Source organism: Rhodanobacter sp. B04, from assembly GCF_002001125.1.
GTDB lineage: Bacteria > Pseudomonadota > Gammaproteobacteria > Xanthomonadales > Rhodanobacteraceae > Rhodanobacter.
The window spans coordinates 171,220-285,858 of record NZ_MUNV01000005.1 but is presented as its reverse complement, the minus strand read 5'-3'; the positions used below and the strand labels follow the sequence as shown (position 1 = coordinate 285,858).

103 protein-coding genes and 2 pseudogenes (2 of these 105 cut by a window edge) are annotated in these 114,639 nt (G+C 65.3%); 71 read left to right on the top strand and 34 right to left on the bottom strand.

Annotated features, from left to right (window positions below):
• Nucleotides 1-455: the 3' portion of a hypothetical protein gene (locus B0E46_RS01270; protein ID WP_139350374.1), read on the top strand. 331 nt of this gene lie to the left of the window's left edge; the window shows 455 of its 786 coding nt (coding positions 332-786); the start codon falls outside the window, past its left edge; it ends in the stop codon at nt 453-455.
• Between the two features lie 113 nt (nt 456-568).
• On the opposite strand, the gene B0E46_RS01265 is transcribed toward B0E46_RS01270, so the two are convergent.
• A complete protein-coding gene (locus B0E46_RS01265; protein ID WP_077553886.1) occupies nt 569-1,576 on the bottom strand; it encodes an NAD(P)-dependent alcohol dehydrogenase in 1,008 nt (335 codons plus the stop codon).
• Nucleotides 1,577-1,712: 136 nt separating this feature from the next.
• On the opposite strand from B0E46_RS01265, the gene B0E46_RS01260 reads away from it, so the two are divergent.
• The 3 genes from B0E46_RS01260 to B0E46_RS01250 all read left to right on the top strand — a co-directional run bounded on the left by B0E46_RS01260 (nt 1,713) and on the right by B0E46_RS01250 (nt 3,690).
• Nucleotides 1,713-2,690, top strand: coding sequence for an aldo/keto reductase (locus B0E46_RS01260; RefSeq protein WP_077553885.1), 978 nt, complete (start codon nt 1,713-1,715; stop codon nt 2,688-2,690).
• Between the two features lie 90 nt (nt 2,691-2,780).
• Nucleotides 2,781-2,990, top strand: a complete 210-nt coding sequence (locus B0E46_RS01255; protein WP_077553884.1) for a hemin uptake protein HemP — start codon at nt 2,781-2,783, stop codon at nt 2,988-2,990.
• A 205-nt stretch (nt 2,991-3,195) separates the two neighbouring features.
• On the top strand, nt 3,196-3,690 hold the full coding sequence (locus tag B0E46_RS01250; RefSeq protein ID WP_139350373.1) for a hypothetical protein: 495 nt from the start codon (nt 3,196-3,198) through the stop codon (nt 3,688-3,690).
• Nucleotides 3,691-3,758: 68 nt separating this feature from the next.
• On the opposite strand, the gene B0E46_RS01245 is transcribed toward B0E46_RS01250, so the two are convergent.
• Entirely contained in the window at nt 3,759-5,681 is a 1,923-nt protein-coding gene (locus tag B0E46_RS01245) for a hypothetical protein (RefSeq protein WP_139350372.1), read from the bottom strand.
• Between the two features lie 254 nt (nt 5,682-5,935).
• Between B0E46_RS01245 and B0E46_RS01240 the strand changes: the two genes are divergently transcribed.
• The 25 genes and pseudogenes from B0E46_RS01240 (at nt 5,936) to B0E46_RS01120 (ending at nt 38,279) form a co-directional block, all read left to right on the top strand.
• Nucleotides 5,936-7,207 carry an efflux RND transporter periplasmic adaptor subunit gene (locus B0E46_RS01240; RefSeq protein ID WP_077554153.1) on the top strand — a complete coding sequence of 424 codons (1,272 nt, stop codon included), beginning with the start codon at nt 5,936-5,938 and terminating at the stop codon, nt 7,205-7,207.
• A 64-nt stretch (nt 7,208-7,271) separates the two neighbouring features.
• A complete protein-coding gene (locus B0E46_RS01235) occupies nt 7,272-7,994 on the top strand; it encodes an ABC transporter ATP-binding protein (protein WP_077553881.1) in 723 nt (240 codons plus the stop codon).
• Nucleotides 7,995-8,041: 47 nt separating this feature from the next.
• On the top strand, nt 8,042-9,385 hold the full coding sequence (locus B0E46_RS01230) for a TolC family outer membrane protein (protein ID WP_077553880.1): 1,344 nt from the start codon (nt 8,042-8,044) through the stop codon (nt 9,383-9,385).
• 63 nt (nt 9,386-9,448) lie between these two features.
• On the top strand, nt 9,449-10,756 hold the full coding sequence (locus tag B0E46_RS01225; protein WP_077553879.1) for an ABC transporter permease: 1,308 nt from the start codon (nt 9,449-9,451) through the stop codon (nt 10,754-10,756).
• Between the two features lie 10 nt (nt 10,757-10,766).
• Entirely contained in the window at nt 10,767-11,999 is a 1,233-nt protein-coding gene (locus tag B0E46_RS01220) for an FtsX-like permease family protein (RefSeq protein ID WP_077553878.1), read from the top strand.
• 51 nt (nt 12,000-12,050) lie between these two features.
• A pseudogene (locus tag B0E46_RS01215) lies at nt 12,051-13,367 on the top strand (ABC transporter permease).
• 87 nt (nt 13,368-13,454) lie between these two features.
• Nucleotides 13,455-14,714, top strand: a complete 1,260-nt coding sequence (locus B0E46_RS01210; protein WP_077553877.1) for an ABC transporter permease — start codon at nt 13,455-13,457, stop codon at nt 14,712-14,714.
• A gap of 60 nt (nt 14,715-14,774) precedes the next feature.
• Nucleotides 14,775-16,088: an ABC transporter permease gene (locus tag B0E46_RS01205; RefSeq protein ID WP_077554152.1), complete on the top strand. Its 1,314-nt coding sequence runs from the start codon at nt 14,775-14,777 to the stop codon at nt 16,086-16,088.
• 44 nt (nt 16,089-16,132) lie between these two features.
• Nucleotides 16,133-17,338 (top strand): FtsX-like permease family protein, encoded by a 1,206-nt coding sequence (locus B0E46_RS01200; protein WP_343124465.1) that lies wholly within the window; start codon nt 16,133-16,135, stop codon nt 17,336-17,338.
• Between the two features lie 55 nt (nt 17,339-17,393).
• On the top strand, nt 17,394-18,701 hold the full coding sequence (locus B0E46_RS01195; RefSeq protein WP_077554151.1) for an ABC transporter permease: 1,308 nt from the start codon (nt 17,394-17,396) through the stop codon (nt 18,699-18,701).
• Between the two features lie 7 nt (nt 18,702-18,708).
• A complete protein-coding gene (locus B0E46_RS01190) occupies nt 18,709-19,941 on the top strand; it encodes an FtsX-like permease family protein (RefSeq protein WP_077553875.1) in 1,233 nt (410 codons plus the stop codon).
• A gap of 96 nt (nt 19,942-20,037) precedes the next feature.
• Nucleotides 20,038-21,356, top strand: a pseudogene (locus tag B0E46_RS01185) (ABC transporter permease).
• 11 nt (nt 21,357-21,367) lie between these two features.
• A complete protein-coding gene (locus B0E46_RS01180) occupies nt 21,368-22,582 on the top strand; it encodes an FtsX-like permease family protein (protein WP_077553874.1) in 1,215 nt (404 codons plus the stop codon).
• Between the two features lie 78 nt (nt 22,583-22,660).
• Nucleotides 22,661-23,977, top strand: coding sequence for an ABC transporter permease (locus B0E46_RS01175; protein WP_077553873.1), 1,317 nt, complete (start codon nt 22,661-22,663; stop codon nt 23,975-23,977).
• Nucleotides 23,978-23,986: 9 nt separating this feature from the next.
• Nucleotides 23,987-25,225 (top strand): ABC transporter permease, encoded by a 1,239-nt coding sequence (locus B0E46_RS01170; RefSeq protein ID WP_077553872.1) that lies wholly within the window; start codon nt 23,987-23,989, stop codon nt 25,223-25,225.
• 56 nt (nt 25,226-25,281) lie between these two features.
• Nucleotides 25,282-26,589 (top strand): ABC transporter permease, encoded by a 1,308-nt coding sequence (locus B0E46_RS01165; protein WP_077553871.1) that lies wholly within the window; start codon nt 25,282-25,284, stop codon nt 26,587-26,589.
• Nucleotides 26,590-26,602: 13 nt separating this feature from the next.
• Nucleotides 26,603-27,832, top strand: coding sequence for an FtsX-like permease family protein (locus tag B0E46_RS01160; RefSeq protein WP_077553870.1), 1,230 nt, complete (start codon nt 26,603-26,605; stop codon nt 27,830-27,832).
• A gap of 55 nt (nt 27,833-27,887) precedes the next feature.
• Entirely contained in the window at nt 27,888-29,198 is a 1,311-nt protein-coding gene (locus B0E46_RS01155) for an ABC transporter permease (protein ID WP_077553869.1), read from the top strand.
• Nucleotides 29,199-29,224: 26 nt separating this feature from the next.
• Entirely contained in the window at nt 29,225-30,481 is a 1,257-nt protein-coding gene (locus B0E46_RS01150) for an FtsX-like permease family protein (RefSeq protein WP_077553868.1), read from the top strand.
• A gap of 91 nt (nt 30,482-30,572) precedes the next feature.
• On the top strand, nt 30,573-32,402 hold the full coding sequence (locus B0E46_RS01145; protein ID WP_077554150.1) for a DUF885 domain-containing protein: 1,830 nt from the start codon (nt 30,573-30,575) through the stop codon (nt 32,400-32,402).
• A gap of 214 nt (nt 32,403-32,616) precedes the next feature.
• Nucleotides 32,617-33,957 carry a sigma-54 dependent transcriptional regulator gene (locus B0E46_RS01140; protein WP_077553867.1) on the top strand — a complete coding sequence of 447 codons (1,341 nt, stop codon included), beginning with the start codon at nt 32,617-32,619 and terminating at the stop codon, nt 33,955-33,957.
• A gap of 208 nt (nt 33,958-34,165) precedes the next feature.
• Nucleotides 34,166-35,551: an ATP-binding protein gene (locus tag B0E46_RS01135; protein WP_077553866.1), complete on the top strand. Its 1,386-nt coding sequence runs from the start codon at nt 34,166-34,168 to the stop codon at nt 35,549-35,551.
• 49 nt (nt 35,552-35,600) lie between these two features.
• Nucleotides 35,601-36,545 (top strand): SPFH domain-containing protein, encoded by a 945-nt coding sequence (locus B0E46_RS01130; protein ID WP_077553865.1) that lies wholly within the window; start codon nt 35,601-35,603, stop codon nt 36,543-36,545.
• Between the two features lie 10 nt (nt 36,546-36,555).
• The gene (locus tag B0E46_RS01125) at nt 36,556-37,002 is read left to right on the top strand and encodes an NfeD family protein (RefSeq protein WP_077554149.1); all 447 of its coding nucleotides are present in this window, start codon (nt 36,556-36,558) and stop codon (nt 37,000-37,002) included.
• Nucleotides 36,999-38,279, top strand: coding sequence for a threonine/serine exporter family protein (locus B0E46_RS01120; RefSeq protein WP_077553864.1), 1,281 nt, complete (start codon nt 36,999-37,001; stop codon nt 38,277-38,279). The genes B0E46_RS01125 and B0E46_RS01120 overlap by 4 nt, the downstream gene beginning before the upstream one ends.
• Before the next feature lie 251 nt (nt 38,280-38,530).
• On the opposite strand, the gene B0E46_RS01115 is transcribed toward B0E46_RS01120, so the two are convergent.
• The 3 genes from B0E46_RS01115 to B0E46_RS01105 all read right to left on the bottom strand — a co-directional run bounded on the left by B0E46_RS01115 (nt 38,531) and on the right by B0E46_RS01105 (nt 41,585).
• Nucleotides 38,531-38,854: an H-NS histone family protein gene (locus tag B0E46_RS01115; protein ID WP_077553863.1), complete on the bottom strand. Its 324-nt coding sequence runs from the start codon at nt 38,852-38,854 to the stop codon at nt 38,531-38,533.
• Between the two features lie 502 nt (nt 38,855-39,356).
• Nucleotides 39,357-41,054, bottom strand: a complete 1,698-nt coding sequence (locus B0E46_RS01110) for a proline--tRNA ligase (protein ID WP_077553862.1) — start codon at nt 41,052-41,054, stop codon at nt 39,357-39,359.
• A 111-nt stretch (nt 41,055-41,165) separates the two neighbouring features.
• Nucleotides 41,166-41,585: a DUF4124 domain-containing protein gene (locus B0E46_RS01105; protein WP_168171107.1), complete on the bottom strand. Its 420-nt coding sequence runs from the start codon at nt 41,583-41,585 to the stop codon at nt 41,166-41,168.
• A 125-nt stretch (nt 41,586-41,710) separates the two neighbouring features.
• On the opposite strand from B0E46_RS01105, the gene B0E46_RS01100 reads away from it, so the two are divergent.
• The 3 genes from B0E46_RS01100 to rimI are packed head-to-tail and all read left to right on the top strand — an operon-like array spanning nt 41,711 to nt 43,475.
• On the top strand, nt 41,711-42,490 hold the full coding sequence (locus tag B0E46_RS01100; RefSeq protein WP_077553860.1) for a phosphatidylcholine/phosphatidylserine synthase: 780 nt from the start codon (nt 41,711-41,713) through the stop codon (nt 42,488-42,490).
• Entirely contained in the window at nt 42,487-42,987 is a 501-nt protein-coding gene (locus tag B0E46_RS01095; protein WP_077553859.1) for a hypothetical protein, read from the top strand. The genes B0E46_RS01100 and B0E46_RS01095 overlap by 4 nt, the downstream gene beginning before the upstream one ends.
• 5 nt (nt 42,988-42,992) lie before the next feature.
• The gene (gene rimI, locus B0E46_RS01090; protein WP_077553858.1) at nt 42,993-43,475 is read left to right on the top strand and encodes a ribosomal protein S18-alanine N-acetyltransferase; all 483 of its coding nucleotides are present in this window, start codon (nt 42,993-42,995) and stop codon (nt 43,473-43,475) included.
• Nucleotides 43,476-43,553: 78 nt separating this feature from the next.
• On the opposite strand, the gene B0E46_RS01085 is transcribed toward rimI, so the two are convergent.
• Nucleotides 43,554-46,382 carry a valine--tRNA ligase gene (locus B0E46_RS01085; protein WP_077553857.1) on the bottom strand — a complete coding sequence of 943 codons (2,829 nt, stop codon included), beginning with the start codon at nt 46,380-46,382 and terminating at the stop codon, nt 43,554-43,556.
• A 340-nt stretch (nt 46,383-46,722) separates the two neighbouring features.
• Between B0E46_RS01085 and B0E46_RS01080 the strand changes: the two genes are divergently transcribed.
• On the top strand, nt 46,723-47,019 hold the full coding sequence (locus tag B0E46_RS01080) for a type II toxin-antitoxin system RelE/ParE family toxin (RefSeq protein ID WP_077553856.1): 297 nt from the start codon (nt 46,723-46,725) through the stop codon (nt 47,017-47,019).
• A 4-nt stretch (nt 47,020-47,023) separates the two neighbouring features.
• A complete protein-coding gene (locus B0E46_RS01075; RefSeq protein ID WP_077553855.1) occupies nt 47,024-47,341 on the top strand; it encodes an addiction module antidote protein in 318 nt (105 codons plus the stop codon).
• A gap of 148 nt (nt 47,342-47,489) precedes the next feature.
• On the opposite strand, the gene B0E46_RS17600 is transcribed toward B0E46_RS01075, so the two are convergent.
• The 5 genes from B0E46_RS17600 to B0E46_RS01055 form a co-directional block, all read right to left on the bottom strand.
• A complete protein-coding gene (locus tag B0E46_RS17600; protein WP_168171106.1) occupies nt 47,490-47,636 on the bottom strand; it encodes a hypothetical protein in 147 nt (48 codons plus the stop codon).
• Between the two features lie 165 nt (nt 47,637-47,801).
• Nucleotides 47,802-48,872, bottom strand: a complete 1,071-nt coding sequence (gene hemE, locus B0E46_RS01070) for a uroporphyrinogen decarboxylase (protein WP_077553854.1) — start codon at nt 48,870-48,872, stop codon at nt 47,802-47,804.
• A 5-nt stretch (nt 48,873-48,877) separates the two neighbouring features.
• The gene (locus B0E46_RS01065; RefSeq protein WP_077553853.1) at nt 48,878-49,138 is read right to left on the bottom strand and encodes a WGR domain-containing protein; all 261 of its coding nucleotides are present in this window, start codon (nt 49,136-49,138) and stop codon (nt 48,878-48,880) included.
• Nucleotides 49,139-49,232: 94 nt separating this feature from the next.
• Complete coding sequence (gene aroB / locus B0E46_RS01060; RefSeq protein WP_077553852.1) at nt 49,233-50,330, bottom strand: 3-dehydroquinate synthase; 1,098 nt, start codon at nt 50,328-50,330, stop codon at nt 49,233-49,235.
• Nucleotides 50,327-50,884, bottom strand: a complete 558-nt coding sequence (locus tag B0E46_RS01055; RefSeq protein ID WP_077553851.1) for a shikimate kinase — start codon at nt 50,882-50,884, stop codon at nt 50,327-50,329. Before B0E46_RS01055 ends, aroB begins: the two co-directional genes overlap by 4 nt.
• 35 nt (nt 50,885-50,919) lie before the next feature.
• Between B0E46_RS01055 and B0E46_RS01050 the strand changes: the two genes are divergently transcribed.
• Nucleotides 50,920-51,768, top strand: coding sequence for an SDR family oxidoreductase (locus B0E46_RS01050; RefSeq protein WP_254424996.1), 849 nt, complete (start codon nt 50,920-50,922; stop codon nt 51,766-51,768).
• A gap of 27 nt (nt 51,769-51,795) precedes the next feature.
• Nucleotides 51,796-52,140, top strand: a complete 345-nt coding sequence (locus tag B0E46_RS01045) for a YbjQ family protein (protein ID WP_077553850.1) — start codon at nt 51,796-51,798, stop codon at nt 52,138-52,140.
• Between the two features lie 53 nt (nt 52,141-52,193).
• Here the strand turns inward: B0E46_RS01045 and B0E46_RS01040 are convergent, their stop codons facing one another.
• The gene (locus B0E46_RS01040; protein ID WP_077554147.1) at nt 52,194-53,024 is read right to left on the bottom strand and encodes a kinase; all 831 of its coding nucleotides are present in this window, start codon (nt 53,022-53,024) and stop codon (nt 52,194-52,196) included.
• Nucleotides 53,025-53,263: 239 nt separating this feature from the next.
• Here B0E46_RS01040 and pdxH point away from each other — a divergent pair, with 239 nt between their 5' ends.
• The 3 genes from pdxH to B0E46_RS01025 are packed head-to-tail and all read left to right on the top strand — an operon-like array spanning nt 53,264 to nt 55,105.
• The gene (gene pdxH / locus B0E46_RS01035) at nt 53,264-53,851 is read left to right on the top strand and encodes a pyridoxamine 5'-phosphate oxidase (protein WP_254424995.1); all 588 of its coding nucleotides are present in this window, start codon (nt 53,264-53,266) and stop codon (nt 53,849-53,851) included.
• Entirely contained in the window at nt 53,848-54,288 is a 441-nt protein-coding gene (locus tag B0E46_RS01030; RefSeq protein ID WP_077553848.1) for a secondary thiamine-phosphate synthase enzyme YjbQ, read from the top strand. Before pdxH ends, B0E46_RS01030 begins: the two co-directional genes overlap by 4 nt.
• A gap of 19 nt (nt 54,289-54,307) precedes the next feature.
• Nucleotides 54,308-55,105, top strand: a complete 798-nt coding sequence (locus B0E46_RS01025; protein WP_168171105.1) for a cobalamin-binding protein — start codon at nt 54,308-54,310, stop codon at nt 55,103-55,105.
• A gap of 138 nt (nt 55,106-55,243) precedes the next feature.
• Here the strand turns inward: B0E46_RS01025 and B0E46_RS01020 are convergent, their stop codons facing one another.
• Together B0E46_RS01020 and proC are read right to left on the bottom strand one after the other, a co-directional pair.
• A complete protein-coding gene (locus B0E46_RS01020; RefSeq protein ID WP_077553846.1) occupies nt 55,244-55,819 on the bottom strand; it encodes a YggT family protein in 576 nt (191 codons plus the stop codon).
• The gene (proC, locus tag B0E46_RS01015; protein WP_077553845.1) at nt 55,816-56,640 is read right to left on the bottom strand and encodes a pyrroline-5-carboxylate reductase; all 825 of its coding nucleotides are present in this window, start codon (nt 56,638-56,640) and stop codon (nt 55,816-55,818) included. Before proC ends, B0E46_RS01020 begins: the two co-directional genes overlap by 4 nt.
• 366 nt (nt 56,641-57,006) lie before the next feature.
• Between proC and B0E46_RS01010 the strand changes: the two genes are divergently transcribed.
• Nucleotides 57,007-58,044: a type IV pilus twitching motility protein PilT gene (locus B0E46_RS01010; protein WP_077553844.1), complete on the top strand. Its 1,038-nt coding sequence runs from the start codon at nt 57,007-57,009 to the stop codon at nt 58,042-58,044.
• Nucleotides 58,045-58,140: 96 nt separating this feature from the next.
• The gene (locus tag B0E46_RS01005; RefSeq protein ID WP_077553843.1) at nt 58,141-59,310 is read left to right on the top strand and encodes a PilT/PilU family type 4a pilus ATPase; all 1,170 of its coding nucleotides are present in this window, start codon (nt 58,141-58,143) and stop codon (nt 59,308-59,310) included.
• A gap of 103 nt (nt 59,311-59,413) precedes the next feature.
• On the opposite strand, the gene B0E46_RS01000 is transcribed toward B0E46_RS01005, so the two are convergent.
• From B0E46_RS01000 to gshB, 6 genes are all read right to left on the bottom strand, one after another.
• Complete coding sequence (locus tag B0E46_RS01000) at nt 59,414-61,201, bottom strand: hypothetical protein (RefSeq protein WP_077554146.1); 1,788 nt, start codon at nt 61,199-61,201, stop codon at nt 59,414-59,416.
• Nucleotides 61,202-61,348: 147 nt separating this feature from the next.
• A complete protein-coding gene (locus B0E46_RS00995; protein WP_077553842.1) occupies nt 61,349-62,275 on the bottom strand; it encodes an aspartate carbamoyltransferase catalytic subunit in 927 nt (308 codons plus the stop codon).
• 30 nt (nt 62,276-62,305) lie between these two features.
• The gene (gene ruvX, locus B0E46_RS00990; protein ID WP_077553841.1) at nt 62,306-62,752 is read right to left on the bottom strand and encodes a Holliday junction resolvase RuvX; all 447 of its coding nucleotides are present in this window, start codon (nt 62,750-62,752) and stop codon (nt 62,306-62,308) included.
• Nucleotides 62,749-63,318, bottom strand: coding sequence for a YqgE/AlgH family protein (locus B0E46_RS00985; protein WP_077553840.1), 570 nt, complete (start codon nt 63,316-63,318; stop codon nt 62,749-62,751). The genes ruvX and B0E46_RS00985 overlap by 4 nt, the downstream gene beginning before the upstream one ends.
• Before the next feature lie 58 nt (nt 63,319-63,376).
• Nucleotides 63,377-64,246, bottom strand: a complete 870-nt coding sequence (locus tag B0E46_RS00980; protein ID WP_077553839.1) for an energy transducer TonB — start codon at nt 64,244-64,246, stop codon at nt 63,377-63,379.
• The gene (gene gshB, locus B0E46_RS00975; RefSeq protein WP_077553838.1) at nt 64,243-65,220 is read right to left on the bottom strand and encodes a glutathione synthase; all 978 of its coding nucleotides are present in this window, start codon (nt 65,218-65,220) and stop codon (nt 64,243-64,245) included. Before gshB ends, B0E46_RS00980 begins: the two co-directional genes overlap by 4 nt.
• A gap of 400 nt (nt 65,221-65,620) precedes the next feature.
• Between gshB and pilG the strand changes: the two genes are divergently transcribed.
• The 5 genes from pilG to B0E46_RS00950 all read left to right on the top strand — a co-directional run bounded on the left by pilG (nt 65,621) and on the right by B0E46_RS00950 (nt 75,443).
• Nucleotides 65,621-65,986, top strand: coding sequence for a twitching motility response regulator PilG (gene pilG, locus B0E46_RS00970; protein ID WP_077446430.1), 366 nt, complete (start codon nt 65,621-65,623; stop codon nt 65,984-65,986).
• Between the two features lie 22 nt (nt 65,987-66,008).
• The gene (locus B0E46_RS00965) at nt 66,009-66,380 is read left to right on the top strand and encodes a response regulator (RefSeq protein ID WP_077553837.1); all 372 of its coding nucleotides are present in this window, start codon (nt 66,009-66,011) and stop codon (nt 66,378-66,380) included.
• A complete protein-coding gene (locus tag B0E46_RS00960) occupies nt 66,377-66,916 on the top strand; it encodes a chemotaxis protein CheW (protein WP_077553836.1) in 540 nt (179 codons plus the stop codon). The genes B0E46_RS00965 and B0E46_RS00960 overlap by 4 nt, the downstream gene beginning before the upstream one ends.
• Before the next feature lie 128 nt (nt 66,917-67,044).
• Nucleotides 67,045-69,075 (top strand): methyl-accepting chemotaxis protein, encoded by a 2,031-nt coding sequence (locus B0E46_RS00955; RefSeq protein ID WP_077553835.1) that lies wholly within the window; start codon nt 67,045-67,047, stop codon nt 69,073-69,075.
• Between the two features lie 98 nt (nt 69,076-69,173).
• A complete protein-coding gene (locus tag B0E46_RS00950; RefSeq protein ID WP_077553834.1) occupies nt 69,174-75,443 on the top strand; it encodes an Hpt domain-containing protein in 6,270 nt (2,089 codons plus the stop codon).
• Here the strand turns inward: B0E46_RS00950 and B0E46_RS17935 are convergent.
• Nucleotides 75,397-75,930 carry a hypothetical protein gene (locus B0E46_RS17935; protein ID WP_254424994.1) on the bottom strand — a complete coding sequence of 178 codons (534 nt, stop codon included), beginning with the start codon at nt 75,928-75,930 and terminating at the stop codon, nt 75,397-75,399. The two genes, B0E46_RS00950 and B0E46_RS17935, sit on opposite strands and share 47 nt — an antisense overlap.
• Here B0E46_RS17935 and B0E46_RS00945 point away from each other — a divergent pair.
• Entirely contained in the window at nt 75,886-77,175 is a 1,290-nt protein-coding gene (locus B0E46_RS00945; protein ID WP_254424993.1) for a chemotaxis protein CheB, read from the top strand. The two genes, B0E46_RS17935 and B0E46_RS00945, sit on opposite strands and share 45 nt — an antisense overlap.
• The gene (locus tag B0E46_RS00940) at nt 77,172-77,717 is read left to right on the top strand and encodes a chemotaxis protein CheW (protein WP_077553832.1); all 546 of its coding nucleotides are present in this window, start codon (nt 77,172-77,174) and stop codon (nt 77,715-77,717) included. Before B0E46_RS00945 ends, B0E46_RS00940 begins: the two co-directional genes overlap by 4 nt.
• A 37-nt stretch (nt 77,718-77,754) precedes the next feature.
• Here B0E46_RS00940 and B0E46_RS00935 read toward each other — a convergent pair whose 3' ends face one another.
• Nucleotides 77,755-78,489 (bottom strand): 16S rRNA (uracil(1498)-N(3))-methyltransferase, encoded by a 735-nt coding sequence (locus B0E46_RS00935; protein WP_077553831.1) that lies wholly within the window; start codon nt 78,487-78,489, stop codon nt 77,755-77,757.
• A 186-nt stretch (nt 78,490-78,675) separates the two neighbouring features.
• On the opposite strand from B0E46_RS00935, the gene B0E46_RS00930 reads away from it, so the two are divergent.
• Nucleotides 78,676-79,002 carry a hypothetical protein gene (locus tag B0E46_RS00930; protein WP_077553830.1) on the top strand — a complete coding sequence of 109 codons (327 nt, stop codon included), beginning with the start codon at nt 78,676-78,678 and terminating at the stop codon, nt 79,000-79,002.
• A gap of 38 nt (nt 79,003-79,040) precedes the next feature.
• Here B0E46_RS00930 and B0E46_RS00925 read toward each other — a convergent pair whose 3' ends face one another.
• The gene (locus B0E46_RS00925; RefSeq protein WP_077553829.1) at nt 79,041-80,420 is read right to left on the bottom strand and encodes an adenosylmethionine--8-amino-7-oxononanoate transaminase; all 1,380 of its coding nucleotides are present in this window, start codon (nt 80,418-80,420) and stop codon (nt 79,041-79,043) included.
• A 67-nt stretch (nt 80,421-80,487) separates the two neighbouring features.
• On the opposite strand from B0E46_RS00925, the gene B0E46_RS00920 reads away from it, so the two are divergent.
• The 5 genes from B0E46_RS00920 to mazG are packed head-to-tail and all read left to right on the top strand — an operon-like array spanning nt 80,488 to nt 84,296.
• The gene (locus tag B0E46_RS00920) at nt 80,488-81,294 is read left to right on the top strand and encodes a type II secretion system protein N (RefSeq protein ID WP_077553828.1); all 807 of its coding nucleotides are present in this window, start codon (nt 80,488-80,490) and stop codon (nt 81,292-81,294) included.
• Nucleotides 81,291-82,070: an inositol monophosphatase family protein gene (locus B0E46_RS00915; RefSeq protein WP_077553827.1), complete on the top strand. Its 780-nt coding sequence runs from the start codon at nt 81,291-81,293 to the stop codon at nt 82,068-82,070. Before B0E46_RS00920 ends, B0E46_RS00915 begins: the two co-directional genes overlap by 4 nt.
• 39 nt (nt 82,071-82,109) lie before the next feature.
• Nucleotides 82,110-82,667, top strand: a complete 558-nt coding sequence (gene nudE / locus B0E46_RS00910; protein WP_077553826.1) for an ADP compounds hydrolase NudE — start codon at nt 82,110-82,112, stop codon at nt 82,665-82,667.
• Nucleotides 82,664-83,479, top strand: coding sequence for a 3'(2'),5'-bisphosphate nucleotidase CysQ (gene cysQ / locus B0E46_RS00905; protein WP_077553825.1), 816 nt, complete (start codon nt 82,664-82,666; stop codon nt 83,477-83,479). The genes nudE and cysQ overlap by 4 nt, the downstream gene beginning before the upstream one ends.
• A gap of 4 nt (nt 83,480-83,483) precedes the next feature.
• The gene (gene mazG / locus B0E46_RS00900; RefSeq protein ID WP_077554145.1) at nt 83,484-84,296 is read left to right on the top strand and encodes a nucleoside triphosphate pyrophosphohydrolase; all 813 of its coding nucleotides are present in this window, start codon (nt 83,484-83,486) and stop codon (nt 84,294-84,296) included.
• 49 nt (nt 84,297-84,345) lie between these two features.
• Here the strand turns inward: mazG and B0E46_RS00895 are convergent, their stop codons facing one another.
• Nucleotides 84,346-84,843: a hypothetical protein gene (locus tag B0E46_RS00895; RefSeq protein ID WP_077553824.1), complete on the bottom strand. Its 498-nt coding sequence runs from the start codon at nt 84,841-84,843 to the stop codon at nt 84,346-84,348.
• Between the two features lie 125 nt (nt 84,844-84,968).
• On the opposite strand from B0E46_RS00895, the gene B0E46_RS00890 reads away from it, so the two are divergent.
• Entirely contained in the window at nt 84,969-85,742 is a 774-nt protein-coding gene (locus tag B0E46_RS00890) for a DUF4097 family beta strand repeat-containing protein (protein WP_077553823.1), read from the top strand.
• A 21-nt stretch (nt 85,743-85,763) separates the two neighbouring features.
• On the opposite strand, the gene B0E46_RS00885 is transcribed toward B0E46_RS00890, so the two are convergent.
• From B0E46_RS00885 to B0E46_RS00870, 4 genes are all read right to left on the bottom strand, one after another.
• Complete coding sequence (locus tag B0E46_RS00885) at nt 85,764-86,864, bottom strand: SLC13 family permease (protein ID WP_139350371.1); 1,101 nt, start codon at nt 86,862-86,864, stop codon at nt 85,764-85,766.
• Between the two features lie 68 nt (nt 86,865-86,932).
• Nucleotides 86,933-87,562 (bottom strand): glutathione S-transferase family protein, encoded by a 630-nt coding sequence (locus tag B0E46_RS00880; RefSeq protein ID WP_077553821.1) that lies wholly within the window; start codon nt 87,560-87,562, stop codon nt 86,933-86,935.
• Between the two features lie 44 nt (nt 87,563-87,606).
• Nucleotides 87,607-90,090 (bottom strand): FtsX-like permease family protein, encoded by a 2,484-nt coding sequence (locus tag B0E46_RS00875; protein WP_077553820.1) that lies wholly within the window; start codon nt 90,088-90,090, stop codon nt 87,607-87,609.
• Complete coding sequence (locus tag B0E46_RS00870) at nt 90,087-90,788, bottom strand: ATP-binding cassette domain-containing protein (protein ID WP_077553819.1); 702 nt, start codon at nt 90,786-90,788, stop codon at nt 90,087-90,089. The genes B0E46_RS00875 and B0E46_RS00870 overlap by 4 nt, the downstream gene beginning before the upstream one ends.
• Here B0E46_RS00870 and B0E46_RS00865 point away from each other — a divergent pair.
• The 3 genes from B0E46_RS00865 (at nt 90,787) to B0E46_RS00855 (ending at nt 93,277) form a co-directional block, all read left to right on the top strand.
• Complete coding sequence (locus B0E46_RS00865; protein ID WP_077553818.1) at nt 90,787-91,401, top strand: arylesterase; 615 nt, start codon at nt 90,787-90,789, stop codon at nt 91,399-91,401. The genes B0E46_RS00870 and B0E46_RS00865 overlap by 2 nt on opposite strands.
• A gap of 107 nt (nt 91,402-91,508) precedes the next feature.
• Complete coding sequence (locus tag B0E46_RS00860; protein WP_077553817.1) at nt 91,509-92,240, top strand: response regulator transcription factor; 732 nt, start codon at nt 91,509-91,511, stop codon at nt 92,238-92,240.
• 23 nt (nt 92,241-92,263) lie between these two features.
• Nucleotides 92,264-93,277, top strand: a complete 1,014-nt coding sequence (locus tag B0E46_RS00855) for a HAMP domain-containing sensor histidine kinase (protein WP_077553816.1) — start codon at nt 92,264-92,266, stop codon at nt 93,275-93,277.
• Nucleotides 93,278-93,314: 37 nt separating this feature from the next.
• Here B0E46_RS00855 and B0E46_RS00850 read toward each other — a convergent pair whose 3' ends face one another.
• From B0E46_RS00850 to purM, 3 genes are read right to left on the bottom strand one after another with little or no spacing between them, the layout of a single operon-like run.
• Nucleotides 93,315-94,022 (bottom strand): DUF3108 domain-containing protein, encoded by a 708-nt coding sequence (locus B0E46_RS00850; protein WP_077553815.1) that lies wholly within the window; start codon nt 94,020-94,022, stop codon nt 93,315-93,317.
• Between the two features lie 35 nt (nt 94,023-94,057).
• The gene (gene purN, locus B0E46_RS00845) at nt 94,058-94,729 is read right to left on the bottom strand and encodes a phosphoribosylglycinamide formyltransferase (RefSeq protein WP_077553814.1); all 672 of its coding nucleotides are present in this window, start codon (nt 94,727-94,729) and stop codon (nt 94,058-94,060) included.
• Between the two features lie 8 nt (nt 94,730-94,737).
• Nucleotides 94,738-95,766, bottom strand: a complete 1,029-nt coding sequence (gene purM / locus B0E46_RS00840) for a phosphoribosylformylglycinamidine cyclo-ligase (RefSeq protein ID WP_077553813.1) — start codon at nt 95,764-95,766, stop codon at nt 94,738-94,740.
• A 140-nt stretch (nt 95,767-95,906) separates the two neighbouring features.
• On the opposite strand from purM, the gene B0E46_RS00835 reads away from it, so the two are divergent.
• From B0E46_RS00835 to hda, 3 genes are read left to right on the top strand one after another with little or no spacing between them, the layout of a single operon-like run.
• The gene (locus B0E46_RS00835) at nt 95,907-96,890 is read left to right on the top strand and encodes a DUF2066 domain-containing protein (RefSeq protein ID WP_077553812.1); all 984 of its coding nucleotides are present in this window, start codon (nt 95,907-95,909) and stop codon (nt 96,888-96,890) included.
• Between the two features lie 53 nt (nt 96,891-96,943).
• Nucleotides 96,944-98,116 (top strand): AI-2E family transporter, encoded by a 1,173-nt coding sequence (locus B0E46_RS00830; RefSeq protein ID WP_077553811.1) that lies wholly within the window; start codon nt 96,944-96,946, stop codon nt 98,114-98,116.
• Nucleotides 98,113-98,820, top strand: coding sequence for a DnaA regulatory inactivator Hda (gene hda, locus B0E46_RS00825; RefSeq protein WP_077553810.1), 708 nt, complete (start codon nt 98,113-98,115; stop codon nt 98,818-98,820). Before B0E46_RS00830 ends, hda begins: the two co-directional genes overlap by 4 nt.
• A 52-nt stretch (nt 98,821-98,872) precedes the next feature.
• Here the strand turns inward: hda and B0E46_RS00820 are convergent, their stop codons facing one another.
• The gene (locus B0E46_RS00820; protein ID WP_077553809.1) at nt 98,873-99,676 is read right to left on the bottom strand and encodes an inositol monophosphatase family protein; all 804 of its coding nucleotides are present in this window, start codon (nt 99,674-99,676) and stop codon (nt 98,873-98,875) included.
• Between the two features lie 125 nt (nt 99,677-99,801).
• Here B0E46_RS00820 and B0E46_RS00815 point away from each other — a divergent pair, with 125 nt between their 5' ends.
• Nucleotides 99,802-100,560 (top strand): RNA methyltransferase, encoded by a 759-nt coding sequence (locus B0E46_RS00815; protein WP_077553808.1) that lies wholly within the window; start codon nt 99,802-99,804, stop codon nt 100,558-100,560.
• Between the two features lie 11 nt (nt 100,561-100,571).
• Here B0E46_RS00815 and B0E46_RS00810 read toward each other — a convergent pair whose 3' ends face one another.
• Entirely contained in the window at nt 100,572-101,894 is a 1,323-nt protein-coding gene (locus B0E46_RS00810; RefSeq protein ID WP_077553807.1) for a hemolysin family protein, read from the bottom strand.
• Between the two features lie 146 nt (nt 101,895-102,040).
• Here B0E46_RS00810 and B0E46_RS00805 point away from each other — a divergent pair, with 146 nt between their 5' ends.
• Together B0E46_RS00805 and B0E46_RS00800 are read left to right on the top strand one after the other, a co-directional pair.
• Entirely contained in the window at nt 102,041-102,670 is a 630-nt protein-coding gene (locus tag B0E46_RS00805) for a pit accessory protein (protein ID WP_077554144.1), read from the top strand.
• A gap of 89 nt (nt 102,671-102,759) precedes the next feature.
• Entirely contained in the window at nt 102,760-103,878 is a 1,119-nt protein-coding gene (locus B0E46_RS00800; RefSeq protein WP_174567048.1) for an inorganic phosphate transporter, read from the top strand.
• Between the two features lie 6 nt (nt 103,879-103,884).
• Here B0E46_RS00800 and B0E46_RS00795 read toward each other — a convergent pair whose 3' ends face one another.
• Nucleotides 103,885-104,289: a hypothetical protein gene (locus B0E46_RS00795; RefSeq protein ID WP_077553806.1), complete on the bottom strand. Its 405-nt coding sequence runs from the start codon at nt 104,287-104,289 to the stop codon at nt 103,885-103,887.
• A gap of 108 nt (nt 104,290-104,397) precedes the next feature.
• Between B0E46_RS00795 and B0E46_RS00790 the strand changes: the two genes are divergently transcribed.
• From B0E46_RS00790 to B0E46_RS00760, 7 genes are all read left to right on the top strand, one after another.
• Nucleotides 104,398-104,739 (top strand): MGMT family protein, encoded by a 342-nt coding sequence (locus B0E46_RS00790; protein ID WP_077553805.1) that lies wholly within the window; start codon nt 104,398-104,400, stop codon nt 104,737-104,739.
• A 109-nt stretch (nt 104,740-104,848) separates the two neighbouring features.
• Nucleotides 104,849-106,663, top strand: coding sequence for a DNA helicase RecQ (gene recQ / locus B0E46_RS00785; RefSeq protein ID WP_077553804.1), 1,815 nt, complete (start codon nt 104,849-104,851; stop codon nt 106,661-106,663).
• A gap of 155 nt (nt 106,664-106,818) precedes the next feature.
• On the top strand, nt 106,819-108,525 hold the full coding sequence (ybaL, locus tag B0E46_RS00780) for a YbaL family putative K(+) efflux transporter (RefSeq protein ID WP_077553803.1): 1,707 nt from the start codon (nt 106,819-106,821) through the stop codon (nt 108,523-108,525).
• Nucleotides 108,526-108,638: 113 nt separating this feature from the next.
• Complete coding sequence (locus B0E46_RS00775) at nt 108,639-110,063, top strand: sugar porter family MFS transporter (protein WP_077553802.1); 1,425 nt, start codon at nt 108,639-108,641, stop codon at nt 110,061-110,063.
• Between the two features lie 159 nt (nt 110,064-110,222).
• Nucleotides 110,223-111,245 (top strand): LacI family DNA-binding transcriptional regulator, encoded by a 1,023-nt coding sequence (locus B0E46_RS00770; protein ID WP_077553801.1) that lies wholly within the window; start codon nt 110,223-110,225, stop codon nt 111,243-111,245.
• A gap of 155 nt (nt 111,246-111,400) precedes the next feature.
• Nucleotides 111,401-114,283: a GGDEF domain-containing phosphodiesterase gene (locus tag B0E46_RS00765; protein ID WP_077553800.1), complete on the top strand. Its 2,883-nt coding sequence runs from the start codon at nt 111,401-111,403 to the stop codon at nt 114,281-114,283.
• A gap of 153 nt (nt 114,284-114,436) precedes the next feature.
• Nucleotides 114,437-114,639, top strand: the start of a protein-coding gene (locus tag B0E46_RS00760; RefSeq protein WP_077553799.1) for an SDR family oxidoreductase. It continues 592 nt past the right edge of the window; the window shows 203 of its 795 coding nt (coding positions 1-203); it begins with the start codon at nt 114,437-114,439; its stop codon lies beyond the right edge, outside the window.

Genomic DNA, 114,639 nt, shown 5'->3' with positions numbered 1-114,639 from the left:
GCGTTACGACGCTCTCCAGCAATGGCATACAGACCATGGTGGAGCTGGATCTGACTTACAGAAATATTTATTACGTACGAGGGCAGAGTCTGAGCTTGACTGCGGCCAATGCAAACCGGATCAGCGAGTCTCAGGTGATTTCGCATTTCGACACGCCTGCAGCCGGCCATGAATTGCATTTTTCATACGATGCCGGGTATGTGGGGCAGACCAGAAATTTCATTCACAATGAAACGAGCTGTGTATTTGGCCGCAGTTTCGAGGCGTCGGAAATAAACCCGAAAATACTGGGTACGGCGCGTGAGCTTGACTGTCAATACAGCAATCTGAACGGTGTCGTGATCAGCAAAGACCACAAGGTCTATCTCGACAAGTATGGGTTTGCCATCGTGCTTGGGCGCGAAAACTCCGCGGCGAATATCGCTTTCACGGTAGCTGATTTCAAAGTCGAGTAAGTATTGCGGCGGATTTAAATCTTCATGCCGATGCATGTCCGCCATGTGTTGTGGCGGGGAGGTCAGGTCGTGCCGCAAGTACAGTTGTACAGCGGCACGGTTGACGGCACGAATCAGGCTTCGAGCACGATCCTGTAACGCGCCTTGCCTGCTTCCAGATGGGCCAGTGCCTCGTTGACCTTGGCCATCGGGAACATTTCCACCTGCGGGCGGATGTCGTGGCGGGCGGCGAAATCCAGCATGCGGGCGATGTCGACCGGTGAGCCGGTGGGAGAGCCGGAGATGTCGCGCTGGCCGACGATCAGCGAGAACGCGGGCACCGGGATCGGTTCCAGCACGGCGCCGACCACGTGCATGCGGCCCTTCGGCGCCAGCGTGGCGAGCAGCGCGTTCCAGTCCATCGGTACGTTCACCGTGACCAGCAACAGGTCGAGCGTGCCGGCGATCGCCTTGATCGCACCGGAGTCGCGGCTGGCCACCACGTGATGCGCACCGAAGCCGCGTGCCTCGTCGGCCTTGGCGGCGGTGGAAGTGAATGCGGTGACCTCGCAACCCCATGCCGCGGCGAACTTGATCGCCATGTGGCCGAGGCCGCCGATGCCGACCACGCCGACCCGCGCCGTGGGCTTGATGTCGTAGGCAAGGAAGGGCTTGAACACGGTGATGCCGCCGCACAGCAACGGACCGGCGCTGGCCAGGTCGATGCCGTCGGGGAGCGGAATCGTCCACGCCCAGTGCGCACGCATCTTGTCGGCGAAACCGCCATGGTGGCCGCCGATCGTGGCGACCGACGATGCGCACAGGTTCTGGTCGCCGGACAGGCACTGGCGACAGTGCATGCAGCTCTCGGCAGTCCAGCCGATGCCGACGCGCTGGCCGATGCTCAACCCTTTCGCCTGTGCGCCCAGCGCGGTGACCCGGCCGATCGCCTCATGGCCGGGGATGAACGGGTAGCGTGCATTGCCCCATTCGTTGTGGATCATCGACAGGTCGGAATGACAGATGCCGCAGTAGTCCACCGCCACTTCGACTTCCTCGGCACCGAGCGGGCCCACGTCGAACGTGGTCAGTGCGAGGGGTTGACCGGCGGCGCTGACGGCCCAGCCTTTGATCGAGGACATGACGGACTCCGCTGCGAGAGAAAGCCCAAGACTACGCCGATGTGTCGGCAGTGACAGCTGCCTTCAGCGCAAGGAATGGACGCGGCGGCGCAACTGTTGGCATGCTGGCCGTCTTCCCCGTCATCGGAGCATCCCCATGCTTTACCGTCGTCTTGGCCGTAGCGGCCTGCAACTTTCCGCGTTGTCGTTCGGCGCCTGGGTCACCTTCGGCAAGCAGGTGGGACGCAGCCAGGCACGCGACCTGCTCGCGCTGGCGCATGATCGCGGGGTGAACTTCTTCGACAATGCCGAGACCTACAACAACGGCGTGGCCGAACAGGTGATGGGCGATGTGCTGGCCGATCTGCGTTTTCCGCGCGACAGTTACTGTGTCTCCAGCAAGGTGTTCTTCGGCGCGTACGACAAACCGCTGCCGACCCAGCGCGGGCTGTCGCGCAAGCACGTGATGGAGGCTTGTACGCAGGCATTGCAACGTTTGCGTGTCGACTATCTGGATCTGTATTTCTGTCATCGTCCCGATCCGGATACGCCGATCGAGGAAACCGTGGCGGCGATGGATACGCTGATCCGTCAGGGCAAGGTGCTGTACTGGGGCACCAGCGAATGGCCGGCCGAGGCAATCCACGAGGCGCATCGGGTCGCCCGGGAGAATCACCTGTACGCGCCGGTGATGGAACAGCCGCAGTACAACCTGCTGCATCGCTCGCGGGTCGAAGTGGAATATGCACCGCTGTATGCCGCCTATGGCATGGGCACCACGATCTGGTCGCCGCTGGCGTCGGGCTTGCTCAGCGGCAAGTACAACGACGGCGTGCCGGCCGATTCGCGGTTGACCCAGCCGGGCTACGAATGGCTGCGCGAAAGTGTGCTGGGTCATGGCAGCGAACGCATCGACAAGGTGCGTGCCCTGCAGCCGATCGCCGGCGAGCTCGGCGTCAGCCTGGCGCAACTGGCGATTGCCTGGTGCCTGCTCAACGAGCATGTTTCGACGGTGATGCTCGGGGCCAGCCGGCGCGAACAACTGGAGCAGAACCTGGCGGCGCTGGATCTTCTGCCACGGCTGGACGCCGGCATCGCGCGACGCATCCTGCAGGCGGTCGGCGCTGCGGATTGAGCGGCTGGGGTAGGCATGGACAAGGGATGGTTGACAGTTAAATGAGAATCATTATTATTTGAACGTCGCCCACTTCCTGCGGAATCCGCCATGTCGACGTCTGTTCTCTCGCTGACCCCATCATCGCAAGCTCTGGCAGCACGGCGCCGGTCCGCACCCGCGCCGGGCATCGCGGCAGCCACGCGGCATGTCACCAGCCAGTCGCTGCTGGCTGGTGGCCGCGAGCTGGTGATCCAGCATCAGGGTGGCGAGTACCACCTGCGGCTGACCCGCAACGACAAGCTGATCCTGACCAAGTAAACGCACCCTGCGGGCGGCCTGAAGAGGTCGCATGCGCAGATGTCTGTCTTGCCTGCGCGTTCCCCACTGCCTTTCGCCAGCGCCGCCTGACGGGCGCCAGCCGGGCTCCGTCTCGGAGGTGCCTGTGTTTGGTTGGTCCACTTCAACGTCGTCGCTGATCTGCCATTCCTGCCGCGCTGTGCCAGCACAGCGCCGGTGGTTGCGCATGTCGCCAGAGCGGTTCGTGCGCCAGCTGCCCTTGCTTGGTTGCGTGCTTTACGTGCCCGGGCGACCGACCGCACTGGCAGCGGAGTCCTGCGTCGGCGGTGTTCTGCTGGCCCATCGTGAGCTGGCGCCCTTGCTGTTGATCCGCTCGCTTGTCGCGGCCAGCGCGATCACCGGGGATGGCCCGCGCGAATGGCTGGAATGTCTGGACGATGAAGGGCAACTGCATGCGCGCCTGCATTTGCTGCCCGACACGGACTACCTGGCTTGGGACGCCCTGCTGCAATTGGCCGACATGGAAGCGCCGACCAGGCTGCTGCATGGGTATCGCAGCTTCCAACCGGGCGAGGCACGTCTGGTTTCTTTCAGTCATCGCCAATTGGCCGGCTTGAACGTGCTGGAGGCAGCGCAACCGCAGGCAATTTCGAATCTGGGACGGCAGCTGGCGAAAAGGATTACTCAGGCCGAAGCCATCGTGTTGCAAGGGGCGGCGTAATGATGGCCCCTGCCTGATCCGGCATGGCGCCGGATCGGGCGAGCCAGCGGCCATCGGCATGCCGCGTGTTATCGGGTGGGGGCAGGCAATGGCGTGCGCTCGAGTTCGATGAGGGCGGCAAGTTGCTCCAGTGCAGGCTTGTGCTTCATTTCCAGCAAAAACTGCCAGCTTGCCAATACCCGCCGATACAGCAGCAGGCGTGCCGCCGCAATGTCGCGGTCGGGTCTCGGCGGTTTCGACGGTCGCGGCTTGCCTGCCTGCGCGGGTGCTGTTTCACCGTCATCGCGATCGGATGAGAGATCTGGCATCAAGCCCAGCATGACGATAGCGGCGGCTTTGACTTTTTCGTCGGCGGATTTTTTCGCCCAGGCCAGGATCGCCTGATAACGACGGCCGTCCCAACTGGCGATGACTCTTGCACGCGCTGGATCGAAGGTCGCCGGATCGGCATAGCCGCTTTCGTAGTAGGCGAACAAGTCCGGATCGATCGCGCTGGCCGGGTTGGTCGCGGACTCATTGCCCATGCTCTGCGCTGCTGTGGCTGCTTCGCGGAAATTCGCCAGGTCGCGCTCGTACGCCAGCACCGGCGCGGGCAGTTTCGACAACTCGCCTGTGTTGAGCGCGTGCTGCCATGCCGGCTCGATGGTCTTGCCCCAGAGACTGCCAAACAGCATCTGATCGTTCATCGCCGCGTTGGTATCGCCGTCGGGATATCTGCGCGCACGACTACTGGGTGAGCGCGTCGGCTGCGGTCGTATCGCTGATTCGAGTTCACTCTGCGGGGCATGGAGCAGATCTTTCAGGTTCGGATTGGCCTGTACCATGCGTTCCGCGTAGTGGCGAAATTCCTCGGCACGCGCCTGCAGCGCCGCATCGGCGATCTGCGGAGCCGCACCGTCCATCGCCTGTCGGAAATGCGCCAGCGCGGGTTTGACCGTGGCGGCAAGGTCGGGCGCATGTTCCATGCGTGCGATCGTCTGCGCCCAGTCCACAAGGTATTGCTCCGAAGTCGAGCGCGGTTTGTCGATCGTCTGATCCACCTGGACGGCCTGTACGTGAGCGTCGTAAAACGATGCACGCATCGGCAACTTGCCGGGCTTGAGGGTGAATACGTCCAGCCCGGTCAGGTTTTCCGGCATGTAACGCTCATAGCCTGCCCATCGATCCGCCGACACATCGGACGTACAGCCCGAGGCGAAGGATTGATCGTCGGTCGCGGTGAAGCCTGCGGCGGGTGGCAACCTGGAGGGATGGCTGACCGGACGGGCCCAGGCGGGCGGCTTGGCGAACCACGCCGGGTCGGCGGCTTCTTCGCGTGGCAGACCCAGGTAGTGGAAGCCACCCGAGAAGCACTGGCTCATGACGAATACCACCCGTCCGCGGCCGAGGCCCGCAGACAGCCAGCGGCGGAGTTCGGCGACGCCCAGGGTTTCCGAGTAGCGGTAGTCGCGCCAGCCGTAGGGAATGGTCGGATCACGGTTCCAGCCCCACAGGCTGATGATGCTTTCGCCGGGCGAGTCTGCCGAGGGGCCGCCGTGGTCGCCGACGAACAGATAAAGCGTGCCGCCCTGCTTGACCGCGGGAAGAATCTCGTCGCGGAAGGCGCGTGCGATCTCATCGTGTCGGGCAGGTCGGTTGTCCGGTAGCGCGCCGGCAATCCAGGTAGTGATGTCGTGGCCTTTCTCGTCCTTGCCGGTCTGCTCGACATCAAACAGCACAGGTGGCTGCCCGCTCTGGTTGCCCGCACCAAAGAACGTCCAGATCGACTTGTGCGGATAGTGCGCGCGCAGATAAGTCACATAGGCGCGTGCCTGCAGATACTGCGAATAGTGGTTGCTGGCCGGATTGCCTCCCCCGGAAATCACCACGAAGGCATCCGTGGCCTGTGCGCTGCACGCGCCGCCGAGCAGCAGCGACAAGGTCATCAAAAGCAGCATCGGCGAGCGGCGGCGGGTAATCCATGAGTTGCGCACGATGGAGCGTCCAGTCATTGAACTTGCGGAACGTTAAGCGCGGATCTGTGTGGCTGGCAAGGGGCTTGCCATGCGGCGCTTCCGGACCAGCTGCCGTGACCGTCTGCAGCGTCCTGTCCGTTTGTCCGTGGATTGTCCGCGGACACTCAATTTGCATCGGTGACACACGTCAAGTAATTGAAAAAGCTTATATATATGCAACATCTGATGACTGGCATACGGATTGCTACAACCCCAGTGCAACCGCGCTGTCCGCGGCCAGGAACGGCATGATGATTCGCGATACTTCCGCACAAGACCGCATGGTCGAAGTCAAACCCAACCGCAAGCGCCAGTTCGTGCTGCTTGGTGCTGGCGTGCTGGTGCTTGGGCTGCTGGCATGGCTGGCGCCAGGCATCGGTCGCCTGTTTTCGGCGTCGGCCTCGGTCAGCAGTTCGCGACTGGCATTCGCAACGGTCGAACGCGGGCCGTTCGTGCGCGACATCGCCGCCGAGGGCAAGGTGGTTGCCGCGGTCAGCCCCACCTTGTATGCCACCTACGGTGGTGCGGTGACGCTGCAGGTGCATGCGGGCGACACGGTGAAGAAGGGGCAGGTGCTGGCCGTGGTCGACAGCCCGGAGCTGCGCAACAAGCTGGCGCAGGAGCAGTCCAAGGCCGCTGCCATGCAGGTCGACTATCTGCAGGCGCAGGTCGACGCGCGCAGCAAGCGCAGCGACCTTCAGAAGGCCTTCGACAACGCGCAGATCGACGACAAGAGCGCGGAAACCACACTGGACCGCACGCAGAAGGCGTTCGCCGCCGGTGCCGCCAAAGGCGTGGAGGTCGATCAAGCCAAGGACCTGCTGGAAAAGGCGCGCATCACGCTGGCCCATGCCAAGTCCGATCTGGGCATGAACAACGACAGCCTGAATCTCAACATCCAGTCCAAGAAGCTCGCCCACGACAACCAGCTGCTGGTGGTGCAGGACCTGCAGCGCCAGGTCGACGACTTGAATGTGAAATCGCCGGTCGATGGTCAGGTCGGCCAGTTGTTCATCGCCGAACGCGCCACGGTAGCGAAAGACGCGCAACTGCTCAGCGTGATCGACTTGTCGGCATTGCAGGTCGAGATGCAGGTGCCGGAAAGCTTCGCGCGCGATCTCGGTATCGGCATGTCCGGCGAGATCAGCGGCAACGGCAATGTCTGGAAGGGCCTGGTCAGCGCGATCTCGCCCGAAGTGGTCAATGGCGAAGTGGCGGCGCGGCTGCGCTTCGACGGCCAGACCCCGAAGCAGTTGCGCCAGAACCAGCGCCTGTCCGTGCGTGTGCTGCTGGACAAGCGCGACAACGTGCTGACCGTGCAGCGCGGCTCGTTCGTCGACGAATCCGGCGGCAGCTACGCCTACGTGGTGCGCAACGGCATCGCCACCAAGACCCCGATCCGCGTCGGTGCCAGCAGCATCGACAAGGTGGAGATTCTCGATGGCCTGAAGGAAGGCGACCGCATCGTCATCTCGGGTACCGACAGCTTCAAGAGCGCCCAGACGGTTGCGATCAGCAACTGATTTGTGCAGTGACACCAGATCGACGCTTTTCCCGATTTCCGATTCCAACCACCGAGGAACAACCATGCTGAAGATGACCCACCTGTCCAAGGTCTACCGCACCGAAGTGGTGGAGACCTATGCGCTGCGCGATTTCAACATCGACGTGAAAGAGGGCGAGTTCGTCGCCGTGACCGGTCCGTCCGGCTCCGGCAAGACCACCTTCCTGACCATCGCGGGCCTGCTAGAGACCTTCAGCGGCGGCGAGTACCACCTTGACGGCATCGAGGTGAGCAACCTCAACGACAATGCCCGCTCGAAGATCCGCAACGAGAAGATCGGCTTCATCTTCCAGGCCTTCAACCTGATCCCCGACCTCAACGTGTTCGACAACATCGAGGTGCCGCTGCGCTACCGCGGCATGAAGTCGGCCGAACGCAAGCAGCGCATCATGGAATCGCTCGAGCGGGTGGGCCTGGCCTCGCGGGCCAAGCACTACCCGGCCGAACTGTCCGGCGGTCAGCAGCAGCGTGTGGCGATCGCGCGTGCACTGGCCGGCTCGCCGCGCCTGCTGCTGGCGGATGAGCCGACCGGCAACCTGGATACGCAGATGGCGCGTGGCGTGCTGGAGCTGCTGGAGGAGATCCACCGCGAGGGCGCCACCATCGTGATGGTGACGCACGATCCCGAACTGGCCGCGCGTGCGCAGCGCAACGTGCACATCATCGACGGCCAGGTGGTGGATCTGTCCGAGGATCCGCGCTTCCACGCCACCGGGCATGTGCGCAGCGAAGCCCATTCGGGCTGATGTTCCGTTCATTCATGCCGATCCAACCCCGAAGGCGAGAACCCTCCATGCGCGTCAAGCTTTTGCCCCTGCTGCTTTGTCTTGGCCTGATGCCGATACCGGGTCACGGCGAGGATCTGATGGATGCCTACCGTCAGGCCATCGCCAACGACCCGGTGCTGAGTACGGCCGATTCAGCGCGCCTGGTGGTTGCCGAGGGCGTGCCGCAGGCGCGCTCGGCACTGCTGCCGCAGTTGTCGGTGGGGTTGGGGCTGGAGCAGATCCGCGGCGGCAACGGTTCGGTCACCAGTTCCGGTGGCAACATCGTGTCCACCGGTTCGAGTGGCTACACGCGCGAACGCGATCTGAGCACGACGCTCAGCCAGCCGATCATCAATCTGTCCGCGATCGCCAACCTGAAGGCCGCGCGGGCCAGCCGCGACTCGGGTGACGAAACGTATCGTGCCGCACTGCAGAACCTTTACGTACGTGTCTGCAACGCCTACTTCAACGTGCTGGTGGCGCAGGACACCCTGGACGTCTATCGCTCGTACGAGGACGCGTACAAGCAGGAGTTCAACCAGTCCAGCGTGCGCATGAAGAACGGGCTGGCCACGGCGTCGGACGTGAGCCAGTCGGAGGCCTATTACCTCTACATCAAGTCGCAGCGGATCAGTGCGCAGGTCAACCTGAAGGACGCGCAGCGCGGGCTGGAGCAGATCACCGGCAAGCCGACCGAGACGCTGAAGAAGCTGCGCGAGGATCTGCCGATGCAGGCACCCGCGCCGGCCGATGCCAAGGCATGGGTGGACGCGGCGATGGAGAGCAACCCGGTCATCCTGGCTGCGCGCTACGCGGTGACGGCGGACGAACATCGCGTGTCAGCCGCGCGCGCCGGGCATCTGCCCACGCTCAATGCCAGCGTGCAGTACGGCAAGTTCGGCAGCTGGTCCCGCGCGGTGCCCGGTGCCGCCGCGTACGGTCCCGGCGTGACCACCGTCGGCTTGACCCTCAGCGTGCCGATCTTCAGCGGTGGGCTCACTCAGTCGCAGGTGCGTCAGGCGATCGCGCAGCGTGACGAGGACCAGGGCGTGCTGGAAACCCAACGACGCCAGGCCGCGCGGAACGCCGACAACTACTACAACCTGGTGGTGGATGGCATCGAGCAGGTCGACGCCGCACGCACCTCGGTCGATGCCGCGCGCAAGTCGCTGGCATCGATGCGCGCCGGCTACGAGATCGGCACGCAGAGCCTGACCAACGTGGTGTTCGCCATCGAGCAGCTGGCCAACGTGCAGAGTGAGTACATCGTCGTGCGCCACCAGTTCATCCTCAACAAGCTGCTGCTCAAGCAGGCTGCCGGCAGCATCGGCGTGGACGACCTGGAAGACGTCAACAGGCTGCTGCAATGAACTGCATTCATCCGCATCCTGCGCTGCGCCGGGAGCACGGGTATCGACGCGAAGGCCTGGACCATGTTCGCGTACTATTTTGACCTCGGCCTGCGCAGCCTCAGGCGCAATCCGGCACTCACCGCGCTGATGGTGATGGCGATCGGCTTTGGCGTGGCGGCGTCGATGATCACGTACTCGGTGTTTCGTGCCGTGTCGGGCAACCCGATACCGGACAAGTCCGCACGACTTTACATCCCGCAGATCGATGGCTGGGGACCGCAGCAGAACAGCAAGGGCGAGCCCGCCGACGCGTTGAATTACATCGATGCCATGGCATTGATGCGTGCGCATCGGGCTACGCGGCAGACGTTCCTGTATGGCGTGAGCATGTCGGTGCTGCCGGAAGGCAGCCAGAGCCTGCCGGTCGCCGCGAATGGCTATGCGGTATACGGCGATTTCTTTCCGATGTTCGAGGTGCCGTTCCTCTACGGCAGGAGTTGGGGCGCGGCGGAGGACGACAGCCGCGCGGCCGTGGTGGTGTTGAGTGAGGAGTTCAACCAGAAGCTGTTCGGCGGCGCCAATAGCGTAGGCCGCGAAATCACGCTGGACGGACATGACTATCGCGTCGTCGGCGTTGCCCGGCATTGGGACCCCAAACCGCGCTTTTTTGCGCTGTTCAATGGCAGCGGTTTCCAGGATCCCACGGATTTCTACCTGCCGTTCACCCGCGCGATGGATGTGCAGGTCAACCCGAGCGGCAACAGCTGCCGGGGACATATGAACTTTGCGGGCTGGAACGACTGGTTGCAAAGCAACTGCGTGTGGGTCACGCCGTGGGTGGAGCTGGACAGTGCGTCGGACGTATCGGCCTATCGCCGTTTCCTGGAGGACTACGCAGCCGACCAGCAGCGTGCCGGACGCTTCGCCTGGGCCCCCAATGTGCGCTTGCGCGATGTGGCGCAGTGGCTCGACTACCAGCAGGTGGTGCCGGCGGAGAGCCGCATCTCGCTGATCGTGGCGTTGGGCTTCTTCGCGATCTGCCTGATCAACACGATCGGCCTGCTGCTGGCCAAGTTCCTGCGCCGTGCCGGCGAGATCGGCGTGCGCCGTGCGCTGGGTGCCTCGCGCCGGGAGATCTATGCGCAATACCTGATCGAGGCAGCCACGGTGGGCCTGGCCGGCGGCGTGTTCGGCCTGCTGCTGACGGCCGTGGGCATTTGCGGAGTAAGCCTGCTGTTCAATCCGGAGATCGCACGCCTGGCGCACCTGGACCTTTCGCTGGTGGGGCTGACCCTGACGGTTGCGGTGTTCGCCACGATGGCGGCGGCGTTCTACCCGGCCTGGCGCGCGGCGCAGGTACAGCCGGCCTGGCAGCTCAAGGCCAATTGAGGCGACGCCGATGAGCATGCAGATCAAACCCATCCTCGCCGCATTGCGCCAGCACAAGGCCGGCACCGTGCTGATCGCCCTGCAGATCGCGCTGACCCTGGCGATCGTCTGCAATGCGTTGTTCATCATCCGGCAACGGGTGGCGCATCTCTCCGAGCCGACCGGCATCGATGAAGCGAACCTGTTGGTAGTGGCCAACCAGTGGGCGGGTCACTGGTCGCCGGCACAGGTCGATGCGCAGATCCTGGCCGACCTGGCTGCCTTGCGGCAGCTGCCCAGCGTGCGCGATGCCTCGCCCAGCGATGGCTATCCGCTCAGTGGCGGCAACTGGGACAACTTCGTGATGCGCACGCCCGAGCAGCTCAAGCCGACCACCGACGCATCGGTGTACATGGGCGACGAGCACATGCTCGATACGCTGGGCGTGAAGCTGATTGCCGGGCGCAACTTCAACGCCTCCGAAATCATGCAGATGGCATCGCGCCAGGTGGTGATCCCGCCCGTGGTGATCGTGACCAAGGCGCTGGCCGACCATGTGTACCCGGACGGTTCGGCGCTGGGCAAGCCCATCTACTCGATGACCACCACGCCGAGCGTCATCATCGGCATCGTCGAACGCTTGCAGCGGCAAAACGTGTCGAACTGGAGCAAACCCTACGCGTACGAATCCCTGCTGTGGCCGATACGCGAAGACACCGATGGCCTCTACTACATCGTGCGCTCCAAACCGGGCCAGCTCGCCGATGCCATGCGCGAGGTGCCCAAGGCGCTGTACGCGCAAAGCCGCATGCGCGTCTTCGATCCCAAGAATGGCGGGAGCTTCGCCCAGATACGCCAGCGTGCCTACGACAGCGACCGCGGCATGGCGATCCTGATGGGCATCATCAGCGTGGTGTTGCTGGCCATCACGGCGGCGGGCATCGTCGGTCTCACCAGTTTCTGGGTCGGCCAGCGCCGCAAGCAGATCGGCGTGCGCCGCGCGCTGGGTGCCACGCGCAGCGACATCCTCCATTACTTCCTGACCGAGAACCTGCTGATCAGCGTTGGCGGCGTGCTCGCCGGCACGGTGCTGGCGGTCGGCATCAACCTGTGGATGGTGACCCGGTTCGAGATGTCGCGGCTGTCGATGGGCTATGTCGGCGCCGGAGTGATCGTGTTGCTGCTGCTAGGCCAGGGTGCGGTGCTGGGGCCGGCCTTGCGTGCCTCGCGCGTTTCGCCGGTGGAAGCCACGCGTTCGACTTGAAAACTTTACACCCCGCCTGAGTGCAGGAAGGGGTCAACGGAGGGTGGACACATGTTTGCTTATTACCTTGAACTGGCTGTTCGCAGCCTCCGGCGCAGCCCCGGCCTCACTGCACTGATGGTGCTGGCAATCGGCTTCGGCGTGGCCGCCTCGATGACCACGTGGTCGGTGTTCCGTGCGGTGTCCGGCGATCCGATTCCGTGGAAGTCGTCGAAGCTGTTCGTGCCGCAGATCGACAACTGGGGCCCGAACGGACGCGGCAGCGACGGCGAGCCGCCGAATGCGATGGACTACAACGACGCGATCACCTTGATGCGCGATCACCGCGCCAAGCTGCAGTCGGCGATGTACCAGATCTCCCCGTCGATCGTGCCGGCGGATGCCAGCAAGCACCCGATCAACGTCAGCGGTCACGCGGTGTATAGCGAGTTCTTCCCGATGCTGGACGTGCCGTTCCTGTACGGCAGCGGCTGGAGCGCCGACGACGACACGCAACGCGCCGCGGTGGCGGTGATCAGCAGCAAGCTCAACCAGAAGCTGTTCGGCGGCGACAACAGCGTGGGCAAGACGGTGAACATCGAGGGCAAGGACTAACGCGTGGTGGGTGTGTTGAACGACTGGAACCCGCAGCCGCGCTTCTTCGATGTGGTCAACAGCGGCGGCTTCTCCACCGGTGTCGAGGACGTGTTCCTGCCGTTCCAGCGGGCCATCGCCGTGGGCTTGCCGAACGACGGCAACACCAATTGCAACGCGGTGCCGACCGAATCGGGTTTCGTCGGCCTGCAGCATTCGGCCTGCGTGTGGATCGCCTACATGGCCGAGCTGGACGACGCAACGGCAGTAACGGCCTACAAGCAATATCTCGATGGCTATGCGCACGACGCGCAGCAGTCAGGCCGCTTTGGCTGGGCGCCGAACAACCGTCTGCGCGACCTCCCGGCATGGCTGGACAACCAGCACGTGGTGCCCAGCGATACCAAGGTGTCGCTGCTGGTCGCGCTCGGCCTGCTGCTCGCCTGCCTGGTCAACACGGCAGGCCTGCTGCTGGCGAAATTCCTGCGCCGCAGCAGCGAGATCGGCGTGCGGCGTGCGCTGGGGGCGCCGCGCCTGGCGATCTATGCGCAGTTCCTTACCGAGGCCGGCATCATCGGTCTGGCCGGTGGCGTGCTGGGTCTGCTGTTGACTGGTGTTGGCGTGGTCAGCGTGAGTTGGGTGTTGCCGAAGGACATCGCCGCGCTGGCACGGATCGACTTCTCCCTGCTCGCGTTGACCCTGCTGGTGGCCGTCATCGCGACCACCCTGGCCGGACTCTATCCCACCTTCCGTGCTTCACGCGTGCAACCCGCGTGGCAGCTCAAGAGTAATTGACACGTTCTGCATGCGCACGAAAGCGGCCATCCGTGGCCGTACTCCCAATAAAAGCCGGTTTCATAGGGCAGCGAAAGGAAAACCCTCATGACAATGCATCCCATTCTTGCGGCATTGCGCAAACACAAGGCCGGCGTGGTATTGATCTCATTGCAGATCGCGCTGACCCTGGCGATCGTCTGCAATGCGGTGTTCATCATCGGCCAGCGTGTCGAGCGGGTGAACCGGCCCACCGGACTGGACGAGAACGATCTTTTCCTGGTCACCCAGCAATGGGTGGGTGCGCCCAGCGGAGACGACCCGGCCGGGGTGGAAAAACTCGACGTGATGCAGCGGGAAGATCTGGCCGCGCTGCGCAACCTGCCCGACGTGGCCTCGGTGGCGCCAAGCAATTCCGTGCCCCTGCTCAATTCCTCATGGACCGGCTCGCTGTCGCTCAAGCCCGGAGCCCAGTTGGGCAGCAAAGGTGGCACGCGCACGGCGTACTACTTTACCGACGAGCAGGCACTGACCACGCTGGGTTTGCACCTGGTGACGGGCCGCGCTTTCAATGCCGGCGATGTGCAGCATCAGGGTGCACGCGACCAGCGTGACCGTCCGGTCGTGATCGTGACCAAGGCGCTGGCCGACAAGCTGTTCCCGCAGGGCAATGCGGTCGGCAAGGTGATTTATTCGGATGGCAGCACTGCGCCGAGCACCATCATAGGCGTGGTCGAACGCCTGCAGATTCCAAGCACCGGAAGCTGGGGCAATGCCTTTACCTGGTACTCGACCCTGGTGCCGACCCGGCTGGATTCGAGCTATGCACGCTATGTGGTACGCGCCAAACCGGGCCGGCGAGATGCAGCGATGCGCGCCGTACCCGCGGCGCTGTATGCGGTCAATCCGATGCGCGTGCTGGACGACGATGAAAGCGTCAAGTCGTTCGCCGACATCCGTGCCAGTGCCTATCGCGCCGACGTCGGCATGGCGATCCTGATGGGCGTGGTCTGCCTGATCCTGCTCTGCGTCACGGCGGCGGGCATCGTCGGCCTCACCAGTTTCTGGGTCGGCCAGCGGCATCGGCAGATCGGCGTACGCCGCGCGCTCGGCGCCCGCAAGGTCGACATCCTGCATTACTTCCAGATCGAGAACCTGCTGATTGCCGGCGCGGGCGTGGTGCTGGGCGTGCTGCTGGCGGTGGGCCTCAACACCTGGCTGATGACGCACTACGAGATGACGCGCATCCCGCTGCCGTACGTGATGACGGGTGTGCTGGCGATGCTCGTGCTCGGGCAGCTCGCGGTGTTCGTGCCGGCGCGGCGTGCGTCGAATGTGCCGCCGGTGACGGCGACGCGGGCAGTGTGATGTTTCCTCCCCTTCCCTGCGTGCAGGGGAGGGGAGGGGAGGACAACCAAGGGGATGGAATTGTTCGCCTATTACCTCGAACTGGCGTTCCGCAGCCTGAAGCGAAGTCCCGGCCTGACGGCGCTGATGGTGCTGGCCGTCGGATTTGGTGTGTCGGCATGCATGACGACATGGTCGGTGTTCCGGGCCGCCTCGGGCGACCCGATTCCGTGGAAGTCGTCGCAACTGTTCGTGCCGCAGATGGACATCTGGTCCAGCTCGGCCCGCAGCGGCGACGGCGAGCCACCGGATGCGCTCACCTATACCGATGCGCTCGCGCTGATGCGCGATCATCGCGCGTTGCGCCAGTCAGCGATCTACGAGATTGCGCCGGCGGTGTTTCCGGCGCGCGCCGGGCAGCATCCACTCACCTTGGGCGGTTACGCTGTCTATGCAGAGTTTTTCCCGATGCTCGACTTGCCGTTCCTCTACGGGCAAGGCTGGAGCGCTGCAGAGGACGCGGCCGCCGCGCCGGTAGTGGTAATCAGCCGCGCGCTCAACGACAAGGCTTTTGGCGGCGCCAACAGCGTCGGGCGCAGCCTGGACATTGCCGGCCATGATTACCGTGTGGTCGGTGTCATCGACGACTGGAATCCGCAGCCGGCGTACTACGACGTGTTCGGCACAGGCGGTTACACCCGCGAAGGGCCCGCGCTGTTCGTGCCTTTCACGCGAGCGATCGCGGGCGATCTCGAGAACGGGCGTACCGCCTGCGACGCCGAACCGTCCTCGCCGGGTTTCGCCGGGTTGCAGCGTTCCGAGTGCGTGTGGATCACTTTTCTTGCCGAGCTGGATACGCCGGCCCGGGTACGCGCCTACCGGCAATACCTCGACGATTACGCGGCTATGCAACGCCGCGCGGGCCGCTTCCTGGGCGCGCCAAACAACCGGCTGCGCGATCTTCCGGCCTTTCTGGCGGCCGAGCAGGTGGTGCCTGGCGACACGCGCGTATCGTTTCTGGTGGCTGTCGGCCTGCTGGTCGTCTGCTTGTTCAACACGGTTGGGCTGCTGCTGGCCAAGTTTCTCCGACGCAGCGGTGAGATCGGCGTGCGCCGCGCGCTGGGCGCCGGGCGCGGCGCGATCTACGCCCAGTTCCTTACCGAAGCGGCCATAGTGGGCCTGGCCGGCGGCGCGCTTGGCTTGTTGCTGACAGGCCTGGGTGTGCTGGGCATCGGCGCAGTGCTGCAGCCTCGTCTTGCCGCGCTTGCCACGCTGGACGTGCGCCTGCTGGTGACCACTGTGGTGGTGGCCGTGCTTTGCACGGTGTTGGCCGGCCTGTACCCGTCGTTCCGCGCGGCAAGGGTGCAGCCTGCCTGGCAACTCAAGTCGGACTGACCGCCATGACCATGCATCCCATTTTCCGGACCTGGAAACGGCACATGGCCGGCATCGTGCTGATCGTCGTGCAGATCGCCCTGACGCTGGCCATCGTGTGCAACGCGCTATTCATCGTCGGCCAGCGCATCGAACGGATGCGGCGCCCGAGCGGCGTGCAAGAGCAAGGGCTGATCCGCATTTCGCAGACCTGGCTGGACGCACCCGATGCCGGCACGCCCGCCGGCGTGGACAAGCTCGACGCCATGCAGCGCGCCGACCTCGAAGCCCTGCGTCGCCTGCCCGGGGTGATCGACGTGGCGGCCAGCGACAGCATGCCGTTGCAGGGAGCGATCTGGAGCGGCGACCTACGGCGCGACGCCAACCAGAAGCGGGCAATGGGCCAGGCCGCGCTGTATTACGGCGACGACCATATGCTGCCGACGCTGGGCCTGCGGCTGGTGGCCGGGCGCAATTTCAACCCGGAAGAAATCGACCACCACATGCTGCGCAGTGTCCAGACACCCGCGGTCTGTATCGTCAGTCGCGCGGTGGCCGACCAGTTGTTTCCGGCAGGCGGCGCGCTGGGCAAGACGATCTACGTCAACCGGCACCCCATCACCATCATCGGCATCGTAGCGCTGCTGCAGACGCCCACCCTGGCCGAATGGGGGCGCGACTGGGCCTACGATTCGATCCTGATGCCGGTACGTCTCGATGGCGCCTCAGCCAGCTACGCGCTTCGCGTGCGGCCCGGGCGCGAGCAAGCCGTGATGCGCGCTGCGCGAGATGCGCTGTTCGCGATCGACCCGCTGCGCGACATGCCGGACACCTGGGGCCTGCAAACGATGCGCGAGATCCGCTTCAAGGCCTACCGCGGAGATCGTGGCACCGTGATCGTGCTGGGCATCGTCTGCCTGATCCTGCTGATGGTCACCGCCGCCGGGATCGTCGGGTTGACCAGCTTCTGGGTCGGCCAGCGACGGCGGCAGATCGGCATCCGTCGCGCGCTGGGAGCGCGACGGCTCGACATCCTGCGTCATTTCCAGACAGAGAACCTATTTATCGCCGGCATCGGCGCGGTGCTGGGCGTGCTGCTCGCGGTGGCTCTCAACCTGTGGCTGATGGCGCACTACGAGATGCCGCGCATTCCACCACCGTATGTGTTTGCCGGCGTGCTGGTGATGCTGGCGATCGGACAGGCATCGGTGTTCGTGCCGGCGCGGCGCGCTTCCAAAGTGCCGCCGGTGGTGGCGACGCGGGCGGTTTGACGGCTTTGCCTTGCCCCGGGAGATGGGGTGCATGAACGCAACGGAGCAACTGAAGATGTTCGCCTACTACCTTGATCTGGCCTTGCGCAGCCTGCGGCGCAACCGGGCACTCACCATGCTGATGGTGCTGGCGATCGCGCTCGGTATCGGCGCCAGCATGACCACATTGACCGTACTGCATGTGCTTTCGGGCGATCCGCTGCCGGGCAAGAGCGCGCAGCTGTATTACCCGCAGGTCGACCCGCAGGACATCAAGGGCATGTACCCGAGCAAGGAGCCGCCGGATCAGCTCACGTTGATCGATGGCCTGAACCTGCTCCATGCCGCGCGTGCGGATCACCAGGCGCTGATGACCGGCGGCTCGGTGCCGCTGCAGCCGGAGCAGTCCTCGCTCGATCCGTTCTATGTCGAAGCACGCTACACCACGGCGGATTTCTTCAGCATGTTCGACGCGCCGTTCCTGTACGGCCACGGTTGGACCGAGGCGGACGGCGAGGCCAAGGCGCGCGAGGTGGTGATCGCGAAATCGCTCAACGACAAGCTGTTTGCCGGGGCCAACAGCGTGGGCCGCACGCTGCGCATGGCCGGCACCTCGTTCCGCGTGGTGGGCGTGCTGGACAGCTGGCAGCCGAACCCGCATTTCTATGATCTCAACACGGGCTCCTACGCCTATGGCGAGCAGGTGTTCCTGCCGCTGCAGACCATGCTGGAGCTGCGGTTGGATCGCGGCGGATCGACCGATTGCTGGGGCAATGGCGGCGGTGGCGTCGGCAGCATCCTGCCTTCGGATGACTGCGTGTGGCTGCAGTTCTGGGTGCAGCTGGACAGCCCCGCGAAAGCAGCGGCGTACAAGGAGTTTCTGGCGCACTACTCGCAGGACCAGAAGGCGCTGGGCCGCTTCCAGCGTGCGCCGAACGTGCGCCTGCGCAGCGTGATGCAGTGGCTCGACTACCAGATGGTGGTGCCCGACGACGTGCGCCTGCAGAACGGTCTGGCGTTCGGCTTCCTGCTGGTCTGCCTGGTCAACACGGTGGGGCTGATGCTGGCCAAGTTCATGCGCCGCGCGGCCGAGCTCGGCGTGCGCCGCGCGCTGGGCGCGTCGCGGCGCGCGCTGTTCGCGCAGCTGCTGATCGAGTCCGGCGTGGTCGGCCTGGTCGGCGGCATCGGTGGCCTGCTGCTGGCGATGTTCGGTCTGTGGCTGGTGCGGCAGCGGCCTTCGGATTACGCCGCGCTGGCACACCTGGACCTGAGCATGCTGTTCACCACTTTCGTGCTGGCGGTGTGCGCGACCCTGCTGGCCGGCCTGCTGCCGGCCTGGCGCGCCTGCCAGATCGCGCCCGCCCTGCAATTGAAGAGCAACTGAGGTGAGCATGGACATTCTTCCGATCCTTTCCACGCTGCGCCGGCACAAGCTCACGTCGTGGCTGCTGGTCCTGGAAATCGCGCTGACCTGCGCCATCGTCTGCAACGCGGTATTCCTGATCGGCCAGCGCCTGCAACGGATGGACATGCCCAGCGGCGTGGCCGAGCACGAGCTGCTGCAGATCCAGGTCGCCGACGTGACGACGCCGTCCAATCCGTATGCCCGCCTCGCGGAGGATGTCGCGGTGCTCAGGCATGTGCCCGGCGTGCTCTCGGTGGCTTCCTCCAACCAGGTGCCATTCGGCAACTCATCGTCGAACGGCAACATCCGGCTCGATCCGGCGCAGCCCGAGCGCACGCTCAACGCCACCACCTACTTCGGCGAGAACCTGGTGCCGACGCTGGGCACGCGGCTGGTCTCGGGGCGCGACCTGCAGTCGGACGATTTCGTCGACGTGGAGACGGCGATGAAGGGGCTCGGCAACGGCGACAGCAAGAGCCTGCCGCATGTGACCCTGATCACCCGGACCCTTGCCGAGCGCCTGTGGCCGGGGCAGAACCCGCTGGGTCGCATCATCTACCTCACGCCCGTGGTGGGTCTGCGCGTGGTCGGCGTGGTGGACAGCCTGGTGCGGCCGAATGCCTACGACACGGCCAAGGCGCAGTACACCATGATCGTGCCGCTGCGCATGGGCGCGAGCAAGGACCAGAGTTACCTGATCCGCACCCGGCCGGAAGATCGCGCAAGCGTGCTGGCCGCGGCGCTGGCCGCGCTGAAGAAGGCCGACCCGCAGCGCGTGGTGACCACCCAGCGCAGTTTCGACGAAGTGCGCCGGAGGTTTTTCCAGGACGACCGTGCGATGGCCGGCATGCTGGTCGGCGTGATCGCGGCGCTGCTGATCGTCACCGCGCTGGGCATCGTCGGACTGGCCAGCTTCTGGGTGGCGCAGCGCCGCCGTACCATCGGCGTGCGCCGCGCGCTGGGCGCCACCCGCGGCAACATCCTGCACTACTTCCAGACCGAGAACTTCGTGCTGGCCACGTTCGGCATCGCACTCGGCATGGTGCTGGCCTACGGCATCAACCTGTTCCTGATGAGCCACTACGAATTGCCGCGGCTGCCGGGCGCCTATTTCCCGGTGGGGGCTGTGTTGCTGTGGCTGATCGGGCAGGTGGCCGTGCTCGGCCCCGCGTTGCGCGCGGCAGCGGTGCCGCCGGTGGTCGCGACACGGTCAGTGTGATGTCCGCGGGAGCGCACCCTTGCGCGATGGCCACGCGCAGGCCAATGCGCCGGGCCGGGTGCGCTCCCACAAAGAACGACATGATGGAGTGATGTGATGTTTGCCTATTACCTCGACTTGGCCCTGCGCAGCCTCAAGCGCAACAAGATGCTCACCGCGTTGATGATCGTCGCGATCGCAGTCGGCATCGGTGCCAGCATGACGACGCTTACGGTGATGCACCTGCTATCGGGCGATCCGCTGCCGGGTCGCAGTCAGCACATCTTCTACGCCCAGGTGGACGCCTCGCCAGCCGGCTACAGCAAAGGCGGCCCGCTGGACATGCTCGACTACCACTCGGCGGTGGATCTCTGGAGCGCGCATCGTGCCGACCGTCAGGCGCTGATTGCCGGAAGCGATGTCAAGGTTCGCGCGCCGGATACTACCTTGCCCCTTTGATGGTGCCGATGCTTGCCACGACCTCCGAGTTCTTTGCGATGTTCAAGGTGCCGTTCCAGTACGGCAGCGCCTGGACGGCTGCCGACGGCTCCAGCCGTGCGCGCGTGGCGGTGATTTCTTCCGACCTCAACGACAAGTTGTTCGGAGGTGCCAACAGCGTGGGCAAGACCCTGCGCCTGAAAGACAGCGACGTGCGGATCGTCGGCGTGATGAAAAGGTGGCGGCCGTCGCCGCTCTTCTACGACGTGCGTGGTGGGCGCTTCGCCGAAGGCCAGACCTCGTCGTTCTACGTCAAGCCCGAAGGCGTGTTCATGCCGTTTTTCAGTGGGCTGGAGGTCAACGAAGGCAATTTCTGGCAGTTCACCTGCTGGGGCAAGGTTGCCACCCCGGGGCATCTGCAGGATGCGCCGTGTGTCTGGGTCGGCTTGTGGGTGCAGTTGGACAGCGCAACCAAGGTGGCGGACTACCGCACCTTCATTGCGAACTATGCGCAGCAGCAAAAGCTGCTGGGGCGCTTTGCCAATACCGATACCCGCATGCCTAGCCTGATGCAGTGGCTGGTGTTCAACCATGTGGTGCCCAGTGACGTCAAGCTGCAGACGTGGCTGGCGTTTGCGTTCCTTGCGATCTGCCTGTTCAACATGATCGGCCTGCTGCTGGCCAAATTCCTGCGTCGCAGCAGCGAAATCGGCGTGCGTCGCGCACTGGGTGCCAGTCGTGGCGCGATATTCGCGCAATGCCTGGTCGAGGCCGGAATGGTCGGCGTGGTCGGCGGCATCGGTGGTTGGTTGCTGACCCTGCTGGGTCTGTGGCTGGTGCGACGGCAACCGGTCGAATACGCCGACCTCGCGCACCTGGACATCGGCATGTTCGGCTTGACGCTCGCGCTCGCCGTTGCGGCCAGTCTGGCGGCTGGTCTGTTGCCCGCTTTGCGGGCCAGCCGGGTGGCACCGGCGCTGCAGTTGAAAACGTTGTGAGGAACGGAACGATGCAGATCAGGCCCATTCTTTCCGCGCTGCGCAAGCATCGTCTGTCCACGATCCTGATAGCGCTGGAAATCGCGCTGGCCTGCGCGGTGCTGTGCAATGCGTGTTTCATCATTTCCCAGCGCATCACGGCCATGCAGATTGTCAGCGGAGTGGATGAAGCTGCGCTCGCATCGGTGCAACTGACCGGCTACGACTCCGCGCAAGCGGCCGACGTGGATGCACGGGCGCTCGCTGCCTTGCGCGCCGTTCCCGGCGTGGAGTCGGTGTCGTTACTCAATTCCATCCCATTTGGCAGCCGCCGCGGTACCGCCGGGATCTCGACCGATGCGGCCGGCCAGCATTTTGGTGGCGTGATCGAATTCTACGTGGGTGGTCCGGGCAGCCTGCAGACGCTCGGCACCAAGGTCATTGCCGGACGCGCACCGCAGACCGATGACTTTCATGCGTTCACCAGCTTCATGCCTGACGAGGGCAGCGTCCAGATCACGCAGGCTCTGGCCGAGCATTTGTGGCCGGGCGCCGATCCGCTCGGCAAGGAGTTCTGGATGCTGAAGTCGCACTACCGCGTTGTCGGCGTGTTGAAGAACCTGGTGCGGCCCGATCCGACCGGATGGACGCCAGAACAGCGCCAGTGGTCAGTATTCCTGCCCGCGCAGCCGGGTCCGTATCTGACTGGCAGCTACCTGTTGCGGGCCAATTCCGGGGATTTGCCGCGCGTGCTGCGCGATGCCCTCGCGGCCGTTGCCAAAGCCGTGCCGGAAGTGGTGATTGATCGGGAAAACAGTCATGCCCTGACAGATCTGCGCCGCGACGTCTTCAAGAACGACCGCGCCATGGCGGGCATGCTGGTCGGCGTGATCACCGCCATGCTGCTGGTCACTGCCCTGGGCATCGTTGGCCTGGCCAGCTTCTGGGTGGCGCAGCGGCGCCGGCAGATCGGCATTCGCCGCGCGATCGGTGCCACGCGCGGTGACATCCTGCGCTACTTCCAGACCGAGAATTTCCTCATTGTTTCGTTCGGCATCGTGCTGGGCATGCTGCTGGCGTTTGCATTGAACCTGCTGCTGATGACGCATTACGAATTGCCGCGGCTGCCGCTGTATTACCTGCCGATCGGTGCGCTAGTGCTGTGGGGACTCGGCCAGCTGGCCGTGCTCGGCCCAGCGCTGCGCGCGGCGGCCGTGCCACCGGTGGTGGCGACGAGGTCGGTGTGATGAAAAGGAATTTCACGATGGGATGTCATTCGGTCGCCGGGAGCAGGGCCGGCGCCAGTCAAAAGGGGAGAGGGCGGCATGTTCGGCTATTACCTTGAACTGGCTCTGCGCAGCCTGAGGCGCAGTCCCGGTCTCACCGCGCTGATGGTGCTGGCGATCGGCTTCGGCGTGGCGTCGTCGATGACGACGTGGTCGGTCTTTCGTGCGGTATCGGGTGATCCGATTCCGTGGAAGTCGTCGAAGTTGTTCGTGCCACAGATCGACATGTGGGGGCCGAGCGCTCGGGGCAGTGACGGTGAGCCACCGGATGCGCTGGATTTCGCTGACGCCATGGCCTTGATGAAGGCCCATCGGGCCAGCCGGCAATCGGCGATCTACGCAGTGTCGCCGTCGGTGGTGCCGGCGGCCACGGGGGCGTTTCCGCTGAATGTGTCGGGCTATGGCGTCTACAACGAATTCTTTCCCATGCTCGACGTGCCGTTCCTGTATGGCAGCGGCTGGAGTGCCGCCGACGATGCCAGCCGGGCGGCCGTGGCGGTGATCAGCCATACGTTGAGTCAGCAGGCATTCGGTGACGGCAACAGCGTCGGCAAGACGATCGACATCGAAGGCCGGGACTACCGCGTGGTCGGGGTGCTGGCGGACTGGAATCCGCAGCCGATCTTCTTCGATGTACGCGACACCGGCGGCTTCAGTGGCGACGGTCCCGATGTCTTCTTGCCGTTCGACCGGGCGATCGCGGTCGGCATGCCGAACGACGGCAGCACCAACTGCTCCGTGATGCCGGCTGCCGAAGGCTTCGTTGGCCTGCAACAGTCCAGCTGCATCTGGATCGCCCTCATGGTCGAGTTGGATGATGCGGCGGCGGTGACCGGCTACCGGCAGTTTCTGGATGGCTATGCCGCCGAGCAGCAGCATGCCGGACGCTTTGCGTGGACGCCGAACAACCGGCTGCGCGACCTGCCGGCCTTCCTGACGTTCGAGCATGTCGTACCGCGCGATACCAAGGTCTCGCTGCTGGTGGCGCTGGGCCTGCTGATCGTCTGCCTGATCAACACGGTGGGCCTGCTGCTGGCCAAGTTCCTGCGTCGCAGCGGCGAGATCGGTGTGCGTCGTGCCTTGGGTGCGCCGCGTGCGGCGATCTATCAACAATTCCTCTGCGAGGCAGGTGTGGTCGGTGCCGCCGGTGGCGTGCTGGGCTTGCTGCTGACCGGCGTGGGTGTGGCTGGCGTCGGCCTGGTGTTGCCCAAGCGCATTGCCGATCTGGCGCACATCGACCTCTCCTTGCTGGCGCTGACCATGCTGGTGGCGATCCTGGCGACCCTGCTGGCGGGGCTGTATCCCACGTTCCGGGCCTCGCGGGTACAACCCGCGTGGCAACTGAAGTCGAACTGAGGCGTTGCCATGACCGTGCACCCCATCATCGCGGCGCTGAAATGGCACAAGGCCGGCGTGTTGCTGATCGTGCTGCAGATCGCGCTGACCCTGGCGATTGTCAGCAATGCGATCTTCATCATCAGTCAGCGGATCAGTGTGATCCAGCGGCCGACCGGCGTGGTCGAGCGCGACTTGTTCCGGGTCTCGCAATCTTTCGTGGGCGCACCGAGTGGGGATGATCCTGCCTCGCTCGACAAGCTGGACGCGCTGCAGTTGGCCGATCTGGGCATCTTGCGTCAGCTACCGGATGTGCAGTCGGTAGCCGCTTCCGACGGCATGCCGCTGCAGGGAAGCATCTGGGTGGGTGGCCTCGCGCTTACCGCGGATCAGAAGACGCCGACCAGCGCCGCGGGCTTGTACTACGGCGACGAACACATGCGTTCGACCCTCGGCGCGCGCCTGGTCGCCGGTCGTGATTTCAATGCCGGCGAGATACTGCACCACACCATCAACAGCACCGTGCCCTCGCCGGTGATCATCGTCAGCCAGGCGTTGGCGGACAAGCTGTATCCGCACGGCGATGCGCTGGGCAAGACGGTGTACCTCGACAGCAAGCCGACCGTGATCATTGGCATCGTTGATCGTCTGCAGGTTGCCAATGCCTCGACCCGGCCGTGGGTCTACATGTCGGTGATGGCGCCGGTCCGGCTCGACGGCGTCAACGCCAACTATGTGGTGCGCGCCAAACCCGGTCGGCTTCTGCCAGCGATGCAGGCGGCGCGCAAGGCACTGTTTGCCGCCAACCGGATGCGCGTGATGCCGGATAGCTGGGGCATTCAGTCCCTGACGGAAATTCGCGACAAGGCTTATCGCGCCGATCGTGGCATGGCGTTGTTGATGGGCCTCATCTGCCTGATCCTTCTTGGCGTCACCGCCGCCGGCATTGTCGGCCTGACCAGCTTCTGGGTCGGCCAGCGGCATCGCCAGATCGGCATTCGTCGCGCACTGGGGGCCCGCCGCATCGACATCCTGCATTACTTCCACGCCGAGAACCTGTTGATCGCCGGTGTCGGCGTAGTCGTGGGCGCGATGCTGGCACGAGGTCTGAACGTGTGGCTGATGACTCAGTACGAGATGGCGCGCCTGCCCGTGACATACATGGTGACCGGCGTACTCGCGATGCTGGCGATCGGACAGGTCGCGGTGTTCGTACCGGCGCGCCGTGCGTCCCTGGTGCCGCCGGTGGTGGCGACGAGGGCGGCTTGATGATCGGGAATGGATAAAAGCACCACGTGATTTCAACGATTGACGGGGTACATGGAATGTTTGGCTATTACTTCGATCTGGCATGGCGCAGTCTGAAGCGCAACAAGGTGCTCACGGCGCTGATGGTGCTGGCGATCGGGCTGGGCATTGGCGCCAGCATGACGATGATCACGGTACTGCACGTGATGACTGCCGATCCGTTGCCGGACAAGAGTGCGCGGTTGTTCTATCCGCAGATCGATCCACAAGACATGGAAGGCTACACACCGGGCAAGGAGCCGATGGATCAGTTTTCATGGATCGATGCAATGAACCTGCTGCATGCGCGCAAGGGTAGTCATCAGGTGGCGATGACCGGTGGGCGCGTCACGGTGCGCCCACCACAGGGCGAAAGCCGTGCCTTCTTCGCCGATGCGCGTTACACCTCATCCGATTTCTTCAGCATGTTCGACGTTCCGTTTCTGTACGGCGGCGGCTGGACGGCCGATGACGACGACAGGCAGGCGCGCGTGGCGGTAATCTCGCGCACACTGGCTGACAAGCTCTTCGGCGCCGATCATGCGGTGGGCCAGTCGCTGCGGCTGGGCAAGGATGTGTTTCGCGTCATAGGTGTGGTCGATCACTGGGATCCAGTGCCGCATTTCTACGATTTGACACAAGGTAGCTACCACAAGACCGAGGATGTGTTTCTGCCGCTGGAAACGGCGATGGCACTCGGCCAGGGTACTTCCGGCAACATGAGTTGCTGGGGCCACGGTGGCTTTCCCGATCCGCGCAACATGAAAAATGCTAACTGCGTATGGATGCAGTTCTGGGTGCAACTGGATACGCCGGCACAGGTGCAGGCGTATCGCGAGTTTCTGGTGCACTACTCTGAGCAGCAGAAGATGCTGGGGCGTTTCCAGCGGCCGCCGAATACGCGGCTGCATGACCTGATGGGCTGGCTGGACTACAACCATGTCGTGCCGGGCAGCGTGCAACTGCAAGCCTTGCTGGCGCTGGGCTTTATGCTGGTTTGTCTGGTCAACACGGTGGCGTTGCTGCTGGTGAAGTTCCTGCGGCGCAGCAGCGAACTGGGCGTGCGGCGTGCCATGGGTGCGTCGAAGCAGTCGATCTTCGCGCAGTTGCTGACGGAGGCGTCCTTGATCGGCATCGCAGGCGGTATTGCAGGATTATTGCTGGCGTTTGGCGGCTTGTGGATCGTTCGTCATCAGCCGGTGGAGTACGCGCCGTATGCGCACCTGGATATGGCGATGCTGGGCGCGACGCTGGTGCTCGCGCTGTGCGCCACCGTACTCGCGGCGATGTTCCCCGCCTGGCGCGCGTGTCGCGTGCAGCCTGCTCGTGTCCTGAAGATCCAGTGAGGAGACGCACGTCATGCATCCTATTATTTCCGCACTGAAGCACCACAAGACCGTGGTGATTCTGGTGGTGCTTGAGATCGCGCTTACCTGCGCGATCGTCAGTAATGGCATCTTCATCATCGGCAACCACCTGGCGACCATGCGCATGCAAACCGGGGTGGCGGACAACGAGCTGGTATGGGCCGAGAGCAGCGGCATTGGTGACGCCAGCACGTCAGCCAGCCAGGCCAGTCGGGCCGCCGCCGATCTGGCCGCACTGCGCGGCATGCCCGGGGTGAAGTCAGCGGTCATCACCAATTCGCTGCCGCTCAGCTCCACCGGCTCGTGGGGCACCTGCATAGCGCGCAAGGCAGGCGGGGCAGATGCCGAATCGGTTTGCACGGTCGTCATTTATGCCGGGACCGCGGGTGTGGTGAATACGCTCGGGATCAGGCTGTCGCAGGGGCGTGATTTTCTGCCGCAGGAATATCAGGACTACGACCCGTTCCAGGGCGAAAGGGCGCCCCCGCCATCGGTGATCATCACCCGATCGCTGGCGCAAAAAATGTGGCCCGGAGAGGATCCGCTGGGCAAGCCCATTTTTCTGGGTGACAAGAATTCAGGTGTCACCCATGTCGTGGGTGTGACGGATCATTTGCTTAACCCGAGCATCAACAAGCAGAGTGGCGCCGATCTCAACATGTTGCTTCCGGTAACGTTGGCAACGGGCAACATGTACGTGCTTCGCACACAGCCGGGTGTGCGTGACGCCACGTTGCGCAATCTGCCCAAGGTACTCGATGGCGTGGACGAACAGCGCATCATCACCGAAAACCACAGCTACTCGGATACCGTCTCGGACTACTTCCACGACGACCGCGCGTTGATCTGGCTGTTGCTGGTGGTGATCGGCAGCCTGCTGGCGCTTACTGCGCTAGGTGTGATCGGGCTGTCCAGTTTCTGGGTACAGCAGCGCACGCATCAGATCGGCATCCGCCGCGCGATCGGTGCCACCCGGGGCGACATCCTCCGTTACTTCCAGACCGAGAATTTTCTGATCGTCAGTGCTGGCATCGTGCTTGGATTGGGGCTCGCCGTGGTGCTGAATCTGCTGTTGATGAAGCAATACGAGCTGCCACGCCTGCCGCTGACCTATCTGCCCATCGCCGCGATCGTTCTATGGCTGCTTGGTCAGCTGGCTGTGCTCGGCCCGGCACTGCGTGCGGCGGCGGTGCCGCCGGTGGTGGCGACGCGGTCGGTGTAGTGGGAAAAAACAGATAAGGCACCTCGTGATTTCAATCGTTGCAGGGGTACATGGAATGTTTGGCTATTACTTCGATCTGGCGTTGCGCAGCCTGAAGCGCAATCCGGTACTGACCGCGCTGATGGTGCTGGCGATCGGGCTGGGCATCGGCGCCAGCATGACGATGGTCACCGTGTTGCATGTGATGTCGGGCGACCCGTTGCCGGGGCGCAGCGGCCAGTTGTATTACCCGCAGCTCGACCCGTTGCCGCTGAAGTATCAGCAAAGTGCATACGGTCCGGATCCGCGCCTGAATTTCACCTGGCCCGATGCGATGGCACTCGTGGCGGCGCATCGCGCCGAGCGGCAAGCAGCAATGGCCGGTGGGGCACTGCTGGTACGACCGGCACGAACGGGACTGCGGCCGTTCTACGTCGATGGACGCTATGCCACCGCCGATTTTTTTGCGATGTTCGGCGTGCCGTTCCTGCGTGGTCAGGGCTGGTCGGCGGCTGAGGATGACGGGCGGGCGCGTGTGGTGGTGCTGGGCGATACGCTGAGCCGGAAGTTGTTCGGTACGAGCGACAGTGTCGGTCGCATGGTGCGGTTCGGCGACGCCGATCTGCGTGTCATCGGCGTCACTGCCGACTGGCATCCGCAACCGATGTTCTATGCAGATGCCTCCTCCAAGGCGTTTGGTGAGGCAGACCAGTTCTTCCTGCCGCTTGCCACGGCAATGGACCTCAAATTCGACGCCAATAGCAACCAGTCGAGCTGGGCGTCGATCGAGGGTGACATCATGAAGAGTCCGAACCTGACCTGGCTGCAGGTATGGGTGCAGTTGAAGGACCCGGCGCAGATTGCCGCATACCGGCAGTTCCTGAGCGACTACTCGGCACAGCAGAAGGCGCTGGGTCGCTTCGAGCGACCACCGAGCCACGCTCGCCTGTATGGGTTGATGGACTGGCTGGGCCGGCAGAACCTGGTGTCTGCGGACGTGCGTCTGCAATTGTGGCTGGCGCTCGGGTTTTTGCTGGTGTGCATGACCAACATCGTGGCATTGCTGCTGGCCAAATTCCTGCGCCGCAGCGGCGAGGTCAGCGTGCGCCGTGCGCTGGGCGCGCGGCGGCGTGACATCTTCCTGCAGTTCGGCATCGAGTCGGCCGTGATCGGGTTGGCCGGCGGCGTACTGGGGCTGGGCATCGCGCAGCTGGGCCTGTGGAGTGTGCGACATCGTCCCGACGACTATGCCCATCTGGCGCAGATGGATTTCTCCATGCTGGTCGGCACGTTCGTGCTGGCCGTGGTTGCCAGCGTCTTGGCCGGTCTGTTGCCGGCTTGGCGTGCCTGTCGTGTGGCTCCAGCGCTGCAGCTGAAGACGTTGTGAGGACTGACGTTGTGAGGAGTTTCGACATGCAATGGCGACCGATTCTTTCCAGCCTGCGCCATCACAAGCTCACCGCACTGCTGTTGATGCTGCAGGTGGCGCTGACCTGCGCGATCGTCTGCAATGTGGTGTTCATGATCGTCAATCGGGTGGAGCAGGTCAGCTTGCCCAGCGGCGTCGATGAAGCCGGGCTGTCGATGCTGGTCAGCGAAACCATCGACAAGCATGAAAACAAGCGGGCGCGCCATGCTGCCGACCTGGCAGGACTGAGCAAGATACCCGGTGTCACGGCTGCGGTGGCGGTCGATACGCTGCCGCTGGGGCGGGATGAGTCGTCCTACGGCACCTGCGCCAGTGCCGAAGACATGGCCACGGCCATCGCTGCCCATTCGATGATGCGTGGCGGCTTGTGCGTTCAGCCGGCGGTCTATGGTGGGACGCCCGGTGAACTTGGAGTTCTTGGGCTGCATCTGGCTGCCGGGCGCGACTTCCGTACGGATGAATACGTGGCCGGCGCGGATGAACACGTGGCCGGCGCGGACGTGCCTGTCGCCATCCTCAGTCGCGCTCTTGCTGAAAGACTCTATCCCGGCAAGAACGCGTTGGGTCAGAGCATTTATACCGGCGGAAGCAAGCCGATCCGCGTCATCGGCATCGTGGATACGCTGTTGCGCCCGCAGTTGCGCGAAGCGGGGGTCAACCAGTACGCCATGCTGTTTCCCATGCTGCCGAACGATGGCGAGGTGACATACCTGCTGCGCAGTGCGCCGCAGGATCGCGAACGCGTATTGCGGATGGCCGCGGCGAAGCTCGAACAGCTCAGTCCCGAACGGATCATTCCAGCAGGCGGTATGCGTACCTACACCCAGATGCGCGAGGCGTACTTCCAGCGCGACACCACCATGATCGGCCTGCTGCTGGCCTCCGGTCTCGGCCTGCTGTTTGTCACTGCCCTGGGCATCACCGGACTGGCCAATTTCTGGGTGCAGCAGCGCCGCCGCAGCATCGGCATCCGCCGCGCGATCGGTGCCTCCCGCGGCGACATTCTGCGTTACTTCCAGACCGAGAACTTCCTGATTGTCAGTGGCGGTATCGCGCTTGGCCTGCTGCTGGCGATCATGTTGAATCTGGTGCTGATGAAACACTATGAGCTGCCGCGGCTGCCGCTGTACTACCTGCCGATCGGCGCACTTGCGTTGTGGCTGCTTGGCCAGCTGGCCGTGCTCGGCCCGGCACTGCGCGCGGCGGCGGTGCCGCCGGTGGTGGCGACGCGATCGGTATAAGTACCATGCAATCTGGCACGGGAAGATGCATCCCGCGGCAGTCACAATGAACCTTCATAGCCCCATTAAGACGATCCCGGAGATGAGCCTGATGAAGACCTTGCCGTTGCTGATCTGTGCGAGCCTGCTGGGCTCGGTGTCCATGGTTTCATCGGTGCAGGCCGTGCCGGCTGCGCAGGCCGCATCGACGGATGTGGCGACCCGGACGGCGGCGCTCAATGCGCTGCTGGCCGAGCAATGGCAGCACACCCTGCAGAGTTCGCCGGAGTTCGCCACCATTCTCGGCGACCTGCGTTACAACGACCACTGGAGCGACGCGTCGCTGGCCCATGCGGCGGCCGAGCGCCAGGTGACCGCGGATTTCCTGAAGCGCTTCGAGGCGATCGATACCACCGGTTTTGCCGACTCGGACAAGCTCAACCAGCAATTGATGGTGCGCCAGCTCAAGGACGGCCTGAAAAGTTACGACTTGAAGCTGTACGAGATGCCGCTGGACCAGATGAGCGGCGCGCACATCGCGCTGGCCGGTTTCGTCAGTTCGATTCCGTTCGACAACACCAGGGAGTACGAGGATTACCTCGCGCGCCTCAAGGCGGTGCCGAAGCTGTTTGAGCAGGTGACCGCAGTGGCGCAGCAGGGCATGCGCGACAAGATGATGCCGCCGAAGTACCTGCTGGAGAAAGTGGTCAAGCAGATCGGCAGCATCGACAAGCCGGCCGGCATGGACAGCCTGTTCGCCGAGCCGCTGAAGCATTTCCCGAAGTCGGTGTCGGCGGCCGACCAGAAACGCCTGCATGACGAGATCCTTGCCGCGATCGACGATGACGTGCGCCCGGCCTATCGCAAGCTGGGCGAATTCGTGGCGAAGGATTACGCGCCGAACGGACGCACCCAGCCTGGCGTATGGGCACTGCCGAACGGTGACGCGATCTATCGCTTCGACGTGGAGCAGATGACCACCACCGACAAGACCCCCGAGCAGATCCATGAGCTGGGTCTGGCCGAGGTCAAGCGCATCGAGGGGGAGATGACGAAGATCGCCAAGGCGCAGGGTCATCCCGACCTAGCCAGCTTCCGCGCGGCGCTGAAGAAGGACCCGAAGACCTTCGCCACCTCGCGCGACGACATCCTCAATCGCTACCGCGGCTACCTGGCGCAGATGCAGCCGGAGCTGCCCAAGCTGTTTGGCCTGCTGCCGAAGACGAAGGTGGTGGTGATGCCGGTCGAGGCGTTCCGCGAGAAGGAAGCGCCGGCGGCCGAATACCACCAGGGCACGCCGGATGGTTCGCGGCCGGGCCAGATCTTCGTCAATACCGGCGACTACGCGCAACGCAGTGTGCTGACCATCGAGACGACGGCCTACCACGAGGGAATCCCGGGCCATCACCTGCAGATCTCGATCGCACAGACGCTGCCGGCGCTGCCGCCGTTCCGCCAGCAGGCCGGTTACACCGCCTACATCGAGGGTTGGGCGCTGTACGCCGAACAGTTGGGCAAGGAGGTCGGCTTCTACAAGGATCCGCTGTCCTACTACGGTCACCTCAGCGACGAGCTGCTGCGCGCGGATCGCCTGGTGCTCGACACCGGCGTGCACTACAAGCACTGGACGCGCCAGCAGATGGTCGATTTCTTCCACACGCATTCCGGCGAGGACGAGCCGGACGTGCAGGCCGAGACCGATCGCTACATCTCCTGGCCCGGTCAGGCGCTGGCCTACAAGACCGGTGAATTGAAGATACTGGAGCTGCGCGAGCGCGCGAAGAAGGAACTGGGCGATCAGTTCGACATCCGTGCCTTCCACGACGAGATCCTCGGCGGTGGCGCGCTGCCGCTGGACGTGCTGGACAGCCGTGTCAACGACTGGATTGCCGCGGTGAAGGCCGGCAAGGCGCCGGCACATCCGGTGGCAGCGGCAGGGTAAGGTGGCGGAGCCGGTCGGCTAGTCTGTGCCATGGCTGGACATGCCTGGACGGGAGCGGTTTCAGTCGCGATTGAAACCGCTCCCTTGACGGCCGGAGGCGGTCAGTTGGCATGGGCGCAGTGACTCGCCGAGGCAGGTTGCCCTTGAATAGTCCAATAGTCATGGCAACCTTTGCGGCTGGAGCGGCATCCATGTCCGCATGTGCAGAAGAAAAATGCGAACTGTCCTGATCATCGACGACAACCCTGCGGTGGGCGAGGCGCTCTCGCTGGCGCTGTCGTTGCACGAAATCCGCCCACTCACTGCGCTGACGCCCGACGAAGGGCTGGCACTGCTGCAGCGCGAAGCCGTCGACGTGGTGATCCAGGACATGAACTTCACCGCCGACACCACCTCGGGCGCGGAGGGTGTGGCGTTGTTCCGCGCGATTCGCGATCGCCATCCGGATTTGCCGGTGATCCTGCTCACCGCGTGGACGCATCTGGAAACCGCGGTGGAACTGGTCAAGGCCGGTGCCGCCGATTACCTGGGCAAGCCGTGGGACGACCACAAGCTGCTGGCCACGGTGGAGAACCTGCTGGAGCTGTCCGAGTCCACCCGCGAGATGACCCGCAGCCGGCGCGAGCGCCGCCAGCGGCGGGAGCAGCTGCAGAAGAAATATGAGCTGGACGGCCTGGTGTTCGCCTCCGAGGCGATGGCGCGCACGCTGGAGCTGGCCTGCCAGATCGCCCGCTCGGACGTGCCGGTGCTGATCACCGGGCCGAACGGCACCGGCAAGGAGCGCATCGCGTCGATCGTGCATGCGAATTCGGCGGTGAAGCGCGGCGCGTTCATCGCGGTGAACTGCGGCGCGTTGCCGGGCGAACTGATCGAGGCCGAACTGTTCGGCGCCGACGCCGGTGCCTACACCGGCGCGAACAAGGCGCGCGAGGGCCGCTTCGAACTGGCCGACGGCGGCACGCTGTTCCTCGACGAGATCGGCAACCTGCCGTTGCCGGGCCAGATGAAGCTGCTGCGGGTGCTGGAGACCGGCCAGTTCGAGCGGCTCGGCTCCGGCCGTACGCGGCAGGTCAAGGTGCGCGTGCTGAGCGCGACCAATGCCGACCTCAAGGCGATGATCCGCGCCGGCACCTTCCGCGAGGATCTGTACTACCGACTCAACGTGATCGAGGTGAACCTGCCGCCGCTGGCCGAGCGCAGCGACGACATCCTGCCATTGGCCGAATTCTTTCTGGACGGCCGGGCCGAACTCGGCGATGCCGCGCGCGAGGCCTTGCTGAGCTATCCGTGGCCGGGCAACGTGCGCGAACTGAAGAACGCGATCGAGCGTGCCGCGCTGCTGACCGGCACCAATCCGATCACGCCCGAGCTGCTCAACCTGCCGCTGCATGTGCCAGCCACAGCGCGCAATCTCGACGAGCCCAGCCGCGAGGCGGTGGAAACCGCGCTGCACAAGGCGGACGGCGTGGTCAGCCGGGCGGCGCAGAACCTGGGCCTGTCGCGGCAGGCGCTGTACCGTCGGATGGAGCGCTACGGCCTGGCGGCTCCGGCCTGAATCGTGCGGACAGCTCATCCGTGCTTGCCGTGGACGGCGCGGCGTACAAAGATGCCGGCATCCAGCAGGAGCGGCGCCGTGCATTTCCGCATTCCCGTGTTTGTTCCGGCATGAGTGAGCATGCCGACGCGCGGCAGGCATCGACAACCGATGTCCGATGGTGCGGGATGCGCTTGATGCGTGGCCCGTCCATCCTGGAGAGCGCTTGATGTGGCGTCATCTGAACTCCCTGCGCGTGCGGCTTACCGTGTTGTTGCTGGCGGCCAGCGTGGCCGGCGCGCTGGTCTATGCCGGCGTCACGCAATGGCCGTTGCCGCAGTTGCTGCTGTGGTTGCGCAAGGATCTCGCGGTGACGATACGTGCACCGATGCAGCTGGGTATCTACGGCGGCCTGTTGGTCAGCGTGGTCGTGCTGCTGCCGCTGGCGTCCTGGCTGGCGGGCCTGGTGATGGCGCCGGTGAGTCGGATGCTGCGTGCACTGGAAGGCGCGGTGGCCAGTTATCGCGATGGCGATTTCAGCTTTTCGATCGCGGTGAACCGGCGTGACGAACTGGGCGAACTGATCCGCATGCACAACGCGCTGGGACAGACCCTGCGCGAGCAGCGCCAACACCTGGTGCAGCGTGAGTTGCTGCTGGACACGGTGGTGCAGAACACGCCGGTGGCGCTGGTGCTGACCGATGCGTCTGGCCGTGTCGCTTATTCGAACATCGCCTCGCGGCATCTGTTCAACGAAGGGCGCAGCCTGAACGGGCTGGATTTTGCCGAGCTGCTCGTCGATGCGCCGGAGGCGCTGCGCAAGGCCGTCGAAAGCGGCGAGGATGCCCTGCTCAGCGTGGAGATGGACGGCAGCGAGGAAACCTTCCACCTGTCGCAACGGGCCTTCCGCCTGCAGGGGCGACCGCATCGGTTGCAGCTGTTCCGGCGCATGACGCGCGAGCTGTCGCGACAGGAAGTGGCCACCTGGAAGCGGGTGATCCGGGTGATCAGCCACGAGCTCAACAATTCGCTGGCGCCGATTTCCTCGCTGGCGCATTCCGGTGCGGAGCTGGCCCGGCGTGGCCATGTCGATCGCCTGCCGAGCGTGTTCGCCACCATCAGCGAACGCGCGCTGCACCTGCACGGTTTCATCGCCGGTTACGCCAGCTTCGCCAAGCTGCCGACACCGCAGCCGGTGGCGGTGGCGTGGACGCCGTTCCTCGACGGGCTAGCCCTGCATTGTCATTACCGGCTGGAAGTGCCGGCACCATCGCAGCCGGGTCGTTTCGATCCGGTGCAGGTCGAACAGGTGCTGATCAACCTGATCAAGAATGCGCACGAGTCGGGCAGCGCGGACGACGAGGTAACGCTGTCCATCCACGACCTGGGGCGCGAGCTGCGCATCGATGTGGCGGACCGCGGCCCCGGCATGAGCGAAACCGTGCTTTCGCAGGCGTTGCTGCCGTTCTATTCGACCAAGCGTTCCGGCACCGGCCTGGGCCTGGCGCTGGCGCGTGAAATCACCGAAGCGCATGGCGGCAGGGTGCTGCTGGCCAATCGCGAGGGCGGTGGCTTGCGGGTAAGTCTGCTGTTGCCGCAGGTGACATCGAGATAGCGGCTGGCTCGCCTATACTCCAGTCTTAACCATAGATAGGGAGTAAATCATGGGGCAGCTTCTTGCGTTGGTCATCGTCTTCGTCGTCGTGGTCGGTGTGGCCAAGCTGGTGCGCATCGTGCCGCAAGGCTTCGAATGGACGGTGGAGACGTTCGGCAAGTACACCCGCACCCTGAGTCCGGGGCTGCACTTCCTGATCCCGATCTACCAGGCGGTCGGACGCAAGATCAACATGATGGAACAGGTGCTCGACGTGCCGTCGCAGGACGTGATCACCAAGGACAACGCCGTGGTGCGCGTGGACGGCGTGGTGTTCTACCAGGTGCTGGACGCGTCCAAGGCGGCCTACGAGGTGTCCAACCTGGAGCAGGCCTCGCTGGCGCTGATCATGACCAACATCCGCACCGTGCTCGGTTCGATGGACCTGGACGAGTCGTTGAGCCAGCGCGATGCGATCAACGCAAAGCTGCTCAAGGTGGTGGACGAGGCGACCCATCCGTGGGGCGTCAAGGTCAACCGCATCGAGATCAAGGACATCGCGCCGCCGCGCGACCTGGTCGACGCGATGGCGCGGCAGATGAAGGCCGAGCGCGAGAAGCGCGCCAACATCCTCGACGCCGAGGGTTTCCGCCAGGCGGCGATCCTCAAGGCCGAGGGCGAGAAACAGTCGGTGATCCTGGCCGCCGAAGGCGAGAAGGAAGCCGCGTTCCGCGCCGCCGAGGCGCGCGAGCGTTCGGCCGAGGCGGAGGCGAAGGCGACCACGATGGTCTCCGAGGCGATCTCCGGCGGCAACGTCAACGCGCTGAACTACTTCGTCGCCAACAACTACGTCGAGGCGCTGAAGGAAATGGCGAAGTCGCCGAACCAGAAGATGCTGCTGCTGCCGATCGAGGCCACCGGCATCCTCGGCTCGTTGGCCGGCATCGCCGAGCTGGCCAAGGAGTCGCTGGGCCAGCAGCAGAAGGCGGTGGCGATCCAGCCGCCGCTGCGCTGAGGTGGCCGCCATGTGGGAGCTTTCCGCGCATTACCTGTGGTGGATCCTTGCGTTGCTGCTGATTGCCGGCGAGCTGCTGGTGCCGGGTTATTTCATGCTGTGGATCGGCCTGGCCGCGGCGGCGATGGGAGCGTTGCTGTGGCTGATGCCGACGCTTGGCCTGCTGGCGCAGGCGGTGCTGTTCGCCGTCTTGGCGTTTGCCTCATGCATGGCCTATGCGCGCTTGCTGCGACCGCGGCTGGAGCGCAGCGAACCGGGCAGCGAACGGCTCAACCGGCGCGCCGAGCAGATGATCGGCCAGCGCTATGAACTGGTCGAGCCGATCGTCAACGGCCGCGGCAAGGCTGGCGTGGGCGATGGCCAATGGCTGGTCAGCGGACCAGACCTGCCGCTGGGCAGCACGGTGGAAGTGGTGGCTGTCGAAGGCACCACGTTGAAGGTGCGCCCGGCAGCATGAGCGCGGACAGCGTCATCAGCCGGCAGCAGTTCGCCACCACGGCGCTGAACACGCGCATCGCCTTCCTGCTGGAGCTGGCCCGCCGGCTGCACCAGTACGGCACCTCGGCGCCTCGACTGGAGATGGCGGTGGCCGGCGCGGCACAGCGCCTGGGGCTGGCCGCGGATGTATGGTCCAGCCCTACCGCGCTGATCATCTCGTTCGCCGACCTGGCCCAGGGCGAGGAGGGCGTGGCGCAGACCACCCAGGTGATGCGGCTGGCGCCGGGCGAGGTGAATCTGGCCCGGCTGTGCCAGGCCGACGAGATCGCCGACCGCGCGATTGCCGGCGAGCTGGATCTGCGCGAGGGCTTCCACCGGTTGCGCGCGCTGGGCTTGCCGGATACGCGGCGTGACAAGGCCGGGCTGATCGCCAGCTATGGCCTGTCCGGCGCCAGCATCGCCGCGCTGTTCCTGCACAGCGCGTGGGTCGATGTGCTGGTCGCCGGGGCGATCGGCGTGATCATCGGCGGGATCTCCGTGCTGGCGGGCAGCCGGCCGCGGCTGGCGGTGGCCAGCGATGCGATCTGCGCGCTGGTGGCCACCGCCATGACGATCGTGGTGAGCGCCTTCGTGGTGCCGCTGGCGATCAAGTCGGTGGTACTGGCCAGCCTGATCATCCTGATCCCCGGCATGTCGCTGACCACCGCGGTTCGCGAGATTTCCAGCCAGCACCTGGTCTCCGGCATGGCCCGCATGGGTGGCGCCATGTCGACCCTGCTCAAGCTCACTTTCGGCACGATCGCCGCCACCCAGTTGTGCGCGGCGCTGGGCATCCAGGCGCGTGATTTCGCGCTGCCGCCGTTGCCTACGTGGACCGATTACCCGGCCCTGCTGGTGGCGGCGATCGCCTTCGCCATCCTGTTCCGTGCGGCGCGACGCGACTGGCCGGTAGTGATCGTCGCGGTGATCGTCGGTTACCTGGCCACGCGCTGGGGTGGCGAAATTTCCGGCTCGCTGCCCGCGGCACCGTTCGGCGTGTTCCTTGGCGGGTTGCTGTTGAGCGCGTTGGCCAACATCTATGCGCGATATGCGCACCGTCCGGGGGCGGTGGTGCGTGAGCCAGGCATTCTGTTGCTGGTGCCGGGCAGCGTCGGTTTCCGCAGCATGTCCTTTCTGCTCGATCGCAATACCACGCTGGGCATGGATACCGGCCTGCTGTTGCTGACCTTGCTGGTGTCGCTGGTGGCGGGACTGATGTTCGGCGATTTGCTGGTGTCGCCGCGTCGCTCCCTCTGAAAATCGGTCGAGCCGGAGTCCGCAAGCTTCCGGATGCGATGGTCCCGAAAGCAACGAAACCGCTCGGCACGCTTTGCCCCACTCCCTTTGGCGACCGTGGCAAGTCCCTTGCGGGAGAAAGGGTTGGGGAGCGGGTGCGGAACCTGCGCTGCGCATGGCGAAGAAAATGAAAACGCCGGTTTTCAAGCCGGCGTTTTCATGTGGATCACATGCGGGTTTACCGATGCAGTGATCTTAATTCGGAGTGGCGATCAGATCGCCAGATCCTTTTCCTTCTTGCCGGCCTTCAGCGCATCGCTGAACCAGTGCGGGCGCTTGCCGCGGCCGGACCAGGTCTGGGCCGGGTTGGCCGGGTTGCGGTATTTCGGCGCGACCGTGCCGGTGGTGCGCTTGGCCTTGCCGCGCGTGCTGCCGAATATGTCCTCGAAGGCATAACCTTCGGCCTTGATCAGCGCATGCACTTTTTCGCGCAGCTTGACGACTTTTTCCTTACGCAGTTCATTCTGGCGCACCTGCGCCTTGCTGATCAGGTCGTTGAGCTGATTGTGATTGAGATTCTTGATGTCGACGGCCATGACTGACTCCCGGGTGAGTGTCGGTAATTGAATGGAATGGTCTGATTCTGGCCCGGCTATTATTGGGGAATGGTGCCGGACTTCGTGTTGCAATCCCGATTCTCGCTGATTTTCGGAATATTTGTAAAGCGAGTGAGCGCGTCGTGAAGCGGTTGTCACATTAAGCACCAAATAATCGTGCGCCGATGATTTTAATAAGCGGTGCATGTAATGGCGCCGAGGGCGATTGCCGAATACGAAAACGGCCGCACGCAGCGGCCGTTTTCTGGGATATCCGGAATGTGAAAACTGTTAAGGATGGTCTGAATAATTCGTCATCCCGGCGAACCCCGAACGGGGGCAAGAGCTGGGATCCAGGGCCGTTGCAGGTCGCTGAAGACGCTGGTTTCCAGCTCTTGCCCCCTGTTCGGGGTTCGCTGGAATGACAGGCAAGGACTTATTCAGATCATCCTTTAAGAGTGGGCCGGATGACTGACGCGCACAGACTTAATTCAGGCCATCGTTAAGCGAGCAGGCTGAATAACTCATCCTGACTGACCGAGCGACTTTCGCTTTCGTTGCGTGCGCGGTATTCCAGCGTGCCGGCAGCCACGCCACGCTCGCTGACGACTACGCGATGCGGAATGCCGATCAGTTCCATATCGGCAAACATGCCGCCCGGGCGCAGGCCACGGTCGTCCAGCACGGTTTCGATGCCCAGCTGGCTGAGCTGCTGGTACAGCGCCTCGGCCGCGGCGCTGACCTCCGGTACGTTGCGCTGGTTGATCACGCATACCGCCACTCGCCATGGCGCCATCGCTTCGGGCCAGACGATGCCGGCCTCGTCATGGCGCTGCTCGATCGCGGCCGCGACAATGCGGCTGATGCCGATGCCGTAGCAGCCCATGGTCATCAGCTGCAACCGACCCTGGTCGTCCACCACGGTGGCCTTGAGCGCCTCGGCGTATTTCTGGCCGAGCTGGAATACATGGCCGACCTCGATGCCGCGGGCGATGTGCAGCGTGCCCTTGCCATCCGGCGACAGGTCGCCCTCGACCACGTTGCGCAGGTCGGCAATGCGGGTGATCCGTGCATCGCGATCCCAGTTCGCGCCGGTGTAGTGGCTGCCATCGGCCTGGCCGCCACAGACGAAGTCGGCCAGCACCGCGGCATCGCGGTCGACGATGACCGGGATCGAATCGGGCAGCCCGGCCGGACCGATGAAGCCGGGCCGCGTGCCGGTGGCGGCGAGGATTTCCTCTTCGCTCGCCAGTACCGATTCGTCCGGCAGTTCGGCCAGCTTGCCGGCCTTCACTTCATTGATCTCGTGGTCGCCGCGCAGGCACAGCGCGACCAGGCCGTCTCGGCCGCGCACCAGCAGGGTCTTCACGCATTGCTGCGGCGACACCTTGAGGAAGGCGCTGACCTCGTCGATGGTTTTCTGGTTCGGCGTGTCGACCCGCTGCAGTGCGGCGCTCGGGGCAGCGCGCTTGGCGGTCGGCGCGAGTGCCTCGGCCTTCTCCAGGTTCGCGGCGTATTCGGAACCGTCGGAAAAGGCGATGGCGTCCTCGCCGGAATCGGCCAGCACCTGGAATTCATGGCTGGCATTGCCGCCAATCGCACCGGTATCGGCCTGCACGGCGCGGAACGTCAAGCCGAGCCGGCTGAAGATGCGCGTATAGGCCTGATACATCGCCGCATAGGTTTCAGCCAGTGATTCCTGGGTCAGGTGAAAGGAATAGGCGTCCTTCATCAGGAATTCGCGCGCGCGCATCACGCCGAAACGCGGGCGGATCTCGTCGCGGAACTTGGTCTGGATCTGGTAGAAATTGACCGGCAGCTGCTTGTAGCTTTTCAGCTCGTTGCGTGCGTAATCGGTGACCACTTCCTCGGCGGTGGGGGCGTAGCAGAACTCCTGCTCCTTGCGATCCTTGATCTTCAGCAGCTGGGGGCCGAACTTCGCCCAGCGGCCGCTTTCCTCCCACAGCTCCCTGGGCTGGATCGTTGGCATCAGCATTTCGATCGCGCCGGCACGGTCCATTTCCTCGCGCACGATCGCCTCCACCTTGCGCAGCACGCGCAAGCCCAACGGCGACCAGGTGTACAGGCCGGAGGCGAGCTTGCGGATCATGCCGGCGCGCAGCATCAGCCGATGGCTGGTGATTTCAGCGTCGGCAGGGACTTCCTTGACGGTGGCCAGGTGGAATTGGCTGAGGCGCATGCGGTTTGTTCCGGCGTGGTTAAAGACGCCTATTGTAGCGGCCCGCCACCACTGTCGCTGGTCAACGTGGGTGCCGGCAGGCGATGGGCCGCCGGCACCGTCGACGAGCGGTCAGTTGCTCTGGCAATACTGGCTGTATTGCGACTGCGCCGTGCTGGCCTGCTGTTTGCGTTGGGCGTCATCGAGCGCAGTAGGCTTGCCGTCCTGCTGCATCACCACCGGACCGCTGCCTTGCAGTGCCGTGAGATTGGATTTCAGCGACGTGCACAGCTTGGCGCGGTTTTCCGGGGTGTCGGCGACCGGCTGGGCCGGCGTGGAACCCGATTCGGTATTCACCTCGCGGTTCTCCTTGGTGGCTGGTGCCACCGGATCCACCGTGCCGGTGGTGGTCACCTGCTTGTATTTCGTCCCCTGGGGCGGGGCGTCCTGCGAGTAATGCACCGTGCCGCTGGCATCCGTCCATTTATAGACCTGGGCAGTGGCCAGCGGAGCCAGTAGCAGCAGTGCCACGGCGATCAGTGAACGATGCATGGTGTTCTCCATGAAATATGGGGGTGCGGGCGGTTGGACTGCAGATGCTCTTGTTATCACTCCGGCTGTCCGGACTCAAGCAGCCGATGGTTTACACTGCGCGCATCCTGTCACGGTCTTGATTCATGAGCGAGCCCACGCCCGTACGCCCGCCGCGCCACCGGGGTATTTACCTGTTGCCGAACCTGTTCACCACGGGTGCGATGTTCGCAGGTTTCTACGCGATCATCGCCAGCATCGACGGACGTTTCACCGAGGCTGCGGTGGCGGTGTTCATCGCCGCGGTGCTGGATGGCATGGACGGCCGGGTGGCACGGATGACCGGTACCCAGAGCGAATTCGGCGTGCAGTACGACTCCTTGTCCGACCTGGTCAGTTTCGGGCTGGCGCCGGCGCTGGTGATGTACAACTGGTCGTTGTCGTCGCTGCGCGATTTCGGTTCGCTGTGGGGCAAGCTGGGCTGGGCTGCCGCCTTCATCTATGCGGCCTGCGCGGCGCTGCGGCTGGCGCGCTTCAATACCCAGGTCGGCGTGGCCGACAAGCGCTATTTCCAGGGGCTGGCCAGCCCGGCTGCCGCTGCCGTGTGCATGTCGTTCGTGTGGAGCGCGGAAAAGTCGGGTTTTTCCGGCGACGAGCTGTGCTTCGTGACACCGGTGATGGCGATGGTCGTGGGCCTGCTGATGGTCAGCCGGTTTCGCTACTTCAGCTTCAAATCGCTGCCGATGGGCGACAGTCAGCGTGTGCCCTTCGCCTGGATGGTTGGCGCCGTGTTGTTGCTGGCCCTGCTGGTGCTGGATACCGCCCGCGTACTGTTCGTCGGCTTCACGATCTACCTGCTGTCCGGTCCGGTGTGGACGATCTGGGGACTGGCCACGCATCGCCGTTCAAGGCGCAACGTGGCATGAATCTTCCGCTGCGCCAGCCGATGAGTGCCAATCAGCGCGCCCGCGTCTTGCGGGCCTTGGGTGTGGTGCCATGGGTGCGTCGCACAGCATCCGCGGTGCCGGCCGGTCACGTCGCGCCAGCCGAGCCGGCAAACACAGCCGCCGAAGCGGCTGCCGGCAGCCTCTGCGTGGTGGTGCTTCCGGAGACCTGCAGCACGCGCGAGCTCGATCTGCTGGGGCGTGCATTGAGCGCATGCGGGGCGACCCTGGCACGTGCCGCGCGGGTGAGCGTGGACAGCGGACAACTGGTCGACGTGCCGGAGGCACGTGCCTATCTGGTCTTCGGTGAGGCGCAGGCGCATGCGCTGGGTCGCAGCTTGCCGGCAGCGGTGATGCACCGCGCGCAGATCGTGCTGGCCGATGAGCCTGCCCAGGTGCTGACCAGTGCGGCGGCCAAGCGGCGGCTGTGGAGCGCGTTGCGCAGCTTGCGCCGCGTGCTGGCCACGGCAGGCGGCTAATCGCGATGGTCGCGGTCGTCAAACCGGTTATCCAGGTGCGCGCCATGCGCGCCAAGGACCTGTCCACAGTCAGTGCGATGGAGGTGGCCTCCTACGAATTCCCGTGGTCGCACGGCATCTTCAACGACTGCCTGAAAGCCGGGCATCCGTGCTGGGTATTGTGCGTGGACGCGATGGTTGCCGGTTACGGCATCCTGTCGATGGGTGCGGGCGAGGCGCATCTGCTGAATATCTGCATCGCGCCGGACTATCGTGGCAAGGGACTGGGTCGGCACCTGCTTGGCCGGCTGCTGGATATCGCGCGGTGGAATGGCGCCGAACGGCTGTTCCTCGAAGTGCGCCCGTCGAACCCGCTGGCCAAGACGCTGTACGAGTCGGCAGGGTTCAGCGAGATCGGGCGCCGGCCGCGCTATTACCCGGCGCGCGACGGACGCGAGGATGCGATCGTGATGGCGCTCGATATGGCCGAAGGCCATATCGAGAAATAGCCAAGGACGCCCTTGATCTTCCCCTTCCGACGGCAGGGCGGAGCGTACAGGGCCAGCAAACCCACGAGATACCGAACGTCACCCCAGCTTCTGCGCCTGCTCTCGCAACGCGGTCAGCGTAGTGTTCCAGTCGGTGATGCGCTGATGCTCCTGGGTGACGACCTCGGCGGGTGCATTGGCGACGAAGTTGGCGTTGCCGAGTTTGCCTTCGCATTTCTTGATCTCGATCTCGATGCGGCTGATTTCCTTGGCCAGACGCGTCTTTTCGGCGTCAAGGTCGATCAGTCCGGCCAGCGGGATCATCACGCGCAATGTACCGACCACCGCCGCCGCCGCCGCGGGTTCGTCGGCTCCGCTTTCGATCCATTGTGGCGCCTCGGTGCGGGCGAGGAAGGCGATCTGGGTGGCGAATTTCGCCACGCGGGCACGATCACCGGCGTCGCCGTCGGCGAGCAGCAGCGGGATCGTCTTGGCCGGCGAGATGTTCATTTCCGAGCGGATCTTGCGGATGCCGTTGAGCACGCTCTTGAACCATTCGATTTCGGCCGTGGCGGCATCATCCGCAGCGATCTCGTCGGCGCGGGGCCACGGCCGCTGCATCAAGCTGTCGTCGGTGAGCTTGAGCTTCGGTGCCACCGACTGCCAGATTTCCTCGGTGATGAACGGAATGATCGGATGCAGGGCGCGCAGCACACTTTCCAGCACCACCAGCAGGGTGTGGCGGGTGGATGCCGCGGCGTTCGCGCCGTCGCCATTCAAGGCCGGCTTGGACAGCTCCAGGAACCAGTCGCAATACTCGTTCCAGACGAACTCATAGAGCGACTGCGCCAGCAGATCGAAGCGGTAGGTGACGAAGTGCTGTTCGACTTCGCCGAGAGTCTGCTTCAGGCGGGTAAGGATCCAGCGTTCCGCCTCGGTCACTGGCGCCCCTGCCGGCGCAGCGATCTCGCCCTCGGGCAGGTTCATCAGCACAAACCGCGCGGCATTCCACAGCTTGTTGCAGAACGCCTTGTAGCCTTCGGCGCGCTTGATGTCGAAGTTGATCGTGCGGCTGTAGCTGGCCAGCGCGGCGAAGGTGAAGCGCAGCGCATCGGTGCCGATTGCCGGGATGCCGTTGGGGTAGTCCTTGCGGACACGCTTCTCGACCTTCTCGCGCACCTGCGGGATCAGCAGGGATTTGGTGGATTTCGCCACCAGCGGCTCCAGCTCGATGCCGTCGATCAGGTCCAGCGGGTCCAGCGTGTTGCCCTTGGACTTGGACATCTTCTGGCCTTCCGCATCGCGCACGATCGCGTTGATGTAGACCTCGCGGAACGGCACCTGGCCGGTGAAGTACTTGGTCGCCATCACCATGCGTGCGACCCAGAAGAAGATGATGTCGAAGCCGGTGACCAGCACCGCGCTGGGCAGGAAGAGCTTGTCCTGCTCCCAGTTCGCCACGACTTCGCCGCGCTCGTTCTTCACCGGGCCATTGGCCGGCCAGCCCAGCGTGGAGAACGGCCACAGCGCCGAGCTGAACCAGGTGTCGAGTACGTCGTCGTCCTGGCGCAGCGCGCCGACCGGCGCGACGGTGGCGGACTTGCGTGCGTCTGCCTCGTCCTCGCCCACGAAGATGTTGCCGGCCTCGTCGTACCACGCCGGGATGCGATGGCCCCACCACAGCTGGCGGCTGATGCACCAGTCCTGGATGTTGTCCAGCCACTGCGTGTAGGTGGTCGCCCAGTTTTCCGGCACGAACTTGATCTCGCCCGAACGCACCGCGTCCAGCGCCGGCAGGGTGATCGCCTGGCGACCGCCCGGACGTCCATCGGCGAGCGTGTCGGAGGTGAGGTCGACGAACCACTGGTCGGTCAGCATCGGCTCGATCACCGCGTCCGAGCGGTCGCTCACCGGCACCTGCAGCTTGTGCGGCTTGGTTTCGACCAGCAGGCCGGCGGCTTCGAGATCGGCCAGCACGCGCTTGCGCGCGTCGTAGCGATCCAGCCCGCGATACTTTTCCGGTGCGTTGTCGTTGACCTTGGCGGCCAGCGTGAAGATGGTGATCGGCGCCAGCTTGTGGCGCTGGCCGATCGCGTAGTCGTTGAAATCGTGCGCCGGGGTGATCTTCACGCAACCGGTGCCGAAATCCTTGTCGACGTAGTCGTCCGCGATCACCGGAATCTCGCGATCCGCCAGCGGCAGCTTCAGTGTCTTGCCGACCAGATGCGCATAACGCTCGTCCTCCGGATGCACGGCCACGGCGACGTCGCCCAGCATCGTCTCCGGGCGGGTGGTGGCCACGACCACGCTCTCGTCGCTGCCCACGACCGGGTAGCGGATCGACCACATGTGGCCGTCGCGCTCGACATTGTTCACTTCCAGATCGGACACGGCGGTGCCCAGTACCGGGTCCCAGTTCACCAGCCGGTTGCCGCGGTAGATCAGCCCCGCGCGATACCAGTCGACGAACACCTTGCGCACCGCGGCCGAGAGACCCTCGTCCATCGTGAAACGCTCGCGCGACCAGTCCGCGGCGGCGCCGATGCGGCGCATCTGGTTGGTGATGGTGGAGCCGGACTCCTCCTTCCACTTCCACACGCGCTCGACGAAGGCATCGCGGCCCAGGTCATGCCGCGTCCTGTCCTCGAGCGCCAGCTGGTTCTCCACGATCTTCTGCGTGGCGATGCCCGCATGGTCCGTACCGACCTGCCACAGCGTGTTCATGCCGCGCATGCGCTGGTAGCGCACCAGCATGTCCATCACCGTCTGCTGGAACGCATGCCCCATGTGCAACGTGCCGGTGACATTCGGCGGCGGCAGCAGGATGCAGTACGGGTCGCCCTTGCCCGATGGCTTGAACGCGCCGCTGGCTTCCCAGCGGGCATACCACGTCGACTCGATCTGGGCGGGTTCGAAACTCTTTTCCATCGGGATTGGGCTCGGTGGCGCGCGCAAGGCGCGCGCTTTGTCATAGGGATAAGCGGGCCATTGTACGGGGAGGGGGCTGGGCTGCCAAAAATGGGCCGCTGCAAGTTTTGCTCCCTCTCCCTCCGGGAGAGGGTCGGGGTGAGAGTTCGGGACTTGCGGGATGCCAATGTCGGCCGCCGTCTCAGCCCAATGTGGGAGCGACTTCAGTCGCGATGCTCTGACCGTTTGGTTGAGTGGCGAAGAGCTTTCGTGCGCCTGCGGCGCCCGAGTCACCTTGTCTCTTGCGTGGCGATGCTTTTGGATGCATTGACGCTCGTATCCAAAAGGATACAATGCTTCGGTGAACACATTCCATCGCACGGCAGCGTTCGATACCTGGCTTTCGGCGCTCAAGGACGGCATCGGCAAGGCGCGCATTGCGCAGCGCATTCGCGCGGCGGAACTGGGCCACTTCGGCGATACCAAGCCAGTAGGCGAAGGCGTTTCCGAAATGCGGATACACGTCGGCCCCGGATATCGTGTGTATTACATGCGAATCGGCAGCGTGGTCTACCTGTTGCTGGCTGGCGGCAGCAAAACCAGCCAGCGACACGACATCAAGCAAGCGCTGGATATGGCTCGCGCACTGAAGGAGTAGCTCCATGAAAACCGTCAAAGCCAACCCTGCAGCGCTGAAGGCACTGGGCGTCAAACCTTTTGATGCCGCTGACTATCTCGACAGTGATGAGGCCGTCGCCGAGTACCTGACCGCAGCGCTGGAATATCCCGATCCCGATCTGTTCCTCACCGCCATCAAGGACGTCGCCCGCGCTCGCGGCATGGCTCAGCTGGCGCGAGACACGGGCCTTGGCCGCGAAAGCCTGTACAAGGCACTTTCCACGGGCGCCAAGCCACGCTACGACACTGTGTTGAAGGTGCTCAATGCACTGGGTGTGCGGTTGCAGGCTGTTGCGGCGTAACGGAGGGAACGAACACACCGCCGAGCGCCTTTCGTTCGTCATTCCGGCGAAAGCCGTTGATAGCGTTCATCTTGGCTCAAGTGTGCCTAGCTCATGTGCAGTTCCACTTGGCGGTGAAGCTGCGCAGGCTACCGCACCTGTGCCGGCCCTACCCCTCGGGGTGATGCATTTCAGAATTGAATTCGCCCTCCAACGCGGCCAGTTCCTTTGAAAGCCCGGCTGCTGCCCGTTCGAGGAGCTTGCCATCGACATGGTGGAACGGATACGCGTGGGCGTTGCGGTTCAATTCGTCCATGAGGCTACCGAGGGCAACCGTGCAGGAGATATGTAGCGCTTCGTTCCCAACATGAGCCTCCGAAGCTTGTGCCCTGTTATAGCTGGCAGTTACTGCTCCAAATAAACCCATAACCCTGTCCTTGACTGTTCTTTGGTAAATAAAACGGCGAAAGTCGGCAACCTCTTAGCAGTCGCGCAGCGTGCGCCCATACGCGTGCACTTCGTCCACCAGCACCTTCACATGCTCCGGATCGACTTCCGGCGTGATGCCGTGGCCGAGGTTGAACACGTGGCCGGGATGGTTGCCGTAGCTGTCGAGCACGGCGCGGGCTTCGCGGCGGATCACCTCGGGGCTGGCGCGCAGGATCGCGGGGTCGAGGTTGCCTTGCAGGGCGACCTTGCCGGCGACGGCGCGGCGTGCGTCGGCCAGATCCATGGTCCAGTCGACGCCGAGCGCGGTGCAGCCGGTGTCAGCCATGTCGGCGAGGTGCTGGCCGGCGCCTTTGGAGAACAGGATCACTGGGAGTTCGCCGGCGTGCGGGTCGGCCTTCAGGGCGGCGACGATTTGCGCCATATAGCGTAGCGAGAATTCGCGGAACGGCGCGGGGCCGAGCAGGCCACCCCAGGTGTCGAAGATCATCAGCGCCTGCGCGCCGGCGGCGGCCTGGGCGATCAGGTAGGCCGCAACGGCCTGTGCCAGCGTGTCCAGCAACTGGTGGGCAAGTTTCGGTTCGTTCCAGCACATCGCCTTCAGCGTGGCGAAATCCTTCGAGCCGTGGCCCTCGACCATGTAGCAGGCCAGCGTCCACGGGCTGCCGGAGAAGCCGATCAGCGGCACGCGGCCGCGAAGCTCCTGACGGATCAGTCGCACGGCATCCATCACGTAACGCAGTTCGCCGTCCATGTCGGGCACGGCGAGTTTCGCGATATCGACCGCCGTACGTACCGGGCGCGCGAACTGCGGGCCTTCGCCCTGCGCGAACGACAGGCCCAGGCCCATCGCGTCGGGGATGGTGAGGATGTCGGAGAACAGGATCGCGGCATCGAGCTCGAAGCGTTCCAGCGGTTGCAGGGTGACTTCGCAGGCGAACTCGGGGTTCTGCGCCAGGCCCATGAAACTGCCGGCGCGCTCGCGGGTGGCGCGGTACTCGGGCAGGTAGCGGCCGGCCTGGCGCATCACCCAGATCGGGGTGGTGTCGGTGGGTTCGCGGCGCAGTGCGCGCAGGAAGCGGTCGTTCTTCAACACATCATTCATTTCAATCAACGTCCGTACGGGCCTTCCAGCCCCTGGGCAAACATCAGGCGGAAGCCACGCTTGAGCTGGGCGTCACGTGCTTTCTCGAACGCGCTGACCGCCTCGTCGCGCTCCAGGAACTGCTCGCGCTTCATGGTCGCGCGGCCGCCCTGGGTGCCGGATTCGCGATACAGCGTCCAGCCGCCGAGCAGATCCTGCTCCAGCGTGATCTGGACGTAGCGGGGTGCGTCGGCGCTACCGGGCACGGTTTGCAGATAGAGGCGCATGGGTTCCGGATGGACTGTGCGGCACGCCGCAAACGTGAGCATTCTAGAAGGCTGGCGGCCGGGTAGCGAGCGCGCCGGTGACGCAGCTGATCGGTTATGCCGGTATGGCAGTCTGCAACACGGCCAGTACATCGGCTTCGGCGACGCCCGCGACGATCTCCGCGTGGCCAATGCCGCGCCACAGGATCAGCCGCAATACGCCGGCGGTGTTCTTCTTGTCCAGCCGCATCAGCGCGAGCAGTTGCGGCGCTTCCATGCCGGGCGGGATTGCCGTGGGCAGGCGGAGTTTTTCCAGCAGCTGCCGTAGCCGCGCGGTATCGGCGGCGGTGCTCATGCCAAGGCGCTCGGACAGCTGCGCGGCCAGCAGCATGCCGATCGCCACGCCTTCGCCGTGCAGCAGGGTGGTGTAGTGGCCGGCGGTTTCCAGCGCGTGGCCGAAGGTATGGCCGAGGTTGAGCAGGGCGCGTTCGCCCTGCTCGGTTTCGTCGCGGGCGACCACGCCGGCCTTGTAGCGCACCTTGCGCGCGATCGCCTCCAGCACGGTGGCGGGATCGCGTGCCGCCAGCGCGCCGGCATGCTGTTCCAGCCAGGCGAAGAACGGTTCGTCGCCGATCGCCGCGCCCTTGATCACTTCGGCAAGTCCGGCGCGGTATTCGCGTACGGGCAGGGTGGCCAGCGTGTCGATGTCGGCGATCACCGCGCGCGGCTGGTGGAACGCGCCGGCGAGGTTCTTGCCGACCGGCAGGTTGACGCCGGTCTTGCCGCCGACCGAGGAATCGACCATCGCCAGCAGGGTGGTCGGCATCTGGATGAAGTCGATGCCGCGCATCCAGCACGCGGCGCTGAAGCCGGCCAGATCGCCGACCACGCCGCCGCCCAGTGCGATCACGCAGGCATCGCGGGTGGCGCCGAGCTGGCCGAGCGCTTCCAGCGCGCGCCCGACATTGGCGAAGCTCTTGTGCGCCTCGCCGTCGTCGAGCAGGAACGACGACCAGTGCAGGCCTTCCAGCCCCTGGGCGATGCGATCGAGATACAGCGGCGCCACCGTGGTATTGCTGATCACCAGCGCATGCCGGCCGCGCAGCATGGCGCGCCAGCGAGTGTGGTCAGTAAGCAGGCCGGCGCCGATCCATACCGGATAGCTGCGCTGGCCGAGGGCGACGGTGATGGTCTGGAGTGCCGGGTGGTTCATGCGCTCTGCTGCTGCCATGGATGGAGTGGACGCTGCCAATGATGATCGATCAGCGCGATGCAGCGGTCAGTGGCGGCGGCGACGCTGCCGTGTTCGCCGGGGATGGCCAGATCGGCGAGGTCGCGATACAGCGGCTCGCGTACTTGCGCCATTGCCTGCAGTCGTTCATGCCGGTTTGGCACGGCCAGCAGCGGGCGGTGATGGTCGCGTTCCAGCCGCTCCAGCTGCTGCTCGATGCTGGTCTGCAGCCACGCCACATAGCCGCGTTCGCGCAGAAGCTGGCGATTGTGTTCGGCCAGCACGATGCCGGCGCCGGTGGCGAGCAGCACGCCGTGGCGCCGGCTGCATTCGTCGAGCAGCGCGCTTTCACGCTGGCGGAAGCCGGCCTCGCCCTCGATCTCGAAGATGGTGTTGACGTTCACGCCGCAGTGGCGTTCGATTTCCTGGTCGAGATCGACGAACGGCAGGCCATAATGCGCGGCGAGTCGCCGCCCGATCGACGTCTTGCCGGCGCCGGTCGGGCCGATGATGAAAAGGTTGTGCGACGGATTCATGCGCAGATGCTAACAGGGCGGATTCGACGGCTGTGGTGAAAGACGCGGTGGCGAACGAGCGGATCTTGCTGGCTGGCTGCGGCGACCTGGGCCTGCGTGTCGCGCAGCGCCTGCGGGCGCGTGGCGAGGAGGTGTGGGCCTTGCGGCGCTCGCCGCCAGTGTCGGCAGGCAGCGGCATCCACTGGCTGCGCGGCGACCTGACCCGGCCGGAAACCCTGTGTGAACTGCCCGCCGGCATCGCCCGGGTGGTCTACCTGCCGACGCCGGACCGGCGCGATGCGACGGCCTATCGCCGCACGTTCGTGGATGGCTTGCGGCACCTGCTCGATGCACTCGATCACGCGCACTTGCAGCGCGTGCTGCTGGTTTCCTCCAGCGCGGTGTATGGCGAACACGCGGGCGGCTGGGTCGATGAAGGCACGCCGCCGGCACCGCCCGGATTCAACGGCAGCGTGTTGCTGGAGGCCGAGCAGTGGCTCGCCACGCAATCGGTGCCTGCGATCGTGCTGCGGCTGGCCGGCTTGTACGGCCCGGGCCGATTGCAGTTGATCGAACGCCTGCGGGCCGGTCAGGCCAAGGTGCCGCGTGCACAACCGCATTGGGCCAACCGCATCCATGTCGACGATGCCGCCGCAGCCATCGTGCACCTGCTGCAGCTGGCCGGTCCACTGCCGCTGTATCTTGGGGTGGATGACACGCCGCTGCCGCTCGATGTGCTGTACGACCACTTGTCTGGCTTGATCGGTGTGCCGCCAGTCGGCGATGGGCCGGCGCCGGCCGGCGTCGGCAGCAAACGGCTCGGCAATGCGCGATTGCGTGCCAGTGGCTTTGTGCCGCAATGGCCGGACGCGCGCGACGGTTATGCGGCACTGCTTGATGCCTGACCCTTCCTCAATTCACGGAGAACCCGCATGGCCAACACTGTTCCGCATCATCAGGTCAGCACCGGCAACGAGATCGTCGGTTGCCGCATCGTGCGTTCGCTCGGCGTCGTGCGTGGGATCACGGTGCGTTCGCGCAGCGTGATCGGCAATCTCGGTGCGGCCCTGCAGACCCTGGTCGGTGGCAACATCTCGATCTACACCGAGTTGTGCGAGAAGGCGCGCGAGGAAGCATTCGAGTTGATGCTGCAGCACGCCGCGGCGATGGGCGCGAATGCAGTGGTGGCAATGCGCTACGACGCCAACGACGTCGCCGAGGGTGTCACCGAAGTGCTGGCATATGGCACTGCGGTGCAGGTGGAGGCTTTGGCGTAGCGGATGATGGTCCGGCGCGCCTGGGTCCGGTCAGGCGTCGAGCCTGGCGCGGCTCAGGCGTGACCGAGCCCGGTCACATGCCGTTCCTCGTCGTATTCCACGCAGCTGTCAGCCTGCGCGGGCAAGGTCGCGAGTGCGTGCCGGCTCAGTCGTTCGAAGTGCGCCAGAAAGCGCGCCAGTGCCTCGGCGTCCATCGCCAGCGGCGCATGGCGCGCCAGCAGGCTCTGTTCCTGCTCGCTGCGCCAGCGGCGCACGATTTCCCAGCCCGGTGCCTGCAGCACGATCAGCGCATCGAATTTGCGCCAGAGCGGCTGGTAGCCGCGCAGCTGCTTGTTGACCCAGTGCCGCCAGCTGCCGTCGGCGTCTTCGATGCGTTCCAGTTCGTTGACGGGAGTGTCCAGTGCGCCCTGCAACTGCGGCTTTATGCCCAGTGCCCAGCCTTCCACGATCACCAGTTTCGGTGGCCGCGTGACGCGCGGCCAGCGCGACGGCGGAATGCGCGTATCGCGGCCCTTGTCGAAACGCGGGTGCGTTACCGGCAGTTTGTCCGAGGCGTGCGGCAGCGCGGCCAGCACCGACAGCAGCAGCTCGATCTCGTGCGTGCCCGGCACGCCGCGTGTGCGCAGCAGGGGATGAACCTGGTGCGCCAGCGTTTCGCGGTCGCTGCGGGAATAATAGAAATCGTCCAGCGACAACACTTCCGTCGGCCAGCCACGCGCCTCGGCTTGCGCCTTCATCACCTGCGCCAGCGTGCTCTTGCCGCTGCCTTGCAGGCCGGACAACCCGAGGATGTACGGCCGCCGCGAACGGGCGATGCGCCCCGCGTATTGGTCAAGCAGGTGGCCGGCGAGGGCTTCGTTCTGCTGGCTGGCTAAAGACATCATCAACGCCGTACCGCCCTGCATGAAGATGGATCGGTAGCTGCCATGCCATGCCGGCGGGATATCCGGCAGACGGCTCTGTCCACGTCGTCGCAAGAATATGCCGCGACAGGGCGTCCTGCCATCGGTCCATGCGCCAAGGCGATACAGGTAGGGCAGGGCGTTGCACTATGATCGGTCATGTTCATCCGCGCCATGATGGCGCGTGTCGGCCACGATGCAAAAGGAAAGTTAAAGACGCCATGCTCACCCTCGAGATCCTGGATACCTTTAGGCGACTGCTGGACGAGGCCAAGGCCAGCGGCGAGCCTGAGCCGACGGCAATGAACCTGGCCACGGTCGACAGTTCCGGCCGGGTCGCCTCGCGCATCGTGCTGCTCAAGGGTGTCGACGAGCGCGGTTTTCGCTTCTATACCAATTATCAGAGCGACAAGGGCAGCCAGTTGGAGGCGCACCCCCAGGTGGCCCTGTGCATCCACTGGAAACAGCTGCGCGAAGGCGTGCAGGTGCGTGTCGAAGGCGCCGCCCGCAAACTGCAGGACGAAGAGTCGGATGCCTATTTCGCCAGCCGTGCGCGTGGCAGCCAGATCGGAGCCTGGGCCTCGCTGCAGTCGCAGACGCTGCCGGACCGCGAGACGTTCGAACAGCGGCTGGCGCGTTACGAACACGAATTCGATGGGCGCGAAGTAACCCGGCCGCCGCACTGGGGTGGCTACGTGGTGGAGCCGGACACGCTGGAGTTCTGGTACGGCGCCCAATTCCGCTGGCACGAGCGGGTGCGCTGGAGCCGCCACGGCCAGACCTGGACCAGCCGGCTGTTGTACCCATGACCCGTCCGCTGCCCGCGGAGCATGTCGCGCAGGACGGTTTCGTCGTGCACACGCGCGGCCGCGGCTTCAGCGAAATCACCGCGCAGGTTGGCAATGCGATAACTGCCAGTCGCGTGCACACCGGCATCGCGAACATTTTCACGGCACATACCAGCTGTTCGCTGCTGCTGGGCGAGAACGCCGATCCGGCGGTGCGCGAGGACCTGGAACGCTGGTTCGCCCGCGCGGTGCCCGACGGCGATGCGATCTTCCGGCACGACGCGGAGGGTCCGGACGACATGTCCGCGCACGTGCGCTCGATCCTCACCGGCGTCAGCCTCACCGTGCCGGTGCATGGCGGCAAGCTGCTGCTCGGTACCTGGCAAGGCATCTATCTGTGGGAGCATCGCATCGATCCGCATCAGCGCAAGGTCACGGTGACCGTGCTGGGGCATTGAGCGCGTGACCGGTCGAGTCGTGCCAGACCACTATCCGCAGCGCATCGTCTGCCTCACCGAGGAGCCGACCGAGGTGCTGTACGCGCTGGGCGAACAGGACCGCATCGTCGGCATCTCCGGGTTCACGGTGCGGCCGGCGCGGGCGCGCAAGGAGAAGCCGAAGGTCTCGGCGTTCATCAGCGCCAAGATCGGCGAGATCCTGAAGCTCGAACCGGACCTGGCGATCGGCTTCTCCGACATCCAGGCCGACATCGCGCGCGAGCTGATCAAGGCCGGCGTCGAGGTGTGGATCAGCAACCATCGCAGCGTCGACGGCATCCTTGCCTACATTCGGCGGCTCGGCGCGATGGTCGGTGCGCACGGAAAGGCCGAGGCCTATGCGCAGCGTGCCGAGGAGCACATCGCCGAGGTTCGTGCCGCCGTTGCGCAATTGCCGCGACGGCCGAAGGTGTATTTCGAGGAGTGGGACGAGCCGATCATCACCGGCATCCGCTGGGTCGCGGAGATCGTCGGCATCGCCGGCGGCGACGACTGTTTTCCCGAACTCGCCCGCGAGCCGCTGGCGAAGCAGCGCATCCTGCCAAACGGCGACGAAGTGGTGCGGCGTGCGCCGGACATCATCCTCGGCTCGTGGTGCGGCAAGCGCTTCCGGCCGGAAAAAGTCGCGGCGCGGCCGGGTTGGGAAACCATTCCCGCGGTGCGCAACGGCGACCTCTACGAGATCAAGTCGCCGATCATCTTGCAGCCGGGGCCGGCGGCGTTGTTCGACGGGCTGGATGCGATCCACCGGATCATCGCCGAATGGACGTTGCGCTGAGCGGCCAGCGTTGCTGATGGTGGCTTGAGCGTGGCCTCAGGGCGAAGAGCGTTGGGTCGCAGCAAGGGATCGAGCGCCCTTCGTTTCAAGCCATCAACGCCTGGTAAAGCCGCTACGGTGGCGGCCATCGATCATCGCTCAGCCGAGCATGGCCAACCGGGCGCCCAGATCGAGCAGTGGCGCGGCAATCAGCAGGCGCGCCAACAGCAGCACGATCATCACCGCCATCGGCGCGAAGTCGATTTGCCCGGCAATCAGTTTGCCGTGCAGCGGACGCAGCAGCGGCTCGATGATCGTGCCGGCCAGGCGCAGCAGCGGTTGCCGCCGATCCACGGCAAACATGCTGAGCAGCGACCAGCCGAACAGCAGCACGATGTAGAACAGCAGCGCAAAATCGAGCAGTTCGGCCAGGGCCATCAATAGCAGTCCCGCGGGATGCGGCACGATGCCGAGCATCGCAAACAGCAGCAGGCGCTTCAGCAGCATCGCCAGCCATGCCAGCAGCAGGGCCGCCAGATTGACCCGGCGCCAGTTCGGCAGCACGCGCCGGATCGGGGCCAGCACCGGGTTGGTATAGCGATAGATGAACTGGCTCAGTGGGTTGTTGAAATCCGCGCGGCAGGCTTCAGCCGCCACGCGCAGCAGCAACAGCGTGACCACGGCCTCGAAGGCCAGTTCGATCAGCATGGAAAGGGCGTTCAGCAGGTAGCTCAAGAGAGAGTGTCCAGTTGGGCGGCCAGTTCCTCGCCGCGACGGGTAGCGGCAGCGACGGCGCGGGCGACGATGCGCGGCAGGCCATCCGTGCCGAAGCTTTCCAGCGCGGCCTGGGTGGTGCCGTTGGGCGAGGTGACGCGTTGGCGCAGCACGGCAGGATCCTCGCCGCCCTCGACCAGCATGCGGCCGGCACCGAGGCAAGTCTGCGTGGCCAGCGCGCGGGCGGTGTCGCGCGGCAGGCCTTGCGCGACGGCGGCGGCCTCCAGTGCTTCGACCAGGGCGAAGAAGTAAGCGGGGCCGGAGCCGGACAGCGCGGTGACGGTGTCCATCAGCGCCTCATCGTCGATCCAGCGGGTGATGCCGGCGGTGTCGAGGATGTGTTGCGCCTGTGCCTTCTGCGATGGGCTGACCCGGTTGTTGGCGCACAGGCCGGTGGCGCCGGCACCGATCAGTGCCGGGGTATTCGGCATGCAGCGCACGATCGGCAGGCCGCTGCCGAACCAGCGTTCCAGCTGGTCCAGCCGCACGCCGGCGGCGATCGAGATCAGCAGCGGGCGGTTGCGTTGCAAGGTGTCGCGCAGCTCGACATGGATCGCCGGCATGATCTGCGGCTTGACCGCCAGCACGATCACCTCGGCCTGGGCGGCGGCAAGGCGGTTTTCGGCGTAGCAGGCGACCCCGAATTCGCGGCCGAGCGCATGTCGGGCCTCGGCCAGCGGTTCGGCGACGCGGATGGTCGACGCGGCCACGCCGGTTTTCAGCAGGCCGCCGATCAGGCTGCGCGCCATGTTGCCGCCGCCGATGAAGGCAAGTTGGGTCATGCAAGGGTTCCTCGATCATCCAGGCCGCTACCTTACCGGAGCCGGCGCGGTTGCAAGCTGGTTCATGGGTATGGCGGGGCACCGATACAAGCGGTAGCGGGTCCGGACGACGGCTGGACGATGGCTTTGATGGCCAGGTTGCGAACCAGGTCGACAGTTTGTGCGTCGGCGATGGGAAAGACTGGCCGCACAGGCGGTTGCGCGAGTAGTATCGACGCGGCTGCAAGGGGAATCGGTGGTTCGACAGGGTGGCTCGAGTGGTGGCTGCGCCATGCGCTGCGGTGCACCATGCCTGTGGATCCCATCCGGTTCCCGCTGCGGCATCCAATTCATGCCATCCAGACGATCGGTTGAGGGGAACGACAGATGGACATTGCCGAACTGCTTGCCTTCTCGGTGAAGAACAAGGCCTCGGACTTGCACCTGTCCGCCGGGCTGCCGCCGATGATTCGCGTTGACGGCGACGTTCGCCGCATCAACATTCCCGCGCTTGAGCACAAGCAGGTGCATTCGCTGGTGTACGACATCATGTCGGACAAGCAGCGGCGCGATTACGAGGAATTCCTAGAGACCGACTTCTCGTTCGAGATTCCCGGGCTGGCGCGTTTCCGCGTCAATGCGTTCACCCAGAACCGTGGCGCCGGCGCGGTGTTCCGCACCATTCCGTCCGAAGTGCTGACGCTGGAGGACCTGGGCTGCCCGCGCATCTTCAAGGAACTGATCGAGCAGCCGCAGGGCCTGATCCTGGTGACCGGTCCGACCGGCTCGGGCAAGTCGACTACGCTCGCGGCGATGGTCGACCACATCAACAAGAACGAATACGGCCACATGCTCACGATCGAGGATCCGATCGAGTTTGTGCATACCTCGCAGAAGTGCCTGGTCAACCAGCGCGAAGTGCACCGCGACACGCACGGCTTCAACGAGGCGCTGCGTTCGGCGCTGCGCGAGGATCCGGATTACATCCTGGTCGGCGAGTTGCGCGATCTGGAAACCATCCGTCTGGCGCTGACCGCGGCGGAAACCGGCCACTTGGTGTTCGCCACCGTGCATACCAGCTCGGCGGCGAAGACGATCGACCGCATCATCGACGTGTTCCCCGCCGGCGAAAAACCGATGGTGCGTTCGATGCTGTCCGAGTCGCTGCGCGCGGTGATTTCGCAGTCGTTGCTGAAGAAGGTCGGCGGCGGCCGCATCGCGGCGCACGAGATCATGGTCGGCATCCCGGCGATCCGCAACCTGATCCGCGAGGACAAGGTGGCGCAGATGTATTCGTCGATCCAGACCGGCCAGCAATTCGGCATGCAGACGCTGGATCAGTGCCTGCAGGATCTGGTAAAGCGCGGCCTGGTGACGCGTCAGCAGGCCTCCAGCTATGCCAAGAACAAGGAAGGCTTCAAGTAAAACCGGGACGCGGGGAGCGGGCGGCGAGGCGATTGTCGCCCCTGCATCTGCTCTCCGCCCCTGTACTCCGTTTCCTGTCTCCGGAGGAGACCCGCGATGAGCGATTTTGATTTCACCTCGTTCCTGAAGCTGATGGTGCACAAGAAGGCTTCCGACCTGTTCATTACGGCGGGCGTGGCGCCGTCGATGAAGGTGCAGGGCCGCATCGTGCCGATCACCCAGAGCCCGCTCAGCGTGCAGCAGTCGCGCGACATGGTGCTCAACGTGATGACGCCGGGCCAGCGCGAGGAATTCGAGAAGACCCACGAGTGCCAGTTCGCGATTTCCGCGCAGGGTGTCGGCCGTTTCCGTGTGTCGTGCTTCTACCAGCGCAACTGCGTCGGCATGGTGCTGCGCCGGATCGAGTCGAAGATTCCGACGCCGGAGGAGCTGAACCTGCCGCCGGTGATCAAGCAGCTGGCGATGACCAAGCGCGGCATCATCGTTTTCGTCGGCGCCACCGGTTCGGGCAAATCGACCTCGCTGGCGGCGATGGTGGGCTATCGCAACCTCAACTCGACCGGTCACATCATCACCATCGAGGACCCGATCGAGTACGTGCACAAGCACGAGGGCTGCATCATCACCCAGCGCGAAGTCGGCATCGATACCGACAGCTGGGACAACGCGCTGAAGAACACGCTGCGCCAGGCGCCGGACGTGATCATGATCGGCGAGGTGCGCACGCGCGAGGGCATGGATCACGCGATCGCCTTCGCCGAAACCGGCCACCTGGTGTTGTGCACGCTGCACGCGAACAACGCGAACCAGGCGATGGATCGCATCCTGCACTTCTTCCCGGAGGACCGTCGCCAGCAACTGCTGATGGACCTGTCGTTGAACCTGAAAGGCATCGTGGCGCAGATGCTGATTCCCACGCCCGACGGCAAGGCACGTCGCGTGGCCGTGGAAGTGCTGCTGGGTACGCCGCTGGCACAGGACTACATCCGCCAGGGCGAGATCCACAAGCTGAAGGAATTGATGAAGGATTCCACCCTGCTCGGCATGAAGACGTTCGACCAGAGCCTGGTCGAGCTGTATCACGCCGGCGAGATCAGTTACGAGGATGCGCTGCGCTACGCCGACAGCTCGAACGAGGTGCGTCTGCGCATCAAGCTGGCGCAGGGTGGCGATGCGCACACCTTGTCGCAGGGACTGGAAGGCGTGGAGCTGGAAGAGACGCGCGACGCGCAGAACTTCGGCGGAAACAATCTGCTGAATCGCTGAGGACGGGCCTGCGCCCTGCGTGGTTTCGGATGCGTCCCGCCCGCGCATGAAAAACCCGGAGCGCTGTGGCGCTCCGGGTTCCTGAGTCGACTGCAGCCGATGGTTACTTCAAGGCCGTCTGGCTGGTGATCACCAGGCCGCTGTCGTCGACATGCATCTCGGCATCGATGCTGTCGACCCGTTCGGCCTGGGCTTTCATGGCTTCGAACTGGGCCTTCGAACGTGCTGCGTTGGCGGCAGCCTGCGCCGCTTCGTCGGAGCTGTCGCCGTCGATCGGCGGCTCGTCGCTCTTGTTGAGTGCCGCCGTGGCCGCGGCCAGGCTGTCGACCTTTTGCTCCAGCAGCTGCAGCCAGTTCAGATACATCGCGCCGCTGAGATGCATGCGGGTCATGCGGCCGGCATCGCCGGCGGGATCTTTCAGTGTATCGGCGAGCTTGGCGTCTTCGCCGGTTCCGATGCCCAGGGCGAGTGCCTTGTCGCTCATCGCCAGCCAGGCGGGCTGACCCAGCATGCTGGTCATGTCCTTGGGTAACGGCAGCGGCTTGCCGTCGTTGCCGGGTTTCAGCTGGGCCAGCGCGGGCACCATCATCTGGCCCGTGGCGAGCAGGCCGGCGGGGTTGTTGCTGCCGAGCACGATGCGCCCGCTGAAGGTGGGCATGCCGGAATCCTTGCCGGGAACCAGGGTGTCCAGCGCAATGCGCAGGCCGAGCATGTCGCCAAAGGGCGGGATGGCGGCCTTCTGCATCGCCGGGCCGAGCTTGGCGAAACTGTCGTTGAGATCGATCAGGGCTGGGCAGGTGAACGGCTTGGCGACCACCGCATCGGCCTGGTCGGACCAGAACGTGCGCAACTGCGCGACCGGCAGCGCCATGCTCAGGTCAAACGGCGCGGTTCCCACGCTGCCGAGGCCAGGCAGGCCCACCTTGAGACCGGCAAAGGCCTTGCTGATGTCGTCGGCCAGCGTCACGTCCAGGCGCATGTCCTGATGCTTCGTGTCGAGCCGGGTGTAGCCGAAATTCACGGCTGGTACGCGCGCGGCGATCCGTGCGGCATCGGTCAAGCAGCTCGGCGAAGTCTGCAGCTGGTTGGCCACCGGTTCACCGGTCTTGGCGAATACGGCCTCGGCTCGCGCCTTGAGGATGGCGGCGAGCAGCGGGTCCTTGCCACCGATGGCCAGCGGCAGGGCGCGGGTCAGGTCCAGGTTGCCGACCATCCACTTCTGGTAGCCCTTGGCCTTGGCCAATGTGCTCAGGCGGCCATCGTCCTGCAGGCTCTTCTGTGGCCGGTCCAGCCCCAGGGCTTCGCGCAACATGGTTGGCGACACGTCGGCCGGCAGCAGCGCAGCCACGGCCTGCTTGCCGACCGTGGCCAGGATCACTTCGGTACCCGAGGCGGCGAAGACGTATTTGCGGTAGCTCTGTGCACCGATGCTGGCGACCTCCAGCTTCTTGCCGTAGGCGGTTTCCAATCGGCCGATGAAGCCGTCGAAAGCCTTCGGATCGCTCAGTTCGAAGCGTCCGACCGGTGCCAGGCCGAGCCCGTAGAAGGCCGAGAGACCTTTGATGTTCACGCCGGCGCTTTGCGCGAAACCCTCGACGGTCTTGCCGTTGAACTCCGCGCTCAGGGCATGCAGCAGGCGTGCGCCATCGGGATCCTTCGGCGCCAGGCGGTCAGCCGCGGCATTCATCTGGGCCAGTTGCGAGGGCAGCTGTGCGTCGGCCTGGGCGAGCAGGGCCGTGCGGGTGTCGTCGTCCAGGGCCTCCAGATTGGCCACCACATACGGCGTATCCGCTGGCACGAAAGCCAGTGGTGCGTCCTTGTCCTTGTGCCCGCAGGCCGCCAGCATGACGCCAGCAAAGCCCAGCGCGATAAAGCGCTTTGTCGATCGCATGATGATCCCCATGGGTGATGAATACGGCGTCGCTATTATGCCGGTTTGCAGGTTGCTGCGGCGCGGCAACCTGCTGACCGGCGCGGTTTGGCGATGTACGGATTTCCGGTCAGCACCGGCGTGCCCGGCTCGACCTTGGCCTTCGGCTCAACGGGCGAGTACTTCGTTCAATACCGCCATGCGCACGAACACGCCGTTGCCGACCTGTTCCAGGATGCGCGACTGGGCGCCGTCGGCCACGTCCGGGGCGATCTCGATGCCACGGTTGATCGGGCCGGGATGCATCACCAGACATCCTTTCGCGGCCCGTGCCAGGCGACGCTGATCCAGGCCGTAGTGGGCGAAATAGGCGGCTTCGTCCGGCAGGTCGATCGAGGCCATGCGCTCTTTCTGCAGGCGCAGCATGATCACCGCATCGGCACCGTCGATGGCCGCGTCAAAATCGTCGTAGTGCCGGCAGTGTGGGAATTCCTCTGCCGTCGGCATCAGCGGGGTCGGCCCGCACAGGCGGATCTGCTTGATGCCCAGGGTGCTGAATGCGTGGATGTCCGAACGGGCCACGCGCGAATGCCGGATGTCGCCGCAGATCACGACGGTGAGGTTGTCGAAGTCCGGCCGATGCTGGCGGATCGTCAACGCGTCGAGCAGGCCCTGGGTGGGATGGGCCCGGTTGCCGTCGCCGGCATTGATCACCGACACGCCGCTCATCGCGTGGCGCACCAGTTCATCCGGTGTGCCCGAATGCTTGTGACGCACGATGATCGCGTCCAGATGCATGGCTTCCAGCGTGTGCAAGGTGTCGAACAGTTCCTCGCCCTTGCTGGTCGAGGAGAAGCCGATGTCGAAATTGATCACATCCGCGCCAAGCCGGCGCGCCGCCAGTTCGAACGAAGTACGCGTGCGGGTGGAGGGCTCGAAGAACAGGTTAAGCACCGTGCGCCCGGCCAGCACATCGAGCTTGCGGGTGCCATGCGCGCAGGCATCGCGCAGTGCCTCGGCACGGTCGAGCAGGCGCTCGATCGTCTCGCGGGGCAGATGTTCCAGGGTGGTCAGATGGCGCAGGCGAGGGCTCATGGCAGCAGGTCTGAGTGGGAATGGGAGGTTTCAGTGATCGGTGGCGGCGGGCCACGCCTCTGCGCCGCCGAGCCAGCGCTCGACGATGATGGCAGCGGCTTCGGCATCGATGGTTGCGGCATCGCGGCGGCGCTTGAGGCCGGCGGCGCGGGCGGCGGCGAATCGTTCGGCGGCTTCCTGCGAGCTATGCCGTTCGTCGACGAGCACCACCGGCAGGCTGTAGCGACGTTGCAGCTGGACGGCAAAACGGCGTGCATTGCGGCTGGCAGCCTGTTCGGCGCCATCGAGCGCCAAGGGCAGGCCGACGATGAGCGTATCCGGCAACCATTCCTTGCGCAGGCCATCGAGCTGTTGCCAGTCCGGCTCGCCGTCACGCACGGGAATCGTGGTCAGCCCACGCGCGCTGGCGGTGAACGAGTTGCCGATGGCGACACCCGTCAGGCGACTGCCGACATCGAACCCGAGCACACAGCTCATGCGTGGCCCGCGTAGCCGGACAGCTGGCGCGGATCCACCCCGACCAGTCCGGCAGCGGCGCTCCAGCGTTCTTCAAGCGGAGTGTCGAACACCACCCGGCCGCAGGCTTCGGTGGTGAGCCAGGCGTTGGCCATCAGTTCCTGTTCCAGCTGGCCGGCATCCCAGCCGGCGTAACCGAGCACCATGATGGCCTGGCGTGGGCCTTCGCCGGCGGCCATCGCAACGAGGATGTCGCGCGAAGTGGTGACCGACCAATCGGCGTTGACGCGATAGCTGGCTTCCCAGTCACCGGGATCGCGGTGCAGCACGAAGCCGCGCTCTTGCTGCACCGGGCCGCCGATCAGCACCGGGGCATCGGCCAGCTCGCTGTCTGCGCACTCGAGCCGCATCTGCGCCAGCACGTCGCCGAAGCGGTATTCGGACAACTGGTTTACCAGCAGTCCGACCGCACCGTCCTCGTTGTGCTGGCACAGCAGCGCCACGCCGCGTTGGAACGGCGGCTCGGCCAGCCCCGGCATGGCGATCAGGAAGTGCCCGGTGAGGGTGGAGAGTTGCCCGGAAGTCATGCCCGCATTGTATGCGCACTGCCGTGTGCGCGGCGCATTCCGCAGCCGGAGCGGGTCCTCAGTGCGTCTCCAGCACGTCGTTCGGCTGGAACTCCCAGGTGCGGGTGATATTGAGCTGGTCCAGGGCTTCGCTGGTATGCGGCGCGGGTGGATAGGGCGCGGCCAATCGCACAATCTGTTGCGCAGCGGCGTCCAGCAGCGGCTGGCCGGAACTCCGGATCACCTTGATGTCATCAATGCTGCCGTCGAGGTTGAGTACCACGGTAAGCAGCACGTCGCCGTGCAGGCCGCGACGGCGTGCCTCTTCGGGGTAATTGAGATTGCCGACCCGTTCGACCCGTTCGGCCCAGCCGCTCAAATAAGCCGCATACACATCCGATTTGGTGTTCGCGGTGAGGTATTTGACCTTGGGGCGCTTGGCGTATTCCGTTTTTTGCTTGCGCAGTGCCGCTTCCAGCTTTGCTGCTTCCTGCTGAGACTGCAGCTCGGCCGCCGTCTGGGCTTGATCCTGCGGGTCGATCCGGGTCTGCGCACTATCGCTGGTGACACTGAAGTCGGTTGCCCCGCTGGTAGTGACCATCCGTGTGGGAGTGGCTTCGCGCGGCTGCGGCGTGGCGGCTTCGACGGCCTGGGCCGCCGTACCGGTATCAGGCTTGGGCAGCACGCCGGAAAATGGTTGCGACGGTCGCCCAGCCTGGTCGCTCTGGCCACCGCCACGGTTATTGGCCTGCGCCAGGAAATCGGCCTTGTCCGGCGTTTCCTGGTTCGCCACATTGACCAGGGTCACATCGAGCGTGGGCAGGCTGGGACTGGATTTGGCGAAGTGAAAAGTGATGCCGAGCAGCAGCACGCCATGCAGCAGCAACGAGAACAGCAAGGTGGCACCGATCGGATCCGGGGCGCTGGAGACGGTTGCGGGGGTGCTCACGCGGTGCGATTTCCAATGACGTGCTGCTCGATGACGTCGAACAGCTGGCCGGCAATGTTAATCCCGAACTGCGCATCCAGCTCACGTACGCAGGTCGGGGATGTGACGTTGATCTCGGTCAGGTAGTCGCCGATCACGTCCAGCCCCACAAACACCAGGCCGCGCCGACGCAGCTCAGGCGCTACCTGCGCCACGATCCAGCGGTCGCGGTCGGACAGTGGTACGCCGACGCCACGGCCGCCCGCAGCGAGATTGCCGCGGAACTCGTTGCCTTGCGGAATGCGTGCGAGTGCGTAAGGCACCGGCTCGCCATCGATGACCAGGATGCGTTTGTCGCCGGCGGTGATCTCCGGGATGTATTTCTGCGCGATGGTCAGCTGCCGCCCGGCGCCATGCGCATCGCCGCCGAGCAGGGTTTCCAGCATCGAGTTGAGATTGCTGTCGCCGGCCTTGACCCGGAAGATGCCGCGCCCGCCCATGCCGTCCAGCGGTTTCAGCACAACTTCGCCATGTTCGGCCGCAAAGCGGCGCAGCTCGCCAGCGTCGCGCGAAACCAGGGTGGGAGCGATGCATTGCGGGAAAGTCAGCGCGAACAGCTTCTCGTTGCAGTCGCGCAGCGATCGTGGACGGTTGATGACGTTGACGCCGCCATGCTCGGCCGCTTCCAGCACCATCGTGTCGTAGATGAACTGGGCGTCGACCGGCGGATCCTTGCGCATCAGTACCACGTCGAGTTCGCGCAGGTCGCGCCACTGCGCCTGCCCCAGCGTGTGCCAGTGCTGCGGATCTTCGCGCACGGCGAGCGGTGCGATCCGGCCCCACGGCGCGCCATCGCGCAGCGCCAGGTCACCTTGTTCGAAGTAGTGCAATGCGTGACCGCGTCGCTGGGCTTCCAGCAGCATCGCGAAGCTGGTGTCCTTGGCGATCTTGATCGCGCCGATGGGGTCCATCAGCACGCCGACCGAAAGGGTCATGTGATTCTCCATGTGTTGCCTGGATAAGGCGGGGTTGGCAGGCAGGCACTGATCGCCCGATCCATATAGTAAGTGGATGCTCGTCGGGTATCTCGCCGGGGCAACAGGATCGCTGATGATTCGATGGCTGTCGCAGACGGCCAGATGGTGCCACTATGGGTCACGTGGGGCGGCAATCCGAACTATTGCTTGACAGTCTCGGCGGGCAGGCAGTAAACAGCAAAGCCTTGGGGGCTCTGCCACAGAGCGGGTTTCCGGTGGTTCGTTTCGAAATTTTTTACATGTACGCCGTACGGCATGGCTGTTGCATGCCTTGGTGTCTATCCTGAGCTCGGGCTGGGCCGCAGGGGGAGTAGTGAATTTGAACGTGAGTGCTAATGACTTGGCTGGTCTCAAGGTCATGGTGATTGATGACTCCAAGACCATCCGCCGCACGGCGGAAACCCTGCTGAAAAAAGAGGGTTGCGAGGTGTTGACCGCGGTCGACGGGTTCGAGGCGCTGGCCAAGATCTCCGACCAGAAGCCTGCGATCATCTTCGTCGACATCATGATGCCGCGGCTGGATGGTTATCAGACCTGCGCGCTGATCAAGAACAACCCACTTTTCCGCGCCACGCCGGTGATCATGCTGAGCTCGAAGGATGGCCTGTTCGACAAGGCCCGCGGGCGCATCGTGGGCGCCGAACAGTATCTGACCAAGCCGTTCACGCGGGACGAGCTGCTTGGTGCCATCCATCGCCATGTCAGCACGGTACCCAACCGCTGACTGCAGATTCTGAGGGGGACCTGTGGCCACTATTCTCATCATCGACGATTCGCCGACCGACGTGCGCGTGTTCACCACGCTGCTTGAGCGTGCCGGCCATCAAGTCTTTGCTGTCGGGACTGCCGAAGAGGGTATCGAGCGCGCGCGCGCCGAGCTGCCTCATCTGATCATCATGGACGTGATCATGCCCGGCATGAATGGCTTCCAGGCAACCCGCACGCTGACCCGCGATCCAGTCACGTCGGCAGTGCCGATCGTGATGATCACCACCAAGTCGATGGAAACCGACCGGGTATGGGGCTTGCGCCAGGGCGCCCGCGCGTTCATCACCAAGCCGGTGAACGAGAAGGAACTGCTGGGCTGTATCAACGAATTGCTGTCGAGCGCGACATGAACCAGTCCGTCAATCGCACCCCGTTCGAAATCCTGGCCCGCTACGAGCGGTTGTCGCTGGCGCACGCGTCCGATACGCAGGACAAACTGGAGGCGCCCGGGTTGTGGCGTGGCATCGGTTTCCGCGTCGGTCATCGCGTGCTGGTCAGCGGCATCGACGAGATCAACGAGTTGCTGGCGGTGCCCACGCTCACGCCGGTACCGGGCACCCGGTCGTGGCTGCTCGGCGTGGCCAACGTGCGCGGCAATCTGGTGCCGGTGGTCGATTTCGGCCGGTTCCTGTTCGGCGAGCGCACGCTGCACTCCGATCGCACCCGTCTCCTGATCGTGCGTCAGGGCAGTGGCAACGTGGCGCTGCTGGTCGACGAAGTGTTCGGGCAGCGCACGGTGGATGAACAACAGCGACGCGAGGTCGAGCGCGAGGATGATCCGCGGCTGGCCCGTTTCGTGGAAAACCGGGTGGGCGAACAACAGCTGGCGATTTTCAGCATGAGCCGACTGGTGCGCGCACCTGATTTTCGACAGGCGGCGGCCTGAGCTGAACACGGTTGCATATATGGAAGGGCCGGTGCCGGTTGCGGCCGGAGTTGAAACAACAAATCCCTGGCCAGTAGCCGCGCGATGATGCGGAACCGGCAACGTACAGTTAGACGGATGAGGTGAACATGAGCACTACAGGGGGCGTCAGCAGGGAACGAGGTTACACCGCACTCATTGTCCTGCTGCTGATTGCGATTGGTATTGCGGCGTTTGACTTCTGGCGGCTGAACATCAAGAACGACGAGGATCGCCAGGCCATCGCGCTGACCACGCAGATCCAGGTGCTGTCGCAGCAGACGGCCAAGTTCGCGCTGGAATCGGCCAATGGCAACACCGATTCCTTCAAGGAGCTCGAGAGCACCCGCAACGCCATCGATTCCGCCGTGCAGAAACTCGGCAAGGGCGATACGTCGAGCGGCATGCAGGCCTACGCCGACAACAACGCTTCTCCCGCCGGCCGCGCCGTGAGTGCACTCGACGCCTCGTGGCAGCAGCTCGATGCGGATATCGGCAAGATCCTCTCCAACAAGGCCGTGGTGCTCGATTCCGGGCAGCGCGCAGACACGCTGTCGCAGCAGATGCCGCTGCTCAATTCGAGCATGGAGCAGGTGGTCAACATCCTGCAGCAGCGCAACGGCAGTTCCGAGCAGATGCTGGGCACCTCCCGCCAGATGCTGTCGGCCGACCGCATCATCCGTCGCGTGCAGGAAGTGCTGCAGGGCGGTGACAATGCACAGTCTGCAGCCGATGGTCTGTCACGCGATGCGCAGCTCTACGGCAGCGTGCTGAAGGGCCTGATCGAAGGCAATCCGGACAGTGGCGTGAAGCCGATTGGCGATGCCAATGCACGCAAGATCCTCACCGACATGGACGCCAGCTGGGCCAAGCTGGCCGACCCGGTGGCCAAGCTGGCCGCCGCCGCAGGCAACATCGCCGACGTGAAGCATGCGGGCAACCAGGCCTCGCTGGATTCGCAGACCGTGCTGTTGCGCGCAAACGATCTGTCGGAACAGATCGGCAAGCTGCCGCTGCGCCGGCTGTTCCCGAACGTGTGGTGGGGCCTGTTCGGCGCGATTGCCGCAGTGGCCTTCGCGCTGTTGCTGGTTATCACGCTGGTGGGCGATCAGCGCCGCCGGTTTGCCAGCAGTACCGAGCTGAACCAGCGCAACCAGGAGGCGATCATGCGCCTGCTGGACGAAATGGGTTCGCTCGCCGAAGGTGACCTGACCGTGAAGACCACGGTGTCGGAAGACATCACCGGCGCGATCGCCGACTCGGTGAACTACGCCATCGACGAGCTTCGTTCACTGGTGACCACCATCAACGAGACCTCCGAGCAGGTCTCGTCCTCGGCGCAGGAAACCCAGACCACCGCGCGCCATCTGGCCGACGCGGCCGAGCAGCAGGCGCAACAGATCAGCTCGGCGACCTCGGCGATCAACCAGATCGTGAGCTCGATGGATACCGTGTCGAAGGACTCCGCCGAGTCGGCCGACGTGGCCGAACGCTCGGTGAAGATCGCCTCGCACGGCGCCGAGGTGGTGCGCGAGACGATCTCCGGAATGGACTCGATTCGTGACCAGATCCAGGAAACCTCCAAGCGCATCAAGCGTCTGGGCGAATCCTCGCAGGAGATCGGCTCGATCGTTGAACTGATCAACGACATCGCCGAGCAGACCAACATCCTCGCGTTGAACGCGGCGATCCAGGCGGCTTCGGCCGGTGAGGCCGGTCGGGGTTTCGCGGTGGTGGCGGACGAAGTGCAGCGACTGGCGGAACGCTCGACCAGCGCGACCAAGCGAATCGAGACGCTGGTGCAGACGATTCAGTCCGATACCAACGAAGCGGTGAACTCGATGGAGCAGACCACCGCCGAGGTGGTGGCCGGTGCACGCAAGGCGGAGGACGCCGGCAGCGCGCTGGGTGACATCGAGCGCGTGTCGCACGATCTGTCGGCGCTGATTCAGAACATCTCCAGCGCGGCGCGCCAGCAGTCCGCGGCGGCGACCGACATCTCGCATTCGATGAACGCGATTCAGGAAATTACTTCGCAGACCTCGCAAGGTGCCAGCCAGACCGCCGACTCGATCGGTACGTTGGCGCAGCTGGCAAGTGATCTGCGGCGCTCAGTGGCGCACTTCAAGCTGCCGGGTTGACATCGGTCTGGCTGGCATTGGCATTTTTTCGGGGGGCAATCTCGTTGGTTGCGTGATGCGTGGGTGATGCGACATTGGGCAACCGTTGAGAGAGGCGCATGAGACTTCAAGACCACATCGATTTCACCACCCTGCAGTGGGTCAAGCCGGAGCTCGACGATACCTTGTCGATCGCCCGCGAGGCGCTGGAGTCCTACGTCGACAATCCAGCCAAGCGCGACTACATGCGCACTTGTGCGGATCATCTGCATCAGGTGCATGGCACCTTGCGGATGGTCGAGCTGTATGGCGCGGCGATGGTCACCGCAGAGATGGAAGCGCTCGTCGTCGCTCTGCTCGATGACCAAGTCGCTCATCGCGAAGAGGCCTATGCCGCGTTGATGCGTGGCCTGATGCAGCTGCCCGATTATCTGGAGCGCCTGTCCAGTGGCCACCGCGATGTACCGGTGGTGCTGCTGCCGTTGCTGAACGACCTGCGTGCCAGCCGCGAGCTGCCGCCGCTGTCCGAATCGGCGATGTTCCATCCCAATCTCGACGCCTTCCTGCCGGAGCAGGCCCCGGCGGCGATGAGCGAAGCGTATGCCGAAGCTCATCGCAGCGAGCTGGTGGATCTGCGTCTGCGCTTCCAGCAGCAGCTACTGGGCTGGTTCCGCGGGCAGAACACGTCGCAGCAGCTGATCGGCATGCGCAAGACGCTGCTGGCGATCACGGCGCGCTGCTTCCACGTGCACGGCCGGCGCTTGTGGTGGATCGCTGCTGGCGTCCTCGAGGGGCTGGAGCAGGGCGTACTCAAGGCCCAGGCAGGCGAAATCCGCCAGCTGATCGGCAAGGTCGACCGCAACATCCGCCTGTTGATCGAGCAGGGTGAAAACAGTCTGCGCGGTGGTGAGGCGGATGAGGTGGCCTGCAAGCTGCTCTACATCGTGGCGCAGGCCAAGCAGCGCAGCCCGCAGATGGAGTTGTTGCGCACTACCTATGCACTGGACAGCCTGCTGCCCGATGCCGGCGAGCTGGAGCACGCCCGCGGTTCGATGTCCGGGCACAATCGTGCCCTGCTCGACTCCGTGTCGCGCGCCTTGAAAGACGATCTGCTGCGCGTCAAGGAAGCGCTGGATCTTTTCCTGCGCCAGCAGGATGGCGATCCGGCGCAGCTGGCCGTGCAGGGTGAGGTGCTCGAACGTGTCGGCGATACGCTGGGCATGCTGGCGCTGGCCGTACCGCGCCGCGTGATCAGCGAACAGCGGCGGGTGCTGGACGAGATTGCAAACCGACTGCGTCCGGCCGACGAAGATACCTTGCTCGACGTGGCTGGCGCCTTGCTGTACGTCGAGGCTTCGCTGGACGATCACATCGAAAGCCTGGGCTCCGAGGACGATGCGGCAGCTGGCGGAACCACACCCGGATTGCCGCGCAGCGAAGCGCTTGGCGTCGTCACGACCCTGATGCAGGAAGCGATCGGCAACACCGGCAAGGTGAAGGATGCGATCGTTGCGTTTGTCGAATCCGGCTGGGAACACGATCGACTGGCGGGCGCATCGACCCTGATGGACGAAGTTGCCGGTGCCATGCGCATGTTGTCGGCAACGCGTCCGGCCGAGCTGGCGGAAGGTGTGGGTCGATTCGTCGGCTACGAATTGCTGGATGACCGGCGCGTGCCCAGCGGGGCGCAGATGGATCATCTGGCGGATGCCCTCGCTGCACTGGAGTATTACCTCGAGGCCGCGCGCGAGCATCGTGGCGGCCTGGAGCACATCCTGGATGTGGCCGAACACAGTCTCGGACTGCTCGGCTACTGGCCGCTGCCGGCCGCACGTGCGGCTGGCACGGTAGCCGCGGCCACGCCGCCGGTCGTGGTTGCCCCGGTGAGCCATGCTCTCGGGGATGAGGAGCACCCGGAGCTCTCCGAGTCTGTCAGCCTGCTCCCAGGTGACGACCTCGGCCATGTATTCATTGGCGACACGGTTCCGCCCGTTGCCACGGTCCACAACCTGGACGGCTTGCGGCTGGCACAGACCGAAGCGACTGCGCCGGCGATGCTGGAGGGAACTGCCGCCGACTCCCAGGACGACTGGGTCGAAATCGAGGAAGAGATCTTCGAGCAGGCGCCGGTGCGCGATGCGCTGGCGGCCAACACCGGCTTCAATGCGAATGCGGAAGGTATAGACGACGATATCCGCGAGATCTTCCTGGAGGAAATGCAGGAGGAAATCGACAATCTGCGCGGCGCCGAGAAAGTGTGGCTGGCCGATCCGACCCAGCTTTCATCGCTGGTGGGCATCCGCCGCTCGTTCCACACGCTCAAGGGCTCCGGCCGCCTGGTCGGTGCCGGCGTGCTCGGCGAGTTCGCGTGGAAAGTGGAGGACATGCTCAACCGGGTGCTGGACAACACGATCGAGCCGAACGAGGGTGTACAGGCCGTCATTCGTCACGCCATCGATGCCTTGCCGCAGCTGCTGGCCGCGCTCAAGGGTGAGGGCGCGCCGACGGCGCCCCTCAGCGCCATCATGCAGGCTGCCGAGCAGCTGGCTGCCGGCCAGCAGGCGCGGGTGGAGGATTACGCATCGGGCGCAACCGAAACGGTGCGTCGTGTGGTGCGCCGGCGTGTGCCGCGCGTCGATGTCGCGGCACAGGCTGTTCCGGAAGCTGGCGTAACCGATGCCCATACTGCCGCCGCCGGCCACGGGGAAGTCGAGCCGGCGGCGTTCATCGCGGGGCCGGCGATGCCGCCGGTCGATCCGGTGCTGCTGGAGATCCTGCGCAGCGAGGTTGCGCAATACCTGCAGACCATCCGCGCCGCGATCCAGCGCGGTGGCAACGAACTGCCCATCGGCGAAGAACTGCTACGGGCCGTGCATACCCTGCATGGCGCCATCGCGATGGTCGACATCCTGCTGCTTACCCAGCTGCTGTCCCCTCTGGAAGGGTTGCTCAAGCGCCTGCGCGCCGCCAACCTGTCGTTGCCGGCCGAGGGCGTGGGTCTGCTTGGCCAGTCGGTGGAGGTCGTCGACCAGGTGATGGGCCAGTTCGATGTCGCCGAGCCGCAGTTGCCCAATGTGGATGCGCTGACTGCGCAATTGGTCGCCATGCGTGATCGTTATCCCGAGTCGCAGGTGGCGCATGTGGTGTTTGAGCCGCGTCCCGACGAGGACGAGCCTGCTGCCGAAGCGGTCGCTTCAGGGCCTGCTGCAGGCGGCGAGGCCGCCATGGCTGCTTCGCTGGATGCCAGCATGGACAAGCTCACCGCTGGGCGCACAGATGAGACAAGTGCCGAAGCGCCGTCGGAGACAACTCAGCAGGCAGGTGCGCCTGTGGACGATGCGCACCATGTCGAGTTTGCTGCCGAACTGGTAGCCGCATTGGGTGCCTTCGAACCCGAAGCTGCCGCTGCTGAGCATGCTGCCGCGGAGCAGGCGGAACAGGCGGCCCGTCAAGCCGAAGCCGAGCGGATTGCAGCACAGCAGGCCGAAGCCGAGAAACTGGCTGCCGAGCAGGCCGCAATGGAGCATGCCGCCGCAGAACAGGCAGCGGCAGAGCGTGCAGCAGCAGAGCACGCAGCAGCAGAGCAGGCAGCGGCCGAGCAGGCGGCAGCGGAACAAGCTGCTGCCGAGAAGCATGCGGCGGAGCAGGCCGAAGCCGAGAGGCTTGCTGCCGAACACGCTGCCGCGGAACAAGCAGCAGAGCAGGCAGCAGCAGAGCAGGCTGCGGCAGAGCAACTGGCTGCCGAACATGCCGAAGCCGAGAAACTGGCGGCTGAAAAAGCTGCAGCCGAGCAGCTTGCGGCAGAACATGCCGAGGCCGAGAAACTGGCGGCTGAAAAAGCTGCAGCCGAGCAGCTTGCGGCAGAACATGCCGAGGCCGAGAAGTTGGCTGCCGAGCGAGCGGCGGCGGCCCTGGCTGCCGAACGGGCCACGACGCCTGCCGATGCCGCGGAAGCAACCGCCGAACCGACGCCGGAGCCGGCATACGCCTTGGCCGGATCCGGCCAGATCGATGCCGATCTGCTTGAGGTGTTCATCGAAGAGGCGCACGAAATCCTCGATCACGCCGATGGCGTGCTGGCGCAATGGCATGCCGAGCCGTCCGAACTGGCCCACATCGCCGAGTTGCAGCGTGACCTGCATACGCTCAAGGGCGGTGCACGAATTGCTGGCCTGTCCTCGGTAGGTGATCTCTCGCACGCGATCGAAACCCTGCTCGAGAAGCCGATCCGTGACGTGGAAAAGACCGGTCCGCTGATTGCGGCACTGGAAGCCAGCTTCGATCAGCTGCATGCGCTGACGCAGCAGGTTTCGCAGGGGCAGACGCCTGCCTACCCGCAAGCCATGATCGATCATCTGCTCGGTTTGGCCGGAGAGCACACGCTGGCCGACGACGAGGTGCTGGCCGCTGCCGTCGTGCCGCTGCCGGTGTCGAAACCGGTCCGGGCAACACCGGCGCCGGTGGTGCCGAGCACGCTGGAAGGGCTGGAGCTGCCCGAGTTGCTGCCGGAAGAGGATGAGGAGGTGCGCTCCCCGCAGGAGCAGATCCGAGTCCGCGCCGACCTGCTCGACAACCTGGTCAACCATGCTGGCGAGGTGGCGATCTACCGTTCGCGTCTCGAACAGCAGGTAGCGGGCTACCGCTTCAACCTGGTCGAGCTGGAGCAGACCGTCGCGCGTCTGCGCAGCCAGCTGCGCATGCTGGAAATCGAGACCGAGGCGCAGATCATCGCGCGCTTCCAGCGCGAGCATCGCGAAGCGGGCATGGCGACCTTCGATCCGCTCGAGCTCGATCGTTTCTCGCAATTGCAGCAGTATTCGCGTGCACTGGCCGAGTCGGTATCCGATCTGGTGTCGATCCAGAGCATGCTGGACGAGCTGACCCGCCAGGCCGAGACCTTGCTGATCCAGCAGTCCCGCGTCAGTACCGAACTGCAGGAAGGCCTGCTGCGCACGCGCATGCTGCCGTTCGACACGATGGTGCCGAACCTGCGCCGCACGCTGCGCCAGGCTGCCCAGGAGGAAGGCAAGAGCGCCCAGCTCTACGTGGACGGTGCGCACGGCGAAATGGACCGCAACCTGCTCGACCGCATCAAGGCGCCGTTCGAGCACATGTTGCGCAATGCCATCGCACATGGCATCGAGACACCGGAAGAACGCCGCAAGGCGGGCAAGCCGGCCGAGGGTTCCGTGAACATCCAGGTGGCACGCGAGGCCACCGAGGTGGTGATCCGTGTCAGCGACGATGGCCGTGGCCTGAACCGCGAAGCGATCCGCAAGCGCGGCATCGAACGCGGGTTGCTGCGTGCCGACATCAAGCCGACCGACAACCAGCTGCTTTCGCTGATCACCCAGCCCGGCTTCTCCACCGCCAGTGCAGTGACCCAGCTTGCCGGTCGCGGTGTCGGCATGGACGTGGTGGCGAACGAGATCAAACAGCTCGGCGGTTCACTGTCGATCGATTCGGATGAAGGCAAGGGCAGCACCTTCGTGCTGCGGCTGCCGTTCACCCTCGCGGTGACCCAGGCCATCCTGGTGCGCATCGGCGAGGCGACCTTCGCTATTCCCATGACCTCGGTGCAGGGCGTGGCGCGGGTCAATCCGGAAGATCTGGCGGTCATGATGGCCGAAGACGAGCCGTCCTTCCGCTACGGCAACGAGGCCTACGGCATCCACGACCTGGCCGAACTGCTCGGCCTGCCGCCGGGGCTGCAGGCCGAAGGCGAGCAGCAGCCGCTGCTGCTGACCCGCGCCGGCGACCTGCGTGCAGCGATCCGCATCGATGCCGTGCTCGGTTCGCGCGAGATCGTGGTCAAGTCGGTCGGCCCGCAGATCAGCTCGGTGCCGGGCCTGCTCGGCGCGACGATCATGGGCGACGGCTCGGTGTTGATCATTCTCGATCTGGCCCCGCTGGTCCGTCACGGCATCACCCGTCGCCAGCAGCGACTGGCCGATGGACTCAGTGCCGTGCAGGCGCCGGTCATCGAAGAGGTGCGGGTGCAGCCGCTGGTGATGGTGGTGGACGATTCGATCACCATGCGCAAGGTCACCAGCCGCGTGCTGGAACGTCACGAGTACGAGGTCAGCACGGCCAAGGATGGTGTCGATGCGCTGGAGAAGCTGCACGAACGCGTGCCGGACCTGATGCTGCTGGATATCGAGATGCCGCGGATGGACGGCTACGAGCTGGCAACCCACATGAAGGCCGACCCGCGCCTGCGCAACGTGCCGATCATCATGATCACCTCACGCAGCGGCGACAAACACCGCCAACGTGCATTCGACATCGGCGTGGATCGCTACCTGGGCAAGCCGTATCAGGAGGCCGAGCTGCTGGTGCAGATCAGCGAAGTGCTTGAACAGCGTGCGGCGGAGCCGGTTCATGACTGAAACGACCCCGGCGGTTGCGCTGCTGTTCGACGACACTGAGCTGGGCAGTCAGTTGCGCGAGGCATTGCATGAGCGCGGTGCGCGGATCGTGCACGAGGGGCGCGTGTCCAGCCTCAACCGGGATCTGCTGCAGAAACTCAGTGCCGATGTCGTAGTGGTCAATCTGGATGACGATACTGACGATGCGCTTGATCATCTGCATGAACTGATCGAGAGCGATCGTCCGCGGGTGGTTTTCAACGATGCCCAGGCCAGCCGCATGCTGACCGGCTGGGATCGTGCGCGTTGGGCGCGGCACCTGGCGGTCAAGGTGCTTGAGGCGGGCGATATTGATCCACCACGTCCGGAGGATGCCCGCGGTGTCGAGGCGCCTGCGCTGGCCGAGTCGGGCGCAGTCGAACCCTCGGCATTGGCTGAGGACGAAGTTTCGACTGAAGCTGCCGTGGCCGCAGTGCCGCCGACCATGGAGGCCGAAGTTCTCGAACAAGATGTGCTGCCGCAGCTTGCTGCCAAGCCATCCGAGCCGGATTTTCTGGTGCACGACGACCCGGACGGTCAGCACGAGAAGATGGCCAGTGCCGAATCGGAGAATCTGGCGGCGGAACTGGAGGCGTTGCTGGCTTCCGATGAACTGCCGGCTGATGATGAAGAGGCTCCCGGTTCTGGCCTGCGCTTCACCGACGACGAGGAGTTGCCGCCGTTGCATGACGGCAACTTTGGCCAAGCGCCCGCGGCATTCGATGCATCCATGAGCCACCATGACGGGGCGGCCATTGCAGCCACGGCGCACACCGGTGCACCACAGGTCGTGGTTCCGTCGTTTGACCATCTGGGGCTTGAATCGCCGGTGGATCCGTCGGTCGTGACCATACCTGCGTCGGCGGACGAGCCCATGCTGGTTGCGCCGGCACCGGCGTCGGTTCGTGCGCCCGACAGCTGGGCGTTGCTGGATGAAGACACGCTGCCTGCCGCACCTGCGAAAAACGAGGCCGCTGAGTTTGGCATCGAGAAATTGAGCGCGGCCGATTTTCTGGCGCCGGATGTCGAGCCGGTCGCATCCGGAGTCGAGCCCGTCTTCAGTCTCGAGCTGGTGTCGATGGAAGAGGCGATCGCACCCAAACCATATGTGCATGAGCACGAGATGATGCTCGACGAGCTCGGCAGTGCGCTGAGCCGGATCGTGCTGCTCGGGGCGGCGCCAAGCGGCGTGGATTCCGTCTGCGATTTTCTCGCCGCGCTGCCAGCGAATGCCCGCCTGACCTTTCTGCATACCCAGCATATGGCGGATCAGCAGTCCGATGCTGCCTTGGTAGAGCGCCTGTCCGCGCACTGTGCATTGCCGGTACGACTGGCGGCGCAGGGCGCGCGCGCCGGGGCCGGCGAGATAATGGTCGTTCCGGCGGGGCAGCAGGTGGTGCTGCGCCGCGATGGCAAGATCGAGCTGCAGGCGATCTCGTCGGATCAGCCGCAAGGCCCGTCGATCGATGCCAGCTTCACCATGGCGGCGAATGCGTTTGGCCGTGATGCAGTGGCGATTGTGTTCGCGGGCCGTGCCAACGACGCGGTCGCGGGCGCACAGGCGATCCATGATCGCGGTGGACAGGTATGGGTAGAGTCGTCGTCCGGCGAGCATTTTGCCGATATGGTCAGCGGTATCTTCGCCGAACGACTGGTCAGTTTTTCCGGTACGCCGCATGAGCTGGCGGCGCACCTGATCGAGGTGTTTCCATGAGTGATCCGCTGCCGCGTGAAATCCGCTGTGTACTGGTGCCGGTCGGCAACCAGCGCCTGCTGCTGCCCAATGCCACCATCGCCGAGGTGATCACCCAGAGCAAACCCGAGCCGTTGGCTGGTGCACCGGCCTGGGTGCTTGGTCGCATTGCCTGGCGCGGCTGGCGCGTGCCGCTGGTGTCGTTCACGCAACTGGCCGGTACCGAGGAAGGCGATGCCGAGCTGAGCGTGCGCGTGGCCGTGCTGAAGGCACTGGGCGGCAATCCCAAGCTGCCGTTCATCGCGGTGCTGACGCAGGGGTTCCCGCGCCTGACCACGCTGAACGCCGAGCTGATCATTCCCACCCACGACGGCAGCGAGTTGCCATCGGGTGTTCGGGCGCAGGTACTGGTGCGCGATGACGTGGCGATGATTCCGGATCTGGAATGGATCGAGGCCGAACTGCTCCGGCTGCAAGAGGCCGCCGATCAGGTGATTCCGGAAGAGTCCGCGGAGTCCGTCGAATCGACGGGATCGGATGGGCTCTTGGGCGACGAAGCCTGAGGCCGTTCACCGGCGTGCGAAACCGATAGCCGTCGGTTCAACCGTCGCCGTGCAGAGCCTGCAGCGCCGCCAGTGCGGCGAGTCCGGCCGTCTCGGTGCGCAGGATTCGCGGCCCAAGCCTGAGCCCGCTGAAACCGGCGGCGTTCAAGGCGCCAATATCGCGCTCGCCCAAGCCGCCCTCTGGACCTACGACCAGCAGGCCGCCGGCTGCCGCAAAGCGCAGCTCGCGGGATGAACGCGCGGCCTCGGGCAGCAGTGCCAGGCGCAATGCGGCGTCTTCGGCCAGGCTGTCCAGCCATAGCGGCAATGGCATTGCCGGAATGATTTCGGGCAGCCGTGCACGGCCACTCTGCTCACAGGCGCTGGCCGCTACCGCCCGCCAGTGAACCAGCCGTTTTTCCGCTCGCGCCGGGTCCAGTTTCACTTCCGAGCGCTCGGTCAGCAGCGGCACGATACGCACCACGCCGAGTTCGGTCGCTTTCTGCACGATCAGATCCATCTTCTCGCCGCGGGCGACCCCCTGCGCCAGGGTCAGCCGCAGTGGCGATTCGTTGGTCAGGGCGTGCCGCGCATCGACGCGCACCACTACTTCACGTTTGCCGACGGCCTGGATGGTCGCGGGATAGTCACCGCCGTCACCATTGAACAGGGTCAGTGGATCGCCCGCGGCGAGGCGCAGAACGCGTGATACGTGCTCGCTGGCCTGTGCCGGCAACGCGAGTTCGGCATCGACGGCAAGCGGCAGGGCGACATGGATACGAATGGTGCGCATGCGGGCATCGTGGCCATGCAAAAGCCACAAGCATAGCGGAGGCGACGGTGCGCAGGCACTCATGCCCCAGCAGCCAGCAGGTTAGCTGAATGCCGGCGAGATGCTTTCATGGCATGCCTTGCTTGTCGGCCATGTTGGGGGCAGGATGAAGCAACAGCTCACACAAGAATCAACGAGGTGTACGCCATGCTCAAGACCACGGTCATTTCGTTCGCACTGGCTGTCGGCCTTGGCGTCAGCGCACTGGCCGTCGCGCAGAGCGCACCTGCGCAACAGGTGGCTGGCCCGACTGGCGACACGCATTCCGGTCAAGCCAATGCAGCCCAGGATCATCAGGTGATCAAGCCGGGTGATCGTAATTGCATTCGCGATACCGGTAGCCTGATCCCGGCGAAGAAAGGGCAATGTCTGCAGGGTGTCAATGGCCGCAGCTATACCCTGCAGGAGCTGCGGAATACGGGTGCGATCAACAATGCGCAAGCCCTGCGCATGCTCGATCCCTCCATTCACTGAATCCTGCTTCAGTGATGCGGTTGTGGTGAGGCTGCCGTTCAGTCCACCACCGCGCGTTCGATGCCGGCAATGGCCGTGTCCACCAGCAGGTCGATCTCGGCCTCGCTGACCACGTAGGGCGGCATGAAATACACCACGTCGCCGAGTGGGCGCAGCAGCGCACCCTGTTGAAGCCCATGCAGGTATACGCGCAGGCCGCGGCGCTCCGCCACTGGAAACGGACGGCGGCAGCGCTTGTCGGCCACCAGTTCGATCGCGGCGATCATGCCGGTCTGACGCACGTCGGCGACATGCGGGTGCGCGCGTAACGGGTGCAGGCGGCGTGCCAGATGCGCGGCAAGCTGAAGATTGCGTTCGAGTACCGGCTCGTCGCGGAAAATCTTCAGCGTCTCCAGCGCCACGCGGCACGCGAGTGGATTGCCGGTGTAGCTGTGCGAGTGCAGAAAGGCCTTGCCGGCGCTGTATTCCGCATAGAAGGCTTCGTAGACCTGGCCGGAGGTGAGCACCGCAGACAGCGGCAGGAAGCCGCCGGTAAGTCCCTTCGACAGGCACATGAAGTCCGGTGACACGCCAGCCTGTTCGCAGGCGAACAAGCTGCCCGTGCGGCCGAAGCCCACCGCGATCTCGTCCGCGATGAAATGCACCGCGAACTCGTCGCACAAGGCGCGCAGCCCGGCCAGGTAACTCGGGTGGTACATGCGCATGCCACCGGCGCACTGCACCAGTGGCTCGACGATTACTGCGCAGGTTTCGTGCGCGTGACGTTCCAGCAGGGCGCGCATCTCGCCAAGCCGGCGCGTTGCCGTCTGTGCGGACGACTCGCCCAGCGCACCCTCGTACGCATCCGGGGATGGCGCGAGGAACGGCGTGAGCAGCAGTGGCGCATAGGTCTTGCGGTACAGCGCCACGTCACTCACCGACAGCGCGCCCAGCGTCTCGCCGTGGTAGCTGCCTGTCAATGCGATGAAACGGGTCTTTTCGCCGTGACCCTGGTTGAGCCAGTAGTGGAAGCTCATCTTCAGCGCCACTTCGATCGCAGCCGAACCGTTGTCGGCGTAGAACACCCGATCGAGTCCGGGTGGCGTGATGCGTACCAGTTCCTCGGCCAGTTCGATCGCCGGCTCGTGGGTGAAGCCGGCGAAGATCACATGCTCCAGCGTGGTCGCCTGTGCAGCCAGTGCGGCCGCGATGCGCGGATTGGCATGGCCGAACAGGTTGGTCCACCACGAGCTGATGCCATCCAGATAGCGGTGGCCGTCGGCATCGATCAACCACGCGCCTTCGCCGCGCACGATCGGTATCATCGGTACGCTGCCTTGACCGGCGAGGTCGTGGTCGTGCATCTGCGTGCACGGATGCCACAGGTGCTTCAGGTCGCGCGCGGCAAGTGCGGCGTTGGTGCTTGCGGAGAGAGTCATCCGGCTATCATCGGCGCTCCACGATGGGCACTCAAGCCTGCGCATGCAGCATCCCGGGAATCGACGTTTGAAGTACCTGCGAAAATCCTTGATCGGCCTCGGTGTGCTGGTGCTGGCTGCTGCGCTGCTGCTTTGGTTTCTGCCCGTTCGCTGGGTGCTGCCCTGGATCCGGCCGCAGCTCCATGGCTTGAGTCTGCAGCAGCTGCAGGGCTCGTTGTGGGATGGCCGGGCCGGGCAGGTGCTGACACCTGCTGGTCGTCCGCTAGGGCAACTGCAATGGAAGCTGTCGCGACGTGCGTTGTTCGGTCAGGTGCAAATGCAGCTGAACCTGCACGGAGCACTGCTCGATTTTTCGGGCGAAATGCAGGGGCTGGCCGACCACCGGGTCGAATGGCACCGGGTGAGTGTGCGTGCCGAACTGGCGGCACTGCTGCCTCCGGCGAACTTGCCGCTGGGTCAGCCGCACGGCGAACTGCAGCTGACTGTCGAGCACGCCTTGCTGCAGGGCGGCTGGCCGCTGCAGTTGCAGGCACAGGTGCAATGGCAGCATGCGGTCATGCACACACGGAGTGCTGACGTGGCACTGGGCGATCTGCACGGACAGGCGCAGGCGCGGGAAGGGGTGATCCAGGCGCAATGGCACGATGACGGACAGGGCCCGTTGCAGGTCGACGGCCAGCTGCAACTGAGTCCGCTCGGCTGGCGACTGGACGCGACGCTGCGCGCCCGACAGACTGACCCGGCGCTGCGCCATTGGCTGGCCGGGCTGGGGCACCCGGATGCCGACGGCAAGGTGCATATCCAACGCAGCGGCGGGCTGGCGGGCACCCTGCCTGGCGCAGCCGCCACCAACCAGGGCCCGAAATCACCATGAATCCCGAGATGACCGTGTCAGCGCTGACCGCCGCGCGCGAAGCTGCGGCCGCAGCCGCCGAAGTCATACGCCATTACTGGCGTCGCGGCGTCGAGGTGGAGCTGAAGCCGGATGCGACGCCGGTGACCATCGCCGACCGCGAGGCCGAGCGTGCGATCCGGCAGATCCTGCAGGCGGCGTTGCCGCAGGCGGCGGTCTATGGCGAGGAGTTCGGGCTCGAAGGCGATCGCGGTGGCCTGCTGTGGCTGGTCGATCCGCTCGACGGCACCAAGAGCTTCGTGCGGCGCACCCCGTTCTTTTCCACCCAGATCGCCTTGATGGATGGCGATGAGCTGGTGCTCGGCGTCTCCAGCGCGCCGATCTACGGCGAGACGATGTGGGCCAGCGCCGGCGGCGGCGCGTGGCTCGATGGCGAGCGCGTGCGCGTGGCGGAAACCAGTGCCATCAGCGAGGCGTCGATCTCCACCGGCAACGTCAAGACGCTGACCGCCGATGCGCGCTGGGGTGAGCTCGGTGCGTTGATACGCGACAGCAACCGTATCCGCGGCTACGGCGATTTCTGCCATTACCACCTGCTGGCGCGTGGTTCGCTGGATCTGGTGATCGAATCGGACGTGAACATCCTCGATATCGCCGCGCTGGCAGTGATCGTGCGCGAGGCCGGTGCCGTGTTCACCGATCTGGGCGGTGCACCCTTGACGCTGGATACGCGCAGCGTGCTGGCCGGCACGCCGGCGATCCACCAGCAGGCATTGCAGCGGCTGCGCATGCCATGACCATCTGCGCCGAGGCGGCTGCCGCGCTAGAATGGCCCGATGCGCAAGCCACCGATCATCCATGCCACGCGTGACGTCGCCGACAGCCACTTCCTGCATGTCGAGCAGCTCGACCTGGAATTTTCCAACGGTGAGCGCCGTACCTACGAGCGGCTGAAAGGCGGTGGCCTGGGTGCGGTGATCATCGTGCCGATGCTCGACGACGACACCGTGCTGTTGGTGCGCGAATACGGCGCCGGCGTCGGTCGTTACGAACTCGGCCTGCCGAAGGGCCGGCTGGATCAGGACGAGACGGCCGAGCAGGGCGCCGAGCGCGAACTGAAGGAAGAGATCGGCTACGGTGCGCACCGGCTGAAGATCCTGCACAACCTGTCGCTGTCGCCGTCGTACATGACGCATATGGCGCATGTGGTACTGGCGCAGGATCTGTATCCCGAGCGGCTGGTCGGGGATGAGCCCGAGGAACTCGACGTAGTGCCATGGAAGATGTCCGAACTGCACACCCTGCTCGGACGCGATGACGTGACCGAAGGGCGATCGATCGCGGCGCTGTTCATGGCTCGCGAATACCTCGCCGGGCGTTTTCAGCGCGCATGAATACGGTTCCCGCGTTCGCCCGGCAGATTGGTGAGATCGCACGCGCTGCCGGCGCGGCAATCCTGGCGATATACCACAGTGATTTTGCGGTGCAGACCAAGGCGGACGAGTCGCCGCTGACTGCCGCGGATCTGGCGGCGCAGCAGGTCATCATGGCCGCTCTGGCCACGCTTGACCCGACGTTGCCGGTGTTGTCGGAGGAGGCCAAGGCACTGGCCTGGTCCGAGCGCCAGCACTGGTCGCGCTACTGGCTGGTCGATCCGCTCGATGGCACCCGTGAATTCGTGAAGCGCAACGGCGAGTTCACCGTCAACATTGCGCTGATCGACGATCACCAGTCCGTGCTGGGCGTGGTGCTGGCGCCGGTGACTGGCGAGCTGTATATCGCCGAGCAAGGCCATGGTGCATGGCTGCAGACTCATGCCGGCGGCGACTGGCAACGTATCGAGGCGCGGACGTTGGCGCAGCCTGCGGTGCTGGCTGGCAGCCGCTCGCATGGCAGCCTGCAGGCTGCCATGTTGCAGAGTCTGGTCGGTGCCGATCATCAGCTGGTGCCGCTCGGCTCCTCATTGAAATTCTGCCTGATCGCGCGCGGTGCCGCGGACGTCTATCTGCGCCTGGGTCCTACCAGCGAGTGGGATACCGCGGCAGCCCAATGCGTGTTGCAGGAAGCGGGTGGTGCGGTGATGGACTTGCAGGGATGTCCATTTCGCTACAACCGAGGTGAGTCGCTGCTCAATCCCGAGTTCATCGCCGTCGGCGATCCTTCGGTGGACTGGGCGGCGCGCTTGCGTGCGGCCGGTCGCGAATGATCAAGTGAGCGACAGACAACGCCACAGCCTCGATGATCTGCTCGCCATCATGGCGCGCCTGCGCGATCCCGAGCGGGGTTGTGCATGGGACGTGCAGCAGGACTTCGCTTCGATAGCGCCGTACACGATCGAGGAAGCCTACGAGGTCGCCGATGCGATCGACCGCGGCGATTTCGATGACCTGCGCGACGAGCTGGGCGATCTGCTGCTGCAGGTGGTGTTCCATGCGCAGATGGCGCAGGAGGCCGGGTTGTTCGATTTCGCCGATGTCGCCGATGCGATCAGCCGCAAGATGCGCCGCCGACATCCGCATGTGTTCGGCGACGTGCGCTATGCCGACGCCGAGGCACAGAAGCAGGCATGGGAAGACATCAAGACGGCCGAACGCGCCAGCAAGGGCGAGCCGGACGACACCAGTGCGCTGGCCGGCATCTCATCCGGATTGCCGGAATGGAAGCGCGCGCTTAAATTGCAGCAGCGTGCGGCCAGCACGGGTTTCGACTGGGCCGATCCGCAGCCGGTGCTGGCCAAGCTGGCCGAGGAAGTGGACGAGGTGCGAGCCGAGTTCGCGGGTGGCGCCGATCCGGCGCGGCTGGAAGACGAGATCGGCGACGTACTGTTCGTGATGGTGAATCTGGCGCGCCACGCCAAGGTCGATTTCTCGAGCGCGCTGCGGCATGCCAATGCGAAGTTCGAGCAGCGTTTCCGGCAGATGGAACAACTGGCGGCTGCCGAGGGCAGTGCGTTCAGCGAGCGCACGCTCGCCGAACAGGAGCAGTTGTGGCAACGCGCCAAGGCGATCGAGCGCGAGGTGTGAAACGGCGCGATGGCTTGGCCATCGCGCGCGCCTACCTCGTGATACGAGCTTACTGGGCTGCCGCTGCAGGCGCACCAGCATGTTTTTGCCACGCATCGTGCATCTTGTCGTGTTCCGCGCGCATCTTCGCCTCGTCGGCGAGACTCTCGTCCAGGCCCTTGCGCAGCGTGGCGATCGCCTGATCCACATTGGCCGGTCGTGCCTGCAGGCGTGCCAGATGCTGGTACACGTAGTCACGTACGCGCGGATCCTGCGACTTCGCCAGCACGTCGTTGTACAGCGCGGCCAGATCCTTGCTGCGACCGGCCTCCATGTACAGCCGCTCCAGGCTGCGCAGGTCGCCGATCACGCCGCCGCGTTCGTCACCGAAACGGTGTTGATGCATGCCGAAACCATGATGACCGTCAGGCTGCTTCATCGGTGCATGCATGGCCGCTGCGGGACCGGCAGCCGGCGGCGGTGGCGGTGCGTCCTGAGCGATGGCGAACGAGGTTGCTCCGGCCATCAGTACGGCCAGCGCGGAAGCAAGCAGGGTATGGCGATGCATGGTGAATCTCCGTGGAAGGTAGACGTGGAAACGTAATCAGGCCGTGCGCGTTGACATGCGCAATGGTTGCAACCTTTTCGCTGTCGGCGGCATCCCATGCCTGTCCACCATGTGAGGAGTCGACCATGCGCCGCCTTTTAACCGCCGCCTTGTTGCTGGCACCGGTAGCTTCTTTCGCTGCTGCTTCGTGCAAGTACGAGGCTCCGCGCAATCTCCAGCTCGACCTTGCCGGGGTGCGTGCCGTGCAGATCGAGGTGCACAACCAGGACCTGCACCTGACCGGCAACGACAATGGCCGGGGCCTGACTCTCACGGGTCGGGCATGTGCCTCGGACAAGGCGGCGCTGGATGGCCTGCAGGTAACGCAACGGCGCGAGGGCGATCAGTTGCTGCTCGATATCGGCGGCGAAAGTCATTTCGCCTTCAGCCTGTTCGGCAGCTCCTATGCGAACCTCGACGTCACCGTGCAACTGCCGGCGAGCCTGCCGGTGACGGTCCGGGTAGGTTCCGGCGATGCCGATATCACTGGCTTGCAGCAGCTGCAAAGCAGCGTCGGATCGGGCGATCTGCACGTGCGCAGGATATCCGGCAAGTTCGTCACCAGCGTGGGTTCCGGCGATGTCGATGCACGCGACATCGGCAGCCTGGAGCTGGGTTCGCTGGGCGCGGGCGACCTCAAGGCCGAAGGCATCACGGGCGATGTCAAGGTGGGCAGCATCGGCTCGGGCGACGTGGTGTTGCGCAAGGTGGGCGGCAGCGTGCGCGCGGATACGCTCGGCTCCGGCGATCTCACCGTGAGCGACGTGACCGGCGATTTCATTCTCGGCGCCAAGGGCAGCGGCGACGTCAGCCACAGCGGCGTCAAGGGCAAGGTCAGCGTGCCGAAGGACGACGACTGATCGCAGCGCGATTGGGATGCCTCAGCCCAGCCAGCGCCAGGTCAGATAGACCAGCGGCGCGCACACCAGCAGGAACGGAATCGAGACCAGGTGAAACAGCCGCAGTCCTTGCGGCTGTTTCGCCAGGCGCAGCGCGATCAGGTTTGCCAGCGAGCCGATCGCCAGGCCGAAACCACCCACGTTCACCGCCACGGCCAGCGCGATCGCATCGGGCGTCCGATCGAGCAGCAGCACGGTTGACGGCACATTGCTGATCAGCTGCGAAGCGACGATGCCGCCGACATACAATGTCAGCGGCTGGCTGAAATCGAGACGGTCGAGCCCCTGTCGAACCCACGGCAACTCGGCCACGTGGCCAAGTCCCACAAAAATCGCCGCGAAGGTGAGCAACAGCAGCCAGTCGATCCGCGCCAGGCTCGCTCGCGCCAGCAGCGCAAAAAGCACCAGCAGCAGCGCGGCACCCAGTGGCGCCTGCCGGTATTCCATCAGCAGTACCATGCCGGCCAGCGCCACCGTCGACCACGCGCCAAGCCGGTTGGACGTGGCCCGGCCATCGATCCTGTCCGGAGTCAGTTCGATCCGCTCGCGCGGCAGCCACAGCAGGGTGAACCCCGCCAGCAGCGCGAACATTACGAACGCCGTCGGCAACATCGCGCTCACGAAATGCAGGAACGGCATCGACGAGTGCTGCCATAGCAACAGGTTCTGCGGATTGCCGATCGGGCTCAGGGTCGATCCCGCGTTCACTGCCAGCGCTTCCAGCACCACCACGCGCAGCACCGGCAGGTTCGAGATGTTGCCGATCGCCAGGGTCAGCGGCACGATCAGGAACAGGCTCACGTCGTTGGTCAGCACCATCGACAGCAACGCCGTCGCGCTGACCAGCAGCAAGCCGAGACTGCGCAGCGAATGTGTCCGCGCCACCAGTGCCACCGCCGCGTGCTGCACCAGCCCGCTGTCGCGGATGCCCTGGATTGCGATCAGCAGGCCCATCAGGCCGGCCAGCGTCGGCAGTTGCAGCCAGTGCCGGTATTTCGCCAGCGGCTGCGGATCGAGCAGGGCCAGCGCGATCGCCAGCGCGGCGAACAGCAGCAACAGCCATTCTGCCTGCAGCTTTTTCATCCATGACGATGATGCTTCCGATGAGACCCTCGCATCGCGCATGCGTCAGTGCCCGCTCGCCTGGCAGCTCACCACCCGCTGAGCCCTTCGATCTCGTACAGCTTCTGCCAGCTCGGTCGTGCACGCACCAGATCGGCCAGCCGCTTCAGTGCAGGCCACTCGGTGGCTGGACGCGGCATGTTGCGCGACCAGCGCATCAGCATGGTCAGCAACAGATCGGCACCGGAGAATTCGGCGCCCAGCAGATAGGGGCCATGGGCGGCGAGTTGCGCATCCAGCAGATCCCACACACCTTCGATCTTGCGCTGCAGGGCGGCGCGCACTTCCGGCGCGTGCTCCGCTGCACCCAGCTCGGGCGGGTAGAACCAGAGGCGGTACGTCGACATCAGCGTATTGCTCAGATAGACGATCCACTGCTGCCAGGCCTCGCGTTCGGACGTGCCTGGTGCGGGAGCCAGCTTTGCTTCCGGGTGGCGCTCGGCCAGCACCATCAGCAGCGCCGCCGATTCCGACAGCGGTCGTCCGTCGATCACCAGCGTGGGCACCACGCCGCGCGGGTTGAGTTTGAGATAGGCCGGGTCATGCTGCGCCTTGGCGTCGATGTCGACCAGCCGCAGTTCATGCGGCGCGCCGATCTCCAGCAGCGCCAGATGCACGACCATGCTGGCAGTGCCGGGAGAGTAGTAGAGGGTGTACATGCAGGCTCCGTCAGTGCGCGGGATGGCGTGATCTTGGGGCTGGCTCACCCTTCGCGCAACAGACGCATTGGCGATGTGCGCGTCACTTCTCGCGTTCCGGCCAGCCCCAGCAGCATCACCACGAAGGCGGCAGTGAGCGCAGAGAGTGCGAGCGGCCACAGTGGCGGCACGAAGCCGTCGATATGGAACACCGCATCGCCCAGCCACAGCCCGGCACCGGCCGCGCCGAGCGCGGCGGTGAGGCCGGCGATCAGGCCGAGCAGGGCGAATTCGCAGGCTGCCGCGACGCGAAGTTGTGTGCGTCGTGCTCCGAGCGTACGCAGCAGCGCAGCTTCGTGCCGGCGTTCCTGCGCGCTGGCGGCCAACGCGGCGGCCAGCACCAGCGCGCCGGCAAGCAGGCTGAAGCCGAGTACCCAGCGCACCGCGCTGCCGACCCTGTCGACGATTTCGCGCACCCGGTCGAGCAGGGCGTTCACGTCGATCAGGCTGAGGTTGGAGTAATCGCGCGACAGGGCGGCCAGTGCCTCGGCATGGCCGCGCGGCAGGTAGACGCTGGCGAGCCAGGTGTGTGGCAGCCCGCGGGCGTGAGCAGGATCGAGCAGCAGGAAGAAGTTGACGCGGAAGGAACTCCAGTCGACCTGGCGGAAGCTGGTCACCTTGGCATCGAGCCGCCCTTCGCCGATATCGAAGCTCAGGCTGTCGCCCAGCTTCAGGCCGAACATGTCGCGCCACATCCGGTCGACGGACACCTCGGCTTGCGCAGGGCTGGCACCGGGCCAGCGCCCGCCGGTCAGCTGGTTCGCTGGCGGCAACTGGTCAGCCCATGACAGCCGAAGCTGGCGATCGGTCCAATCCTTTGCGCGTTCGTCCTTGAAGTGCAGCTGGTCGATCGACTGGCCGTTGATCGCGGTGAGCTTGCCCACGGCCAGGGGCAGCATGTTGAGCTGGCTTGCGCCGAGGCGGGCCAGCGATTGTTCGAAGCCGGCACGCTGGTCGTCCTGCAGGTTCAGCACGAACCAGTTCGGCGTGTCGGCGGGCAGTTCGCGGCGCCAGCCATCGAGCAGCGCCGGCGCGACGATGGCCAGTACCAGCAGGGCCGTCAGCCCCAGGCTGAGCGCGGTGGCCTGGATCACGCTCATGCCGCGCCGCCGCGCCAGAGCGGCCAGCCCCAGCCGCAGCGCAGGATGCGCACCCGGCGCCACGCGTCGGGCCAGCCACAGCAGGAGCAGGGCCAGCAAGGCGGCCACCAGCGCCACGCCACCCAGGCTGGTGGCGAGGATGAAGGCCATCCGGGCCGAGCCGCTTTGGCCCCGGATCAGCAGCAGTGCCAGCAACGCCGGCACCAGGTACAGCACATCGAAGCGCCGCACACGACGCGCCACGCTTTCGCGGAACACCGCCACCGGCGGTACCTCGGCCAGGCGCACCAGGGGCGGCAGCGCGAAGCCGACCAGCACCGCCAGGCCGATGCCCGCCGAGGCCAGTGCGGGCCACAGCGGCAACGTGGTGGGGATGCCGGCGAACAGACTGCTGGCATACAGCCACGCAGCTTGCGCCAGCAACCATGCCGACAACACCCCCGCGCAGGCTACCGGCAGCGCAAGCGCAGCCAAGGTGGCAAGCAGCAGGCCGAAGATGCGCCGACGCGGTGTGCCGAGCGCGCGCAGCAGGGCTACTTCGTTGGTCTTGCGTCGCGCGTAACGTTGCGCGGCGAGCGCAATCGCCACGCCGGCGAGCAACGCGGACAGCAGCGCGGTGAGCCGCAGGAAGGCACTGGCCCGGTCGAACGCGCTGCGCATGCGTTCCTGGGTCTGCTCCGGCGTGACCAGCTGCGCTCCTGCCGGCAAGATGGCGGTCATGACCCAGTTGCGCCAGCTGCGCACGGCATCGGGTGCGCCGGCCAGCAACAACCGATGGCTGGCACGGCTGCCGATGCCGAGCAGGCCGGCCTGCTCGGCATCGGCGAGGCTCATCAGCGCGCGTGGCGCCATCGCGACGAGCTCGCCGCCGTCCGGCTGGCGCAGCAGTTCGGCGGCGACACGCAGATCACGGCCACCAAGCTGCACGGTGTCGCCCACCTTCAGCCGCAGCGCCACCAGTGCGCGATGGTCGAGGAAGACGTTCCCGGTGGCCGGCGCGTGGCCGCTGTACCCGCGGCCATGTGCATCCTGCAGTTCGAGCGTGCCGCGCAGGGGATACGCCATGTCGCTGGCCAGCACGTCGAGCAGCTGGCTTTGCCCGTTGGCGAAAGCCACGCTGGGGAAGCCGGCGCTGCGATTGGTTCGCAGCCCGCGCTGGTCGGCTTGCGTGGCGAAATCGCCGGGCAGCTGTTGCGGCGAAGACACGCCGATGTCGCCGCCGATCAGTTCCGCCGAGCTGGCCAGTACGCCACGCTCGACCCGCGTGGACAACGTGGCGACCACGCCCAGCGCCACCACGGCCAGCAGCAGCGAGCCGGCCAGGGTACGCAGTTCGGGCAGGCGCCATTCGCGGCGCAGATTGCGCAGGGCCAGACGCAGCAACTTCATGCCGGCTGACCCGGCAGCGGGTCCAGCAGGCACCCTTCTTCCAGTTCCACCCGCCGCGCGCAGCGTGCAGCCAGTTGCGAGTCGTGGGTGACCAACACCAGGGTGGTCCGGTGATCGCGGTTCAGTGCGAACAGCAAGTCGATGACATGATGGCCGGTGCGCTGGTCGAGATTGCCGGTGGGTTCGTCGGCAAACAACACGCGCGGCCGGTGCACGAAGGCGCGGGCGATCGCCACGCGCTGCTGTTCGCCGCCGGACAACTGTGCCGGGTAATGCTTGCGGCGCGGGGTGAGGCCCACCGCTTCCAGTGCCTCGCGGGCCCGCGTACGGGCATGGCTGTCGCCTTCCAGTTCAAGCGGCAGCATCACGTTCTCCTCGGCGGTCAGCGCGGGCAGCAGGTGGAACGACTGGAACACGAAGCCGACCAGCCGCCGGCGCAGGTCCGCGCGGGCTTCCTCATCCAGCTGTTCCAGCGCATGGCCGTCGAGGCGGATGCTGCCACCGCTTGGCGTATCCAGTCCGGCGAGCAGGCCGAGCAAGGTGGTCTTGCCGGAACCGGAGGCGCCGACGATGGCGAAGCTCTCGCCAGCCATCACCTGCAGCGTGACACCGCCGAGGATGTCGAGGCGCCCGTCGGGGCCGTGCACCGACTTGCTAACATCGCGGACATCGAGAAGAAGCTGGGGTGTACCGCTCATGCGTCGTTTCCTGTGGATGCTGCTGTTCGTGTTCGGCGGCATCGCCGGCGCCCAAGCCGCGCCGGCGAGGACCTTGCTGGTGCTGGGGGATTCGTTGTCCGCCGCGCACAACATCGCGACGGAGCAGGGCTGGGTGCATCTGCTGGAAGTCCGTCTTTCCAGCATGGTGCCGACCTGGGTCGTGATCAATGCCAGCATCAGTGGCGAGACCTCGCTCAGCGGACGCAACCGGCTGCCGGCGCTGCTGTCAAAGTACCGGCCGGCGGTGGTGGTGATCGAGCTGGGGGCGAACGACGGTCTGCGCGGGCTGCCGCTGGAGACGATGCGCGCGAACCTGGCGGCCATGATCGACGCCGCCCAGGCGGCAAACGCCAAAGTGCTGCTGCTCGGCATCGAGCTGCCGGTGAACTATGGCGCGCCATACCGCAGTGGCCTGCAGGCGATCTATACCGACCTGGCACGACAGAAGCGCACGGCCCTGGTGCCGTTCCTGCTCGAGGGTGTAGCGCTGGATCCCGCCTTGATGCAGGAGGATGGCCTGCATCCGTTGGCAGCGGGCGAGCCGAAGGTGCTGGACACAGTCTGGGCGAAGTTGCAGCCGCTGCTGCATTGAGCGGCAAACCGAACCTGGGGTGAACCGCGAACGGCTCGTTTCACGCGGCCATCACCCTGTTAACGGTTAGCTCTTCACATATGTGAAGAAGAGCGAGGTGATGCGACATGACCATGCATGACGAACAGGCGGGACTGATTCTTCTGGTCGAGGACAATCGCCAGATTGCCGAGATGGTGGGCGAGTTCCTGGAGCGGCGTGGTTATTCCGTCGACTATGCCGCCGACGGTGTCAGTGGCCTGCACCTGGCGGTGGCGAACAGCTACGACGTGATCGTGCTGGATTTGATGCTGCCGGGCCTGGACGGTCTGGAGGTCTGTCGCAAGCTCCGTCGCGAGGCCAAGAAATCCACGCCGGTGCTGATGCTGACCGCGCGTGACACGCTGGAAGACAAGCTGGCCGGCCTCGAGGCCGGCGCCGACGACTATCTGGTGAAGCCGTTCGAGGTGCGCGAGCTGGAGGCACGGCTGCGCGCCCTGATCCGCCGCGACCGCCGCCAGGTGTCGACCGAGGTGCTCAATGTCGGCGACATGACCCTGGACACCGCCACACTGCGGCTGACCCGCGCGGGTCACGAACTGACGGTATCGCCGATCGGACTGAAGCTGCTGGCGATCCTGATGCGCGAGTCGCCGCGGGTCGTCAGCCGGCGCGATATCGAGCGCGAAATCTGGGGCGATACCCTGCCGGACTCGGACACCTTGCGCTCGCATCTGTACAACCTGCGCCGGGTCATCGACAAACCCTTCGCACACCCCCTGCTACATACCATCCATTCGGCCGGTTACCGTCTCGCGGATCTTGAATCGGAGGTGGCGTCGACCGTCCAGACAGCGTGAAACCGGAGCGGCAAAAACGAGTCATGGACAGCAGGGTCAGCGCAGCCACTTCCCGGGTAGGTGCCTTCCGCCGGCGCATCGCGTGGGTGTTCGGGCTGCAATTCGTGGCTGTGGTGATCATCTGCATCATGGGCATCTATGGCGTTGCCCCGGCCCCGGCGGTGATTGCGGCGATCGTGATCACCACCGTGCTTGCCTGGATCGCCACGCGCCGCGAATGGCGGCCGGTGCGGGCGCTGGCACGCTTGGTCAGTCGCTGGGATGGCCAGCAGCCCAGTCTGGAGGCATTGCGCCTGGATCAGCTGACCAGCCACACCGATGCCGATGTGGCTTCGCTGGCGCGTGGCCTGCAGGGCTTCGCCACCCGCATTGCCGGCTACAACCAGCGCGAGCGCAACTTCACCCGCGACGCCAGCCACGAGCTGCGCAGCCCGCTCACGGTGATCAAGATGTCGGTCGACATGCTGGCCGACGAAGAGCACATCAGCGAGTTCGGCTCGCGCTCGGTGCGTCGTATCAAGCGGGCGACGCTGGAGATGGAGGCGCTGGTCGAGGCGCTACTGATCCTGGCGCGCGAGTCGGATGCCGGCCTGGATCGCGAATGCTTCATCGTCAACGACGTATTGCGGCAGGAGCTGGAATCGGCGCGCGAGGTGCTGCTCGGGCGGCCGATCGAACTGCAACTGGAGGAGCCCGCGCACTTCGCGTTGCGGGGGTCGTCGCGGGCGTTTGCGGTGCTGTGCTGGCAACTGATCCGCAATGCCTGCCAGCAGATCGAGCAGGGCCGCGTGGTGGTTACCGTCCTGCCTGGCGCGGTGAGCGTGAGCGGTCCTGCGGAGTCGCCTGCGGCGGCAGACGTGTTGCGCGTGCGTGGCGCCGACCGGCACGGTTTCGAGCTGGCGATCGCGCAGCGCATCAGTGATCGTTTTGGATGGCCGCTGGAACTGCAGGCGCGTTCCGGGCATGAGAACATCGCCCGCATCCGCTTTCCGCAAACGCTGCCCGAGGCGGTGGTGCGCGATACGCAACAGCAGTAACGGTGCCGGCCTGGGGCAGGCCTTGCGCCGCTGGACCTTATTGCTGGCGGTAGCTGACCAGATCCAGTTCCATGTCGCCGCCATCGTGCTGCGACAGCTTCACCGGCAGCGGGTAACGATCCGGCGCATACCATGCACTGAAGCCGCGATCCGCATCGGTGCGATCGATCCGCACGGCGTTGAAGCTGCCGGCCGGTACCTTGATGGCCTCCCGGCCGGTGATCTTGAAGTTCTGCGTCTGCACGGCCTGGCGTACCGCGACCGGCAGCGCGACCTGCTGCTTGCCATCGCGCAGTGCCAGGCCCAGTGCCAGCGGCGTGGTGTTGCGCTCGACCATGCCGGGACTGGCCGGGTAGGTCTGCGGTCCCTTGCCCTCGTTGACGGTCACTTGCCGGGTGGTCCAGTCGACCGCCATGTGGCGCTGTTTGTTCTTGATCGACGCCACCAGCCGGTAGTCGTAGCTGATCGCTTCGGGAACATGGCCGTTCCAGCGGAAGCGCGAGGTCTCCGTGACATCGGCACCCAGCATGGCGGCGAGGCCGCCTGTGCCCTTGACGTCCTTGCGATAGATCCACTCGCCGTTGCCGGCAGGACGCAGGCTTACGGTGGCCACGCCCACCGGCTCACCGCTTTGCAAGACGTTGTAGGTGGCGGTGAAATTGGTGGGCGTGGCGGCGATGGCGACCTGTGCGCCAAGCAGCAGACCTAGGCCGAGGACAGGGGCAAGCAGGGATCGGATAGTCATGGGCCGAGTCTGCCGGTGCGGGGCTGAACCGTGGATCACTCCACTGGCGGCAGCTCGCCGGCACCCAGCAACAGCGGTGTCATCAGGGGCTGGCCGTCGAGCTGCGGAGCGCCATCAACCCATGCCAGCCGCCGGCTGGCCAGCAGGCGCAGCACGGCCGGCAACAGCCGGTGTTCCAGTGGCAACAGCCGTTGTGCCAGCCGATGTTCGTCGTCGCCGGCCTCGACGGTCAGGCGCGCCTGCGCGATCACCGGACCGCCATCCAGTTCGGCGGTGACGAAGTGCACGCTGGCGCCATGTTCACGGTCGCCTGCTTCCAGCGCGCGGCGATGGGTATGCAGGCCGCGGTACTTGGGCAGCAGGGAGGGGTGGATGTTGATCATCCGGCCGACCCATGGGCGCAGTGCCTCGCCGTCGATGATGCGCATGTAGCCGGCCAGCACCAGCAGCTCGGCTCCGCTGGTGGCGATGCGTGCAAACAGTTCGAGGTCGAAGGCGCGCCGGTCTGGATAGTTGCGTGGATCGAGCGCCAGCGTGGGGATGCCGGCTGTTGCGGCCAACTGCAGGGCGCCGGCCGTAGCCTTGTCGCTGCCGACCAGCACGAAATCCACCGGCAGCTCGCCGCGGTCACGGGCAGCCAGCAAGGCGGCAAGGTTGCTGCCACGCCCTGAGGCGAGCACCGCGACCCGGGGATGTGTGGCCGTCACGTGCTGGCTCAGCCGATGTGCACGCGCTCGTCGCCCTGGGCGAGCACCACGCCGCCGATCACCGTGCTGGCCAGGCCATGCCTTGCCAGCACGGCGGCGGCGGCGGCAACGGCGTCGCGCGGCAGGATCACGGTGAAGCCGATGCCGCAGTTGAACGTGCGCCACATTTCCTCGCGCGCCACGTTGCCTTCCCGCATCAGCCAGTCGAATACCGGTGGCAGCACGATGGCGCTGGCATCCAGTGCAATGCCAAGACCCTCCGGCACCACGCGGATGATGTTTTCCTTGAGGCCGCCACCGGTGATGTGGGCCATGCCGTGCACGGGGCTCACCTTCAACAGCTCAAGCATCGATTTCACGTAGATCGTGGTCGGTGCCATCAGCGCGTCGGCCAGCTTCACGCCGCCGAGATCGAGATCCAATGGGCTGCCGGCACGATCAAGGATCTTGCGGACCAGCGAATAACCGTTCGAATGCGGACCCGACGAGGCCACGCCGAGAATCACGTCGCCGGCAACGATCGCCTCGCCGCTGAGCATCTGCGATTTCTCCACCGCGCCCACGGTGAAGCCGGCCAGGTCGTATTCGCCCGGCGGGTACATGTCCGGCATCTCGGCGGTCTCGCCGCCAATCAGCGCGCAACCGGCCAGTTCGCAGCCTTTCGCGATGCCGCCGACCACCGCGACCGTGGTGTCCACGTCGAGCTTGCCGGTGGCGAAGTAGTCGAGGAAGAACAGCGGCTCGGCGCCCTGCACCAGCACGTCGTTGACGCACATGCCGACCAGATCGATGCCGATGCTGTCGTGCCGATTCAGGATCTGCGCCAGCTTCAATTTGGTGCCGACGCCATCGGTGCCGGAGACCAGTACCGGCTCCTTGTAGCGGCCGGACAGGTCGAACAGGCCGCCGAAGCCGCCCAGTCCACCCATCACTTCGGGACGGAACGTTCGCTTGACCAGCGGCTTGATGCGTTCGACCACGGCATTGCCGGCATCGATATCGACGCCGGCGGCGCGGTAGGTGAGGGCGTCAGACATGGCGGAAACCGGCGTGGGTGAAACGCGCAATTCTAGCAGCTTGTTGGGTGGTTGCCGGTCGTGCCTATGGCTCCGATGGACGCTGCGGGCGCGATTGGGCAGACTTCCCGGGAGCTCCCCCTCCTAAGATACCCACGTCCATGCGCCTGTCCCGCCTGCTGATCGCCACCCTGCTGCTGGGTTTTGCCTTGCTGCCGCCACTGCATGCACAGATCGAGGGTTCGCCCTATTCGGTCACGGTGCCGGTGGCCGACACCAGCGGCGCCCAGCGCGACCAGGCGTTCGCCACGGCACTGGGCCAGGTGCTCACGCGAGTCGCCGGTGGCCAGGACCTGCGCAGCAATGACGGCTACGCCGAAGCGCTCGGCAAGGCCAGCTCGATGGTGCAGAAATTCCAGTACCAGCGTGCCGCGACGGGTCTGACCGTGGCGGTGGACTTCGAGCCTGGCTCGGTACGTCGGCTGGTATCCAAGCTGGGCGTGGCCAGTTCAGGCATCAAGCCACCGGTGCTGCTGCTGGTGCAGAAGGCCGATGGCAGCCTGCTCGACCAGGCCGCGCTTGCCAGTCTGGCTTCGGCCGCCGCGGCACGCGGTACCAACGTGGTGTATCCGGCCGCGGACAGCACGCTGGACGCGGCGAAAATCGATGCCGCCGATCCGGCCACGCTGGCGGCGATCAACCAGCAGTACCACACCGGCCTGGTACTGCTGGGCAAGCTGCGTGACGGCGGCGCCGACTGGACCCTGGTTTCCGGTGGCCAGGTCCAGCGCTGGAGCAGCCAGGGCGTCGCCGGGGACGCCTTGCTCGCCACGGCCGGCAACGGCATGGTCGATCGCATCGGCAAGCAGCTCAACGTGGTTGGCGCCGGCGTCAGCGAGGGCAAGCTGTGGGTAAGCGGGCTGGATTCGGCGATGGACTTCGCCAATCTGCTGGCGACCTTGCGTGCCGATCCGTCGGTGCGTCAGGTGGTGACGCTGGGTGCACAGAACGACGGGGTGCTGCTTTACGTCAAGGCAGCGCTGCCGCTAAGCGGGTTGGCTGCGAACCTGGCCGCCGGCGGCCGGCTGTTGCTGCAGGGTGAACCGCACCAGGGCGCCGATGCCAACCTGCGCTGGGTGCATTGAATGCCAGTCCATCGCAAAACCGCGCTCATGCATGAGCGAACTGAGGTGATCGGGTGAATCACGACACATCACGGCGCTGGCAGATGCTCGCCATCGTGGCGGCCATCGTCTATGTGATCTGGCTGCTGGCACCGGTGCTGATGCCGTTCGCCGTCGCCGCCATGCTGGCTTATCTGGGAGACCCGCTGGCCGATCGGCTGGAACGGCTCGGGCTGAGCCGCAACTGGGCCGCCACGATCGTCTTCGCGGTACTGTTGCTGGTCGTGGGTGGCGTGCTGCTGCTGCTGATTCCGCTGATTGCGCGACAGATCGAGAATCTCATCGAGAACCTGCCACGCTACGGCGATTGGGCGCAGCACACCGCGTGGCCATGGCTGCAGGCGCGGCTGCATCTGGATCCGCGCATGTTCGACAGCGATCGCCTGCTGGCGGCGATCAAGGCGCATCTCGGTTCGATCGGCGATATCGCCACAACGGTGCTGGGCAAGGTGTCACGCTCCGGATTGGGGGTGGTGCAGTGGCTGGCCAACCTGGTACTGATTCCGGTGGTGGCGTTCTATCTGCTGCGCGACTGGGACCGGCTGGTGGCCACCGTCGACTGCATGCTGCCGCGCTCGATCCAGCCGACCATCGCGCACCTGGCGCGCGAGTCGGACACGGTGCTCGGCGCTTTCGTGCGTGGGCAGCTGCTGGTGATGCTGGCGCTGGGTGTGTTCTACGGCGCCGGCCTGGGCGTGGTCGGGCTGACCGTGGGACCGCTGATCGGCATGGTCGCCGGCTTGCTCAGTTTCGTGCCGTATCTGGGTTTCATCATCGGCTTCATCGCCGCGATCGTCGCTGCGCTGGTGCAATACGGCGACTGGACGCACCTGCTGCTGGTCTGCGGCGTGTTCGCCATCGGCCAGTTGCTGGAAGGTTATGTGCTGGTGCCCAAGCTGGTCGGCGACAAGATCGGCCTGCACCCGGTGGCGGTGATCTTCGCGGTGTTGGCCGGCGGCTCGCTGTTCGGCTTCCTCGGCGTGCTGCTGGCGTTGCCGGCGGCGTCGGTGATCATGGTGCTGCTGCGCTACCTGCTCGAGCGCTACCGCATGAGCGAGCTGTACAACGAGGAGGGGCCGGACGATCCGGTGATCGCCGAGGTGGACGTCACCGTGCATCGCGACGGCAAGATCGAAACCGATACCACGATCGCCGCGCCACCGCAGGACGACCGGACCAAACCATGATTCCGCAGTTGCCGTTGGCCCTGCGCTGGCCGCGCCGCCAGCGCTTCGAACATTTCCATGCCGGGGCCAATGCGGCACCGCTGGCCGCCGTGCAGACCCTCGCACTTGAACCCGGCGCGGCGTGGATCTATCTGCACGGCAACAACGGCAGCGGTCGTACTCACCTGTTGATGGCGGCGTGTCAGGCCGCCGCCGCTCTGGGAAGACGCGTGCAATACCTGCCGTTGGCAACGCTAGACGATCATGCTGCGGCGTTACGCGGTGTCGCTGGCAGCGAACTGCTGGCGCTGGACGATCTCGGCGCGATCGCCGGGAACCGCGACGCCGAGCACGCGCTGTTCGATCTCTACAACCGCGCACGCGCCGAAGGCAGTGCGTTGCTGTTCGCGGCCGATACCACGCCGACCCAGTTGGGTATCGAGCTGCCCGACTTGCGCTCGCGTCTCGGCGCCTGCACCCAGTTCGCGTTGAAGCCGCTCGACGACGACGAACGCCGGGTCGTGCTGAAAGCCCAGGCGGCCGCGCGTGGCATCGAACTGGACGATGGGGTGCTGGACTGGTTGTTCGCACGTTACGCGCGTGATCTGGGCGCGTTGCTCGATCTGCTGGACAAGTTGGATGTGGCATCGTTGGCAGCGCAACGACGTATCACGATTCCGTTCCTGCGCGGATTTCTGCGCGAGGCCGGCGAAGCCGCACCCTGAAACAGCAAAGGCGCCCATGGGCGCCTTTGCTCGTCAACAGCGATGAGAACGCTCAGGCCTTGAGCAGGCCCGGCGTCGCCTGTTGCCCGATCGCATCCACCATCGCCTTTGCCACGTTGAGGTTGCCGGCGATGATGTTGCCGCTTTCGGGGATGCCGTCACGGCCGGCGAAGTCGCAGTAACGACCGCCAGCCTCATGCACCAGCAGCACGCCGGCGGCCATGTCCCACGGCTTGAGGCCGATCTCGAAGTAGCCGTCGTAGCGGCCGGCGGCGACATAGGCCAGGTCGAGTGCGGCGGAGCCGGTGCGGCGAATGTCCTCGGCCTGGCCGAGCAGGGCGCGGGTCATGTCGAGCTGCGCGGTCAGGTGTTCGCGCTGGCGGTACGGGAAGCCGGTGGCGATCATCGCGCCGCCGAGGTTCTCGCGCTTGGACACGCGCATGCGGCGGTCGTTGAGGTAGGCGCCATCGCCCTTGCTGGCGGTGTACAGCTCGTCGCGCAGCGGGTCGAACACCACCGCATGGATCGGCACGCCCTTTTCGAGCAGCGCGATGGACACGCTGAAGTGCGGGATGCCGCGCAGGTAGTTGTGGGTGCCATCCAGCGGGTCGATCACCCAGGTCAGGGGGCCCTTGCCGATCGCGCCGCTTTCCTCGGCGAGGATCGCGTGGTCGGGGTAGGCGCGGCGCAATTCCTTGATGATCTCCGCCTCGGCCAGCTTGTCGACCTCGGAGACGAAATCCAGCTGCTGCTTCTCGACGATATTGAGGCCGTCGATGCGGTTCATGTAGCGCAGGATCACGTTGCCTGCTGAGCGCGCGGCACGCGCCGCGATCGTAACGTGGGGTCTGGGCATGGCTTCGACTTTGTAAAAAGAGCGGGTTTGCGGTCGGCGATTCTAGCAGAGTGCGGCCGGACCGGGCCGCAGCCGCCCCGTGTCGACTATCCTTGTGCACCTGTTTATTGCCCAGCCCGCCTCGCATGACCGACCTCCAAGACCTCGCCGCCCGCATCCGCTACGTGCTGGTACGCAGCTCGCATCCGGGCAATATCGGCAGTGCAGCGCGGGCGATCCGCACGATGGGCTTCGGGCGGCTGGAACTGGTGGCGCCGCACCGCTTCCCGGATCCGGAGGCCAGTGCGCTGGCTGCCGGCGCGGACGACGTGCTGGCGCAAGCCGGCATCCATGCCGACCTGGTCGACGGCCTGGCTGGCAGCAGCCTTGCACTCGGTCTGTCCGCACGCCGGCGTGGCGTGAACCTGCCGGAGATTTCACCACGCGAGGCCGCGCAGCAGGCCTTGGCCGCGGCGGCTCGTGGCGAGCAGGTGGCGCTGGTGTTCGGCAACGAGCGCACCGGGCTGGAGAACGACGAGCTGGCCCGCTGCCATGCGATGGTGCGGATTCCCAGCGTGGAGGACTTCAGTTCGCTCAACCTGTCGCAGGCCGTGCAGGTAATGGCCTATGAGTTGCGCGTGGCGATGCTGGGCGATGACGCGCCACTGTCCGCGCCGGTCCGCGAGGATCCGCCGGCCGATGCGGCGCAGATGGAGCAGTTCTACCGGCACCTGGCACAGACGCTGGACGAGATCGAGTTCCACAAGGGGCGCGAGCCCACCACGATCATGCTGCGCCTGCGCAAGTTGTTCCAGCGCGCGCAGCCGGACGAGCGCGAGTTGCGCGTGTTGCACGGCATCCTGGCCGACGCGCAACGGATGGCGCGGTTGGCCAGCGGCAAATAGCCCTGCGCTGCCTACTGCTCGTCGTCCGAAGGTTCCAGTGACGGCGCGGGCGTGACCAGCAGCTTGTCGATCCGTGCGCCGTCGAGGTCGACCACCTCGAAGCGGATGCCATGCCAGGCGAACACCTCGCCGGTCTGCGGGATATGGCCCAGCGCGGTCATCACCATGCCGGCGACGGTGCGGAAATCGTGCTCCTGCTCGCCGGGCAGTTCGCCGACCTGCAGCAGCTCGCGCAGGTCGTCGGTGGACAGGCTGCCGTCGATCAGCCAGCTGCCGTCCGCGCGCTGCACGATCGGTGCGTCCTCGTCGTCGCCGCTGTGGCCGATCTGGCTGGCGCCGACCACCGCCGCGAGCAGGTCGTTGACGGTGACCACGCCTTCGATGTCGCCGTATTCGTCGACCACCAGCGCCAGTGGCGTTTCGGCATCGCGAAACTCCTCCAGCAGATCCAGCGCGCGGGCCGTGGCGGGCACGAACAGCGGCTTGGACAGGTGGTCGAACAGCTCCGGCTTGCCCTCGGCAAAGCTGTGCAGCAGGCGCTTGACCTCGACCACGCCGACCACGTCGCTCTCGTCGCCGCGATAGACCGGGTAGCGCGAATACGGGGTTTCGCGCAGCACCTCGATGTTCTCCTCGCGGCTGCCGGCCATGTCCAGCCAGGCGATGCGCATGCGCGGGGTCATCACGCTGTCCACCGTGCGGTCGCCCAGGCGCAGCACGCGGTTGACCATGTTGTGCTCGTCCTGATCGAGCACGCCCTGCTCGGCGCTCTCGGCCACCAGCAGGCGGATCTCCTCTTCGGTGACCACGCCCTGGCCGTGCTGGTTGACCCGCAGCAGCCGCAGCAGCAGGTTGCTCGACACGTTCAGCAGCCACACGAACGGTGCGGTCAGCCGCGACAGCACCAGCATCGGGATCGCCGCGTAGGACGAGAACTTTTCCGGCGCGGACAGGGCCAGCCGCTTCGGCACCAGTTCGCCGATCACGATCTGGATGAAGGAGATCAGCACGAAGCCGAGCACGATGCCGAGGATGCGCGTATACGGTGCCAGCCACGCCACCGGTTCGCCCTGCAGCGCTTCGGCGATGTGGCCGCCCAGCGCATCGCCGGCGATCGCGCCGGTCACCAGCATCAGCAGGGTGATGCCGACCTGCACGGTAGAGAGGAAGTGCTCCGGCGCCTCGGCATGGCGCAGGGCCAGCGCGGCGCGGCGGCTGGTTTTCGCCATCTGCTTGAGCCGGCTCTTGCGCGAAGCGACCAGCGCCATCTCGGAAAGCGCGAAGAAGCCGTTGCACAGGGCCAGGACGAGGACGAGCGCGATTTCGGTCAGCATCGCGGCAATGATAGGTGGGCCATGAGCTGCAGTGTAAGGGCAGTCGGGCCTGCACTTCACACCCGCGCCGTCGCACCGCAGTGGTGCAGGGCAGCACGGCAGTCCTGTAACATGCCTGTCATTCTGTTCCCTCAGGCATGGCCCGCATGTTTTCACTGCAGACGATTTTTGGCAAAGGCGACAAGTTCTACGGTTTGCTCGAACAGAGCGCGGCCACCGTCTGCGAAAGCGCCAAAGCCCTGCATGAGCTGCTGAGCAAGCCCGGCCAGGGTTCGGTGATGGCCGCCTTTACCGCTACCCGTGCGCGCGAGAAGGAGCTGGCGGCGCAGATCAGCGAAGGGCTGGTGAACACCTTCGTCACCGCGCTGGATCGTGAGGACATCGAGGCGCTGAATTCGGCGTTGTACAAGATTCCCAAGACGATCGAGAAATTCGCCGAGCGCTACGAGATCGTCGCCGACCGCCTGGCCGGCGTGGATTTCGCCCAGCGTGCGCTGGTGCTGGAGCGTTCCAGCGAAGTCGTCGCCGAGATGATTGGCGAGCTGCGCCGCGGACTGCGCATCGACCCGGTGAAGAAATTGCAGGATCGCCTGCAGGCGCTGGAGTCCGAAGGTGACCGCATGCTGCTGTCGCCGTACCGCACCCTGTATGTCGAGGGCGGCGATGTGATGCGCGCGGTGCTGGCGAAGGATCTGTTCGAACTGATCGAAAAGGCCATCGACAAGTGTCGCGACGTTGGCAACATCGTCTATTCGATCGTGCTGAAGAACTCCTGAGGGCGTGCCGTGATCCTCTCCACCGCGTGTCGCCCGGTCGTGACACGGACACTCCCTCGGCTTGAATCCGCTGGCGCCGGAGAGCTCGCATGAGTCTGAGCCTGGTCGTGGCGGAAGTGCTGATCGCACTGGCCTTTACCTACATCAACGGCTTCCATGACACCGCCAATTCGATCGCCACGGTGGTGGCGACCAAGGTGCTCACCCCCGGCCAGGCGGTGCTGCTGGCGGCGGTGACCAACCTGCTCGGCGCGTTGCTGGGTACCGCCGTGGCGGCCACCATCGCCTCGGGACTGATCAACACCGGCGTGATCGAGGTGGGTCCACAACTGGTGATCTGCGCCTTGCTGGCCGCGATCGTGTGGAACCTGATCACCTGGTGGCTGGGCCTGCCGTCCAGTTCCAGCCACGCGCTGGTCGGCTCGCTGGTCGGCGCGGCGCTGGCGGCCTCAAGCAACAACTTCGGCTCGGTGATCTGGGTGCAAGGCAACTGGATCACCGGGCATGGCGTGATCCCCAAGGTGATCATCCCGATGGTGCTGTCGCCGCTGGGCGGCTTCATCATCAGCTTCGCGTTGATGGGCGGTCTGTATGCGCTGCTGGCCTGGTTCGCCCATCGGCGCGGCTGGCTGCACCGGCTCGGCCGCACGCCGTTCGTCAACTCGTTTTTCGGCAGGGCGCAGATCGTCTCGGCCACCGCGATGGGCGTGGCGCACGGCATGAACGACGCGCAGAAGAGCATGGGCATCATCGCGCTGGCGCTGGCCGGCGGCACCGCGGCGCATCAGTTCGACCAGTTGCCGCAGTGGCTGGGGTTCATGCGGATCGCCGAGGATACCGCCGGCGGCTTCGCCATCCCGGTCTGGGTGAAAGTGGTGTGCGCGCTGACCATGGCTGCCGGTACCGCTGGCGGTGGCTGGCGCATCATCAAGACGCTGGGCCACAAGATGGTCAAGCTGCATCCGATCAATGGTTTTGCTGCCGAAACCAGCTCGGCCGTGGTCATCCTCACGGCCTCGGCGTTCGGCATCCCGGTGTCGACCACCCATAACGTGTCCGCCTCGATCATGGGCGTGGGTGCGGCCAAGCGTTTCAACTCGATCCGCTGGTCGGTGGTGGAGCGCATGGTGTGGGCGTGGATCCTGACCCTGCCGGTCACCGCACTGCTGGCCTACTGGCTGGTGCGGCTCATCACGACGGGCCTGTAGCCGCCTTCAGAGCGCGTCGCCGCCGTTGACGACGATCTGCTCCAGCTGGTCGCCGAGCACACCCAGTTCCTGCACCACCCGCTGCAGCTCGGCACGGTCGAGGAACTCGTAGGGGCGGTTTTCGCACAGGTGCAGGTAGGGCGAGCCGTCCAGGTCGGCCACGGCCAGGAAGCCGGTGCGCTGTTGCCAGTTGAAACGCAGGCAGCGGCTGGGATCGGTGCCTGCCAGTGGGCCGATCGGGGTGGAGATGCGCAGATAGCGGCGGCCGGATTCGTCCTCGAGTTCGGCCAGATAGATGCCCTGTTGGCGGCCATGCGACAGTTTCAGGTCGAAACTGATCAGGTACGGGTCGTTGTGGCGCAGCTCGTGCTGGCTGCCGATGTGGGAACGCACGGCTTCGAAGTGGCGCATGGTGCGACTTCCGCTGGCGAGAGGCGCTGCTACTCTGCCACGTCTGCCCGCCCGCGTCGCGTCAGGTTCGCATGAATCCGCCCGAGCCAATCTGCATGGCCAATCCGCATGAATGATGCTGCCAACCGTATCTACGCTGCGATTGCCGCGATTCCGCCCGGTCGCGTCGCCAGCTACGGCGCGATCGCCGCCCGCGCCGGCCTGCCCGGACGGGCGCGGCTGGTCGGCCGGCTGCTCGGCGAGGTTCCCGAGGGCATGGAGCTGCCTTGGTACCGCGTGCTGCGCTCCAGCGGGCACATCGCGATGCCGCCCGGCAGCCGTGGTTTTCGCGAGCAATGCCGGCGGCTGCGGGCCGAAGGCGTCGAGGTGAAGAACGGCCGCGTGCCGTTGTCGCGGTTCGGCTTGGACGGCGATCTCGATCATGCATTGTGGGGCATGCCGCCTTTGTAACCTTTTCCTTGGGCGTGAGACCGGACGTACGTCTGGCAAGCGCTTCGGCTACTGCCGAACGGGCCATGCGCCGACGGGAGTGTCTGGGCGGTTTGTTACCATGCCACCGATGAATGCCTCTGCCCTCGACCTGCTTCAAAGCGTTTTCGGTTATTCCAGCTTCCGCGGCCAGCAACAGGCCGTGGTCGAGCACCTGAGCGAAGGTGGCGATGCGCTGGTGCTGATGCCGACCGGCGGCGGCAAGTCGTTGTGCTACCAGATCCCCGCGTTGCTGCGGCAGGGTACCGGCATCGTGGTGTCGCCCCTGATCGCGCTGATGCAGGACCAGGTCGATGCGTTGCGCGAAGCCGGCGTGGCTGCCGCCTATCTCAATTCCAGCCTCGGCGCGGACGAGCAGCGCGAAGTCGAGCGGCAACTGCTGGCCGGTGAGCTCAACCTGCTCTACGTGGCGCCGGAGCGGTTGCTGACCGGGCGCTTCCTCGGCCAGCTGGAACGCACCGAAGTGGCCTTGTTCGCGATCGACGAGGCGCATTGCGTATCGCAATGGGGCCACGATTTCCGCCCGGAATACCGCGAGCTGGCGATCCTGCACCAGCGCTTCCCCGACGTGCCGCGGATCGCGCTCACCGCCACCGCCGATCCGCGCACGCGCGAGGAAATCGTCGAGCGCCTTTCGTTGCAGCAGGCGCGGCAGTTCGTGTCCAGTTTCGACCGGCCGAACATCGGCTACCGGGTCGGCCTGCGCCACAACGCGAAGCGCCAGCTCACCGAGTTCCTGCAGGGGCACGAGGGCGAGTCCGGCATCGTGTATTGCCTCAGCCGCAAGAAGGTGGACGATACCGCCGAGTGGCTGGCCGAGCTCGGCGTCGAGGCGCTGCCGTATCACGCGGGCCTCGATGCGGCGACGCGTGCGAAGAACCAGCAGCGCTTCCTGCGCGAGGACGGCGTGGTGATGGTCGCCACCGTCGCGTTCGGCATGGGCATCGACAAGCCCGACGTGCGCTTCGTCGCGCATCTCGACCTGCCGCGCAGCATTGAGGGCTATTACCAGGAGACCGGTCGCGCGGGTCGCGACAGCCTGCCGGCCGAGGCATGGATGATCTACGGCCTGTCCGACGTGGTGACGATGAGCCAGATGATCGCGCAGTCCGAATCGGCCGACGAGCGCAAGCGGGTCGAGCGGCAGAAGCTGGAATCGCTGCTGGCCTATGCCGAGGCCACCGGCTGTCGCCGCGAACTGTTGCTGGGCACGTTCGGCGAAAGCTATCCCGGCCCCTGCGGCCATTGCGACAACTGCATCGCACCGCCGAAGACCTGGGACGCCACCGTGCCGGCCCAGAAGGCGCTGTCGGCGGTGTATCGCAGCGGCCAGCGCTTCGGCTCCGGCCACGTGATCGATATCCTGCGCGGCGAGGAAACCGAGCGCGTGCTGAGCCTGCATCACCATCAACTCAGCACGTTCGGCATCGGCGCGGAGATGGACGAAAAGCAATGGCGCTCGGTATTCCGCCAGTTGCTTGCCGCCGGCCTGCTCGAAGCGGATGCCGAAGGCTACGGCACGCTGCGGCTGACCGCCGCCAGCCGCGCCGTGCTCAGTGGCACCAAGCCGGTGAAACTGCGCGAGGATGTGCGGCCCGAGCGCGGCAGCCGTCGTCGCCGCGACAGCAAGCTCGTCACCGGCGGAAGCCTCGGCATCGAAGCCTACGAGCAGTCGATGTGGGACGAGTTGCGCGCGCTGCGCACGCAGCTGGCCAAGCAGCAGGGCGTGCCGCCGTACGTGGTGTTCCACGACGCCACCTTGCTGGCGATGCTGCGCGCGCTGCCTGCCAACGAAGACGAGCTGGCCACCATCAGCGGCGTCGGCGAAGCCAAGCTCAAGCGCTATGGCCGTGATTTCCTGGCGGTGATCAACGCGCAGGCATGAGTGCGCATGCCGCTTGCGCTGGCTGCGGATCGCCCTTACAACTGAAGGATCTTGCGCGTGCAGGCCAGCGTCGGACGACGGCGGCGCACACCTCTGCATGCCGTACGGCTGTCATGTCGTGCGGTTTCCATGGTCGTACTGTGAAAGGATCGCGTATGCACGACGCCCCGCTCATCGCCACCCTTGTCAGCGGCATCGTGCTGGCCTTCGTATTGGCGGCACTCGCGTACAAGTTGAAGTTGCCGCCGCTGGCCGGTTATCTGATGGCTGGCGTGGTGGTTGGCCCATTCACGCCGGGTTATGTGGCCGACGGCCATCTGGCGCACCAGCTGGCCGAGCTGGGCGTGGTGCTGCTGATGTTTGGCGTGGGCCTGCATTTTTCGCTGAAGGACCTGCTCTCGGTAAAAAGCATCGCGATTCCGGGCGCGCTGGGACAGATGGCGGTGGCGACCGTGCTCGGCATGCTGCTCGGCTGGGGCCTGGGCTGGCCGTTTGCGCAAAGCTTGGTGTTCGGCCTGGCGCTGTCGGTGGCCAGTACGGTGGTGCTGCTGCGGGCGATCGAAGAGCGCCGCCTGATGGAGACCGAGCGCGGCCGCATCGCGGTCGGCTGGCTGATCGTCGAGGACCTGGCGATGGTGCTGGCGCTGGTGTTGCTGCCGGCGATCGGGCTGGCACTCGGTGGCGGCGGGCAGGGCGGCGCCAGCCTGTCGTTCCCGGCGATCGCCGGGACGGTCGCGCTGACCATCGGCAAGGTGGTGTTGTTCGTGGCGGTGATGCTGGTGGTCGGCAAGCGGCTGATCCCGTGGATACTCAAGGTCGTCGCGCACACCGGTTCGCGCGAGCTGTTCCGTCTCGCGGTGCTGGCAATCGCGCTGGGCGTGGCGTTCGGCGCGGCGGGCCTGTTCGGGGTGTCGTTCGAGCTGGGCGCGTTCTTCGCCGGCATGATGATGGGCGAGTCGAAACTGGCCCAGCGCGCGACCGAGGAAACCCTGCCGTTGCGCGATGCGTTCGCGGTGCTGTTCTTCGTCTCGATCGGCATGCTGTTCAACTACCAGGTGGTGCTGACCCAGCCGCTGGTGGTGCTGGCGGCGCTTCTCATCATCGTGGTCGGCAAATCGCTGGCGGCCTTCGGCATCGTGCTGGCGTCCGGGCGGCCTTTGCGCACCGCATTGACGATTGCCACCAGCCTGGCGCAGATCGGCGAGTTCTCGTTCATCCTGATCGGCGTGGGCGTGGCGCAGAACCTGGTGTCGAGGGAGGCGCAGGACGTGCTGCTGGCCGCGGCGATCCTGTCGATCCTGATCAACCCGTTGCTGTTCAAGCTGCTCGATCGTGCCAAGCCATGGCTGGATGCACGCGAAGCCGGGCAGCACGGCGACGCGGTGGTGCCCGCGATGGTCGAACCGGCACCCGAGACCCTCGCGACCAGCGCGCTGAGCGGGCATGTGGTGGTGGCCGGCTACGGTCAGGTGGGGCGGCTGGTCGGTGAGGCACTGCAGCGGCAGGGCCATGCCGTACTGGTGCTGGAAGAGGAAAAGGAGCGGGTCGCGATGCTGCGCCAGCACGGTATCGAGACGATCGTCGGCAACGCGGCGCGGGACGATGTACTGGAAGCGGCCAATCTCACCCAGGCGCGCGCGCTGGTGGTGACCGTGCCAGATGCGTTCGAGAGCGGCGAGGTGGTGCGGGTGGCGCGACTGGCCAATCCGCAGCTGCAGATCATTGCCCGTGCCGATTCCGATGCCTGCATGGCGCACCTGCAGCAGCAGGGCGCCGACCTGGTGGTGCTGGCCGAACCCGAGCTGGCGCGTGGCATGCTCGAACACCTGCGTGCGGGTGAGGCGGCACCGCGTGTTGCCTGAACCTCGCCCGATTTTCTGCGCCTGCACTGCATACGTATTCAGCCGGACACATCAAAGGCCACGGTGCAGACTCGGCGCACATATTTTTGATGCCATGACGTTGGGGAGACGCGATGAGCACAGTGGACGCGACAGATGATGGGCTGGGGCAGCGTGCCACCGCACGGGTGGTGCTGATCTCGGCGGCGGCGGCACTGGGTGGCTTCCTGTTCGGGTTCGACACCGCGGTGATCAATGGTGCGGTCGAAGCGATCCGCGGCAGTTTCAGCCTGGATGCGGCACAGACCGGTTTCGCCGTGTCGTGCGCCTTGCTCGGCTCGGCGCTGGGCGCGTGGTATGCCGGCATGCTGGCGAACCGCTGGGGCCGCGTGCGCACCATGCAGGTGGCAGCCGCATTGCTGGTGGCCAGCGCGCTGGGTTCGGGACTGGCGGGTGCGGTGTGGCAGCTGATCCTGTGGCGGCTGGTCGGAGGCATCGGCGTCGGCGTGGCCTCGGTGATCGCGCCGACCTACATCGCCGAAGTGTCGCCTGCGTATATCCGCGGCCGGCTCGGCTCGATGCAGCAGCTGGCGATCGTGCTTGGCATCTTCGCCGCCCTGCTCAGCGATGCATGGCTGGCCGGTTCGGCCGGCGGTGCCTCGCATGCGCTGTGGTTCGGGCTGGGCGCGTGGCGCTGGATGTTCCTGGCGGCGGTGCTGCCGGCGCTGATCTACGGCACCCTGGTGCTGGGCGTGCCGGAGTCGCCGCGTTATCTGGTGGCCAAGGGGCGCCTGGCCGAAGCCAGGGATGTACTGCGCGAGGTGCTGAACATGCACAGCGACGCCGCGCTGGACAGCAAGCTGCACGACATCGAGGACAGCCTGCGTTCGGAACACCAGCCGCGCCTGAGCGACCTGCTCGGCAAGGCCGCCGGCCTGCTGCCGGTGGTGTGGATCGGCATCCTGCTGTCGGTGTTCCAGCAGTTCGTCGGCATCAACGTGATCTTCTATTACTCGTCCACCCTGTGGCATTCGGTCGGCTTCAGCGAGGCCGATTCGTTCACCATCACCGTGGCCACCTCGGTGGTCAACGTGCTGGTGACCCTGGTGGCGATCGCCCTGGTCGACCGGATCGGCCGCAAGCCGCTGCTCGTGATCGGATCGGCCGGCATGGCGATCACCCTGGGGCTGATGGCATGGTGTTTCTCGCAGGCCACCGGCAGCGGCGCCACGCTCAGCCTGCCCGGCGCCACCGGCATCGTCGCGCTGGTCGCGGCGAACGCCTATGTGGTGTTCTTCGGGGTGAGCTGGGGCCCGGTGGTGTGGGTGCTGCTGGGCGAGATGTTTCCGAACCGCATCCGCGCCACCGCGCTGGCGGTGGCCGCCGCGGCGCAATGGCTGGCGAACTTCGCGATCACCAGCAGCTTCCCGGCGCTGGCCGAGATCGGCCTGACCTTTGCCTATGGGCTGTATGCCGGTTTCGCGCTGCTGTCGCTGCTGTTCGTGCTGTACGCGGTACGCGAGACCAAGGGAGTCGAGCTGGAGGACATGCGCGCCTGAGGACTTCGATCCCGGGCCCCTCCCGGCGGCGGCCGCTGGACTGCCGCCGCATCGGCGAGCGCCGGGCGGAATACGACAGGCGGTGCGCAAAGCAGCTAGGATTCGGAACAGCCGGCGGCGTTTCGCCGTCCGTTGAGCGGATTCCGGATCAGGCTGCAGATGAAGGGAAAATCCACTTCGATCGACATCGCCCATCTCGCCGGGGTATCCCAGGCCACGGTGTCGCGCGCGCTGCGCGGCAGCCCGCTGGTCAATGAGGAAACCCGCCGGCGCATCGAGGCCGCGGCCGAACAGCTCAACTACAAGCTCGACAAGAACGCCTCCAACCTGCGCCGGATGCATACCGGCACGCTGGCCCTGCTGTTCTTCGAGGACCCCACCGCCGACGAGTCGCACATCAACCCGTTCTTCCTGTCGATGCTCGGCTCGATCACCCGCGCCTGTGCGCTGCAGGGTTACGACCTGCTGATCTCGTTCCAGCAGTTCTCGCGCGACTGGCATGCCGATTTCGCCGACAGCAAGAAGGCCGATGGCCTGATCCTGCTTGGCTATGGTGATTACCTGGCCTATTGCGACAAGCTGGAGAAGCTGGTCGCCCAGGGCACCCGCTTCGTGCGCTGGGGCGCGGTGCTGCCCGATCAGCCGGGCGTCTCGATCGGCTGCGACAATTTCCGTGGCGGCCAGATGGTGGCCGAGCACCTGCTGGAGCGCGGCTGCCGCCGTGTCGCCTTCCTAGGCGACGCCTCCAGCCATTATCCGGAATTCTTCGCGCGCTACCGCGGCTATGCCGATGCCTTGCGGCAGGCCGGCCTGGAGCCCGATGCCGATTTGCAGGAAAACGCCGAGAGCACCGAACGCTCTGGCTACGAGGCCATGCGCGCGCTGATCATGCGCGAGGCCGGCTTCGACGCGGTATTCGCCGCCAGCGACCTGATCGCGATCGGTGCGATGCACGCGCTCAGCGATCACGGCCTGCGCGTGCCGCAGGATGTTGCGCTGGCCGGTTTCGACGACATCGCCATGGCCAGCTTCGTCAATCCGCCGCTTACCACCATCCTGCAGGACACCCGCCAGGCTGGCGAAACCCTGGTCGACAGCCTGCTCAGCCTGATCCGCGGCGAGCCGGTGGAAAGCGAAGTGCTGCCGGTGAAGCTGATGGTGCGGCGCTCGAGCCTGCGCTAGACCCGCGAGCCGCGGCGCGCAAGCTCCCGGCAAGTTTTGGGCTTGCGCAGAGTTTCGCGTGGACCTGGGAAAAATCCGCATTGCGGCGCTCGTGCGGCATCGCTTAACCTGCCGAGCCTGTTCGGCCGCTTCGCATGACAGGATCGCATGCCTCCATGGAACACATTCGGCAGGAGTCGGAGCTTCATCAGATATTCGACCGCATCACCGATGCGTACGTGGCGCTGGATCGAGACTGGCGCTACACCTATCTGAATGCGAAGGCCTGCGAGTTCCTTGGCCGTCCCGCCGAGGAGCTGATCGGCAGACACATCTGGACGGAATTTCCGGAAGGGGTCGACCAGCCGCTGCAGCGCGCCTACGAGCAGGCGATGGCCGAGCAGCGCCCGATCCAGCTCGAGGCGTTCTATCCGCCGAACCGCTGGTTCGAGAACCGCATCTACCCGTCGGCAAACGGCCTGACCATCCATTTCCTCGACATCACCGAGCGCAAGCAGGCCGAGCAGGCGCTGCAGCAACACCAGCGCATGCTCGACCAGGCCCAGCAGGTGGCGCACATCGGCAGCTGGGAATGGGACATCGCCGGCAACCGGGTGACCTGGTCGGCTGAGTTGTACCGCATCTACGGCGTGACGCCCACACGCCATGCGGCCACGCTCCAGGCCTATCTGGCCCTGGTGCATCCGCAGGACCGTGCGCGCGTGCAAGGTATCGTCGAGCAGGCATTGCGCGACCGGCAGCCGTTCGAGTTCGAGGAGCGCATCGTGCGGGCGGATGGCGACGAGCGCGCCTTGCTCAGCCGCGGCACCGTGGATGTCGACGAGACGGGCCGAGCCATCCGCATGCTGGGTGCATGCCAGGACATCACCGAACGCAAGCGGGCCGAGCAGATGGCCGTCGGCCAGCATGAGATTCTGGTCGGGATCGCGGCACAGCAACCCCTCGTGGAAAGCCTGCAGCGCATTGCGTGTCTGCACGAAACGCTGAATCCGGGTGCGCTGTGCTCGCTGCTGCTGCTGGATGAGGAAGGCCGGCACGTACTGCATGGCGCCGCGCCCAGCCTGCCCGATGCGTACAACCGGACGGTGAACGGACTGGAGATCGGCGAGTCGCGCGGTTCATGCGGCACCGCCGCGTGGCGCTGCGAACGGGTGGTGGTGGCGGACATCGCCACGCACCGGCACTGGGAGGGCTACCGGGAGCTCGCGCTGGCCCATGGCCTGAAAGCCTGCTGGTCGACCCCGGTGTTCGGCAGCCACGGCGAAGTGCTCGGCACCTTCGCGGTGTACTACCGCGAATCGCGCGAGCCGCGACCGGAGGAGTTGCAGAGTATCGACCGCATGCTGCCGATCACCGGCATCGCGATCGAGAGCGACCGGCTGGTCGGGCGCCTGCGCCAGCGCAACCGTTTCTTCGAAATGTCGCTGGAGATCTTCTGCATCTTCGATCCGCACACCGGGCGGCTGGTCCAGTTCAATCCGTCGCTGCCGCGTGTCAGCGGCTACAGCGCCGAGGAGCTGATGTCGAAAAGCTACCGGGACTTTCTGTTGCCGCAAGACGGTGCCGGAACGGACCCGATGCCGGCGATGACCGGGACGGGGCCGCAGGTACATGAGTTCGTCAACCGTTGCGTGTGCCGCGATGGCAGCGAGCGCTTGCTGGAGTGGGTTTCGTTCGCCGCACCGGACGGCATGCTCTACGCCGTGGCACGCGACATCACCGAGCGTCGCCGGGCCGAGGAGGAACTGGCCCATGCGTCCAGCCACGATGCGGTCACCGGTTTGCCGCATCACCTGATGCTGGAGCGCGCACTTGCCGTGATGCTGCAGGATCCGGCTGTTCCGGCCTGGGTGCTGATGGTCGGCCTCGATCGCTTCCAGGTGGTCAATGAGTCGGTCGGCCACGTGACCGGCGACGATGTGCTGCAGCGTCTGGCTGGGCGCCTGCAAGCAGTGGTGGGCGCGCAGGGGCAGATCGCGCGCATCGCCGGCGACAAGTTCGTGGTGGCGGTTCGCGATTTGTCGCGGGGTGCCGTACGGGAGCTGGCCGAGCAAATGCGCATGGCCGTTGCCGAGCCGATCGAGGGCCGCGACTACCGGCTGTTGCTGACCGCCAGCGTCGGCATCAGCCATTCGCCTGACCATGGCGAGAATCCGCGCAGCCTGCTGCGCAGCGCCGAAGCCGCGATGACGCAGGCCAAGCGCGAGGGGCGCGACCGGATCTGCGAATTCTCCATCGGTCAGATGCACGACCTCGAAGAGCGGCTGTTGCTGGGGCGCCATCTGCGCGATGCGATCCGCCTGGATGAGCTGGAGCTTTACTACCAGCCGCAGCACGCGGCGCCTGATCATGCGCTGACCGGCTTCGAGGCACTGCTGCGCTGGAACAGCCGCGAACTCGGCCAGGTATCGCCGTGCCGCTTCATTCCGATCGCCGAGGCGCTGGGCCTGATGCCCGAGATCGGCGAATGGGTACTGGATCGTGCCGCCCGGCAAATGCGCGCATGGCTCGATCGCGGGTATCGCGATTTCACCGTGGCCATCAATGTCTCCGCACAGCAGTTGCAGCACCCCGGCCTGGTCGACCAGGTCGGCGAGGCGCTGCACCGGCATGCCGTGCCGGCGGGCATGCTGGATATCGAGATGACCGAGAGCGCGCTGATGGAAAACGTCGCGCGGGTCCGCCGCACGCTGACCGGGCTCAAGCTGCTCGGCGCGCGGCTTTCACTGGATGATTTCGGCACCGGCTATTCCAGCCTGGCCTACCTGAAGCAGTTTCCGATCGACAAGCTCAAGATCGATCAGAGCTTCGTGCGCGGGCTGCCGGCCGATGTCGACGACGGCGCCATCGCGCAGACCATCGTCGAACTTGCCCATCAACTGCACATGGTCGTGGCTGCCGAAGGTGTGGAGACGCCGGCGCAGGCGGCTTTTCTTGCCCGTATGGGGTGTGACGAATTGCAAGGCAACCACCTGGGCATGGCCTTGCCGGCGCACGAGGCGGAGGCGTTTTTCGACATGCCGCAGAAGATGCGCTAGCGGCGTTGCGGGCTGCGGCCAGCGTCGTTCCATGCATATGCCGCGCTCGCACCAGGTCATGCCATGGCTTGATTCTTCAGCCTGTCGCCCTCAATCCGCAACACGACAGTGCGTGGCCTTGCGTCGCGTCGTCATTCCCATGGGAGAACATTCATGCACATCGACTTGAGCAGGCGCCACGCGATCGTCACCGGTTCCACCGCCGGCATCGGCCTGGCGATCGCCAGCGGCCTCGCGGCGGCGGGTGCGCACGTGGTCATCACCGGGCGCACGCCGGCGCGCGTGGACGAAGCCATCGCCAGCATCGCGAGGAACGTCGGCGGTGCACGCCTCAGCGGCGTGGCCGGCGACCTCGG

Bases quoted from the DNA above. Each gene is read 5' to 3' on its own strand.
- B0E46_RS01265 (WP_077553886.1), bottom strand. From the start codon at position 1,576: ATGTCCTCGATCAAAGGCTGGGCCGTCAGCGCCGCCGGTCAACCCCTC.
- B0E46_RS01260 (WP_077553885.1), top strand. From the start codon at position 1,713: ATGCTTTACCGTCGTCTTGGCCGTAGCGGCCTGCAACTTTCCGCGTTG.
- B0E46_RS01255 (WP_077553884.1), top strand. From the start codon at position 2,781: ATGTCGACGTCTGTTCTCTCGCTGACCCCATCATCGCAAGCTCTGGCA.
- B0E46_RS01250 (WP_139350373.1), top strand. From the start codon at position 3,196: ATGTCGCCAGAGCGGTTCGTGCGCCAGCTGCCCTTGCTTGGTTGCGTG.
- B0E46_RS01245 (WP_139350372.1), bottom strand. From the start codon at position 5,681: ATGACTGGACGCTCCATCGTGCGCAACTCATGGATTACCCGCCGCCGC.
- B0E46_RS01240 (WP_077554153.1), top strand. From the start codon at position 5,936: ATGATTCGCGATACTTCCGCACAAGACCGCATGGTCGAAGTCAAACCC.
- B0E46_RS01235 (WP_077553881.1), top strand. From the start codon at position 7,272: ATGCTGAAGATGACCCACCTGTCCAAGGTCTACCGCACCGAAGTGGTG.
- B0E46_RS01230 (WP_077553880.1), top strand. From the start codon at position 8,042: ATGCGCGTCAAGCTTTTGCCCCTGCTGCTTTGTCTTGGCCTGATGCCG.
- B0E46_RS01225 (WP_077553879.1), top strand. From the start codon at position 9,449: ATGTTCGCGTACTATTTTGACCTCGGCCTGCGCAGCCTCAGGCGCAAT.
- B0E46_RS01220 (WP_077553878.1), top strand. From the start codon at position 10,767: ATGAGCATGCAGATCAAACCCATCCTCGCCGCATTGCGCCAGCACAAG.
- B0E46_RS01210 (WP_077553877.1), top strand. From the start codon at position 13,455: ATGACAATGCATCCCATTCTTGCGGCATTGCGCAAACACAAGGCCGGC.
- B0E46_RS01200 (WP_343124465.1), top strand. From the start codon at position 16,133: ATGGCCGGCATCGTGCTGATCGTCGTGCAGATCGCCCTGACGCTGGCC.
- B0E46_RS01195 (WP_077554151.1), top strand. From the start codon at position 17,394: ATGTTCGCCTACTACCTTGATCTGGCCTTGCGCAGCCTGCGGCGCAAC.
- B0E46_RS01190 (WP_077553875.1), top strand. From the start codon at position 18,709: ATGGACATTCTTCCGATCCTTTCCACGCTGCGCCGGCACAAGCTCACG.
- B0E46_RS01180 (WP_077553874.1), top strand. From the start codon at position 21,368: ATGCAGATCAGGCCCATTCTTTCCGCGCTGCGCAAGCATCGTCTGTCC.
- B0E46_RS01175 (WP_077553873.1), top strand. From the start codon at position 22,661: ATGTTCGGCTATTACCTTGAACTGGCTCTGCGCAGCCTGAGGCGCAGT.
- B0E46_RS01170 (WP_077553872.1), top strand. From the start codon at position 23,987: ATGACCGTGCACCCCATCATCGCGGCGCTGAAATGGCACAAGGCCGGC.
- B0E46_RS01165 (WP_077553871.1), top strand. From the start codon at position 25,282: ATGTTTGGCTATTACTTCGATCTGGCATGGCGCAGTCTGAAGCGCAAC.
- B0E46_RS01160 (WP_077553870.1), top strand. From the start codon at position 26,603: ATGCATCCTATTATTTCCGCACTGAAGCACCACAAGACCGTGGTGATT.
- B0E46_RS01155 (WP_077553869.1), top strand. From the start codon at position 27,888: ATGTTTGGCTATTACTTCGATCTGGCGTTGCGCAGCCTGAAGCGCAAT.
- B0E46_RS01150 (WP_077553868.1), top strand. From the start codon at position 29,225: ATGCAATGGCGACCGATTCTTTCCAGCCTGCGCCATCACAAGCTCACC.
- B0E46_RS01145 (WP_077554150.1), top strand. From the start codon at position 30,573: ATGAAGACCTTGCCGTTGCTGATCTGTGCGAGCCTGCTGGGCTCGGTG.
- B0E46_RS01140 (WP_077553867.1), top strand. From the start codon at position 32,617: ATGCGAACTGTCCTGATCATCGACGACAACCCTGCGGTGGGCGAGGCG.
- B0E46_RS01135 (WP_077553866.1), top strand. From the start codon at position 34,166: ATGTGGCGTCATCTGAACTCCCTGCGCGTGCGGCTTACCGTGTTGTTG.
- B0E46_RS01130 (WP_077553865.1), top strand. From the start codon at position 35,601: ATGGGGCAGCTTCTTGCGTTGGTCATCGTCTTCGTCGTCGTGGTCGGT.
- B0E46_RS01125 (WP_077554149.1), top strand. From the start codon at position 36,556: ATGTGGGAGCTTTCCGCGCATTACCTGTGGTGGATCCTTGCGTTGCTG.
- B0E46_RS01120 (WP_077553864.1), top strand. From the start codon at position 36,999: ATGAGCGCGGACAGCGTCATCAGCCGGCAGCAGTTCGCCACCACGGCG.
- B0E46_RS01115 (WP_077553863.1), bottom strand. From the start codon at position 38,854: ATGGCCGTCGACATCAAGAATCTCAATCACAATCAGCTCAACGACCTG.
- B0E46_RS01110 (WP_077553862.1), bottom strand. From the start codon at position 41,054: ATGCGCCTCAGCCAATTCCACCTGGCCACCGTCAAGGAAGTCCCTGCC.
- B0E46_RS01105 (WP_168171107.1), bottom strand. From the start codon at position 41,585: ATGCATCGTTCACTGATCGCCGTGGCACTGCTGCTACTGGCTCCGCTG.
- B0E46_RS01100 (WP_077553860.1), top strand. From the start codon at position 41,711: ATGAGCGAGCCCACGCCCGTACGCCCGCCGCGCCACCGGGGTATTTAC.
- B0E46_RS01095 (WP_077553859.1), top strand. From the start codon at position 42,487: ATGAATCTTCCGCTGCGCCAGCCGATGAGTGCCAATCAGCGCGCCCGC.
- rimI (WP_077553858.1), top strand. From the start codon at position 42,993: ATGGTCGCGGTCGTCAAACCGGTTATCCAGGTGCGCGCCATGCGCGCC.
- B0E46_RS01085 (WP_077553857.1), bottom strand. From the start codon at position 46,382: ATGGAAAAGAGTTTCGAACCCGCCCAGATCGAGTCGACGTGGTATGCC.
- B0E46_RS01075 (WP_077553855.1), top strand. From the start codon at position 47,024: ATGAAAACCGTCAAAGCCAACCCTGCAGCGCTGAAGGCACTGGGCGTC.
- B0E46_RS17600 (WP_168171106.1), bottom strand. From the start codon at position 47,636: ATGGACGAATTGAACCGCAACGCCCACGCGTATCCGTTCCACCATGTC.
- hemE (WP_077553854.1), bottom strand. From the start codon at position 48,872: ATGAATGATGTGTTGAAGAACGACCGCTTCCTGCGCGCACTGCGCCGC.
- B0E46_RS01065 (WP_077553853.1), bottom strand. From the start codon at position 49,138: ATGCGCCTCTATCTGCAAACCGTGCCCGGTAGCGCCGACGCACCCCGC.
- aroB (WP_077553852.1), bottom strand. From the start codon at position 50,330: ATGAACCACCCGGCACTCCAGACCATCACCGTCGCCCTCGGCCAGCGC.
- B0E46_RS01055 (WP_077553851.1), bottom strand. From the start codon at position 50,884: ATGAATCCGTCGCACAACCTTTTCATCATCGGCCCGACCGGCGCCGGC.
- B0E46_RS01045 (WP_077553850.1), top strand. From the start codon at position 51,796: ATGGCCAACACTGTTCCGCATCATCAGGTCAGCACCGGCAACGAGATC.
- B0E46_RS01040 (WP_077554147.1), bottom strand. From the start codon at position 53,024: ATGATGTCTTTAGCCAGCCAGCAGAACGAAGCCCTCGCCGGCCACCTG.
- pdxH (WP_254424995.1), top strand. From the start codon at position 53,264: ATGCTCACCCTCGAGATCCTGGATACCTTTAGGCGACTGCTGGACGAG.
- B0E46_RS01030 (WP_077553848.1), top strand. From the start codon at position 53,848: ATGACCCGTCCGCTGCCCGCGGAGCATGTCGCGCAGGACGGTTTCGTC.
- proC (WP_077553845.1), bottom strand. From the start codon at position 56,640: ATGACCCAACTTGCCTTCATCGGCGGCGGCAACATGGCGCGCAGCCTG.
- B0E46_RS01010 (WP_077553844.1), top strand. From the start codon at position 57,007: ATGGACATTGCCGAACTGCTTGCCTTCTCGGTGAAGAACAAGGCCTCG.
- B0E46_RS01005 (WP_077553843.1), top strand. From the start codon at position 58,141: ATGAGCGATTTTGATTTCACCTCGTTCCTGAAGCTGATGGTGCACAAG.
- B0E46_RS01000 (WP_077554146.1), bottom strand. From the start codon at position 61,201: ATGCGATCGACAAAGCGCTTTATCGCGCTGGGCTTTGCTGGCGTCATG.
- B0E46_RS00995 (WP_077553842.1), bottom strand. From the start codon at position 62,275: ATGAGCCCTCGCCTGCGCCATCTGACCACCCTGGAACATCTGCCCCGC.
- ruvX (WP_077553841.1), bottom strand. From the start codon at position 62,752: ATGAGCTGTGTGCTCGGGTTCGATGTCGGCAGTCGCCTGACGGGTGTC.
- B0E46_RS00985 (WP_077553840.1), bottom strand. From the start codon at position 63,318: ATGACTTCCGGGCAACTCTCCACCCTCACCGGGCACTTCCTGATCGCC.
- gshB (WP_077553838.1), bottom strand. From the start codon at position 65,220: ATGACCCTTTCGGTCGGCGTGCTGATGGACCCCATCGGCGCGATCAAG.
- pilG (WP_077446430.1), top strand. From the start codon at position 65,621: ATGGTGATTGATGACTCCAAGACCATCCGCCGCACGGCGGAAACCCTG.
- B0E46_RS00960 (WP_077553836.1), top strand. From the start codon at position 66,377: ATGAACCAGTCCGTCAATCGCACCCCGTTCGAAATCCTGGCCCGCTAC.
- B0E46_RS00955 (WP_077553835.1), top strand. From the start codon at position 67,045: ATGAGCACTACAGGGGGCGTCAGCAGGGAACGAGGTTACACCGCACTC.
- B0E46_RS00950 (WP_077553834.1), top strand. From the start codon at position 69,174: ATGAGACTTCAAGACCACATCGATTTCACCACCCTGCAGTGGGTCAAG.
- B0E46_RS00940 (WP_077553832.1), top strand. From the start codon at position 77,172: ATGAGTGATCCGCTGCCGCGTGAAATCCGCTGTGTACTGGTGCCGGTC.
- B0E46_RS00935 (WP_077553831.1), bottom strand. From the start codon at position 78,489: ATGCGCACCATTCGTATCCATGTCGCCCTGCCGCTTGCCGTCGATGCC.
- B0E46_RS00930 (WP_077553830.1), top strand. From the start codon at position 78,676: ATGCTCAAGACCACGGTCATTTCGTTCGCACTGGCTGTCGGCCTTGGC.
- B0E46_RS00925 (WP_077553829.1), bottom strand. From the start codon at position 80,420: ATGACTCTCTCCGCAAGCACCAACGCCGCACTTGCCGCGCGCGACCTG.
- B0E46_RS00915 (WP_077553827.1), top strand. From the start codon at position 81,291: ATGAATCCCGAGATGACCGTGTCAGCGCTGACCGCCGCGCGCGAAGCT.
- nudE (WP_077553826.1), top strand. From the start codon at position 82,110: ATGCGCAAGCCACCGATCATCCATGCCACGCGTGACGTCGCCGACAGC.
- cysQ (WP_077553825.1), top strand. From the start codon at position 82,664: ATGAATACGGTTCCCGCGTTCGCCCGGCAGATTGGTGAGATCGCACGC.
- B0E46_RS00895 (WP_077553824.1), bottom strand. From the start codon at position 84,843: ATGCATCGCCATACCCTGCTTGCTTCCGCGCTGGCCGTACTGATGGCC.
- B0E46_RS00890 (WP_077553823.1), top strand. From the start codon at position 84,969: ATGCGCCGCCTTTTAACCGCCGCCTTGTTGCTGGCACCGGTAGCTTCT.
- B0E46_RS00885 (WP_139350371.1), bottom strand. From the start codon at position 86,864: ATGAAAAAGCTGCAGGCAGAATGGCTGTTGCTGCTGTTCGCCGCGCTG.
- B0E46_RS00880 (WP_077553821.1), bottom strand. From the start codon at position 87,562: ATGTACACCCTCTACTACTCTCCCGGCACTGCCAGCATGGTCGTGCAT.
- B0E46_RS00875 (WP_077553820.1), bottom strand. From the start codon at position 90,090: ATGAAGTTGCTGCGTCTGGCCCTGCGCAATCTGCGCCGCGAATGGCGC.
- B0E46_RS00865 (WP_077553818.1), top strand. From the start codon at position 90,787: ATGCGTCGTTTCCTGTGGATGCTGCTGTTCGTGTTCGGCGGCATCGCC.
- B0E46_RS00870 (WP_077553819.1), bottom strand. From the start codon at position 90,788: ATGAGCGGTACACCCCAGCTTCTTCTCGATGTCCGCGATGTTAGCAAG.
- B0E46_RS00860 (WP_077553817.1), top strand. From the start codon at position 91,509: ATGACCATGCATGACGAACAGGCGGGACTGATTCTTCTGGTCGAGGAC.
- B0E46_RS00855 (WP_077553816.1), top strand. From the start codon at position 92,264: ATGGACAGCAGGGTCAGCGCAGCCACTTCCCGGGTAGGTGCCTTCCGC.
- B0E46_RS00850 (WP_077553815.1), bottom strand. From the start codon at position 94,022: ATGACTATCCGATCCCTGCTTGCCCCTGTCCTCGGCCTAGGTCTGCTG.
- purM (WP_077553813.1), bottom strand. From the start codon at position 95,766: ATGTCTGACGCCCTCACCTACCGCGCCGCCGGCGTCGATATCGATGCC.
- B0E46_RS00835 (WP_077553812.1), top strand. From the start codon at position 95,907: ATGCGCCTGTCCCGCCTGCTGATCGCCACCCTGCTGCTGGGTTTTGCC.
- hda (WP_077553810.1), top strand. From the start codon at position 98,113: ATGATTCCGCAGTTGCCGTTGGCCCTGCGCTGGCCGCGCCGCCAGCGC.
- B0E46_RS00820 (WP_077553809.1), bottom strand. From the start codon at position 99,676: ATGCCCAGACCCCACGTTACGATCGCGGCGCGTGCCGCGCGCTCAGCA.
- B0E46_RS00815 (WP_077553808.1), top strand. From the start codon at position 99,802: ATGACCGACCTCCAAGACCTCGCCGCCCGCATCCGCTACGTGCTGGTA.
- B0E46_RS00810 (WP_077553807.1), bottom strand. From the start codon at position 101,894: ATGCTGACCGAAATCGCGCTCGTCCTCGTCCTGGCCCTGTGCAACGGC.
- B0E46_RS00805 (WP_077554144.1), top strand. From the start codon at position 102,041: ATGTTTTCACTGCAGACGATTTTTGGCAAAGGCGACAAGTTCTACGGT.
- B0E46_RS00800 (WP_174567048.1), top strand. From the start codon at position 102,760: ATGAGTCTGAGCCTGGTCGTGGCGGAAGTGCTGATCGCACTGGCCTTT.
- B0E46_RS00795 (WP_077553806.1), bottom strand. From the start codon at position 104,289: ATGCGCCACTTCGAAGCCGTGCGTTCCCACATCGGCAGCCAGCACGAG.
- B0E46_RS00790 (WP_077553805.1), top strand. From the start codon at position 104,398: ATGAATGATGCTGCCAACCGTATCTACGCTGCGATTGCCGCGATTCCG.
- recQ (WP_077553804.1), top strand. From the start codon at position 104,849: ATGAATGCCTCTGCCCTCGACCTGCTTCAAAGCGTTTTCGGTTATTCC.
- ybaL (WP_077553803.1), top strand. From the start codon at position 106,819: ATGCACGACGCCCCGCTCATCGCCACCCTTGTCAGCGGCATCGTGCTG.
- B0E46_RS00775 (WP_077553802.1), top strand. From the start codon at position 108,639: ATGAGCACAGTGGACGCGACAGATGATGGGCTGGGGCAGCGTGCCACC.
- B0E46_RS00770 (WP_077553801.1), top strand. From the start codon at position 110,223: ATGAAGGGAAAATCCACTTCGATCGACATCGCCCATCTCGCCGGGGTA.
- B0E46_RS00765 (WP_077553800.1), top strand. From the start codon at position 111,401: ATGGAACACATTCGGCAGGAGTCGGAGCTTCATCAGATATTCGACCGC.